At 71.5% G+C, this 114136-nt stretch carries 99 protein-coding genes, 1 tRNA gene and 2 pseudogenes (2 of these 102 cut by a window edge); 29 read left to right on the top strand and 73 right to left on the bottom strand.

Going from position 1 to position 114136, the window contains the following annotated elements:
• On the top strand, positions 1–612 hold the 3' portion of the coding sequence (gene cseB / locus ACWDRW_RS13820; protein ID WP_451722924.1) for a two-component system response regulator CseB. Its footprint begins 90 nt before the window's first position; the window shows 612 of its 702 coding nt (coding positions 91–702); the start codon falls outside the window, past its left edge; the stop codon is at positions 610–612.
• 11 nt (positions 613–623) lie between these two features.
• A complete protein-coding gene (gene cseC / locus ACWDRW_RS13815; protein WP_451722922.1) occupies positions 624–1961 on the top strand; it encodes a two-component system sensor histidine kinase CseC in 1338 nt (445 codons plus the stop codon).
• 48 nt (positions 1962–2009) lie between these two features.
• Here cseC and ACWDRW_RS13810 read toward each other — a convergent pair whose 3' ends face one another.
• The 3 genes from ACWDRW_RS13810 to ACWDRW_RS13800 all read right to left on the bottom strand — a co-directional run bounded on the left by ACWDRW_RS13810 (position 2010) and on the right by ACWDRW_RS13800 (position 4579).
• Positions 2010–2441 (bottom strand): VOC family protein, encoded by a 432-nt coding sequence (locus ACWDRW_RS13810; RefSeq protein WP_451722921.1) that lies wholly within the window; start codon positions 2439–2441, stop codon positions 2010–2012.
• Complete coding sequence (locus ACWDRW_RS13805; RefSeq protein ID WP_451722919.1) at positions 2438–2920, bottom strand: helix-turn-helix transcriptional regulator; 483 nt, start codon at positions 2918–2920, stop codon at positions 2438–2440. The genes ACWDRW_RS13810 and ACWDRW_RS13805 overlap by 4 nt, the downstream gene beginning before the upstream one ends.
• 87 nt (positions 2921–3007) lie before the next feature.
• A complete protein-coding gene (locus ACWDRW_RS13800; RefSeq protein WP_451722917.1) occupies positions 3008–4579 on the bottom strand; it encodes an MDR family MFS transporter in 1572 nt (523 codons plus the stop codon).
• 128 nt (positions 4580–4707) lie between these two features.
• On the opposite strand from ACWDRW_RS13800, the gene ACWDRW_RS13795 reads away from it, so the two are divergent.
• Complete coding sequence (locus tag ACWDRW_RS13795) at positions 4708–5301, top strand: TetR/AcrR family transcriptional regulator (RefSeq protein WP_451722916.1); 594 nt, start codon at positions 4708–4710, stop codon at positions 5299–5301.
• Here the strand turns inward: ACWDRW_RS13795 and ACWDRW_RS13790 are convergent.
• Entirely contained in the window at positions 5298–5912 is a 615-nt protein-coding gene (locus ACWDRW_RS13790; RefSeq protein WP_451722914.1) for a M23 family metallopeptidase, read from the bottom strand. The genes ACWDRW_RS13795 and ACWDRW_RS13790 overlap by 4 nt on opposite strands.
• 379 nt (positions 5913–6291) lie before the next feature.
• Here ACWDRW_RS13790 and ACWDRW_RS13785 point away from each other — a divergent pair, with 379 nt between their 5' ends.
• Together ACWDRW_RS13785 and ACWDRW_RS13780 are read left to right on the top strand one after the other, a co-directional pair.
• Entirely contained in the window at positions 6292–9399 is a 3108-nt protein-coding gene (locus ACWDRW_RS13785) for an NACHT domain-containing protein (protein ID WP_451722913.1), read from the top strand.
• A gap of 112 nt (positions 9400–9511) precedes the next feature.
• Positions 9512–10144, top strand: a complete 633-nt coding sequence (locus ACWDRW_RS13780) for an HAD family acid phosphatase (RefSeq protein WP_451722912.1) — start codon at positions 9512–9514, stop codon at positions 10142–10144.
• A gap of 87 nt (positions 10145–10231) precedes the next feature.
• On the opposite strand, the gene ACWDRW_RS13775 is transcribed toward ACWDRW_RS13780, so the two are convergent.
• The gene (locus ACWDRW_RS13775) at positions 10232–12757 is read right to left on the bottom strand and encodes an ATP-dependent Clp protease ATP-binding subunit (protein WP_451722910.1); all 2526 of its coding nucleotides are present in this window, start codon (positions 12755–12757) and stop codon (positions 10232–10234) included.
• Between the two features lie 430 nt (positions 12758–13187).
• Here ACWDRW_RS13775 and ACWDRW_RS13770 point away from each other — a divergent pair, with 430 nt between their 5' ends.
• Positions 13188–13817, top strand: coding sequence for an SCO3374 family protein (locus ACWDRW_RS13770; RefSeq protein ID WP_451722908.1), 630 nt, complete (start codon positions 13188–13190; stop codon positions 13815–13817).
• Here the strand turns inward: ACWDRW_RS13770 and ACWDRW_RS13765 are convergent.
• The 10 genes from ACWDRW_RS13765 to ACWDRW_RS13720 all read right to left on the bottom strand — a co-directional run bounded on the left by ACWDRW_RS13765 (position 13796) and on the right by ACWDRW_RS13720 (position 22060).
• Positions 13796–14131, bottom strand: coding sequence for a histone-like nucleoid-structuring protein Lsr2 (locus ACWDRW_RS13765; protein WP_030573823.1), 336 nt, complete (start codon positions 14129–14131; stop codon positions 13796–13798). The genes ACWDRW_RS13770 and ACWDRW_RS13765 overlap by 22 nt on opposite strands.
• 214 nt (positions 14132–14345) lie before the next feature.
• Positions 14346–14894 (bottom strand): amino-acid N-acetyltransferase, encoded by a 549-nt coding sequence (locus ACWDRW_RS13760; RefSeq protein ID WP_451722906.1) that lies wholly within the window; start codon positions 14892–14894, stop codon positions 14346–14348.
• A 9-nt stretch (positions 14895–14903) separates the two neighbouring features.
• Positions 14904–15344: a BlaI/MecI/CopY family transcriptional regulator gene (locus tag ACWDRW_RS13755; protein WP_451722905.1), complete on the bottom strand. Its 441-nt coding sequence runs from the start codon at positions 15342–15344 to the stop codon at positions 14904–14906.
• Between the two features lie 126 nt (positions 15345–15470).
• Entirely contained in the window at positions 15471–15650 is a 180-nt protein-coding gene (locus tag ACWDRW_RS13750) for a hypothetical protein (protein WP_451722904.1), read from the bottom strand.
• A gap of 68 nt (positions 15651–15718) precedes the next feature.
• Entirely contained in the window at positions 15719–16378 is a 660-nt protein-coding gene (locus ACWDRW_RS13745) for a hypothetical protein (protein WP_451722963.1), read from the bottom strand.
• A 258-nt stretch (positions 16379–16636) separates the two neighbouring features.
• Positions 16637–17434: a type III pantothenate kinase gene (locus ACWDRW_RS13740; protein ID WP_451722902.1), complete on the bottom strand. Its 798-nt coding sequence runs from the start codon at positions 17432–17434 to the stop codon at positions 16637–16639.
• A gap of 15 nt (positions 17435–17449) precedes the next feature.
• Positions 17450–18427, bottom strand: a complete 978-nt coding sequence (gene nadC / locus ACWDRW_RS13735) for a carboxylating nicotinate-nucleotide diphosphorylase (RefSeq protein WP_451722900.1) — start codon at positions 18425–18427, stop codon at positions 17450–17452.
• 5 nt (positions 18428–18432) lie between these two features.
• Entirely contained in the window at positions 18433–20145 is a 1713-nt protein-coding gene (locus ACWDRW_RS13730; RefSeq protein ID WP_451722898.1) for an L-aspartate oxidase, read from the bottom strand.
• Positions 20142–21143 carry a pantoate--beta-alanine ligase gene (gene panC, locus ACWDRW_RS13725; protein WP_451722896.1) on the bottom strand — a complete coding sequence of 334 codons (1002 nt, stop codon included), beginning with the start codon at positions 21141–21143 and terminating at the stop codon, positions 20142–20144. Before panC ends, ACWDRW_RS13730 begins: the two co-directional genes overlap by 4 nt.
• On the bottom strand, positions 21140–22060 hold the full coding sequence (locus ACWDRW_RS13720; protein ID WP_451722895.1) for a Rossmann-like and DUF2520 domain-containing protein: 921 nt from the start codon (positions 22058–22060) through the stop codon (positions 21140–21142). Before ACWDRW_RS13720 ends, panC begins: the two co-directional genes overlap by 4 nt.
• 157 nt (positions 22061–22217) lie before the next feature.
• Between ACWDRW_RS13720 and ACWDRW_RS13715 the strand changes: the two genes are divergently transcribed.
• On the top strand, positions 22218–23417 hold the full coding sequence (locus ACWDRW_RS13715; protein WP_451722894.1) for a threonine aldolase family protein: 1200 nt from the start codon (positions 22218–22220) through the stop codon (positions 23415–23417).
• 120 nt (positions 23418–23537) lie between these two features.
• Here ACWDRW_RS13715 and ACWDRW_RS13710 read toward each other — a convergent pair whose 3' ends face one another.
• On the bottom strand, positions 23538–23738 hold the full coding sequence (locus tag ACWDRW_RS13710; protein WP_451722892.1) for a hypothetical protein: 201 nt from the start codon (positions 23736–23738) through the stop codon (positions 23538–23540).
• A 174-nt stretch (positions 23739–23912) separates the two neighbouring features.
• Here ACWDRW_RS13710 and ACWDRW_RS13705 point away from each other — a divergent pair, with 174 nt between their 5' ends.
• The gene (locus ACWDRW_RS13705) at positions 23913–25025 is read left to right on the top strand and encodes a DUF5937 family protein (protein WP_451722891.1); all 1113 of its coding nucleotides are present in this window, start codon (positions 23913–23915) and stop codon (positions 25023–25025) included.
• 61 nt (positions 25026–25086) lie between these two features.
• Here the strand turns inward: ACWDRW_RS13705 and ACWDRW_RS13700 are convergent, their stop codons facing one another.
• Both ACWDRW_RS13700 and ACWDRW_RS13695 read right to left on the bottom strand, forming a co-directional pair.
• Positions 25087–25758, bottom strand: a complete 672-nt coding sequence (locus ACWDRW_RS13700; protein ID WP_451722890.1) for a response regulator transcription factor — start codon at positions 25756–25758, stop codon at positions 25087–25089.
• A 63-nt stretch (positions 25759–25821) separates the two neighbouring features.
• Complete coding sequence (locus ACWDRW_RS13695) at positions 25822–27024, bottom strand: sensor histidine kinase (RefSeq protein ID WP_451722889.1); 1203 nt, start codon at positions 27022–27024, stop codon at positions 25822–25824.
• Between the two features lie 118 nt (positions 27025–27142).
• Here ACWDRW_RS13695 and ACWDRW_RS13690 point away from each other — a divergent pair, with 118 nt between their 5' ends.
• Positions 27143–28225 (top strand): SAM-dependent methyltransferase, encoded by a 1083-nt coding sequence (locus tag ACWDRW_RS13690; RefSeq protein WP_451722888.1) that lies wholly within the window; start codon positions 27143–27145, stop codon positions 28223–28225.
• Here ACWDRW_RS13690 and ACWDRW_RS13685 read toward each other — a convergent pair.
• Positions 28190–29338: an NADH-quinone oxidoreductase subunit D gene (locus ACWDRW_RS13685; protein ID WP_451722886.1), complete on the bottom strand. Its 1149-nt coding sequence runs from the start codon at positions 29336–29338 to the stop codon at positions 28190–28192. The genes ACWDRW_RS13690 and ACWDRW_RS13685 overlap by 36 nt on opposite strands.
• A 31-nt stretch (positions 29339–29369) precedes the next feature.
• Here ACWDRW_RS13685 and ACWDRW_RS13680 point away from each other — a divergent pair, with 31 nt between their 5' ends.
• Both ACWDRW_RS13680 and ACWDRW_RS13675 read left to right on the top strand, forming a co-directional pair.
• A complete protein-coding gene (locus tag ACWDRW_RS13680) occupies positions 29370–29900 on the top strand; it encodes a PH domain-containing protein (protein WP_451722885.1) in 531 nt (176 codons plus the stop codon).
• Complete coding sequence (locus tag ACWDRW_RS13675) at positions 29897–31231, top strand: PH domain-containing protein (protein WP_451722884.1); 1335 nt, start codon at positions 29897–29899, stop codon at positions 31229–31231. Before ACWDRW_RS13680 ends, ACWDRW_RS13675 begins: the two co-directional genes overlap by 4 nt.
• Before the next feature lie 93 nt (positions 31232–31324).
• Here ACWDRW_RS13675 and ACWDRW_RS13670 read toward each other — a convergent pair whose 3' ends face one another.
• The gene (locus tag ACWDRW_RS13670; RefSeq protein ID WP_451722882.1) at positions 31325–32704 is read right to left on the bottom strand and encodes a hypothetical protein; all 1380 of its coding nucleotides are present in this window, start codon (positions 32702–32704) and stop codon (positions 31325–31327) included.
• 516 nt (positions 32705–33220) lie between these two features.
• Between ACWDRW_RS13670 and ACWDRW_RS13665 the strand changes: the two are divergent.
• The 6 genes and pseudogenes from ACWDRW_RS13665 to ACWDRW_RS13640 form a co-directional block, all read left to right on the top strand.
• Positions 33221–34507, top strand: a pseudogene (locus tag ACWDRW_RS13665) (phosphatidylglycerol lysyltransferase domain-containing protein); the annotation flags it as partial.
• 262 nt (positions 34508–34769) lie between these two features.
• Positions 34770–35696, top strand: a complete 927-nt coding sequence (gene folP / locus ACWDRW_RS13660; protein ID WP_451722880.1) for a dihydropteroate synthase — start codon at positions 34770–34772, stop codon at positions 35694–35696.
• Entirely contained in the window at positions 35693–36193 is a 501-nt protein-coding gene (locus ACWDRW_RS13655; protein ID WP_451722878.1) for a nuclear transport factor 2 family protein, read from the top strand. The genes folP and ACWDRW_RS13655 overlap by 4 nt, the downstream gene beginning before the upstream one ends.
• A 262-nt stretch (positions 36194–36455) precedes the next feature.
• Positions 36456–36815: a dihydroneopterin aldolase gene (gene folB, locus ACWDRW_RS13650; protein ID WP_186283819.1), complete on the top strand. Its 360-nt coding sequence runs from the start codon at positions 36456–36458 to the stop codon at positions 36813–36815.
• A complete protein-coding gene (gene folK / locus ACWDRW_RS13645; protein WP_451722876.1) occupies positions 36812–37423 on the top strand; it encodes a 2-amino-4-hydroxy-6-hydroxymethyldihydropteridine diphosphokinase in 612 nt (203 codons plus the stop codon). Before folB ends, folK begins: the two co-directional genes overlap by 4 nt.
• Positions 37424–37484: 61 nt before the next feature.
• Positions 37485–37973, top strand: coding sequence for a DUF3180 domain-containing protein (locus tag ACWDRW_RS13640; RefSeq protein WP_451722875.1), 489 nt, complete (start codon positions 37485–37487; stop codon positions 37971–37973).
• Between the two features lie 3 nt (positions 37974–37976).
• Here ACWDRW_RS13640 and ACWDRW_RS13635 read toward each other — a convergent pair whose 3' ends face one another.
• The 7 genes from ACWDRW_RS13635 to dacB all read right to left on the bottom strand — a co-directional run bounded on the left by ACWDRW_RS13635 (position 37977) and on the right by dacB (position 46743).
• Complete coding sequence (locus ACWDRW_RS13635; protein ID WP_451722873.1) at positions 37977–38825, bottom strand: hypothetical protein; 849 nt, start codon at positions 38823–38825, stop codon at positions 37977–37979.
• A 208-nt stretch (positions 38826–39033) separates the two neighbouring features.
• On the bottom strand, positions 39034–39639 hold the full coding sequence (folE, locus tag ACWDRW_RS13630; RefSeq protein ID WP_451722871.1) for a GTP cyclohydrolase I FolE: 606 nt from the start codon (positions 39637–39639) through the stop codon (positions 39034–39036).
• A 141-nt stretch (positions 39640–39780) separates the two neighbouring features.
• Positions 39781–41820 (bottom strand): ATP-dependent zinc metalloprotease FtsH, encoded by a 2040-nt coding sequence (gene ftsH / locus ACWDRW_RS13625; protein WP_451722870.1) that lies wholly within the window; start codon positions 41818–41820, stop codon positions 39781–39783.
• Between the two features lie 231 nt (positions 41821–42051).
• Positions 42052–42612, bottom strand: coding sequence for a hypoxanthine phosphoribosyltransferase (gene hpt, locus ACWDRW_RS13620; protein ID WP_269664621.1), 561 nt, complete (start codon positions 42610–42612; stop codon positions 42052–42054).
• 52 nt (positions 42613–42664) lie between these two features.
• Positions 42665–43726: a tRNA lysidine(34) synthetase TilS gene (tilS, locus tag ACWDRW_RS13615; protein ID WP_451722868.1), complete on the bottom strand. Its 1062-nt coding sequence runs from the start codon at positions 43724–43726 to the stop codon at positions 42665–42667.
• Between the two features lie 192 nt (positions 43727–43918).
• Positions 43919–45052 carry a zinc-dependent metalloprotease gene (locus tag ACWDRW_RS13610; protein WP_451722867.1) on the bottom strand — a complete coding sequence of 378 codons (1134 nt, stop codon included), beginning with the start codon at positions 45050–45052 and terminating at the stop codon, positions 43919–43921.
• A 113-nt stretch (positions 45053–45165) separates the two neighbouring features.
• On the bottom strand, positions 45166–46743 hold the full coding sequence (gene dacB / locus ACWDRW_RS13605; RefSeq protein WP_451722866.1) for a D-alanyl-D-alanine carboxypeptidase/D-alanyl-D-alanine endopeptidase: 1578 nt from the start codon (positions 46741–46743) through the stop codon (positions 45166–45168).
• A gap of 79 nt (positions 46744–46822) precedes the next feature.
• Between dacB and ACWDRW_RS13600 the strand changes: the two genes are divergently transcribed.
• Both ACWDRW_RS13600 and ACWDRW_RS13595 read left to right on the top strand, forming a co-directional pair.
• The gene (locus ACWDRW_RS13600) at positions 46823–47314 is read left to right on the top strand and encodes an inorganic diphosphatase (protein ID WP_031487466.1); all 492 of its coding nucleotides are present in this window, start codon (positions 46823–46825) and stop codon (positions 47312–47314) included.
• A gap of 106 nt (positions 47315–47420) precedes the next feature.
• Entirely contained in the window at positions 47421–49085 is a 1665-nt protein-coding gene (locus tag ACWDRW_RS13595; RefSeq protein ID WP_451722864.1) for a threonine/serine ThrE exporter family protein, read from the top strand.
• A 23-nt stretch (positions 49086–49108) separates the two neighbouring features.
• Here the strand turns inward: ACWDRW_RS13595 and ACWDRW_RS13590 are convergent, their stop codons facing one another.
• The gene (locus ACWDRW_RS13590) at positions 49109–50020 is read right to left on the bottom strand and encodes a VTT domain-containing protein (protein ID WP_451722862.1); all 912 of its coding nucleotides are present in this window, start codon (positions 50018–50020) and stop codon (positions 49109–49111) included.
• 148 nt (positions 50021–50168) lie between these two features.
• Here ACWDRW_RS13590 and ACWDRW_RS13585 point away from each other — a divergent pair, with 148 nt between their 5' ends.
• Positions 50169–50534: a YbjQ family protein gene (locus ACWDRW_RS13585; RefSeq protein WP_451722861.1), complete on the top strand. Its 366-nt coding sequence runs from the start codon at positions 50169–50171 to the stop codon at positions 50532–50534.
• A gap of 17 nt (positions 50535–50551) precedes the next feature.
• On the opposite strand, the gene ACWDRW_RS13580 is transcribed toward ACWDRW_RS13585, so the two are convergent.
• Entirely contained in the window at positions 50552–51313 is a 762-nt protein-coding gene (locus ACWDRW_RS13580; protein WP_451722860.1) for a MerR family transcriptional regulator, read from the bottom strand.
• A gap of 111 nt (positions 51314–51424) precedes the next feature.
• Between ACWDRW_RS13580 and ACWDRW_RS13575 the strand changes: the two genes are divergently transcribed.
• On the top strand, positions 51425–52708 hold the full coding sequence (locus ACWDRW_RS13575; RefSeq protein ID WP_451722858.1) for an ion channel protein: 1284 nt from the start codon (positions 51425–51427) through the stop codon (positions 52706–52708).
• 26 nt (positions 52709–52734) lie between these two features.
• Positions 52735–54129, top strand: coding sequence for a glutamate decarboxylase (locus ACWDRW_RS13570; protein ID WP_451722857.1), 1395 nt, complete (start codon positions 52735–52737; stop codon positions 54127–54129).
• A 21-nt stretch (positions 54130–54150) separates the two neighbouring features.
• Here ACWDRW_RS13570 and ACWDRW_RS13565 read toward each other — a convergent pair whose 3' ends face one another.
• From ACWDRW_RS13565 to ACWDRW_RS13535, 7 genes are all read right to left on the bottom strand, one after another.
• Positions 54151–55311, bottom strand: coding sequence for an exo-alpha-sialidase (locus tag ACWDRW_RS13565; protein WP_451722856.1), 1161 nt, complete (start codon positions 55309–55311; stop codon positions 54151–54153).
• Positions 55312–55469: 158 nt separating this feature from the next.
• Positions 55470–56231 carry an ABC transporter permease gene (locus ACWDRW_RS13560; protein ID WP_451722855.1) on the bottom strand — a complete coding sequence of 254 codons (762 nt, stop codon included), beginning with the start codon at positions 56229–56231 and terminating at the stop codon, positions 55470–55472.
• Positions 56228–57178, bottom strand: a complete 951-nt coding sequence (locus tag ACWDRW_RS13555; protein WP_451722853.1) for an ATP-binding cassette domain-containing protein — start codon at positions 57176–57178, stop codon at positions 56228–56230. The genes ACWDRW_RS13560 and ACWDRW_RS13555 overlap by 4 nt, the downstream gene beginning before the upstream one ends.
• Before the next feature lie 73 nt (positions 57179–57251).
• A complete protein-coding gene (locus ACWDRW_RS13550; protein WP_451722850.1) occupies positions 57252–57893 on the bottom strand; it encodes a PadR family transcriptional regulator in 642 nt (213 codons plus the stop codon).
• A gap of 68 nt (positions 57894–57961) precedes the next feature.
• On the bottom strand, positions 57962–58498 hold the full coding sequence (locus ACWDRW_RS13545; protein WP_451722848.1) for a DinB family protein: 537 nt from the start codon (positions 58496–58498) through the stop codon (positions 57962–57964).
• A gap of 155 nt (positions 58499–58653) precedes the next feature.
• Positions 58654–60114 carry an aldehyde dehydrogenase family protein gene (locus ACWDRW_RS13540; RefSeq protein WP_451722847.1) on the bottom strand — a complete coding sequence of 487 codons (1461 nt, stop codon included), beginning with the start codon at positions 60112–60114 and terminating at the stop codon, positions 58654–58656.
• Between the two features lie 111 nt (positions 60115–60225).
• Complete coding sequence (locus tag ACWDRW_RS13535; protein WP_451722962.1) at positions 60226–61050, bottom strand: helix-turn-helix domain-containing protein; 825 nt, start codon at positions 61048–61050, stop codon at positions 60226–60228.
• A gap of 332 nt (positions 61051–61382) precedes the next feature.
• Between ACWDRW_RS13535 and ACWDRW_RS13530 the strand changes: the two genes are divergently transcribed.
• The gene (locus ACWDRW_RS13530) at positions 61383–61898 is read left to right on the top strand and encodes an ATP-binding protein (protein ID WP_451722846.1); all 516 of its coding nucleotides are present in this window, start codon (positions 61383–61385) and stop codon (positions 61896–61898) included.
• 109 nt (positions 61899–62007) lie between these two features.
• Here ACWDRW_RS13530 and ACWDRW_RS13525 read toward each other — a convergent pair whose 3' ends face one another.
• From ACWDRW_RS13525 to rpmG, 5 genes are all read right to left on the bottom strand, one after another.
• Positions 62008–62277, bottom strand: coding sequence for a DUF397 domain-containing protein (locus tag ACWDRW_RS13525; protein ID WP_269660775.1), 270 nt, complete (start codon positions 62275–62277; stop codon positions 62008–62010).
• 682 nt (positions 62278–62959) lie between these two features.
• Positions 62960–63193 (bottom strand): 30S ribosomal protein S18, encoded by a 234-nt coding sequence (rpsR, locus tag ACWDRW_RS13520; RefSeq protein ID WP_451722844.1) that lies wholly within the window; start codon positions 63191–63193, stop codon positions 62960–62962.
• A 4-nt stretch (positions 63194–63197) separates the two neighbouring features.
• Positions 63198–64538, bottom strand: a complete 1341-nt coding sequence (locus ACWDRW_RS13515) for a GTP-binding protein (RefSeq protein WP_451722842.1) — start codon at positions 64536–64538, stop codon at positions 63198–63200.
• The gene (locus ACWDRW_RS13510; RefSeq protein WP_451722841.1) at positions 64538–64786 is read right to left on the bottom strand and encodes a type B 50S ribosomal protein L31; all 249 of its coding nucleotides are present in this window, start codon (positions 64784–64786) and stop codon (positions 64538–64540) included. The genes ACWDRW_RS13515 and ACWDRW_RS13510 overlap by 1 nt, the downstream gene beginning before the upstream one ends.
• A gap of 6 nt (positions 64787–64792) precedes the next feature.
• On the bottom strand, positions 64793–64957 hold the full coding sequence (gene rpmG / locus ACWDRW_RS13505; protein ID WP_187824252.1) for a 50S ribosomal protein L33: 165 nt from the start codon (positions 64955–64957) through the stop codon (positions 64793–64795).
• A gap of 63 nt (positions 64958–65020) precedes the next feature.
• Between rpmG and rpmB the strand changes: the two genes are divergently transcribed.
• The 4 genes from rpmB to ACWDRW_RS13485 all read left to right on the top strand — a co-directional run bounded on the left by rpmB (position 65021) and on the right by ACWDRW_RS13485 (position 66762).
• Positions 65021–65257, top strand: coding sequence for a 50S ribosomal protein L28 (gene rpmB / locus ACWDRW_RS13500; RefSeq protein ID WP_451722840.1), 237 nt, complete (start codon positions 65021–65023; stop codon positions 65255–65257).
• Positions 65257–65562, top strand: coding sequence for a 30S ribosomal protein S14 (rpsN, locus tag ACWDRW_RS13495; protein WP_451722838.1), 306 nt, complete (start codon positions 65257–65259; stop codon positions 65560–65562). Before rpmB ends, rpsN begins: the two co-directional genes overlap by 1 nt.
• A 157-nt stretch (positions 65563–65719) precedes the next feature.
• Positions 65720–66184: a hypothetical protein gene (locus tag ACWDRW_RS13490; protein WP_451722959.1), complete on the top strand. Its 465-nt coding sequence runs from the start codon at positions 65720–65722 to the stop codon at positions 66182–66184.
• 62 nt (positions 66185–66246) lie between these two features.
• Positions 66247–66762, top strand: a complete 516-nt coding sequence (locus ACWDRW_RS13485; RefSeq protein ID WP_451722836.1) for a DUF4232 domain-containing protein — start codon at positions 66247–66249, stop codon at positions 66760–66762.
• A 5-nt stretch (positions 66763–66767) separates the two neighbouring features.
• Here ACWDRW_RS13485 and ACWDRW_RS13480 read toward each other — a convergent pair whose 3' ends face one another.
• Complete coding sequence (locus tag ACWDRW_RS13480; RefSeq protein WP_451722835.1) at positions 66768–67871, bottom strand: DUF2786 domain-containing protein; 1104 nt, start codon at positions 67869–67871, stop codon at positions 66768–66770.
• 274 nt (positions 67872–68145) lie between these two features.
• On the opposite strand from ACWDRW_RS13480, the gene ACWDRW_RS13475 reads away from it, so the two are divergent.
• On the top strand, positions 68146–69834 hold the full coding sequence (locus ACWDRW_RS13475) for a bifunctional 3'-5' exonuclease/DNA polymerase (protein ID WP_451722834.1): 1689 nt from the start codon (positions 68146–68148) through the stop codon (positions 69832–69834).
• Here ACWDRW_RS13475 and ACWDRW_RS13470 read toward each other — a convergent pair whose 3' ends face one another.
• The 20 genes and pseudogenes from ACWDRW_RS13470 to ACWDRW_RS13375 form a co-directional block, all read right to left on the bottom strand.
• Positions 69835–73371, bottom strand: coding sequence for a BTAD domain-containing putative transcriptional regulator (locus ACWDRW_RS13470; RefSeq protein ID WP_451722832.1), 3537 nt, complete (start codon positions 73369–73371; stop codon positions 69835–69837). It lies immediately after the preceding gene.
• A 400-nt stretch (positions 73372–73771) separates the two neighbouring features.
• Positions 73772–74902: a M20 family metallopeptidase gene (locus tag ACWDRW_RS13465; protein WP_451722831.1), complete on the bottom strand. Its 1131-nt coding sequence runs from the start codon at positions 74900–74902 to the stop codon at positions 73772–73774.
• Positions 74903–74990: 88 nt separating this feature from the next.
• Positions 74991–76268 (bottom strand): aspartate aminotransferase family protein, encoded by a 1278-nt coding sequence (locus ACWDRW_RS13460; protein WP_451722830.1) that lies wholly within the window; start codon positions 76266–76268, stop codon positions 74991–74993.
• A 25-nt stretch (positions 76269–76293) separates the two neighbouring features.
• Positions 76294–77541, bottom strand: a complete 1248-nt coding sequence (locus tag ACWDRW_RS13455; RefSeq protein ID WP_451722829.1) for an MFS transporter — start codon at positions 77539–77541, stop codon at positions 76294–76296.
• Positions 77538–78788, bottom strand: coding sequence for an ATP-grasp domain-containing protein (locus tag ACWDRW_RS13450; RefSeq protein WP_451722828.1), 1251 nt, complete (start codon positions 78786–78788; stop codon positions 77538–77540). The genes ACWDRW_RS13455 and ACWDRW_RS13450 overlap by 4 nt, the downstream gene beginning before the upstream one ends.
• 22 nt (positions 78789–78810) lie before the next feature.
• A complete protein-coding gene (locus ACWDRW_RS13445; protein ID WP_451722827.1) occupies positions 78811–80016 on the bottom strand; it encodes an NAD/NADP octopine/nopaline dehydrogenase family protein in 1206 nt (401 codons plus the stop codon).
• Positions 80017–80031: 15 nt separating this feature from the next.
• Positions 80032–80952 (bottom strand): TauD/TfdA family dioxygenase, encoded by a 921-nt coding sequence (locus tag ACWDRW_RS13440; RefSeq protein WP_451722825.1) that lies wholly within the window; start codon positions 80950–80952, stop codon positions 80032–80034.
• A 51-nt stretch (positions 80953–81003) separates the two neighbouring features.
• Complete coding sequence (locus ACWDRW_RS13435; RefSeq protein ID WP_451722824.1) at positions 81004–81975, bottom strand: TauD/TfdA family dioxygenase; 972 nt, start codon at positions 81973–81975, stop codon at positions 81004–81006.
• 18 nt (positions 81976–81993) lie between these two features.
• The gene (locus ACWDRW_RS13430; RefSeq protein ID WP_451722823.1) at positions 81994–83154 is read right to left on the bottom strand and encodes a GNAT family N-acetyltransferase; all 1161 of its coding nucleotides are present in this window, start codon (positions 83152–83154) and stop codon (positions 81994–81996) included.
• A pseudogene (locus ACWDRW_RS13425) lies at positions 83151–83705 on the bottom strand (ACT domain-containing protein); the annotation flags it as partial. The gene ACWDRW_RS13430 and the pseudogene ACWDRW_RS13425, both read right to left, overlap by 4 nt.
• 11 nt (positions 83706–83716) lie before the next feature.
• On the bottom strand, positions 83717–85039 hold the full coding sequence (locus ACWDRW_RS13420) for an MFS transporter (protein ID WP_451722822.1): 1323 nt from the start codon (positions 85037–85039) through the stop codon (positions 83717–83719).
• Positions 85033–86418: a hypothetical protein gene (locus tag ACWDRW_RS13415; RefSeq protein WP_451722821.1), complete on the bottom strand. Its 1386-nt coding sequence runs from the start codon at positions 86416–86418 to the stop codon at positions 85033–85035. Before ACWDRW_RS13415 ends, ACWDRW_RS13420 begins: the two co-directional genes overlap by 7 nt.
• Before the next feature lie 28 nt (positions 86419–86446).
• Positions 86447–87736: an ATP-grasp domain-containing protein gene (locus ACWDRW_RS13410; RefSeq protein WP_451722820.1), complete on the bottom strand. Its 1290-nt coding sequence runs from the start codon at positions 87734–87736 to the stop codon at positions 86447–86449.
• A gap of 146 nt (positions 87737–87882) precedes the next feature.
• Entirely contained in the window at positions 87883–88893 is a 1011-nt protein-coding gene (locus ACWDRW_RS13405) for an SGNH/GDSL hydrolase family protein (RefSeq protein WP_451722818.1), read from the bottom strand.
• A gap of 44 nt (positions 88894–88937) precedes the next feature.
• A complete protein-coding gene (locus ACWDRW_RS13400) occupies positions 88938–89858 on the bottom strand; it encodes a dihydrodipicolinate synthase family protein (protein ID WP_451722817.1) in 921 nt (306 codons plus the stop codon).
• Complete coding sequence (locus tag ACWDRW_RS13395; protein WP_451722815.1) at positions 89855–91171, bottom strand: aspartate aminotransferase family protein; 1317 nt, start codon at positions 91169–91171, stop codon at positions 89855–89857. The genes ACWDRW_RS13400 and ACWDRW_RS13395 overlap by 4 nt, the downstream gene beginning before the upstream one ends.
• A complete protein-coding gene (locus tag ACWDRW_RS13390; RefSeq protein WP_451722814.1) occupies positions 91171–91302 on the bottom strand; it encodes a hypothetical protein in 132 nt (43 codons plus the stop codon). The genes ACWDRW_RS13395 and ACWDRW_RS13390 overlap by 1 nt, the downstream gene beginning before the upstream one ends.
• 74 nt (positions 91303–91376) lie before the next feature.
• Positions 91377–93224, bottom strand: coding sequence for a carbamoyltransferase family protein (locus tag ACWDRW_RS13385; RefSeq protein WP_451722811.1), 1848 nt, complete (start codon positions 93222–93224; stop codon positions 91377–91379).
• A complete protein-coding gene (locus tag ACWDRW_RS13380) occupies positions 93225–95411 on the bottom strand; it encodes an iron-containing redox enzyme family protein (protein ID WP_451722810.1) in 2187 nt (728 codons plus the stop codon).
• Positions 95412–95561: 150 nt separating this feature from the next.
• Entirely contained in the window at positions 95562–95780 is a 219-nt protein-coding gene (locus ACWDRW_RS13375; protein WP_451722808.1) for a hypothetical protein, read from the bottom strand.
• A gap of 147 nt (positions 95781–95927) precedes the next feature.
• On the opposite strand from ACWDRW_RS13375, the gene ACWDRW_RS13370 reads away from it, so the two are divergent.
• Positions 95928–96902, top strand: coding sequence for a helix-turn-helix domain-containing protein (locus tag ACWDRW_RS13370; protein WP_451722806.1), 975 nt, complete (start codon positions 95928–95930; stop codon positions 96900–96902).
• Between the two features lie 109 nt (positions 96903–97011).
• On the opposite strand, the gene ACWDRW_RS13365 is transcribed toward ACWDRW_RS13370, so the two are convergent.
• From ACWDRW_RS13365 to ACWDRW_RS13315, 11 genes are all read right to left on the bottom strand, one after another.
• Positions 97012–97365: a hypothetical protein gene (locus ACWDRW_RS13365; RefSeq protein WP_451722805.1), complete on the bottom strand. Its 354-nt coding sequence runs from the start codon at positions 97363–97365 to the stop codon at positions 97012–97014.
• 374 nt (positions 97366–97739) lie between these two features.
• The gene (locus tag ACWDRW_RS13360) at positions 97740–99191 is read right to left on the bottom strand and encodes an AAA family ATPase (protein ID WP_451722957.1); all 1452 of its coding nucleotides are present in this window, start codon (positions 99189–99191) and stop codon (positions 97740–97742) included.
• 200 nt (positions 99192–99391) lie between these two features.
• Positions 99392–99465 (bottom strand) — tRNA-Thr (locus tag ACWDRW_RS13355).
• A 107-nt stretch (positions 99466–99572) separates the two neighbouring features.
• The gene (locus ACWDRW_RS13350; RefSeq protein ID WP_451722803.1) at positions 99573–101195 is read right to left on the bottom strand and encodes an alpha/beta hydrolase; all 1623 of its coding nucleotides are present in this window, start codon (positions 101193–101195) and stop codon (positions 99573–99575) included.
• A gap of 202 nt (positions 101196–101397) precedes the next feature.
• Positions 101398–102603, bottom strand: coding sequence for a DNA polymerase III subunit delta' (locus tag ACWDRW_RS13345; protein ID WP_451722801.1), 1206 nt, complete (start codon positions 102601–102603; stop codon positions 101398–101400).
• A gap of 169 nt (positions 102604–102772) precedes the next feature.
• On the bottom strand, positions 102773–106141 hold the full coding sequence (gene tmk / locus ACWDRW_RS13340) for a dTMP kinase (protein ID WP_451722799.1): 3369 nt from the start codon (positions 106139–106141) through the stop codon (positions 102773–102775).
• 128 nt (positions 106142–106269) lie between these two features.
• Complete coding sequence (gene topA, locus ACWDRW_RS13335; RefSeq protein WP_451722798.1) at positions 106270–109107, bottom strand: type I DNA topoisomerase; 2838 nt, start codon at positions 109105–109107, stop codon at positions 106270–106272.
• A 261-nt stretch (positions 109108–109368) separates the two neighbouring features.
• Entirely contained in the window at positions 109369–109566 is a 198-nt protein-coding gene (locus ACWDRW_RS13330) for a hypothetical protein (RefSeq protein WP_451722796.1), read from the bottom strand.
• Between the two features lie 239 nt (positions 109567–109805).
• Positions 109806–111332, bottom strand: coding sequence for a DUF7059 domain-containing protein (locus ACWDRW_RS13325; RefSeq protein WP_451722794.1), 1527 nt, complete (start codon positions 111330–111332; stop codon positions 109806–109808).
• Positions 111333–111378: 46 nt separating this feature from the next.
• Positions 111379–111969, bottom strand: a complete 591-nt coding sequence (locus tag ACWDRW_RS13320) for a small secreted protein (protein ID WP_451722792.1) — start codon at positions 111967–111969, stop codon at positions 111379–111381.
• Between the two features lie 195 nt (positions 111970–112164).
• Positions 112165–114136, bottom strand: partial view of a sodium-translocating pyrophosphatase gene (locus tag ACWDRW_RS13315; protein ID WP_451722790.1) — the 3' portion only. 434 nt of this gene lie beyond the right edge of the window; only the last 1972 of its 2406 coding nucleotides appear in the window; the start codon falls outside the window, past its right edge — the gene reads right to left on this strand; its stop codon occupies positions 112165–112167.

Genomic DNA, 114136 nt, shown 5'->3' with positions numbered 1-114136 from the left:
GTCACCGCCATGCCCGACGGACTGTCCGGTCTGGAGGCGTTCCGCGCGAACCGGCCCGACATCGCGCTGCTGGACGTCATGGTCCCGGGTCTCGACGGCGTCAGCCTGTGCCGCCGTATCCGCGACGAGTCGACCGTGCCGGTGATCATGCTGTCGGCGCGGGCCGACTCCATCGACGTGGTGCTGGGGCTGGAGGCGGGCGCCGACGACTACGTGACCAAGCCGTTCGACGGTGCCGTGCTGGTCGCCCGGATCCGGGCGGTGCTGCGCCGCTTCGGGCACGCGAGCGGCACCCAGGGCGAGGAGCCGGGGGCGACGGCGGCCGGCGGGGTGCTGACCTTCGGCGAACTGGAGATCGACACCGAGGGCATGGAGGTGCGCCGGGCCGGCATGCCGGTGGCGCTCACGCCCACCGAGATGCGGCTGCTGCTGGAGTTCTCGTCGGCGCCGGGCACCGTGCTCTCCCGCGACAAGCTGCTGGAGCGGGTGTGGGACTACGGCTGGGGCGGGGACACCCGGGTCGTCGACGTCCATGTGCAGCGGCTGCGCACCAAGATCGGCCAGGACCGGATCGAGACGGTCCGCGGCTTCGGCTACAAGCTCAAGGCCTGAACGGGGCGGGCATGCGGGGGATCACCTGGCGCCGCGCGGACATCCGCGCGGCCGACATACGTACCGGGCTGAAGTGGAAGCTCAGCGCGGCCATCGCGCTGGTCGGCGCGCTGGTGGCGGTCGCGCTCAGCCTGGTCGTGCACAACGCGGCGCGTGTCTCGATGCTGGACAACGCCCGCGATCTCGCCGACGAGCGGATCAAGATAGCGCAGCGCAACTACGAGCTGTCCGCGCGGCCGAACTTCCCCAACGTCAAGGTCGACGACCCCGATCTGCCGGCGGCCCTGCGGGAGAAGGTGCGGGAGGGGCGGCGGGCGACGTACGTCACCGACTCGCCCGGCGGCGGGCCCGACATCTGGGCGGCCGTGCCGGTGCAGGACGGGCATGTGCTGTCGCTGCACACCGGGTTCACCGACCGCAGCACCGACATCCTCAAGGACCTCGACCAGGCCCTGGTGATCGGCTCCATCGCGGTCGTCCTCGGCGGTAGCGCGATCGGGGTGCTGATCGGGGGTCAGATGTCGCGCCGGCTGCGCAAGGCGGCGGTCGCGGCGGGGCAGGTCGCCAAGGGCGAGACGGACGTGCGGGTGCGGGACGCGATCGGCGGGGTCGTCCGGGACGAGACCGACGACCTGGCGCGGGCCGTGGACGCGATGGCGGACGCGCTCCAGCAGCGGCTGGAGGCCGAGCGCCGGGTCACCGCCGACATCGCGCACGAGCTGCGCACTCCGGTCACCGGTCTGCTGACCGCGGCCGAGTTGCTGCCGCCGGGGCGGCCGACCGAGCTGGTCCTGGACCGGGCGAAGGCGATGCGCACGCTGGTGGAGGACGTCCTGGAGGTGGCCCGGCTGGACAGCGCCTCGGAGCGGGCCGAACTGCAGGACATCATGCTGGGCGAGTTCATCACCCGGCGGGTGGCGGCGAAGGACCCGGACGTCGAGGTGCGGGTGGTGCACGAGTCGGAGGTCACCACCGACCCCCGGCGCCTGGAGCGGGTGCTGTTCAACCTGCTGGCCAACGCCTCCCGGCACGGCAAGCCGCCGATCGAGGTCACCGTCGAGGGCCGCGTCATCCGGGTCCGCGACCACGGCCCCGGCTTCCCCGAGGCCCTCCTCGCGGAGGGCCCGAGCCGCTTCCGCACCGGCAGCAGCGACCGCGCCGGGCGGGGGCACGGCCTGGGACTGACCATCGCGGCGGGCCAGGCGCGGGTGCTGGGCGCCCGCCTGACCTTCCGCAACATCCGCCCCGCGGGTGCGCCGGAGGGCGTCCCGGCGGAGGGGGCGGTGGCGGTGCTGTGGCTGCCGGAGCACGCGCCGACGAACACGGGCAGCTATCCGATGCTGCCCTAGGGGTCCGGAGCTCCTTCGGCAGCACTGCTACGGCCCGCCGTCCGCCGGCTAAAAGTCCTTCGACATGTCCAGCTCCTCGCTCCGCTCCGTCAGCGAGTACCAGTTGCCGTTGTCGTCGCGGAAGATCGCCTCGATGCCGTACGGCCGTTCCTGCGGCTCCTGGATGAACTCGACCCCGCGGGCGGCAAAGGTCGCGTGGTCCGCCCGGCAGTCGTCCGTGCGGAACGCGCCCGCGCCGATGACGCCCTTGCCGACCAGCGTCTTGAGCGCCTGCGAGGACTCGGGGTCGAGGCCGGGTCCGTCCAGGCTCATCAGGGCCAGTTCCACGTCCGGCTGGTCCTTGGCGCCGACGGTCACCCAGCGCATGTCGCCCATCGCGACCTCGCTGCGCACCTCGAAGTCGAGCTTCTCCGTGAAGAAGGCCTTCGTGCGCTGCTGGTCGAAGGTCCACACGGTGGTGATGCCCAGGCCCTTGATCATGGTTCCGCTCTCCTGTCCTGCGGGCTGCTTTCCCGGTCACCGTAAGCAGGGGCGGACTCGGGGCGCTTCTCCGATGTTGCGGAGCTCGGCCGGGGGAAACCGCCGGCCCAGAGCATGGCGTAGCAGCCGGGGATGAGCGAGGCACCGGCGCGGACGTACCTCCTGCGGTACTCGCTCGGGGAGAGCCCGGTCCGTGACCTGAAGCGGGCCGAGAAGGTGCCGAGGCTGCTGAAGCCGACCAGATGGCAGATCTCCGTGACGGACAGGTCGGCGCCCCGGAGCATCTCCTTCGCCCGCTCGATCCGGCGGTGCGTGAGGTACTGGCCGGGGGTCTCGCCGTACGCCGCCTTGAAGGCCCGTACGAAATGGAAGCGGGAGTACCCGGCGTACGCGGCCACGGCGGCGAGCTCGAGACCGGGGTCCGCCCAGTCCCGGTCCATCGCGTCCTTGGCCAGCCGCAGCTGCCGGGTCTTGTCCATACGGCCGATGGTGACACGCGCCACTGACATCGACGCGCGCCACCCGCGAGGGCCCGCTTCACCAGGCCGCCGTCGACACCGCCCGGATCAGACGGTCTCCGCCACCGGAGCCTTCGGCGCCCCGGCCCCGTCCTCGGGCTTCGGCCCCGCCCCCTTCAGCGGGACCTCCTTCACGAACACCGCCGCGATCAGCGCGATCACCGTCACCGCGGCGCCGAGGAGGAAGGCGGAGTGGGTGCCCGCGGACACCGCGTGCTGGTAGGCCTCGCGGACCGGCTCCGGCAGCTTCGCCAGGCTCGCCGCGTCCAGCTGCGCGGACTGCTCGGTCATCTTGGAACCGAGCGCCCCGCCCCGCTCGGCCATGACGTCCTGGACCCGGCTGTTGAACAGCGCGCCCATGATCGCGACACCGAAGGAGGAGCCGAGGGTGCGGAAGAGGGTGGTGGAGGAGGACGCGACGCCCATGTCCTTCATCTCCACGCTGTTCTGCGCGACCAGCATGGTGATCTGCATCAGACAGCCCATGCCGAGTCCGACCACCGCCATGTACACCCCGGAGGTCAGCCGCGAGGTCCCGGTGTCCATGGTGGACAGCAGGTACAGGCCGATCACCATCATGACGCTGCCGGCGACCGGGAAGACGTAGTAGCGGCCGGAGTTGGTGGTCACCCGGCCCGCGACCATCGAGGTCACCAGCATCGCGCCGAGCATCGGCAGGAGCAGCAGCCCGGAGTTGGTGGCGGACGCGCCCTGCACGGACTGCTGGTACAGCGGCAGGAAGAGGGTGGCGCCGAACATCACGAAGCCGACCATGAAGCCGATGACCGACATCAGGGTGAAGTTGCGGCTGCGGAAGATGTGCAGCGGCAGCACCGGCTCGGCGGCCTTGGTCTGCCAGAACACGAACCCGACCAGCGCGGCGACGCCGATGCCGATCAGCTCCATGATCCGAGCGGAGGTCCAGGCGTACTCCGTGCCGCCCCAGGTGGTGACCAGCACGATCGCGGTGATGCCGACGGTCAGCAGCCCGGCGCCGAGGTAGTCGATCCGGGCCTCGGACCGCTTCCTCGGCAGGTGCAGCACGGCGCTGATCGCGGCGAGGGCGACGACGCCGAGCGGCAGGTTGATGTAGAAGGCCCAGCGCCAGCCCCAGTGGTCGGTGATGGTGCCGCCCACCAGCGGGCCGCCGATCATCGCGAGCGCCATGACGCCGGCCATCATGCCCTGGTACTTGCCGCGCTCCCGGGGCGGGATGAGGTCGCCGATGATCGCCATCACGCCGACCATGAGTCCGCCGGCGCCGAGTCCCTGCACCGCGCGGAAGCCGATGAGCTGGCCCATGTCCTGGGCCATGCCGCTGAGGGCGGAGCCGAGCAGGAAGAGCACGATCGAGGACATGAAGACGCCCTTGCGGCCGTACATGTCGCCGAGCTTGCCCCACAGCGGGGTGGAGGCGGCGGTGGCCAGGGTGTAGGCGGTGACCACCCAGGAGAGGTGTTCGAGGCCGCCCAGCTCCCCCACGATCGTCGGCATCGCGGTACCGATGATCATGTTGTCGAGCATCGCCAGCATCATCGTGATCATGAGCGCGAGGAGCACGACCCGCACGCTCCTGGGCTGTTTCTCCGCTACCTCGTCCAACGCCTGTGCCTGCGCCATGACTCCCACTCCCCCGGCTACTTACTTGCCGCCCGGCTAGTTGTCTACACTTCAGGAAAGTAGAGGCGTAACTAGCCGGGCGTCAAGTAAGTTTTTGGAAAGCGCGCGGGACTACGAGGATGGGCGGCATGGACGGCACCAGGCAGCGGCGCCGCGGGGACACCCGCCAGCGCATCCAGGACGTGGCGCTCGAGCTCTTCGCCGAGCAGGGCTACGAGAAGACCTCGCTGCGCGAGATCGCCGAGCGTCTCGAAGTCACCAAAGCGGCGCTCTATTACCACTTCAAGACCAAGGAAGAGATCATCGTCAGCCTCTTCGAGGATCTGACGAGGCCGATCGAGGACCTGGTCGCCTGGGGCCGGGAGCAGCCCCACACCCTGGAGACGAAGCAGGAGATCGTACGGCGCTACGCCGCGGCCCTCGCCGAGGCGGAGCCCCTGTTCCGCTTCATGCAGGAGAACCAGGCGACGGTACGGGATCTCAGCATCGGCATGATGTTCAAGGACCGCATGATGGGCATGCGGGAGATCGTCATCGACCCCGGCGCGGACATGGTCGACCAGGTCCGCTGCATCAGCGCGCTGTTCACCATGCACGCCGGGATGTTCGTGCTGAAGGAACTCGAAGGCGACCCCGAGGAGAAGCGCGCGGCTGTCCTGGAGGTCGCCATCGATCTGATCACCCAGGCGCACGGCGGCGCCCGGAAGCCACAGGAGCCTTAGATCGACAGGCCCTTGCCGCGCAGGAAGGACACCGGGTCGATCGCCGAGCCGTAGTTGGCGGTCGTGCGGATCTCGAAGTGCAGGTGCGGGCCGCTGGAGTTGCCGGTGTTGCCGGACAGGGCGATCTTCTGGCCGGTCTTGACGATCTGACCGACCTTCACCTGGATCTTCGACAGGTGGGCGTACTGGGAGTACGTGCCGTTGCCGTGCTTGATCACGACGGCGTTGCCGTAGGCGGGGCCGTCACCGGCGCCGTTGGAGCCGGCCTTGACGACCGTGCCGCCGTGCGCGGCGTAGACCTGGGTGCCGCTGGCGACGGCGAAGTCCTGGCCGCTGTGGGTGGACTGCCACATGGCGCCGTTGGCGGCGAAGCTCGCGGACTTCGTGTACTTCTTCACCGGCTTGACCCAGGAGACGGCCTTGGCCTTCTTCGCGGCCTTGGCGGCCGTGGCGGTCTTGGCGGTGGCGACGGACTTCGCGGCGGCGGGCTCTGCGGCCGAGGCGACTCCGGCCCCCAGCACGACCGTCGCCCCCAGGGCGGCGGCCACTGCGGCGACGCGGGTGCGGAGCAGGGACGTACGGGAAGAACGGACGGAGACGCGCTGGGACATCAGAACCTCGGGGTGTCGGGGACATAAGAACCACCCGGCGCTCAGGCGGCTGCCGGGCGGGCCAGTCCTTGGTACCCCCATCGCCCATCAGCCCTCAAACGTGTGATCTACGACCGAAACTAGTACTTAATCCCAAAACCCCAGCCTCATTGACAGAGCCCCCATCTGGGACGAATACGCCCATTCTGGTGGAGTCGAGACCAGAGGTGTGGACCAAAAGTCCGATTTATCCCGAAGGGCCTTTCCACTATTCCTCCTAGTACGTGACGCACGCCCTGTGCGGCATGTCACCGGCACTCAAGATCCAAGGACGCCCGAATGTGACCGGCGCTACGCTGACCTGCGTTCATGCGACGACGGGGGAGGAGTGGGCGCCGACATGGAACCCACGGTCATGGGTGTCCGGCTGGCCTCCTCGCTGGTCGTCCCGCTGGTCAGAAAGCTCTTCGTCACCGAGTCCGCCGGTGCGGCCCTCGTCGACCGGCCGGTCCGGATCTCCGGGTTCGTCTCCTTCCGAGGCGAGAAGCGCGCCCTGGACCGCTCCGACCTGCACAAACTCTCCGCCGAGCTGGTCCGGCAGGCCCTCCGGGGCGGCGAGCGGCCCCTGCGCGACGACGAGGAGCCGGCCGTCGTGCACGCCCTCGCCGACACCCTGTACGCGCTGGGCGACCTCACCCTGACCGACGTACAGGCGGTGGACCTCGGGCACGAGGTCCTGGCCGCGAGCCTGAGGAAGGCGGGCGGCCATCCGGACCGGGAGCTCTCCTACGACGCCGGCCAGTTCTACGAGCGGCTGCTGGCCACGGCCTGTCTGCACATCGTCCACTTCTTCACCCAGCGCTCCACGTTCGTCGCCCGCACCCTCGTCGAACAGTCCCGGCGCCAGCGCGAACTCGTCGCCAAGGTCGACGAGCTGATCGCCCGCACCCCGCCCACCGGCGGCACCGACACCGCCTTCGAGCGGCGCTATCTGCCCTACGTCGCCACCAGGCACGGCAAACTCACGATCTACGGCATCGACTTGGCCGACTCCCCCGACCGCTGGCCCCTGGACGCCGCCTACCTCAGCCTCCAGGCCCTCGGCCCCGCCGAGGACGACCGCGCGAGCGGCCCCGGGGGGCCGCGCTTCGCCTCCGCCGTCGGCGCGCTCCCCGCCGAGCAGGCCATCGCCGCGCACGACCGGGTCCTGCTGCGCGGGGTCGCCGGGTCCGGCAAGACCACGCTGGTGCAGTGGCTGGCGGTCACCGCCGCCCGCGGCGAGCGCGGCGACCGGATCCCCTTCGTGCTGCCGCTGCGCACCCTGGTCCGCCGCGGCCTGCCGGCTCCGGACGCCTTCCTGTCCGCCGTCCACGTCCCCTTCCACGCCGGCCAACCGGACGGCTGGACCGACCGCGTGCTGACCGCCGGGCGCGGGCTGCTGCTGGTCGACGGCATCGACGAGATCCCCGAACGGGAGCGGGAGCGCACCCGACGCTGGCTGCGCGAGCTGCTCGACGTCTACCCCGGCAACCAGTGGCTGGTCACCTCCCGCCCCTCCGCCGTACGCGAGGACTGGCTCGCCGCCGACGGCTTCACGGAGCTGGCCCTCACCCCGATGAGCCAGGACGACGTGGCCGCGTTCGTCGAGCGCTGGCACACCGCGGCCGGGATCGACGCGCCCGACCCGGAGCGCCTGGACGGCTACCGGCGCTCCCTGCTGGACGCCGTACGCACCAAGCCGGACCTCGGGCGGCTCGCCACCAACCCCCTGATGTGCGGCCTGCTGTGCGCCCTGCACCGGGACCGGCGCGGCTATCTCCCGCACGGGCGCAAGGAGTTGTACGACGCGGCCCTGTCGATGCTGCTCGCGCGGCGGGACGAGGAACGGGACATGCACGTCCCCGGCGGCGTGTTCCTGACGGAGCTGCCGCAGATCCAGCTCCTGCAGCGGCTGGCGTACTGGCTGATCCGCAACAACCAGTCCGAGCTGGACCGCGACCGCGCCGAGCGGATCATCGCCGACGTGCTGCCGTCGCTGCCGGTCGCTGCGGACCAGGGCGACGCCGCGCAGATCCTGCGGTATCTGCTGGTCCGCAGCGGGCTGCTGCGCGAACCGGCCGCCGGGACCGTGGAGTTCGTGCACCGCACCTTCCAGGACTACCTGGGCGCCAAGGCCGCCGTGGAGGACGGCGACTTCGGACTGCTGGTGCGCGGGGCGGCGGACGAGCAGTGGGCGGACGTGGTCCGACTGGCGGTGGCACACGCCCGGCCACGGGAACGGGCGGATCTGCTAAGGGACTTGAGCGCGGCGGCGGAGCGGGCCGAGGGCGCGGTGAGCGCGCGCGTACGGCTGCTCGCGCTGGCCTCGCTGGAGCACGCGACGGAGCTGGATCCACGGGTCCGGGAGGAGGTCGAGCGGAACGCGGCCTCGCTCATCCCACCCCGGACCACGGAGGAGGCCCGCGCCCTGGCCTCGGTCGGCCCGCTCGCCCTGGAGCTGCTGCCCGGCCCCGAAGGGCTCAGCGAGGAGCAGGCGCGGGCGGTCGTGGTCACCGCGTCCCTCATCGGGACGGAGGCGGCGCTGCCGGTGCTGGCCCGGTACCGGAACCATCCGGGCCTCGACGTGCGCGCCCAGCTCTCCTGGACCTGGTCCCGGTTCCCCACCCGGCAATACGGCGAGGAGATCGTCGCCCATCTGCCCGAGGAGGGGCTGTTCTTCAGCGCCCGCTCGGCCGACGAGCTGCGTTTTCTGCGCGGGCTGGGCGGCAGGCGTTCCGTGCAGCTGTCCGGCCCGGTCGCCCCGGACGAGATCGGCGCCGGCCTCGACCCCGCCACCACGACCGAGCTGGTCCTGCGCGACAACGACGAACTGCGGGATCTGGGCTGTCTGTCGGAGCTGCGCCGCTTGAGCTATCTGGACGTGAACAGGTGCCCGCGTCTGGAGAGCCTGGCCGCGGTGGCCCCCCTTCCGCTGATCTGGCTCTCCCTGGACCTGCTGCCCGGCGGCCTTGACCTCTCCGCCCTCTCCGGCTCGCCGACCCTGGACCAGCTCGACCTCGGCATCCTCCTGGACGGCGACTCCCTCGACGAGGCCCTGCCCCGGGACCTGGGCCTGCGCTATCTGCGCTTCACCAAGCACGCGCTGGAGCGGACCGGCCTGCGCGGCCTGCACCGCTTCCCCTCGCTGAAGCGGCTGAGCCTCGCCCGGCTGACCACCGAGCTGTCGTCCGCCGACCGTGAAGAGGTGGCCCGGCTCCCGGAGTTGCGGCATCTGCACATCGACTGGCAGCACAACGGCGGCTGGGCGGGCCCGCCCCTGCCCGAGGTGACCCATCTGCGGCTCAACAACGTCCAGGGCACCGAGGACTTCTCGACCGTCCCCTCCCTGTTCCCCGGCCTGCGCTCGGTCACCGTCGTGCACGCCCCGGACGTCACCGAGATCCCCGAGGACGTCCTCGCCCCGCTGCCGGCGAACCGCACCTTCGAGAGAATCCGCCGCGTCGTGTGACGCACACCTCTAGTCACCTACCGTTCAGTAACCCTACGGTTTCCCTCGCGCCACCCAGCTCGACGAACATGCACACGACATGCTGGCCGTTCGCGAAGGGACCCCCACACACATGACCACCCGCCGCCCCTGGGCGCTCCGCATCGGCACGACCGCCGCCGCAGCCGCCGCTCTCGTCGCCGTCACCGGCCCCGCCCAGGCCGCGCCGACCTCCGCCACGACGACCGTCGCGACGGCCGCCGCCACGGCGGACGTCGACTACGACACCTGGCAGCAGGACTGCCGGCTCGTCATGGACCAGGCACTGCCCCAGCTGAAGCAGCGGATCGCGAACACCAAGCCCGGCGAGAAGCAGGCGATCGTGTTCGACATCGACAACACCACGCTGGAGACCGACTTCGGCTTCAGCTACCCCCAGCCGGCCAACCAGCCGGTCATGGAGGTCGCCAAGTACGCCCAGGAGCACGGCGTCGCCCTGTTCTTCGTGACCGCCCGTCCGGGCATCATCTACTCGGTCACGGACTTCAACCTCAAGTACCGCGGCTACAAGGTCGCCGGGCTCTACGTCCGCGGCTTCTTCGACCTGTTCAAGAACGTCGGCGACTACAAGACGGCCCAGCGCGTCGACATCGAGAACAAGGGCTACACGATCATCGCCAACATCGGCAACAGCGCGACCGACCTGTCGGGCGGCCACGCGGAGAAGACGTACAAGCTGCCGGACTACGACGGCCAGCTCTCGTAGTTCTCGGGGCTCGCACCCCCTGAGGCGGATGGGCAGGCATGCGAAAGGGGCCGGTGCTGGAGAGCACCGGCCCCTTTCCGCCGAGGCTTACGCCTCCTTGCTCAGGTTCGGTCCGGCACCGCCGGCCGCCTGCTCGATCGGCGGGACGTCGGGCAGCGCCGACTTCTCCTCACCGCGGAAGGTGAAGGTGGCGGAGTCACCCTCGCCCTCGGTGTCCACGACCACGATGTGACCGGGACGCAGCTCGCCGAAGAGGATCTTCTCCGAGAGCGAGTCCTCGATCTCGCGCTGGATGGTGCGACGCAGCGGACGCGCACCCAGCACCGGGTCGTAACCCTTCTTGGACAGCAGCTCCTTGGCGGACTGGGAGAGCTCGATGCCCATGTCCCGGTCCTTCAGGCGCTCGTCCACCTTGCCGATCATCAGGTCGACGATCGCGAGGATGTCCTCCTGGGTCAGCTGCGGGAAGACGACCACGTCGTCGACGCGGTTGAGGAACTCGGGCCGGAAGTGCTGCTTGAGCTCGTCCGAGACCTTGTTCTTCATGCGCTCGTAGTTGGACTTCGTGTCGCCCTGGGCCGCGAAGCCCAGGTTGAAGCCCTTGGAGATGTCCCGGGTGCCGAGGTTGGTCGTCATGATGATGACCGTGTTCTTGAAGTCCACGACCCGGCCCTGGGAGTCGGTCAGCCGACCGTCCTCCAGGATCTGCAGCAGCGAGTTGAAGATGTCCGGGTGGGCCTTCTCGACCTCGTCGAAGAGGACCACGGAGAACGGCTTGCGGCGGACCTTCTCGGTCAGCTGGCCACCCTCTTCGTAGCCCACGTAGCCGGGGGGCGAACCGAAGAGCCGGGAGACCGTGTGCTTCTCGCTGAACTCCGACATGTCGAGGGAGATCAGCGCGTCCTCGTCGCCGAAGAGGAACTCGGCGAGCGCCTTGGACAGCTCGGTCTTACCGACACCGGACGGACCGGCGAAGATGAACGAACCACCGGGACGCTTGGGGTCCTTCAGACCGGCACGCGTACGACGGATCGCCTTCGAGAGCGCCTTGACGGCGTCCTTCTGGCCGATGACCCGCTTGTGGAGTTCGTCCTCCATGCGCAGCAGACGCGAGGACTCCTCCTCGGTCAGCTTGAAGACCGGGATGCCGGTGGCGGTCGCGAGGACCTCGGCGATCAGCTCGCCGTCGACCTCCGCGACGACGTCCATGTCGCCGGCCTTCCACTCCTTCTCCCGCTTGGCCTTGGCGGCCAGGAGCTGCTTCTCCTTGTCGCGGAGGGAGGCGGCCTTCTCGAAGTCCTGCGAGTCGATCGCGGACTCCTTGTCCCGGCGGACACCGGCGATCTTCTCGTCGAACTCGCGCAGGTCCGGCGGCGCGGTCATCCGGCGGATGCGCATCCGGGAGCCGGCCTCGTCGATCAGGTCGATCGCCTTGTCCGGCAGGAAGCGGTCCGAGATGTACCGGTCGGCCAGGGTGGCGGCCTGGACCAGCGCCTCGTCGGTGATGGAGACGCGGTGGTGCGCCTCGTACCGGTCGCGCAGACCCTTGAGGATCTCGATCGTGTGCGGCAGGGACGGCTCGGCGACCTGGATGGGCTGGAAGCGGCGCTCCAGCGCGGCGTCCTTCTCCAGGTGCTTGCGGTACTCGTCCAGGGTGGTGGCACCGATGGTCTGCAGCTCACCGCGGGCCAGCATCGGCTTCAGGATGGAGGCCGCGTCGATGGCGCCCTCGGCGGCACCCGCACCGACCAGCGTGTGGAGCTCGTCGATGAACAGGATGATGTCGCCGCGGGTGCGGATCTCCTTGAGCACCTTCTTCAGGCGCTCCTCGAAGTCACCGCGGTAGCGGGAGCCGGCGACCAGCGCGCCGAGGTCGAGGGTGTAGAGGTGCTTGTCCTTGAGGGTCTCGGGCACCTCGCCCTTGACGATGGCCTGGGCGAGGCCCTCGACGACGGCGGTCTTGCCGACGCCGGGCTCACCGATCAGCACCGGGTTGTTCTTGGTACGGCGGGACAGCACCTGCATGACCCGCTCGATCTCCTTCTCGCGCCCGATGACCGGGTCGAGCTTGGACTCACGAGCGGCCTGGGTGAGGTTCCGGCCGAACTGGTCGAGGACCAGGGACGTCGAGGGGGTGCCCTCGGCAGGCCCGCCGGCGGTGGCGGTCTCCTTGCCCTGGTAACCGGAGAGCAGCTGGATCACCTGCTGCCGCACCCGGTTCAGATCTGCGCCCAGCTTGACCAGGACCTGGGCCGCGACGCCCTCGCCCTCACGGATCAGGCCGAGCAGGATGTGCTCCGTGCCGATGTAGTTGTGGCCCAGCTGAAGGGCCTCGCGGAGCGACAGCTCCAGGACCTTCTTGGCACGGGGGGTGAAGGGGATGTGCCCGGACGGGGCCTGCTGGCCCTGGCCGATGATCTCCTCCACCTGCTGGCGGACCGCCTCGAGCGAAATCCCGAGGCTCTCAAGGGCCTTGGCGGCGACACCCTCACCCTCGTGGATCAGGCCCAGGAGGATGTGCTCGGTGCCGATGTAGTTGTGGTTGAGCATCCGGGCTTCTTCCTGAGCCAGGACGACAACCCGCCGCGCGCGGTCGGTGAACCTCTCGAACATCGTTAATCGCTCCTCAGAGCGGTCAGGCAGTGGGGGGAACTTCCCCTCCCTGTCCTTCCGCAGCTTAGTCCCGCAAGCGGGGACCGCTCATTCCAACTGCCGACACCGTCGATGGCCTCCTGACCCCGAACGCCGACATCTGCTCCAACCCGATGGTGCGAGACGATGTTCCCGCAGGCCAGGCAGTTACCCGCTTCGCCAGTACGCCGATGGCGAACGTGAGACGCCCTGCCCTGCGTGTCGCCCCCTCCCACTAGGGATGTCTTACCCGCTGTCACCGACAGTCCATGCCGCGCACCCCTGTCGGCTCCGCTACGGGCGAACAACCTCGCGCCTCCCCGCACCCCCGCACGCCCCCTCCGTCGACACTCTGCGCATTCGCGAGAACACCCAGCGTAACCCGCGAGCCTTTTCGGTGGTTGCACTTGGCATGGTTGGCACCCTCCCCCCGGTCTCCGGGGTCCCGCTCCCCCGGCGGCCGCTGGATCCGGGTGATCCGAGCGATCAGGTCCGCCGGTGGTACGAGAACGAACTGGGGTGGGCAACGGTGCCCGGGAATCCGCCGGGACTGCGGCTGGGCCTGCGCTTCGACGTCCTGGACGTGCCGGCCGAGGCGGGCCGGGCGGCCCTGCGCCATCTGGCGCCGGCGACTCCGGTGGCCGTCCGGGGCGAGCGGCTGCTGCTGCTGGTGGCCGCGGGCAGCGCGGAGGAGCTGCCGGGGCTGCTGGCCTGGCTGGAGTGGGGCGAGCTGGCCCTCGATCTCACGGCGACCGGCGAGGGCGGCGTCCTGGACGCGCCCGATCCGCCCTGGGCGGGACTCGGAGCGGCAGGCGGGCGGCCGCCGCTCACCCCGGGCCGCGCCGGCATGCCGCAGGGGGCCGCCGTATGGCTGCGGCCCCCCGAGCCGGGGTGCGAGGTCGAGGCCTCGCTGCCGACGCTGTCGGCCTTGGGGGGCGGTGGGGGCGCCCCCGATCTCGTACGACTCGTGAACACGGTGGCCACGCACTGCCACCGACTGCGACTGCGCCGCGTGAGCGCTCAGCCGTTGGCCTTCTCGTAGGCCTCACGAATGGACGCGGGAACACGGCCGCGGTCGTTGACCTCGTAACCGTTCTCCTTCGCCCACGCGCGGATCTGGGCGGTGTCCTGGCTGCCGCCGGAAGCGGCACGCGCCTTTCCACGCCCACCCGAAGCACGGCCTCCGGTACGACGACCACCCTTCACGTAAGGCTCGAGAAGGCCACGGAGCTTGTCCGCATTGGCGGTCGTGAGATCGATCTCGTACGTCTTGCCGTCCAGCGCGAACGTCACGGTCTCGTCCGCCTCGCCGCCGTCGAGGTCGTCGACAAGAAGGACCTGAACCTTCTGTGCCACCGGATTTCCTTTCATCGATAACGTGAGGGCTGGGGTCTGCGGCGTCCCGCCGTTTCGCCGTCCCCCTGTTATATGCAGTACTGCAGTACGTCGGAAAGCAAACCGCTTTTGCTGGAAAAACACAAACCCCTGGGAGAGACCCACAGCCCTCTCCCCGCCCGGAAACGTGCGCGTTTCGGACATAGGGCACTGGGGCGGTCCGATTGGCCGGCGATCACAGATGCAGAAGCATCCGGCTGTTGCCCAGGGTGTTCGGTTTCACTCGTTCGAGACCGAGGAACTCCGCGACGCCCTCGTCATAGGAACGCATCAGCTCGGCGTAGACGTCGGTGTCCACGGGTGTCTCACCGATCTCGACGAAGCCGTGCTTGGCGAAGAAGTCCACTTCGAAGGTCAGGCAGAATACCCGGCGAACACCGAGCCAACGCGCGGTCTGCAGCAACTTCTCCAACAAGTGGTGGCCGACGCCCGCGCCCTTCAGTCCCGGCTTCACGGCGAGAGTGCGGACTTCCGCGAGGTCTTCCCACATCACGTGCAGGGCGCCGCAGCCGACGACCTCCGCGTTGTCGTCACGTTCCGCGACCCAGAACTCCTGGATGTCCTCGTAAAGCGTCACCGTGGCTTTGTCGAGCAGGATGCCGCCGCGGACGTACGCGTCAAGGAGGCGGCGCACCGCCGGGACATCGCTGGTGCGGGCCCGTCGGACGGTGAGGGCTTTTGCGGTGACTTCGGGGCTCTCTGCCGGGGAGCTCTGTGCGGACATGAGCGGACGCTATCGCTCGTCGGCCTCCGGCGCCGAGCCGGGGTTCTCGGCGGCCGTATCCGAACCGCTATCGCCTTGCGCGGCTTCTTCCGGCCCTTGAACGATGCGCACCGCGTCCCGGAGGGCTGTTCGCTGTTCCTCGCTCATCATGCCGAAGAAGGCGACGAGGGCGGCGGCGGGGTTGTCGCTCTGCGACCAAGCGTCGTTCATCAGGGCGGCGGAGTAAGCGGCCCGAGTCGACACGGCCTCATACCTATAGGCCCGGCCTTCGGCTTCCCGCCGGACCCAGCCCTTCTGATGGAGATTGTCCAAAACGGTCATGACCGTCGTGTACGCGATGGACCGTTCCTGCTGAAGATCTTCGAGGACTTCCCGAACGGTCACCGGGCGGTTCCACTTCCACACCCGCGTCATGACCGCGTCTTCGAGTTCTCCCAATGGGCGAGGCACAGCTCAGCACAATAGTGGGAGATGACGGGATTGGCGTGGCGGACGTGCGCTTTCAGCAACAAAAACGAACAAAAAGGGCGTACGACTCGGAAAGCGAGAGTCGTACGCCGGAACAGCGAGACCAGGTCAGCCGTCGCCGCGCGCGGAGGCCTGCCGGGCCCCTTCGGCCCGTGCGAGGGCGGCGTCCACGACGGCGTCCTCCTTGGCCTTGTTGGCCCCGCCCTGGGTCTTCACGATCACCCTGATCACACCGATGAAGAACACGGCCATGACGACCGGGGGCAGGAGCGCGGAGACGTAGTCCATGGAATCAGGGTAGCGACGGGGTGGGCGGGGACGGGGGGCGGGGCCGGAAGAGGGGCGCGCGGTGGCGCTCAGCCCGCTGCCAGCTGCTGGGGCGGGTGCTCGGCCGGAGGGGCCGGCTTGCGGCGGGGGAAGACCTCGCCAGGGGTCGGGATCGGACGGCGGGGCGGCTGCGGGGCCGCGGGCTCGGGAGTGCCCGGCTTCTCGGCGGGCCGCGTGGCGGGCTTCTTCGCGGGCTTCTGGGCGGGGTCCCGCTCCGCGTCGGCCGGAGATTGCGCCGATAGGCCCCCAGGAAGGGCCAGGAGGCGGGTACGGGACGCCGGGACGACCGGGGCGACCGTCACGGCCCGCCGGTCCGTGCCGCGCGCGAGACGGGCCCTCACGTCCTGTTCGGCCAGCACCTGGCAGCGGCTCAGCAGGGTGGCGGCGACCGGGCTGCCGCGCAGGGCGCGCAGAGCGGCGAGATCGTCGGCCTCCGGCCGGTACCCGGCACCCAGCCCCTCCTCCAGGAGGGCGAGGTAGCCGGCGGCGGTGCCGGGGAGGGCGGCGCGGTACCGGGCGAGGTCGGCCAGCAGGAAGGCGCGCAGCCGGGCGCCCTCGCGCACCGCTTCGTCCAGCGATTCGGCGAGACGGAGGCACTCCTGGACGTCCTCGGCCGAGGCGGGGTCGGGGTTCAGGGCGAGGGCGAGCGCGCGGCGGAGCACACGCAGCTCCTCCACGCCGAACGCCATGCCGCCGCGGGATCCGTATGGCGTGGGCATGCGCCGACGATACGAGCTAATCAGACAAAACCGACATAGGGGCAGGGCGTGGCGCGAAGGAGACACCCGGTTGAGCCGCCCGCGAGCATCCCGAACGGGCTCCCGGCTCACGGGCCTCGGCTCCCGGGCTCCCGGCCTCGGCTCCCGGCCTCGGCTCCCGGCCTCGGCTCCCGGCTCACGGCTCCCGGGCCTCGGCTCCCGGGCCTCGGCTCGCGGCTCGCGGGCGCGTCACATGCGGGACACGTTCCGCTCGTACACCAGGCGCAGGCCCACCAGCGTCAGCCAGGGCTCGTGCTCGTCGATGACCGACGACTCGCCCAGGACCATCGGCGCGAGGCCGCCCGTAGCGATCACCGTGACGTCGTCCGGGTCGTCCGCCAGCTCCCGCGCCATCCGGCTCACCACACCGTCCACCTGCCCGGCGAAGCCGTAGACGATCCCGGACTGCATCGCCTCGACCGTGTTCTTCCCGATCACGCTGCGCGGCCGGGCCACCTCGATCTTCCGCAGCTGCGCGCCCTTGACCCCGAGCGCCTCGACCGAGATCTCGATGCCCGGCGCGATCACGCCACCGACGTACTCCCCGCGCGCGCTGACCGCGTCGAAGGTCGTCGCCGTGCCGAAGTCCACGACGATCGCCGGGCCGCCGTACAGCTCGACCGCCGCGACAGCGTTGATGATGCGGTCCGCGCCGACCTCCTTGGGGTTGTCCGTGAGGATCGGCACGCCCGTCTTCACCCCGGGCTCCACCAGCACCGCCGGCACATCGCCGTAGTACCGGCGCGTCACCTCCCGCAGCTCGTGCAGCACGGACGGCACGGTCGCGCAGATCGCGATCCCGTCGATCCCGTCGCCCAGCTCGTCACCGAGGAGGGGGTGCATCCCCATGAGCCCCTGCAGCAGCACCGCCAGTTCGTCCGCCGTGCGGCGGGCGTCCGTGGAGATGCGCCAGTGCTCGACGATGTCCTCGCCGTCGAAGAGGCCCAGGACGGTATGGGTGTTGCCTACGTCGATCGTCAGCAGCATGGCCGGATCCCGCTCCTACTCCGCCGCTCGCAGGTCCAGCCCGATGTCCAGGATCGGCGAGGAGTGCGTCAGGGCTCCTACGGCCAGGTAGTCGACGCCCGTGTCCGCGTACACCTTGGCGTTCTCCAGGGTGAGGCGCCCGGAGGCCTCCAGCGCGGCCCTCCCGTGCACGAGCGCCACCGCCTCCTCGCACTCGCCGGGGGTGAAGTTGTCCAGCAGGATCAGGTCCGCGCCGGCGTCCACCACCTCGCGCAGCTGGTGCAGGGTGTCCACCTCGACCTCGATCGGCACCTCGGGGAAGGCCTCCCGTACGGCCTCGAAGGCCTGCGCGACACCGCCCGCGGCGACCACGTGGTTGTCCTTCACGAGCGCCGCGTCCGACAGCGACATCCGGTGGTTCACGCCCCCGCCGCAGCGGACCGCGAACTTCTCCAGCGAGCGCAGGCCCGGGGTGGTCTTCCGGGTGTCACGCACGCGTGCCTTCGTGCCCTCCAGCACGTCCGCCCACGCGCGCGTGGCCGTCGCGATGCCGGAGAGCCGGCACAGCAGGTTCAGCGCGCTGCGCTCGGCGGTGAGCAGGTCGCGCGTACGCGTGGTGACCGACAGCAGCTTCTGCCCGGCCTCCACCCGGTCGCCGTCCTCGACATGGCGCTCGACCTCGAACTCGTCGGTGCAGACCACGGAGAGCACCGCCTCGGCGACCCGCAGACCGGCCACGACGCCCGCCTCGCGCGCGGTGAAGTCGGCGGTGGCGACGGCCTCCTCGGGGATGGTCGCGACCGTCGTCACGTCCACCCCGTGGGCGAGGTCCTCCTGGATGGCGACGTTCGCGATGTCCTCGACCTCCACGGGGTCGAGCCCCGCCTCGGTCAGGAGCGCGGCGAGCGCGGGGTCGAGCCCGCACTCCAGATACGTCTCGTCGGTGTCCGCCCCGCAGGCGCAGCCGTCGCCGCAGCCGTCGTCCTGGACGAGGGGGAGGTCGGGGGTGCTCACGTCTGTCACTGCTCCTGGGGCTGCCGGGTCGGGGGGAAGTCTGCGGTATCGGTGGGGTGCACGGCGAGTGTGCGGTCCGGATTCAGCCGTACGACGATGTGGCGGCGCCAGTCGGTGTCGTCGCGCTCGGGACGGTCCTCGCGCCAGTGGCAGCCGCGCGTCTCCTCGCGCAGTTCGGCGGCGGCGACCAGGACGCGGGCCACGCACAGGAGGTTGGTGGCCTCCCAGGTGTCGACGCCGGGCTCCGCGGTCTTGCCGTTCTCGTCGAGGGCCTCGCGCGCGTCGGCGTGCAGCCGCTGGAGCTGCTCGGCGGCCCGCGCGAGGGAGTCGGCCGAGCGCAGGACGCCCGCGCCCTCCGTCATGATCCGCTGGATGGCGAACCGGTCCTCGGGCGCGAGCAGCGGGTGCGCGGGCACCTCCGGGTACGGCACCGGGTGCGGCACGCGCGCGTGGAGGCCGTTCTCCGCGTGGCTCGCGGCGATGTCGGCGGCGATGCGCTCGGCGTAGACCAGGCCCTCCAGGAGGGAGTTGGACGCGAGCCGGTTCGCGCCGTGCACGCCGGTGCACGCGACCTCGCCGCACGCGTACAGGCCCGGGACGGTCGTGCGACCGTGGGAGTCGGTGCGCACGCCGCCGGAGGCGTAGTGCGCGGCCGGGGCGATCGGAATGGGCTCGTGCACCGGGTCGATGCCGTGGGCGCGGCAGGCGGCGAGGATCGTCGGGAAGCGGTGCTCCCACATGTCGGCGCCGAAGTGCCGGGCGTCGAGGAACATGTGCTCGGCGTCCTGCTCCTGCATGCGGCGCATGATGCCCTTGGCGACGATGTCCCGGGGCGCCAGCTCGGCCAGTTCGTGCTGGCCGACCATGAAGCGCACGCCGTCGGCGTCCACCAGGTGGGCACCCTCGCCGCGCACGGCCTCGGAGACCAGCGGCTGCTGGCCCTCGGCGTCCGCACCGAGGAACAGCACGGTGGGGTGGAACTGCACGAACTCCAGGTCGGAGACCTGCGCGCCCGCGCGCAGGGCGAGCGCCACGCCGTCGCCGGTGGACACCGACGGGTTGGTGGTGGCGGAGAAGACCTGGCCCATCCCGCCGGTCGCGAGCACGACCGCGGGGGCGTGCACGGCGCCCACGCCGTCGTGCTGGCCCTCGCCCATGACGTGCAGGGTGACGCCCGCGGTACGGCCGTCGGCGTCCGTGAGGAGGTCCAGCACCAGCGCGTTCTCGATGGTGCGCACTCCCCGCGCGCGCACCGCTTCCACCAGCGCGCGCGAGATCTCCGCGCCGGTCGCGTCCCCGCCCGCGTGCGCGATGCGGCGCCGGTGGTGGCCCCCCTCGCGGGTGAGCTCCAGGCCGCCCTCCTCCGACTCGTCGAAGTGGGCGCCCGTCTCGATGAGCCGGCGTACGGCGTCGGGGCCCTCGGTGACGAGGATCCGCACCGCGCCCTCGTCGCACAGACCGGCGCCCGCGACCAGGGTGTCGGCCAGGTGCTGCTCGGGGGTGTCGCCCTCGCCGAGGGCCGCGGCGATGCCGCCCTGCGCCCAGCGGGTGGAGCCGTCGTCGAGGCGCGCCTTGGTGACGACGACCGTCGTCAGCCCCGCGGCCTCGCAGCGCAGGGCCGCGGTCAGACCGGCGACGCCGGAGCCGACCACGACCACGTCCGCGTCGATGGACCATCCGGGCGCGGGGGCGTGCAGTCGTATGCCTGTGCTGGTCACGAGGCGGCTCCGAGGGTTCCGAAGGTCAGGGGGATGTTGTCGATCAGCCGGGTCGTGCCGACCCGGGCGGCGACCGCGAGGACGGCGTCGCCGGTGAAGTCCTCGCCGATCTCGGTGAAGTCGGACGGGTCGACGAGGGCGAGGTAGTCGAGGACCAGCGGGGGGTTCATGCGGGCGGCCTCGTCCAGGACCAGGCGGGCGGCGGCGCGGACGGCGGCCGGGCCGCCGGGGGCCGCCTTGGCGACGGCGTGCGCGTCGGCGGCGGCGCGGGACTCCCCGAGGGCGCTGAGCGCCTCGGCACGCGCGTGCGTGGCGGGCACCTCGCGGGCACGCGCGCGCAGCGCCTCCTGGGCCGCGTGCCGGTCCTGGCCGGCGAACAGGGCGTGGGACAGCGCGAGCGCCGTGCGCCGGTCGGCGGGCGAGAGATAGCGGTTGCGGCTGGACAGGGCCAGACCGTCCTCCTCGCGCACGGTGGGCACGCCGACGATCTCGATGCCGAAGTTCAGGTCGCGCACCATGCGGCGGATCAGGGCCAGCTGCTGGGCGTCCTTCTGGCCGAAGAGGGCCACGTCGGGGCGGGTGAGGTGGAGCAGCTTGGCGACGACGGTGAGCATGCCGTCGAAGTGACCGGGGCGCGCGGAGCCCTCCAGGCGTTCCCCCATGGGGCCCGCGCTGATGCGGACCTGGGGTTCGCCGCCCGGGTAGACCTCGTCCACGGAGGGCGCGAACACGGCGTCCGCGCCCGCCTCCTCGGCGATTTTGAGGTCGGCCTCGAGGGTGCGCGGGTAGCGGTCGAGGTCCTCGCCCGCGCCGAACTGCAGCGGGTTCACGAAGACCGTCGTCACGACCTCGCCGTCCGGTCCGGCGATCTCCCGCGCGGAGCGGATCAGGGTGGCGTGGCCCTCGTGCAGGGCGCCCATGGTCATCACGACGGCACGGCGGCCGGTACGCGCGCGTGCGGACAGTTCGGCGGCGGTGCGCAGCAGGGTGATGGTCATCCCGCGTCTCCCTTGGTGCTGTCGGCGAGCACTCCGAGCAGGTCTTCGGCGAGTTCCGGCTTGAGCAGCCCGTGCGCGAGCGCGCGGTCGGCGGTCGCGCGCGCCATCGCCAGGTAGCCGGCGACGGCCTGCGGGGCGTGCCTGCGCAGCTCGGTGACGTGCGCGGCGACGGTGCCCGCGTCCCCGCGCGCGACGGGGCCGGTCAGGGCGGCGTCGCCGGAGCGCAGGGCGTTGTCCAGGGCGGCGCCGAGCAGCGGGCCGAGCATCCGGTCGGGGGACTCGACGCCGGCCGCGCGCAGCAGCTCCATGGACTGGGCGACCAGGGTCACCAGGTGGTTGGCGCCGAGGGCGAGGGCCGCGTGGTAGAGCGGGCGCATGTCCTCGGCGATCCACTCCGGTTCGCCGCCCATCTCGATGACGAGGGCCTCGGCGGCGAGGCGCAGTTCGTCGGGGGCGGTGACGCCGAACGAGCAGCCGGCCAGGCGCTGGACGTCCACGGGGGTGCCGGTGAAGGTCATCGCCGGGTGCAGGGCCAGCGGCAGCGCGCCCGCGCGCAGGGCGGGGTCGAGCACCTGGGTGCCGTACCGCCCGGAGGTGTGCACGAGCAGCTGGCCCGGCCGGACGGCGCCGGTCTCGGCGAGGCCGGTGACCAGGCCGGGCAGGGCGTCGTCGGGGACGGTCAGCAGGACCAGGTCGGCGCGCCCGAGGACGTCGGCGGGGGTCACGAGGGGCACGTCGGGGAGGAGTTGCGCGGCCCGTCGCCGGGAGGCGTCGGAGACCCCGGAGACGGCCACCGGCCGGTGCCCTGCGAGCTGGAGGGACGCGGCCAGCGCGGGGCCCACGCGGCCGGCGCCGACGACGCCGACGGTGAGCCGCGCTGGGCGGTCCTTCGGATCTGGCTGTTGGCTTGTACTCACGCGACGGCGGCCTTCCCGTTCCAGTCCGCTCCGGGTACCGGACGATTTCTCGTCATGTTAACGCGATCGGTTGGAGGGGCGTCCGGTTGTCCACAGGCTGTGGGCGCCTTCACGAAATGCGGGTGTCCACGTGAGAGGAGCGCGACATCATCCCGGCATGAGTGATGTTGCGGCGGAGCAGAGCGCACGGTCAGCGCGAGAGGTGTCGGACGAGGAACGGCGCACGCGCCTGAGAGAGCGGCGCATCAGCGCCTCGAGGAGCGCACAGCGCCTGCTGGGACGCGCGGTGGCGCAGCGCACGCTCCGGGAGCGCCTCGCGCTGATGGAGCGCGCGGCCGACGTGTACGACCTCGACCAGCAGGCCGACATGTACGGCGACGGCGTCGTCGAGGTCCTGGAGGAGAAGGTCGCCGGGCTGCTCGGCAAGGAGGCCGCCGCGTTCTTCCCGACCGGCACCATGGCCCAGCAGGTGGCCCTGCGCTGCTGGGCGGGCCGGACCGGGAACCCGGTCGTCGCCCTGCACGCGCTGGCCCATCCCGAAGTGCACGAGCGCAACGCGTTCAGCCAGGTCAGCGGATTGCGGCCGGTCCGGGTCACGAGCGAGCCGCGGCAGCCGACGGCCGAGGAGGTACGCGGCCTCGACGAGCCCTTCGGCGCGCTGATGCTGGAACTGCCGCTCCGGGACGCCGGTTTCGTCCTGCCGTCCTGGGAGGAGCTCACCGAGGTCGTGGAGGCGGCGCGGGAGCGCGAGGCGGTGGTGCACTTCGACGGCGCGCGCTTGTGGGAGTCCACCGTCCACTTCGGCCGTCCCCTGCACGAGATCGCCGACCTCGCGGACAGTGTCTACGTCTCGTTCTACAAGTCCCTGGACGGCTACGGCGGCGCGGCCGTCGCCGGGCCCAGGACGCTCGTCGACGAGCTGAAGGCCTGGCGGCACCGGTACGGCGGCACCGTCTTCCAGCAGTTCCCGACCGCCCTGTCGGCGCTGGTCGGCCTCGAACTGGAGCTGCCCCGGCTGCCCGATTACGTGCGCCACGCGCGCGTGGTGGCCGACGCGCTGCGCGCGGGGTTCGCGTCGGCGGGCGTCCCCTGGTCCCGCGTACACCCCGGGCAACCGCACACCAACGAGTTCCAGCTCTGGCTGCCGTACGACGCCGACGTCGCCGCCGAGGCGGCCGTCCGGCACGCCGAGGAAACGAAGACGCTGCTGTTCTCCCGGCCCTGGACCGCCCCCGTGCCGGGTCTCGCCGTCACGGAGGTCGACGTACGGGCCGCGGGCCTCGACTGGACGGCGGACGACGTCCGCACGGCGGTCGCGGAGTTCACCGCGCGGCTGAACACGCAGGTCAGCGACTGAAGGAGGCAGCGACTGGGTGCGGCACGCGGTGGCTTGAGCAGGTCGGCCGTGGCTTGGGCGGGTCAGTGGCGGCTTGGGCAGGTCAGTGGCCGGGGCGGAGGCTGCCGTGGCGTCGGCAGGTCAGTGGCCGGCGCGCGGTCCGCGGCGCAGGAAGCCGCGCAGGCCGCGCACGGGGCGTCCGGCGAGGACGGCACGGAAGCGGCGGTCCTCGCGCCACCGCCGTACGACCTGACGGTCATGGGTGCCCGGCGCGGGCGGGGCGGGCTCGCCGTGCCGGTGGGCGCGGTAGGTGTCGAGGAGGTACTGCTGCGTGATGCTCATGGCGTTCGCCTCTTCGGGACGGGGTGCGGGATCCGTCGGGCTCCGCGGCCGCCCCGGAAGGCCGCGGCTGCCCCGGTCCTCCCAGCCTGCGCCGGTCGCGCCCCGGCGTCGCGCCGATTGACGGCGGACGTCAATCGAGGGGGCGTTGTCAGTGGCGGGGTGCACCATGAGGGCATGAGCGTGAGTGTCGACATCGCGGGGCTGCGGCCGGAGAGGGTCGCCGTCGTGCCCTCTCCCCTGGCCGAGCTCGGCATGGCGCTGCACGCGCTGTCCGAGCCGGGGCACCATCCGGGCCTGCAGGGCTGGGTGACGAGCGTGACCGCGGGCCTCGATCCGCATCTGGCCGACCGGATGTGCGAGGCCGACTTCCTGTGGCGTACGACCTTCTCGGACCTGTTCCTGGCCTGTGCGGGCGTCCCCGGCGGGCCCACGCCTCCCCTCCCGGGGGCCACTCTCGCCGAGGAACTGGACCTGCTGGACAAGCTGACGGACGAGCAGTTCGTGGACGCCGCGCTGGAGTTCACCTGCGCGCCGCCCTACGCCACTCCGGGCCCCGCCGTGCTCGCCGACGCCGAACTGCGCCGCCGCTCCCTGGAGCTGGCCGCCGCGCGCGGGCCGCAGCAACTGCGCTTCACCAAGCGGCTGCTGGAGGACCCGCCGCGGATCCGGGCCTGGCTGCGGCAGTTCCTGGAGGACTGCGACGAGGCGTTCTTCGCGGATGTCTGGGCGCGCGTGCGGCACCAACTCGCCGCCGACGCGCGGCACAAGACCGATCTGCTGCGGCACAGGGGGCTCACCGACGCGCTGACCGCCGTGTCCGCGGCGGTGACGGTCGACGAGGCCGGCGGCCGGCTCGTCATCGACAAGCTGCGCCAGGGCCACACCGTCATCCGCGACCAGAGCCTGCTGCTCATCCCGACGAGCCTGGGCTGGCCGCATCTGATGGTGCTGCACCGGTACGGCTGGCAGCCGCTGCTTCACTATCCGGTCGGCTCGCCCGAGCTCTCCGCGCCGCCGGCCGTCGACCAGCTCGTCCTGCGCATGACCGCGCTGTCCCACCCGGTGCGGATGCAGCTGTGCCGCAACCTCGCCCGCAGCACGTACACCACCAGCGAGCTCGTCCAGATCCACGGCATGACCGCGCCCGAGATATCCCGGCACCTGGGGGTGCTGAAGAAGGCGGGCCTGCTCACCACCCGGCGGCGCGGGCGATACGTCCTGTACCAGCTGGACGTGCCGGCGGTCGCCCGGCTCGGCAGCGACTTCCTGGAGGCGCTGCTGCGGTGAGCGACCCGGCGCCGGTGAGCCTCGCCGCCCACGCCTGCCCGGCGCCGACGAGAGGAGCCGCCTACGCCTGCCCGCCGGCCCGTACCAGGCCCGTCTCGTAGGCCAGGACCACCACCTGCACCCGGTCGCGCAGCCCGAGCTTGGTCAGGATGCGCCCGACGTGGGTCTTGACCGTCGCCTCCGACAGCACCAGCCGGGCCGCGATCTCGCCGTTGGACAGCCCTTGGGCGACCAGCACCATGACCTCGCGCTCACGGTCGGTGAGCCGGTCCAGCTCCTTGTGCTGCGGCTCCTTGCCGGTGCTGGGCAGCATCGGGGCGAAACGGTCCAGCAGGCGGCGCGTGGTCGAGGGGGCCACCACCGCGTCGCCGCTGTGCACGGCGCGGATGGCGGCCAGCAGCTCGCCCGGCGGCACGTCCTTGAGCATGAAACCGGACGCGCCCGCCTTCAGCCCGGAGAAGGCGTACTCGTCGAGGTCGAAGGTGGTCAGGATGAGCACCTTCGGCGGATTGGGGTCCGAGCAGACCCGGCGGGTGGTCTCCACCCCGTCCAGCTTCGGCATGCGCACGTCCATCAGGACCACGTCGACGGCGGTCTCCCGCAGCACCTGAAGGGCCTCGACGCCGTCGCCCGCCTCCGCGACGACCTCCATGTCCGGCTGGGCGGCGAGCACCATCCGGAACCCGGTGCGCAGCAGCACCTGGTCGTCGACGAGCATTACGCGGATCGTCATCGGGTCCTCTTCCGTGTCCGTCTACGGGGTCGTTACAGGTGTCAACGCGGGCCCTGGCCCGGCTCAGTGCGCGGGTTTGAGCGGCAGCAGGGCACTGATGCGGAATCCTCCGCCCGGGCGGGGGCCCGCGTCCAGGGTGCCGCCGACCATGCCGACCCGCTCGCGCATGCCGATCAGGCCGTGGCCCTGGCCGTCGATGCCGCCCTCCTCGTACAACTCGTGCGGCGCGCCCTTGCCGTCGTCCTCGACGAGCAGGCCGAGACCGTCGTCGAAGTAGACCAGACGCACGCTCGCGCCCGCGTTCGGGCCGCCGTGCTTGCGCGTGTTGGTGAGGGCTTCCTGCACGATGCGGTACGCGGTGAGCTCGACGCCGCTGGGCAGCGGCCGCGGGGTGCCCTCGACCTTGAAGTCGACGGGAAGTCCGGAGGTGCGGCACTGCTGGATCAGCTCGTCGATCTGCTCGACGTCGGGCTGGGGGACGTACTCCCCGCCCTCCTGGTGTTCACCGGTGCGCAGCACGCCCAGCAGGCGGCGCATCTCGGCGAGGGCCTGGCGGCCGGTGGAGGAGATCGTCTCCAGGGCCTTCTTCGCCTGGTCGGGGGCGGCGTCGAGGACGTAGGCGGCGCCGTCGGCCTGCACGACCATCACGGACACGTTGTGCGCGACCACGTCGTGCAGCTCGCGCGCGATCCGGGCGCGCTCCGCGGCGACCGCGACCTTGGACTGCGCCTCGCGCTCCTTCTCGAGCCGGGTCGCGCGCTCCTCCAGCTGCTCGTAGTAGGCGCGCCGGGTGCGTATCGAGTCACCGAGCACCCAGGCGAGGGCGAAGGGGACCGACGTGAAGATCATGATGGCGACGTTGCCGAGGGCGCTCGACTCGGTCTCCGGCCAGCGCAGCTGCGCCAGGGGCGCAGCGCAGAGGCCGACGGCCAGCGCCAGCCGGGAGGCCCAGCGGGTCCCGGTCGCGGCCACGGTGTAGGTGATCACCAGCATGGCGAAGTTCGCCGGCATCGTCTCGACGTCCAGCACCAACTGCGCCGCGCCGAGGCCGACGGCCAGCAGCAGCATCCGTTCCGGCATGCGCCGGCGCAGCGCGATCACCAGGCTCAGCAGCAGGGCGATCGGGACGGCGGCCACCGGGTAGTCGACGCGCTCCGTTTCCTGCTGCACGACCCCGGAGATCACCGTGATCCCGAACAGGAAAACGGCCCAGGCACTGTCGACCCATGTCGGGTGCCTGCGGAGGAAGTCATAGAGGCGCTGCACGTAACCCAGCGTAGGGAAGCGTGACGTGTGCAGGGGTCAACCGGAGGACCGATCCGGAGCGCGCGGGCGTACTCCCCAAGGTGGAGGCCCCGTTCCCCGGTGCGCTTAGCCTGGGCCCGTGACGCGAGACACTGCCGAGGAATGGCTGGGGTGGCGGGCGGCGGCGCAGGAGGCGCTGTACGGGCCCCGGGGCTTCTACCGCGGGCCCGAGGGCCCGGCCGGACACTTCCGTACGTCCGTGCACGCCTCGCCCCTCTTCGCCGAGGCCGTGGCCCGGCTGCTGTGCCGGGTCGACGAGGCGCTGGGCCGCCCCGCGACGCTGGACTTCGTCGACATGGCCGCGGGCCGCGGCGAACTGGTCACCGGGGTCCTCGCCGCGCTCCCCGAGGACGTGGCCGCCCGCGCGCGGGGGTACGCCGTCGAACTCGCCGACCGCCCGCCCGGCCTCGATCACCGGATCGAGTGGCTCCCGGAGCCGCCCCGCGGCGTCACGGGGCTGCTGTTCGCCAACGAATGGCTGGACAACGTGCCCCTGGAGGTCGCCGAGGTCGACCCCGAGGGCGTCCCGCGCCTGGTCCTCGTCCGGCGCGACGGGACGGAACGCCTCGGCGAACCGGTCACCGGCGCGGACGCCCAGTGGCTCGCGCGCTGGTGGCCGCTCCCGCCGGACGAGGGGCTGCGGGCCGAGATCGGGCTGCCCCGGGACGAGGCCTGGGCGGCCGCGGTCGCGGCCGTCGAGCGGGGACTCGCGGTCGCCGTGGACTACGCGCACGCGAGCAACGCGCGCCCCCCGTTCGGGACGCTGACCGGCTTCCGGGAGGGTCGTGAGACGGCCCCCGTGCCGGACGGGTCGTGCGACGTCACCGCGCATGTGGCGCTGGACGCCTGCGCGCGGGCGGGCGGGGAGGCGTGCGCGCCGGGGCGCGAGCTTCCGAGCGCGCGGCTGCTCCCGCAGCGCGACGCCCTGCGCGCCCTGGGCGTCACGGGCGCGCGCCCCCCGCTCTCGCTCGCGACCACCCAACCCGCCGCCTACGTACGCGCCCTCGCGCGCGCCGGTGAGGCCGCCGAGCTCACCGCTCCCGGCGGCCTCGGCGACTTCGGGTGGCTCCTCCAGCCGGTGGGAATTCCGGACGCGCCCCTCGCCGGGTCCGGCCCCCTCCCGGAGCTACTTGTCGATGTCCCCGACCACGAAGAACATTGAGCCCAGGATCGCCACCATGTCCGCCACGAGGGTGCCCGGCAGCAGCTCCACCAACGCCTGGATGTTGTTGTACGAGGCCGAGCGGAGCTTGAGCCGGTACGGGGTCTTCTCGCCCTTGCTGACGAGGTAGTAGCCGTTGATGCCGAGCGGGTTCTCGGTCCACGCGTAGGTGTGCCCCTCGGGCGCCTTGAGGACCTTGGGCAGCCGCTGGTTGATCGGCCCGGGCGCCAGCTCCGCGAGCCGGTCGAGGCAGGCGTCGGCGAGGTCGAGGGAGTTGTGGGTCTGCTCCAGCAGGCACTCGAACCGGGCGAGGCAGTCGCCCTCCTGGCGGGTCACCACCTTCAGGGTGTCCTGGAGCTCGCCGTACGCGAGGTAGGGCTCATCGCGCCGCAGGTCGAAGTCCACGCCCGAGGCGCGCGCGATCGGCCCGCTCACGCCGTAGGCGTGCGCCGTCTCCGGCGCGAGGACGCCCACGTCCCGGGTGCGCCCGCGGAAGATCTCGTTGCCGACGACCAGGTCGTCGAACCGGTCCATGCGGGAGCGCACGTCGGACACCGCGGCACGCGCGCGTGCCGTCCAGCCGGCGGGCAGGTCCTCCTTCAGGCCGCCCACGCGGTTGAACATGTAGTGCATCCGCCCGCCGGAGACCTCCTCCATCACGTGCTGGAGTTCCTCGCGCTCCGTGAAGGCGTAGAAGATCGGCGTGATCCCGCCCAGCTCCAGCGGGTACGACCCGAGGAACATCAGGTGGTTGAGCACCCGGTTCAGCTCCGCGAGCAGCGTCCGCGTCCACACCGCGCGCTCGGGCACCTCCATGCCGAGCATGCGCTCCACGGCCAGGACGACGCCCAGCTCGTTGGAGAAGGCCGACAGCCAGTCGTGGCGGTTGGCGAGCATGATGATCTGGCGGTAGTCGCGCGCCTCGAACAGCTTCTCCGCGCCGCGGTGCATGTAGCCGATCACCGGCTCGGCGCTGGTGATGCGTTCGCCGTCCAGGACGAGCCGCAGGCGCAGCACGCCGTGCGTGGACGGGTGCTGGGGCCCGATGTTGAGCACCATGTCGGTGCTCTCCCCGGCTCCGCCGATACCGACCGTGGTCTCCGTCGTAGGCATGGACACAGTCTCTCCTACGTAGGCTGACCATATGGAGACGGGGAGCCGGGAAAACACGGCGGATACCGGGCAAAGGGGCGCAGCCCCTGCCACGGAGCTCGAGCCGGAGTGGACCGGGCTGCCACCGGGGCTGCTGCGGATGCGACGGCTGTTGCTGGTGGTGTGGCTGGGTCTGCTGACGATCGGCCTCGCCCTGCTGCTCGGGCTGCTCGCCGGCCCCGCCTGGACCGCTTTCGCGCTGCTGCCGGTGGCGGTGGCGGGGTGGGGCTGGGTGATGCTCGGCCGCAACTGGCGTTCCTGGCGCTACGCGGAGCGCGCCGACGACCTGCTGATCAGCCGGGGCGTGCTGTGGCGCGAGGAGACCGTCGTGCCGTACGGCCGCATGCAGCTGGTGGAGGTCACCTCCGGGCCCGTCGAGCGGCACTTCGGTCTGGCCAGCGTGCAGCTGCACACCGCGGCCGCCGCGACCGACGCCACCATCCCGGGCCTGGACCCGGCCGAGGCGGAACGGCTGCGCGACCGGCTCACCGAACTCGGCGAGGCCCGATCGGCGGGGCTGTGACGGCCCCAGGGCTGGACGACGCCGTCCGCGCGAAGCCGTCCGTCACCGAGCGGCGGCTGCACCCCGTGACGCCGCTCAGGCGGGCGTGGGCGCCGGTGGCCGTGGTCATCGGCTGGGCGGTGCACGACCCCGACCAGACGCAGCGCCAGCTGACCCGGCTGACGACGACCACCCTGCTGGCCGCGACCGCCGTCGCCGTGCTGGCCGCCGCCCTGTACGGCTTCCTCACCTGGTGGTTCACCCACTTCGCGGTGACCGACAGCGAACTGCGCATCCGCACCGGCCTGGTGTTCCGGCGCACCGCGCACATCCGGCTCGAACGTATCCAGGCCATCGACGTCACCCAGCCGCTCCTCGCGCGCGTGGCGGGCGTCGCCAAGCTGAAGCTCGACGTCGTCGGCACCGACAAGAAGGACGAGCTGGCCTTCCTGGACGCGGAGGAGGCGCGTGCGCTGCGCGCGGAACTCCTCGCGCGCGCCGCCGGATTCGCGCCCGAGACGGCGCACGAGGTCGGCGAGGCTCCGGCGCGCGAGCTGATGCGCACGCCCCCGCGCGAGCTCGCGCTCTCCCTCGTGCTGACGGGCGCCACCTGGGGCACCCTGGCCGCCGCCCTCGTCGTACCGCCGGTGCTCTGGCTCGCCACCCACAGCGTGTGGACGGTCCTCGCCACCGCCCTCCCCCTGCTCGGCGCGGCGGGCGCGAACAGCGTGGGCCGGTTCGTCGCCGAGTACGACTGGACGGTGGCCGACTCCCCCGACGGACTGCGCATCGACCGCGGACTGCTGGACCGCGTCCACGAGACGGTGCCGCCGGGGCGGGTGCAGACGGTACGGCTCGTACGGCCGCTGCTGTGGCGGCGGCGCGGGTGGGTGCGGGTGGAGTTGGACGTGGCGGGATCCTCGAACTCCGTCCTCGTGCCGGTCGCCCCGCGTGAGGTCGCCGAGGCCGTCATCGCGCGCGTGCTGCCCGGGGTGACCGTGCCGCCGGAGTCGGCGCCGTCCCGGCCTCCGCGGCGCGCGCGGTGGTGCGTGCCGGTGTGGTGGCAGGGCTACGGGCTGATCGTCACCGACACGGTGTTCGCGGCGCGCGAGGGGCTGCTGCGGCGGAGCCTGGCGCTGGTGCCGCACGCCAAGGTGCAGAGCGTACGGCTGGCGCAGGGGCCCTGGAAGCGCGCCCTGGGGCTCGCGGACGTCCATGTGGACACCGGGGCCGACAAGACCGTCACGGCCCGTCTGCGGGACGCCCAGGAGGCCGCGGAGCTGCTGCGCGGCCAGGCCGAGCGCTCACGGACGGGGCGGCGGGACGCGCGGCCGGACCGGTGGATGGCGTAGCGCCGGGTCCGGGCGGCGAACCGGTGGCGTACCCCCTCACGCACGAAGGGGCCGGCCCCCTGAGGCCGACCCCTTGGTGGACGCTTCCCGGCGTCAGGACACCGCGCTGCGCAGCCCCTGTACGTCGATCTGCTCCGTCTCGTCGTGCGCGGTCAGGTCGATGACCTGGCCGATGCCACGGGACTCCTCGTCGGCCGGCTTGAACGCCGCCTCCGACTCGGCCTTGTGCAGGGCGAGCGCCTCCTGGCCGACGACGTCGGCGAGGTCCTCGTTCTGCACGGCCTCCAGGGCGGAGGGCGCCTCTTCCTTGTGCGTGCCGAAGAAGTCGAAGCCGCCCTCGACCATCGGGCGCCGCGCGGGCGAGGACGGTACGACGGCCACCGCGGTCGGCGCGACGAAGTGACCGGCGGGCTGCTGGGCGGGCAGGGCGGGCCTGCCCGGGGTGGCGGCGGCCGCGCGCACATGCTCCTGCCCGTCGACCGCCTCGGGCTTCCCCTGCGCCTCGTCCTCCTGCGTGGCCGAACCGGCCTGTGCGGCCCGGTCGTTCGAGGATCCGTCGTGCTGCGCGGGCACGTCGATCCGCGCGGGGCCCTCGGACCTGGCCGCGGCTTCACCCCTGACCGGACCCTCGGACTTCGGCGCCGCGTCACCCTTGTCGGGACCGTCGCCCTTGTCGGGACCATCGCCGTCGTCCGGGCCGTTGCCCTTGTCGGGCCGGTCACCGTTGCCGGGACCCTCGCCCTTCGGCTCGCCGTCCGCCTTCGGGGACGCCTCCCCGTCGAACTTGGACAGCGCCGCCCGCGCGCGCAGGAACAGCCTCGACCCCTCCGGCGAGAAGATCGCGGGAGTCACCGGCTCGGGCGACTCCGCCTCGTCCTCGGCGGCCGGGGCTGCCACGGCCCCCGCCTCGTCCTCGGCGGCATCCCCGGCATCCTCGACATCCGCGCGACCCTCGACGTCCGATGCCGCCGGGGCCGTCTCGGCGACCGGCGCCGGCGGCAACGCGCGCGTGGGCTCCGCCGCTTCTATCTCCAGCAGACGGCGGCCCTCCAGGGCGGTCGCCCGCTCGGTCTCGGCGGTGGCGTACCGCCGCAGCAGCGCCGCGTGTTCGTTGCGCAGCCCCGCGAGCTCCGCGCGCTTGGCGCGCAGCCGCTGTTCCAGCTTGCCGCGCAGTTCGCGGGACTCGTCGAGGTCGGTCTCCAGTTCGGCGACCCGCTCCTCGAAGCGCCACTCGTCGCTCGCACGCGCGCGTGTCAGGTCGGCGACCCGCTTGCCGGCCTGCGTGTCCCAGCGACGCATGACGAACGCGCCCACGACCGCCGTCGCCGCGGCGGCCGCGGCCAGGCCCCGGAGCACCAACGGCTCCGAGAACACCCAGGGGCCCAGCGCGCAGGCGGCGGATACGCCCGCGATGGCCGACGGGGGCAGCAGCCGGTGCAAAGGTGGGGAATGGCGGTGACGTCCACGTGGCATGGCCAGAAACTTACCGCGCGTAGGCGAATCTTGGTGCCCCGCCCCGTAAAAACACAGCCATCCCGAGGCCTTCACGGAATGACAGCCCTAACACCAAGATCATTTATTGGGGCGGCACGCGCGCGAAGGCCGCCGTACACCCCTCAACCCCCGCCCACGCGCCCGCTCGTCCACCGCACGGCCGACGGAATCCCGCGCCTTCGGGTATTGACGTCGCGGCCGCCGCTTTCGGAGATGATCGAGGAGATCTCGCCCCTGCTGACGGGCAGTGAGGTGTCCGGCGTCGAAAGGTGCTTGAGGCGTCCCCACAAACCACCGGCGCCGACGTGTTGTTGCTCGTCAGCCCCTTGGGTCACTTTTCCGCGGACTGGGAACCCGCTTTGGCGAGGCGAGTGAACCTCTCCTCCCAAGACACCGTCCTAGAGGGCGCAATGTCGCCGGATGCCCGAATCGGCACCGGATCCAAGCTCTCTCGCAGAACTACGGGATGCGATGTCTGTCAGGACGGATGAGGAAATGTCGGGCGGAGATCCGCTACGACCGGGTCGCGCCCGCCGACTCCCACGCGGCCCGCGCCCCGAGGCGGTGCCTCTTGTCGTCGGCAGAGCCTGTGCCCTGGTGGGTCTCCTGGACATCGCCGCCGGCGTCTTCCCGCGCGTCCGGCACACCCGGACACACACCCTGGCCGAGGTGCTGCCCGGGGCGCTCGGCCCGTTCGCGGCGGCCCTCTCGCTCAGCGCCGGCGTGCTGTTGCTGCTGCTCGCCCACGGTCTCGGGCGCGGCAGGCGCCGGGCCTGGCGGGCCGCCGTGGCCCTGCTCCCGGTCGGCGCCGTGGCCCAGTTCACCTACCGCCACTCGCTGCTGGGCGCGGTCATCTCGGTCGTCCTGCTGACCGCCCTCCTGCGCCACCGCGACCGGTTCGCGGCGCTGCCCGACCCGCGCAGCCGCTGGCGAGCGCTGGCCAACCTGGTCCTGATGGGCGCCGGTTCCCTCGCCCTCGGGCTCGTCGTCGTCAGCGCCCACCCCGGGGCCCTGATCGGCGACCCGAGCCTGGCCGACCGCATCACCCATGTGCTGTACGGCCTGTTCGGCTTCGAGGGGCCGGTCGACTACCGGGGCACCGTCTCCTGGACCGTCGCCTGCTCGCTCGGCGCCCTCGGCCTGCTCACCGCCGTCACCACGATCCACCTCGCCCTCCGCCCCGAACACCCGGCCGCGCGCCGCACGGAGGAGGACGACGCCCGGCTGCGGGCCCTGCTGGAGCAACACGGCGGGCAGGGCTCCCTCGGCCACTTCGCGCTGCGCCGCGACAGGGCCGTCGTCTTCTCGCCCAGCGGCAGGGCGGCGGTGACCTACCGTGTCGTCTCCGGCGTGATGCTCGCCGACGGCGACCCCATAGGCGACGTGGATGCCTGGCCGGGCGCCATCGAGCGCTTCATGGACGTCGCCAGGGACCACTCCTGGACCCCCGCCGTCATGGGCTGCTCGGAGACCGGCGGCGAGGTCTGGACCCGAGAGACCGGTCTCGACGCCCTCGAACCGGGCGACGAGGCGGTGGTGGACATCGCGGATTTCTCGCCCGCCGGCCGCGCGATGCGCAACGTGCCCCAGAGGGTCAAGCGCATCGAGCGAGCCGGTTACGACACCCGGGTACCACGAGTCCGTGACCTCGGCGGGACCGAGCCGGAGCGCGTCCGCCGCGCCGCCGAGGACTGGCGCGGCACCGACACCGAGCGCGGCTTCTCCCCGACCCCCGGTCGGATCGGCGACCCCTCCGACGGCGACCGCCTCACCGAGCCGGCGCTCCCCCCACCGCGCCGCCTGCGCCACCGCACCACCCCCGCGCGCCCCTGCGCCCACGCCACCACGGACATCCCCGTCCGCACGCCGGACGCCGTTCACGCGGCGTGACCCGGACAGGTCCGGGCGGAAGCCCTCCGCCCCCGTCCCCGGGGCTCCCGCCCGGACCGCGGTCTCGGCGCCGACCCCGCGCGCCCGGCACCGCGCCCACCCCGCACACACCACCGCACGCCGACCCGGCCCGCCCGGGGCCTACGCTGAACGTATGAGCAAGCAGAGCGGACGCGGGCGCGTGGCAGGCCTTCCTGATTGGGACCGCTGCGCGGTCATGGGAGTCGTGAACGTCACCCCCGACTCCTTCTCCGACGGCGGCCGCTGGTTCGACACCACCGCGGCGGTCAAGCACGGACTGGCCCTGGTCTCCGAGGGCGCGGACCTGGTCGACGTCGGTGGCGAGTCCACCCGCCCCGGCGCCACCCGCGTGGACGAGGCCGAGGAACTCAAGCGCGTCATCCCCGTCGTCCGCGGCCTCGCCTCCGAGGGCGTCACGATCTCCGTCGACACCATGCGCGCGTCCGTCGCCGAACAGGCCCTCGCGGCCGGCGCCGCGCTCGTCAACGACGTCAGCGGCGGCCTCGCGGACCCCGCGATGATCCCGGTCGTCGCCGACGCCGGTGCCCCCTTCGTCGTCATGCACTGGCGCGGCTTCCTCCAGGGCGGCAACGTCAAGGGCGTCTACGAGGACGTCGTCACCGAAGTCGTCGACGAACTGCACGCACGCGTGGAGGCCGTGCTGGCGGGCGGCATCGCCCCCGACCGCATCGTCGTCGACCCCGGTCTCGGCTTCTCCAAGGACGCCGAGCACGACCTCGTACTGCTCGCCCACCTCGACCGGCTGCTCGGCCTCGGTCACCCGCTGCTCGTCGCCGCCTCCCGGAAGCGTTTCCTGGGCCGGGTCCTGGCGGGCCCGGAGGCCGCGCCGCCGCCCGCGCGCGAGCGCGACGCGGCCACGGCCGCGGTCTCCGCGCTCGCGGCGCACGCAGGCGCGTGGGCGGTGCGCGTGCACGAGGTGCACGCGACGGCGGACGCGGTACGGGTCGCCCGCGCCGTCCAGGGAGCGCGCGACACTGCGCGCACGCCGGGCGCGCACTCCACCGGGCGGGGTGCGCACTCCCCCGAAGGAGCCCGGTGAGCGCCCCACACACCGACGTCGAGCAGGTGGAAGCCGCGAACACCGCCTTCTACGAGGCACTGGAGCGCGGCGACTTCGAGGAACTGTCCTCCCTCTGGCTCACCCCGGGCGACCTGGGCGTCGACGAGACGTATCACGACCCGGCCGACAGCGGCGTGATCTCCTGCGTCCACCCCGGCTGGCCGGTGCTGACCGGCCGCGGCGAAGTGCTGCGGTCGTACGCGCTGATCATGGCGAACACCGACTACATCCAGTTCTTCCTCACCGACGTGCATGTCTCGGTCACCGGCGACACCGCGGTCGTGACCTGCACGGAGAACATCCTCAGCGGCGGTCCGGCCCCCGACGGCGGCGAGGAGCTGGGCCCGCTCGTCGGCCAGCTGGTCGTCGCCACCAACGTCCTGCGCCGCACCCCCGCGGGCTGGAAGCTGTGGTCCCACCACGCCTCGCCGGTTCTGGCCGAAACCGACGAGGAAGAAGGCGACGAGACACCGTAGTAAGTGGGTAGGCGCCCCTCAGGAACGCTCGCCAGGAGCAACAAGTGGTTGGAATCACGCCGCCCTGGGTAGGGGCGGCTACCAACCCGTGAGCCGCCGGGTTCCCCAGGGGAAACACGCGATGAAACCTCCTGGACCCGGCGCGGGCCCCGCCCCCGTGGAACGGCCCTGTCAGTGCCCGCAGGTAGATTCGTTCGAGGCCGGTGTGCCGCCCGCACGCGGTACGGACCGGTCGCTACCGACGATTGCAGGAGTGATTCGCGTGGATCGTGTCGCGCTGAGCGGCCTGAAGGCCCGCGGGCACCACGGTGTGTTCCCCAAGGAGCGCGAGGAGGGCCAGACCTTCATCGTGGACCTCGTACTGGGCCTGGACACCCGGCCGGCCGCAGCCGACGACGACCTGGCGAAGACCGTGCACTACGGCATCGTGGCCGAGGAGGTCGTGGCCGTCGTCGAGGGCGAGCCCGTCAACCTCATCGAAACCCTCGCCGAGCGCATCGCCCAGGCCTGTCTGAAGCACGAAGGGGTCCAGGAGGTCGAGGTCCGCGTCCACAAACCCGACGCGCCGATCACGGTCCCCTTCGACGACGTGACCGTCACCATCACCCGGAGCCGAGTATGACCGCGTTCTTCACCGAGGGGCACAGCGACCCGACCGTACAGCCGGTACCCGCCTCCGTCGTCGAGAAGGTCGACGCCGCCGACACCACCCTGCACAACCCGCAGCGAGCCGTGATCTCCCTCGGCTCCAACCTCGGCAACCGCCTGGAGACCCTCCAGGGCGCCATCGACGCGCTGGAGGACACCCCCGGCCTGCGCGTCAAGGGCGTCTCCCCGGTGTACGAGACGGAGCCGTGGGGGGTGGAGCCGGGCAGCCAGCCCTCCTACTTCAACGCGGTCGTGGTCCTGAAGACGACCCTGCCCCCGTCCTCGCTGCTGGAGCGGGCTCAGGCGGTCGAGGAGGCCTTCCACCGCGTCCGGGACGAGCGCTGGGGTCCGCGCACCCTCGACGTCGACATCGTGGCCTACGCGGACGTCGTCTCCGACGACCCGGCGCTGACCCTGCCCCACCCGCGCGCCCATGAGCGCGCCTTCGTCCTCGCCCCCTGGCACGACGTGGAGCCCGAGGCCCAGGTGCCCGGCCGGGGCGCCGTGGCCGAGCTGCTCGGCACGGTCACCCGCGAAGGCGTGCGGCCCCGTCCGGACCTGGAACTCCGGCTGCCCGAGTAGTCGTTAAGGTCAAGAAGATCGGCCACAGTCCGTGGCGATCCGGGGGAGCTGAAGGGACACCGTGAGAGAGCTGCGCATCAGGGTGCTGGCCGGCGTGTTCGTCGTGGCCGGCATCCTGTCCTGGGCGGGCGCCCGCCTCTGGAACTCGATCGGGACCCTGCCGAGCGTCCCTCTGGCCGCACCCATCGTCCTCGCCCTGATCGCCGCGGTGCTGCTGGCCACCGCGCTCTCGCTGCGCGCCCGCCTCAGGGCCCAGCGGGAGCGCCGCCCCGGTGCCAAGGGCGTCGACCCCCTGATGGCCGCCCGCGCGGTCGTCTTCGGCCAGGCCAGCGCCTTGGTCGCCGCCCTCGTCGCGGGCATGTACGGCGGCACCGGCGTCTTCCTGCTGGAGGTCCTGGACATCCCCGCCCGCCGCGACCAGGCCATCTACGCCGGCTTCTCGGTCGTGGCGGGCATCGCCGTCATAGCGGCGGCCCTCTTCCTGGAGCGCGTCTGCAAGCTCCCGGAGGACGACGAGCACAACGGCGCGGGAGCAGCCCCGGCGGCGTGACGGTCACCAGGCCTGACGGGCCAAGTGACCGTTGACCAGGAACCCGGGGTACGGCTCGAGTCGGTAGCTGTAGAGGGTGAACGGCTTGTTCACGGTGCGCCGTCGTCGAACCTCGTGCACCTGCACCCAGGCGGTCTCCCTGAGCTGAAGCGGGTGCCGCTCAGGCACGAAGGTCCCTCGCGTGGGCCAGCTGTCGGTCACGACGAGGTGGGAGGCCGTCCCCGCGGGACGGGGCGAGAAGCGTGCGCCGATCACACGCGCCAATTCCGCGAGAAAGGGCACGTTGCCGCTGACCAGGAGGCGTCCGGCCCAGGCGCCGGAGCGATATCCGTCGCCATCGGTGTAGCCGTCCAGAAAGCCTTCGAATGTCTGCCGGTCCCGAAGCACGACCCGTGGGAATTTCTGCCTCATGTGGTGCGCGTCCCCGCCCACATACTGCCGCATGAGGTCGGCGAGGTAGGACGACACCACTCGCACGCGGTAGCCGGGAACGTCCCGCTGAAGGTAACCCGACGGCCGTGTCACCGCTTCGAGGCGAGCAGGCAGACCGGTAGCCGCGGTGAGGCACGCCGCGAACCGCGAGGCGAACCCCTCGTCGTTGACCACCAACGACACATAGTTCTTGCCGACCGTCCCGTCCGAGCAGTTCGCTCCGATCAGGTAGCCGAACTCGTAGCCCGGCTTGACGGACAACCGCTCACGGCACAACTTCCGGGCCTGGGTCCAAGCCAGGACCGATCCTGCTGCGTCCCTCGCATGAACCCAGCCATCCGGCGTCCCCAGCAGCTGGTCCGGTGCCACGGTGAACGAGACGTGGTCGGAAACGACTTCCACGACCTCGGTGACCCCCATGGCCGCCACCGCCACCACGTCGGTCCGTGCGGTGCGCTCCCCGTCGAACGTCCACAGGCGGTCCCCTACCCGCACGTCACACGCCCTCAGGCGACCACCGAGGGCGTTCACCGTCTGTCTGCTGGGCAGCCCGTACCCCACCGTGCCCCCTTGATCAGCGATCAACACCACTGATCAAGGAAGGTATCGGGCACCACTGACAATCCGGTCAGCGCGCCAGTATCAAGCTCATTGCCTCGGCGCGGGTCGTAGCATCCCGAAGCTGACCGCGCACCGCAGACGTCGTGGTCTTGGCACCAGGCTTGCGAATACCGCGCACCGACATACACATGTGCTCGGCCTCGATGACAACGATCACGCCCCGGGCCTCGAGGATCGTCATCAGGGAATCGGCGACCTGCGTCGTGAGCCGTTCCTGCACCTGCAGACGGCGGGCAAAGACCTCGACGAGCCGAGCAAGCTTCGAAAGGCCGGTGATCTTTCCGCTTTCCGCCGGAATGTAGCCGATGTGGGCCACCCCGTGGAATGGCAGCATGTGATGCTCGCACAAACTGACGATTTCGATGTCCTTGACCAGGACCATCTCGTCATGCCCGATGTCGAACGTAGTCGTCAGCACGTCCTCGGGCTTCTGCCTGTGCCCCGCCAGGAGTTCCCGGTAGGCCCTCGCCACCCGCGCCGGCGTCTCCCTCAGCCCTTCCCGGTCGGGGTCCTCCCCGACCGCGATCAGCAGCTCGCGTACGGCGTTCTCGGCGCGCTTCTCGTCGAACTCGCCGATGCGGCCCTCGCCGTCCAGCGTCACGGGGTCGGTCATGTGGTGCCTCGTTCCTGTGCGGGTGGCGCGTGTGGGTCACGCGTCTGAACTGCGGACATACGACGATGCCGCGCCCCCCAGGCTAAAACCAGGGGGGCGCGGCATCCATTCCGGGCCCGGTGACGTGACCGGGGCCGGGTGTCAGCTCTCGGGACGCTCCTCGGGAGCGGGCTCCGCGGCCGGGGCGGGCTCGGTCACCGTCGACTTGGCGGTGGTGATCGCCGGAGTCGCGCCGTTGGCGCCGTTCGTCAGAGCGAGCTCCTTGGGGGAGAGCACCGGCGGACGGGTGGACGGCGTGCGGCGGGAGGAGCCGGTCCAGGCGGGCCGCGGCGGGCGCTTGACGATGGGGGCGAAGATCTCGGCGATCTCCTCCTTGCCCAGCGTCTCCCGCTCCAGCAGTGCCAGGACCAGGTTGTCGAGGACGTCGCGGTTCTCGACCAGGATCTCCCAGGCCTCGTTGTGCGCCGTCTCGATGAGCTTCTTGACCTCCTCGTCCACCAGCGCGGCGACCTCTTCCGAGTAGTCGCGCTGGTGAGCCATCTCACGGCCGAGGAAGGGCTCGGTGTTGTCGCCGCCGAACTTGATCGCGCCGAGACGCTCGGTCATGCCGTACTGCGTGACCATCGCGCGGGCCGTCGCCGTGGCCTTCTCGATGTCGTTTGCGGCGCCCGTGGTCGGGTCGTGGAAGACCAGCTCCTCCGCCGCGCGACCGCCCAGCATGTAGGCCAGCTGGTCCAGCATCTCGTTGCGGGTGGTGGAGTACTTGTCCTCGTCCGGCAGGACCATCGTGTAGCCGAGGGCGCGGCCCCGGGACAGGATCGTGATCTTGTGGACCGGGTCGGAGTTCGGGGAGGCCGCCGCGACCAGGGCGTGGCCGCCCTCGTGATACGCGGTGATCTTCTTTTCCTTGTCCGACATGATCCGGGTCCGCTTCTGCGGGCCCGCCACGACGCGGTCGATGGCCTCGTCGAGCATCTGGTTGTCGATCAGCTTCTTGTCCGAGCGGGCCGTCAGCAGGGCGGCCTCGTTCAGGACGTTGGACAGATCGGCACCCGTGAAGCCCGGCGTACGGCGGGCGACCGCCGAGAGGTCGACGTCCGGGGCGACCGGCTTGCCCTTCTGGTGGACCTTGAGGATCTCCAGACGGCCCTGCATGTCGGGGCGGTCGACCGCGATCTGGCGGTCGAAGCGGCCGGGGCGCAGGAGGGCCGGGTCGAGGATGTCGGGCCGGTTGGTGGCGGCGATCAGGATCACGCCGCCCTTCACGTCGAAGCCGTCCATCTCGACGAGCAGCTGGTTCAGGGTCTGCTCGCGCTCGTCGTGACCGCCGCCGAGGCCGGCGCCGCGGTGGCGGCCGACCGCGTCGATCTCGTCGACGAAGACGATCGCCGGGGCGTTCGCCTTGGCCTGCTCGAACAGGTCACGGACTCGGGAGGCACCGACACCGACGAACATCTCGACGAAGTCGGAACCGGAGATCGAGTAGAACGGCACCCCGGCCTCGCCCGCGACGGCGCGCGCGAGCAGGGTCTTGCCGGTGCCGGGAGGGCCGTACAGGAGTACGCCCTTGGGGATCTTGGCGCCGACGGCCTGGAACTTGGCGGGCTCCTGCAGGAACTCCTTGATCTCGTGGAGTTCCTCGACCGCCTCGTCCGATCCGGCGACGTCGGCGAACGTCGTCTTCGGGGTGTCCTTGGTGATCAGCTTGGCCTTGGACTTCCCGAAGTTCATGACTCGGGAGCCGCCGCCCTGCATCTGGTTCATCAGGAACAGGAAGACGACCACGATCAGAACGAAGGGGAGCAGCGAGAGCAGGATGCTCACGAAGGCGTTCTGCTTCGTCGGCGAGACCGTGTAGCCGTCCGGGATCTGCTTGTCCTGGAACTTGGTCTGCAGGGTGTTGGCGATGTTCACACCCTGGTCGCCGATGTAGCTCGCCTGGATCTTCGAGCTGTCCTCGATCTTTTCGCCGTCCTTGAGCTGGACCTTGATGGTCTGCTCGTCGCCGGTGGTCAGCTTGGCCGATTCGACCTTGTTGTCATTGATCGCCTGGACGACCTGGCCGGTGTCCACCGTCTTGTAGCCGCCGGACGAGCCGACGACCTGCATCAACACGACCACGGCAAGGACGGCCAGCACGATCCACATGACCGGCCCACGGAAGTATCGCTTCACGTCCATCCATACGGAGCGGTGTCGCCCCGTCCCTCCTGCCATAGTGAGTTTGATAAGACAGTTCTTCTGACGGTACCCCAGCATTGTGGCCCGAAGCCGCACGGAGCCGCTCGACCGGCTGGCGTTCCCGTCTCTGCATGCTCCAACGGCGCGAACCGCGCTGGGGTTCCCGATCGTCCTACAAGCCTCGCCCTTGTGGCTCAGCGCCGGGCCGGGGCCCGGCCGAGCCGTGAGGGGTCAGCCCCCGTAGACGTGGGGCGCGAGCGTACCGACGAACGGGAGGTTGCGGTACTTCTCGGCGTAGTCGAGGCCGTAGCCGACGACGAACTCGTTGGGGATGTCGAAGCCGACCCACTCGACGTCGATGGCGACCTTGGCGGCGTCCGGCTTGCGCAGCAGGGTGCACACCTTCAGCGACTCGGGCTCACGGGAGCCGAGGTTGGACAGCAGCCAGGACAGGGTCAGGCCGGAGTCGATGATGTCCTCGACGATCAGGACGTGCCTGCCCTTGATGTCGGTGTCGAGGTCCTTGAGGATCCGCACCACGCCGGAGGACTGGGTGCCCGCGCCGTAGGAGGACACGGCCATCCAGTCCATGGTGACGGGGGTGGACAGCGCTCGGGCGAGGTCCGCCATGACCATCACCGCGCCCTTGAGCACGCCGACGATGAGCAGGTCCTTGCCCGCGTACTCCGCGTCGATCTTCGCGGCCAGCTCGGCCAGCTTCGCGTCGATCTCTTCCTTGGTGATGAGCACCTGCTGGAGGTCGGCACCCATGTCTTTCGCGTCCACCCGCATCACTTTCGGTCGTCCCACCGGCCGTCCGCCCCTCCGAACAGGAGGTGAGGATTCAGCCTTGCCGAATCACCAGTCTGCCACCCTGGCGCTGGGCCACGACTTTGCCGGGGAGATTGATCGCCCCCTGGCCGCGCCAGCCGGTGATCAACCGGTCGACTTCCTCGATGTGTCGGGCGAAGAGCGAACCCGCGGGGGCGCCCGCCTCGATGGCGGCGCGGCGCAGGATCCGGCGGCGCACGGCGGGCGGGAGGGCGTAGAGCTTGGCGCACTCCAGCAGGCCCGCGGCGTCACGGACGGAGGCCTCGGCCTGACTGGCCCAGGCGTCGAGGGCGTCGGCGTCGTCGCGGCTCAGTTGGGCCGTACGGGCGAGGGCCTCCACGACGCCTTTGCCGAGGGCCTTCTCCAGCGCGGGCAGGCCCTCGTGGCGCAGGCGGGAGCGGGTGTAGGCGGGGTCGGCGTTGTGCGGGTCGTCCCAGACCGGGAGGGACTGGACCATGCAGGCCCGGCGGGCGGTCTGCCGGTCGAGGGCGAGGAAGGGGCGGCGGTAGCGGCCGTCGGCCCCCGAGACCGCGGCCATCCCGGACAGGGAGCGGATGCCGGAGCCGCGGGCGAGGCCGAGCAGGACGGTCTCGGCCTGGTCGTCGCGGGTGTGGCCGAGCAGGATCGCGGCGGCGCCGTGGCGCTGGGCGGCGGCGTCGAGGGCGGCGTAGCGGGCGTCCCGGGCGGCGGCCTCGGGCCCGCCCTCGCGGCCGACGGTCACGGCGGTGGACTCGACCGGGTCGAGGCCGAGTTCGCGCAGGCGCAGCACGACTTCCTCGGCGCGCAGAGCGGAGCCGGGCTGGAGGCCGTGGTCGACGGTGACGCCCCCCGCGCGGATGCCGAGTTTGGGGGCCTCGAAGGCGAGGGCGGAGGCGAGGGCCATGGAGTCGGCGCCGCCGGAGCACGCCACGAGCACGAGCGGCGACGACGGGCGCTCGTGCGGGGGTTCAGGGGAGAGCGGGGTGTCAGGCGAGAGCGGCGTGTCGCGGGAGACACGGCTGTTTTCGTTGAGGATGTCGTGGAGGACGCGGCGGACCGCCAGGCGTATCGCCGCGACCGCAGGATGGGGACCCATGTCCGGTTCCCTTCATGAAGTTTTCGGGGGTGAGCCCGAGGTTCGGTCACTCAGAGTGTGTAGATGGTGACAGAACCGGGCGGTTCCCCGAGCATTGCACGCCTGTCCATGGCTCACGGTCCCTCGGACGGGTGATTGAAGGGGCGTTCGCCTGCCGTCGGCCGGATTCGTTTCACGACCCCTCCCGGGGGGTCACGACTCGGCCTTGCGGTGCACCCGCGCGACCCAGTCCGCCGGTTTGGCGATCTCCGCCTTGGTCGGGAGGGTGTTCGGGGAGGTCCACACCCGGTTGAAGCCGTCCATGCCGACCTGGTCCACGACGGCCCGCACGAAGCGCTCGCCGTCCCGGTACTGCCGGAGCTTGGCGTCCAGGCCCAGCAGCTTGCGCAGGGCCATGTCCAGGCGGGATGCCCCCTTGGCGCGGCGCTGCTGGAACTTCTCGCGGATCTCCGCGACGGAGGGCACCACGGCCGGACCGACGCCGTCCATGACGTAGTCGGCGTGGCCCTCCAGGAGGGACATCACGGCGGTGAGCCGGCCGAGGATCTCGCGCTGGGCCGGGGTCTGGACGATCTCGACGAAGGAGCGCCCGCCGTCGTCCTCCTCGGCCTCGGGCCGACCGCCGGCGAGGGACTGCGCGGCCTCCCGGACGCGCTCCAGGACGGTCATGGGGTCGACGTCGGTCTCCCCCAAGAACGACTGGATTTCGCCCTCCAAGTGGTCCCGCAGCCAGGGCACGGCGGTGAACTGGGTGCGGTGGGTCTCCTCGTGCAGGCACACCCACAGGCGGAAGTCGTGGGGCTGTACGTCGAGTTCGCGCTCCACGTGCACGATGTTCGGCGCGACGAGCAGCAGCCGCCCGCCGCCGTTGGCTCCGGCGGGCAGCTCGCGGGTGGCGGGGGCGAAGGTCTCGTACTGGCCGAGGACGCGCGAGGCCAGGAACGACAGCAGCATGCCCAGTTCGACGCCGGTGACCTTGCCGCCGACGGCGCCGAGGACCGCGCCGCCGGGGGTCGCGCCGCGGCGCTCCTGCATCTTGTCGAGGAGCGGTTTGAGGAGCTCACGGAAGCCTGCGACGTTGGCCCGGACCCAGCCCGGCCGGTCGACCACCAGGACGGGGGTGTCGTGGGTCTCCTCGGTGCCCAGACCGGTGAAGCCCCGGACGTGTTCCTCCGAGGCCTTGGCGTGCCGGCGCAACTCGGCGACGACGGCACGGGCCTCGTCGCGGCTGACCTCGGGGCCCGGCCGCATCAGCCGGGTCGCGGTCGCCACCGCGAGGTTCCAGTCGACCATCCCAGGAGTTGCGGCACCACCGATGCTCGTCATGCGTCAACCGTACGTGAGCGCTGCCGCTTGGGGCAGGGCGTCGGGGCTGGCCGCGCCTGACGGGGTGGGTCCGGTGTGCGAGGACCTGGGCGCCGGCCGGACGCCGGCCGAGCTCACCGGCAGCCGCATGCGGCCAGGGCCGTGGCCGTGGCGTCCAGGGCCGACTGGGCCGCGTCCCGGTTCGAGGTGTCCGTGGCCAGGAACGCGAAGGCCAGCAGATGGCCGTCCTGGTCCACGACCGTTCCGGCCAGGGCGTTCACCCCGGTCAGCGTCCCCGTCTTCGCCCGTACGATGCCGGCGGCCCCGTCCCCGTAACGGGTGGTCAGGGTGCCCGTGAAACCGGCCACGGGCAGGCCCGTGAGGATGGGCCGCAGTTCGGGGTGGGCCGGGTCGCCGGACTTGGCCAGCAGGGCCGTCAGCAGATCCGCCGAGAGGCGGTTGTCGCGGTTCAGGCCGCTGCCGTCCTTGAACTCGGTGCCCTTCACGGGCAGTCCGAGCCGCTCGAGTTCGGCGTGGATCGCGCGGCCCGCTCCCGCGAAGTCGGCACGCTCCCCGGTGGCCACCGCGGTCTGGCGGGCGAGGGCCTCGGCGAGGTCGTTGTCGCTGTTGGTGAGCATGCGTTCGACCAGCGCGGACAGCGGCGGCGAGGACACCTCCGCGAGGGTCTCGGCGCGGCCGGTCGCCTTGGAGGGGCCCGGGGACGAGGTCTTGATGCCGTGCTCGGCGAGGAAGTCCCCGAACGCGCGGGCCGCCTCCGCCGCCGGGTCGGGCACGCGCGTGGCGGTTCCGCTGGTGGAGTCGTCGACCCGGGCCTCGTCCACCATCAGGGCGCTGACCCGCGCGAGGTTCTCGTCCTGCCCGATCGGGTGGATCTCGTCCCCCGCGTAGAGCGTGGTGTCGTACGACAGCGTCACCTCGCGCACGCCGTCCTTCTTCAGGGCGGCGGCCGTCTCCTTCGCCAGGGTGCGGAGACTGGCCTGGCCGTCGGCGTCCTCGCGGGCGGTGAGCGTGGGGTCGCCGCCGCCGACGAGGACGAGCTCCTCGGTGTCGGTCTCCAGGGCGGTGCGGGTGGTGAGGCGGTGGTCCGGGCCGAGGGCGGACAGGACCGCGGCGGCGGTGGCGATCTTCGTCGTGGAGGCGGGGGTGAGCGCGGTTCCGGAGCCGGCGCCGTACAGGCGCCTGCCGGTGGTGACGTCCACGACGGCGGCGGAGTGGCGGGCGCCGAGCGCGGGGGCGTCCAGGAGCGGGTCCAGGACGGCTGCCAGGGCCTTCCGGCCGGGCGTCGACTTCACCCGGCCGGCGGCGCCGCCGAGTCCGCTCAGGACGGACGCGGCGCTGGGGGCGGGCTCGGGGCCCTGGGCGGTCGTAGCGGAATTACGACCGTGATCTGCGCCACCCATGTGCTCCCGGGCGACTGCCCGGTCGCGCTCGGCCGTACGCTGACCCGAGGAGTCCCAGGGACCGGCGGCGGTCACCACCCCGATGGCCAGAGCCAGGCCGACGGTGGCGGCGCCGGTGGTGTACTGCCAGGTCTTCGGCCTTGTGACCTGCGTCGACACGGCTCGGCCAAGCCGCGCGACCCGCGGTCGTGTGGCCGTCGCGGCCCGTGCGAGACGCGGTCGTACGGCGCCCGCGATCCGTGCCAGCCGCGGTCCCGCGGCCCGCCAAGGCCTCAGCTCTGGCACGACCACCAGCCCCTTTCGCGATCACACACCTGCGTGAGGGACACTTAACCACCAGAACTATGTGCTGATCATGGAGGAGCCACCGGTGGAGTTCGACGTCACGATCGAGATCCCGAAGGGTTCGCGGAACAAGTACGAGGTGGACCACGAGACCGGTCGGATCCGCCTGGACCGTCGACTCTTCACCTCGACCGCCTACCCGACCGACTACGGCTTCGTCGAGAACACCCTCGGCGAGGACGGCGACCCGCTGGACGCGCTGGTCATTCTTGACGAGCCGACCTTCCCGGGCTGTCTCATCAAGTGCCGCGCGATCGGCATGTTCCGGATGACCGACGAGGCGGGCGGCGACGACAAGCTGCTGTGCGTCCCGGCGACCGACCCGCGCGTGGAGCACCTGCGCGACATCCACCACGTGTCGGAGTTCGACCGCCTGGAGATCCAGCACTTCTTCGAGGTCTACAAGGACCTGGAGCCCGGCAAGTCCGTCGAGGGCGCCGACTGGGTGGGCCGTACCGAGGCCGAGGCCGAGATCGAGCGTTCCTACAAGCGCTTCAAGGACCAGGGCGGCCACTGAGCACCCAGTCCACCGATGGGCCGCACGCGCACGCGTGCGGCCCATCGTGTTTGTGTGCGCATACTGAGGTTTGGCCTTATGGCGTCGTACAGGGAGCGCTGCGCAAGTGACGGATGCGGAGGACCGCAAGCCGCAGTCGGACGAGGCGACCGGCACGTTCGACCCCGAGATCACATCCGAGTTCGCCATTCCGGAAGGGCTCGTCGTCCCCCAGGGAGGTGAGTCGGAGACATCGTCCGAGTTCGCGCTCCCCCGGGGTTTCGACGCCCCGCCGGGCCCGCCCGTGGAGACGGAGGGGTCGGCGTTCAGCCTGCCGCGCACCTATCACGCCAAGGACGCGCCGCCCGCGTTCACTCCGGCGACCGGCGTCCCCGCGGTCAGTCTGACGAAGAACGTGCCGTGGCAGGACCGGATGCGCACGATGCTGCGCATGCCGGTGGCCGACCGGCCCGCGCCGGAACGGATCCACAAGGTCGAGGAGGAGGGTCCGGCCGTCCCGCGCGTGCTCGACCTGACCCTGCGTATCGGCGAGCTGCTGCTGGCGGGCGGTGAGGGCGCCGAGGACGTCGAGGCGGCGATGTTCGCGGTCTGCCGGTCCTACGGCCTGGACCGCTGTGAGCCGAACGTCACCTTCACCCTGCTGTCGATCTCCTACCAGCCGTCCCTCGTGGACGATCCGGTCTCGGCGGCGCGCACGGTACGGCGCCGCGGGACCGACTACACACGGCTCGCGGCCGTGTTCCGGCTGGTGGACGACCTCAGTGACCCGGAGAGCCACCTCTCCCTGGAGGAGGCCTACCGGCGGCTCGCGGAGATCCGGCGCAACCGGCACCCGTATCCGACCTGGGTGCTGACCTCGGCGAGCGGGCTGCTGGCGGGCGCGGCCTCGGTGCTGGTCGGTGGTGATCTGATCGTGTTCATCGCCGCCGCGGTGGGCGCGATGCTCGGCGACCGGCTGGCGTGGCTCTGCGCGGGGCGGGGGCTGCCGGAGTTCTACCAGTTCACGGTGGCCGCGATGCCGCCGGCCGCGCTGGGGGTCGCGCTGAATCTGGCGCACGTGGACGCGAAGGCGTCCGCGGTGATCACCGGTGGGCTGTTCGCGCTGCTGCCGGGGCGGGCCCTGGTGGCGGGCGTCCAGGACGGGCTGACCGGGTTCTACATCACGGCCTCCGCGCGGCTGCTGGAGGTCATGTACTTCTTCGTGGGGATCGTCGTCGGGGTGCTGATCATCCTGTACTTCGGCGTGAACCTCGGCGCCAAGCTGAATCCGGACGCGGCCCTGAACGTCTCCGAGCGGCCGTACTGGCAGATCGGCGCGTCGATGCTGCTGTCGCTGACCTTCGCGGTGCTGCTGCAGCAGGAACGTTCCACCGTGCTGGCGGTGACCCTGAACGGTGGAGTCGCCTGGTCGGTGTACGGCGCGCTGCACTACACGGCCGGCCTGTCACCGGTCGCTTCCACGGCCGTGGCGGCGGGCCTGGTGGGGCTGTTCGGGCAGTTGCTCTCGCGCTACCGGTTCGCGTCGGCCCTGCCGTACACGACCGCGGCGATCGGGCCCCTGCTGCCGGGGTCCGCGACCTACTTCGGGCTGTTGTCCATCGCGCAGAACGAGGTGGACAAGGGGCTGGTGTCGCTGGCCACGGCCGCTTCCCTGGCCATGGCCATCGCCATCGGGGTGAACCTGGGGTCGGAGATCTCGCGGCTGTTCCTGCGGATTCCGGGCGGATCGGGGGCGGGGCGCAGGGCCGCGAAGCGGACTCGCGGTTTCTGAGCGCCCACGCCCCTCCGGGGGTCTCAGTAGCCCTGGTTGTCGTACGGGTACTGGTTGTTCTGCTGGCCGCCGTAGGGCTGCTGGTCGCCGTACTGCTGCTGGTTGCCGTAGGGCTGCTGATTGCCGTAGGGCTGCTGGTACTGCTGGGCGTAGGGCTGCTGCCGGCCGTAGTACTCGTCGCCGTACTGCTGCTGCGGGGGCTCGTCCGTCGGGTCGATGCGGCGGAGTTGGGTCGTCGCGTCGTCCATCTGCGGCTGCTGCCGGTACTGCTGGTGCTGCTGCGCCGGCGGGGCCGCCGGAGCCTGGGCCCCTGCCCGCTTCTTCTTGGAGCGCTCGCGGAGGTACTCGACGATGATCGGGACGACCGAGATGAAGACGATCAGGATGAGGATCGCCTCGACGTTGGTCTTGATGAAGGAGATCTGGCCGAGCCAGTAACCGGCGAGGGTGACGCCGGTGCCCCAGGCGATACCGCCGATGACGTTGTACGTCAGGAAGGTGCGGTACTGCATCCGGCCGGCGCCGGCCACGATGGGCGCGAAGGTGCGCACGATCGGGACGAAGCGGGCCAGGACGATCGCCTTCGGACCGTACTTCTCCATGAACTCGTGGGCCTTCTCCAGGTTCTCCTGTTTGAAGAGCTTGGAGTTGGGCCGGTTGAAGAGCTTCGGGCCGAAGAACTTGCCGATCATGTAGCCGACCTGGTCGCCGATGACGGCTGCGAGCACGATCAGGGTGCAGACCAGCCACAGCGGCTGGGTGATGTACGTCCCCTCGGCCACGAACAGGCCCGCCGTGAACAGCAGCGAGTCACCGGGCAGGAAGGCGAAGAGGCCCGACTCCGCGAAGACGATCAGCAGAATGCCGGGCAGGCTGAAGGTCTCGATCAGGTAGTCCGGGCTGAGCCACTCGGGGCCGAGCGCAAGCGTGGTCACGGGTTCGTGGCTCCTGCGGGGTGGGGCGGGCGGGGGCTGATGCTCAAAAGTACCAACGCGGCACTCCTACCAACGCACCGCTGGAGCCCCAGGTTCCATGGGCGCGCAAAGGATGCGCCGGGGTCCGGCTCGGGCAAAGCTGTGAACCATGGGCATCGAAGAGTACGGCGGTGGACAGGGCCCTCAGCCCGACGTCCTGGTGGTGACCACGAACGACGTACCCGGCCACCGGGTGCAGGAGGTCATCGGTGAGGTCTTCGGGTTGACGGTGCGCTCCCGGCATCTGGGCAGCCAGATCGGCGCGGGGCTGAAGTCGATGATCGGCGGTGAGCTCAAAGGGCTCACCAAGACGCTGGTGGAGACCCGCAACCAGGCCATGGACCGGCTCGTCGAGCAGGCACGCGCGCGTGGCGCCAATGCCGTGCTCGCGTTCCGGTTCGACGTGACGGAAGCCGCCGATGTGGGCACCGAGGTGTGCGCGTACGGGACGGCCGTGGTCGTGGCCCGGGAGTAGGACCCCCGGGCCGGACCTCATGCGTCGTGGCGGGCGGCGTTCGCCGTGATCGCGTCCCGGAGGTGCTGGGCCAGACCCTCGCGCGTGGCGTCGTAGAACGCCTTGAAGCGCTCGTCCGAGACGTACATCTCACCCAGGCACCGGTGCATCTCGTACGGGCAGTCGTAGTACCACTTGCCGATGTGGCGGCGGTGTTCCTCGGCCAGGTCCATCGCCGCCTGGCCGGTCGGCTGTTCGCCGGCGGCCATCAGGGCGTTGTAGCGCTCCAGCCAGTCGGCGCTCTCGGCCTGGACGCGCTTCCAGTCGTCCTTGGTGTAGCTCGCGGCGCGCCGCTGCGACTCGGCGTAGGCGTCGGTGCCGCCCCAGCGCCGTTCCGCCTCCTCGGCGTACTGTTCCGGGTCCTTGTCGCCGAAGACCTCGAAGCGCTCCTCGGGCGTGAGGTTGATCCCCATCGTGCGTGCCTCCATGGCCTGCTCCACGGCCGCCGCCATCTTCTGCAGTTTCTCGATCCGGGCGGTCAGCAGTTCGTGCTGGCGGCGCAGATGCGCGCGCGGGTCCGTGTCCGGATCGTCGAGCAGGGCGGCGACCTCGTCGAGCGGGAAGCCGAGCTCGCGGTAGAACAGGATCTGCTGCAGCCGGTCGAGGTCGCCGTCGCCGTAGCGCCGGTGGCCCGCGTGACTGCGCTCGCTCGGGACGAGCAGGCCGATGTCGTCGTAGTGGTGCAGCGTACGCACCGTCACACCGGCGAAGCCCGCGACCTGTCCCACGGAGTAGCTCACTTCGTCCGCTCCCTTCTCGGTACGCACTCCACGGTGAATCCTCACGCCACGTGAGGTGCAAGCCCATTCGATATGACCGCTTTGCCGGAATCACCCGCTTATCGTGTCCCCGTGGCTCAGGAGACCGCGCCGCAGGCGCCCGCCGCCCCGGCGACCCCGGCACGCGCCCTGCTGCCGTTGATCCTCCCCGCCCTGCTGGTGGGCGTGGGCGCGAGCCTGCTGTTCCTGGGAGTGAGCGAGGCGGCCGAGGCCCTCCAGCACGTGCTGTGGCAGAACCTGCCCGACGCGCTGGGAGTGGGCCGCTACTCCGTGCTGTGGATGATGATCATGCTGACCGCGACCGGTGTGGCCGTCGGTCTGGTGGTGTGGAAGGCGCCCGGTCACGCCGGGCCCGATCCGGCCACGGTGGGTCTGGACGCCCCCGTCCTGCCGCCCGCCGTGCTGCCGGGCCTGCTGCTGGCGACCGCGCTGATGCTCGCGGGCGGCCCGAGCCTCGGCCCGGAGAACCCGATCATCGCCGTCAACGTGGGACTCACCTTCTGGCTCGGCTGCCGGTTCCTGCCCCGGGCGCCGGGTGCGCTGTGGCCGGTGCTCGCGGAGGCGGCCACGATCGGCGCGCTGTTCGGTACGCCGGTGGGAGCCGCCCTGGTGATCTCGGAGGCCCTGGCCGGGCGCAAGGTGCGGGGGGCCCTGTGGGACAACGTCTTCGCCCCGCTGATGGCGGCCACGGCCGGCGCGATCACCACCACACTGGTCGCCCATCCGACCTTCGACCTGGATCTGCCGGCCTTCGGACACCCCGGCTGGGCCGATCTGCTGGCGGCGCTGGTCGTCGCCTCGGCGGCCGCGCTGCTGGGCCTGGCGGCGGTGTACGCCTTCCCCTACGTCCATGCGGCGTTCGCGCGGCTGCGGCACCCGATGCTGATGCTTCCGGTGGGCGGGCTGGTCCTGGGGCTGCTGGCGGCGCTGGGCGGGCATCTGACGCTCTTCAAGGGGCTGGACGAGGTCGCGGAGCTGGCCGCCGATCCCGACGGATGGTCGGCCGGCGAGTTCGCCACGATGGCGGTGGTGAAGCTGGCCGCGCTGGTCGTCGCGACCTGCTGCGGCTTCCGGGGCGGGCGGATCTTCCCCGCGGTCTTCGTCGGTGTCTCCCTCGGCCTGTGCGCCCACGCGCTGGTGCCGGAGGTGCATCCGGCGCTCGGCGTCGCGACGGGCGTGCTGGGTGTGCTGCTCGCCATCACCCGGCAGGGCTGGATCAGCCTGTTCGTCGCCGCCGTCCTGGTCTCCTCCCCCTCCGTCATCGCCGTGCTGTGCGTGGCCTCGCTGCCCGCCTGGCTGCTGGTGACGGGCCGTCCCCAGATGCAGCTGCGCGAAGACAGCACCCCGATCCGCTGAATTCCCCCGTCGCTCAAGGAGACCCAATGGCGCTGCACAAGGGCCCCACCCGGCCCGATGACCGCCCCCTGTCCGTCAACCCCTTCTACGGCCAGGCCAACCCGGTCGTCGAGATGACCGAGGCACCGCCCCAGCACCGCCTCCCGGACGGCCCGCTGCCGCCGATGACGGCCTATCAGGTCGTCCACGACGAGCTGATGCTGGACGGCAACTCCCGGCTGAACCTTGCCACCTTCGTCACCACCTGGATGGAGCCGCAGGCGGGGGTGCTGATGGCGGAGTGCCGGGACAAGAACATGATCGACAAGGACGAGTACCCCCGCACCGCCGAGCTGGAGCGGCGCTGTGTGGCGATGCTCGCCGACCTCTGGCACGCGCCTGACCCGTCGGCCGCCGTGGGCTGCTCGACGACCGGTTCGAGCGAGGCGTGCATGCTCGCGGGGATGGCGCTCAAGCGCCGCTGGAGCAAACGGAACACCGGCGGCCGCCCCAATCTCGTCATGGGCGTGAACGTCCAGGTCTGCTGGGACAAGTTCTGCAACTTCTGGGAGGTCGAGGCGCGCCAAGTGCCCATGGAGGGCGGGCGTTTCCACCTCGATCCCCAGGCGGCGGCCGAGCTGTGCGACGAGAACACCATCGGGGTCGTGGGCGTCCTCGGCTCCACCTTCGACGGCTCCTACGAGCCGATCGCCGACCTGTGCGCCGCACTGGACGCCCTCCAGGAACGCACCGGGCTCGACATCCCGGTGCACGTGGACGGCGCCTCCGGCGCGATGATCGCCCCCTTCCTGGACGAGGACCTGGTCTGGGACTTCCGCCTCCCGCGGGTGGCGTCGATCAACACCTCCGGGCACAAGTACGGGCTGGTCTACCCCGGTGTCGGCTGGGCCCTGTGGCGCGACAGGGAGGCGCTGCCCGAGGAACTCGTCTTCCGGGTGAACTACCTGGGCGGCGACATGCCGACCTTCGCGCTCAACTTCTCCCGCCCCGGCGCCCAGGTCGTCGCGCAGTACTACACCTTCCTGCGGCTGGGCCGTGAGGGCTACCGGGCCGTCCAGCAGGCCTCCCGGGACGTCGCGACCCACCTCGCCGAGCGCGTGGAGTCCCTCGGTGACTTCGAACTGCTGACCCGGGGCGACCAGTTGCCCGTCTTCGCCTTCACCACGGCGCCCGAGGTGAAGGCGTACGACGTCTTCGACGTCTCCCGCAGGCTGCGGGAGCACGGCTGGCTGGTGCCCGCGTACACCTTCCCGCCGAACCGCGAGGACCTGTCCGTGCTGCGGGTGGTGTGCCGCAACGGCTTCTCCACCGACCTCGCGACCCTGCTGATCGAGGACCTGGAACGGCTGCTGCCGGAACTGCGACGCCAGTCGCATCCCTTGGGCCGGGACGTGGGGCAGGCGACCGCGTTCCATCACTGAGGCCCGCTCCGTCGGCGGCTCTCACCGGGCCGCCTCCCCCAGAGAGAACCGGTGCCAGCGCACCCCGTCCGCCGATATGCGGTACGCGCCGTTGCCGTAGCTGTCACTCCACAGCCAGCCGAGCGGGGTGCGGGTCACCGAGCCGGACGGGGCTCGGCCGCCGCCGCGGGGGCTGAAGCCGCGGGCGCCGTCGGTACTGCGCCAGACGCCGGTCTCGCCGTGCACCGTGACGCTTCCGTCGGCGGCCGTGACGGGGTCGCCGAGGATCGACAGGGGTTCCACGCCCGCGCGGTAGGTCCAGACCCGGGTCCAGGTGCTGCCACCGTCGGTGCTGGTGTGGATCGCGCGCAGGCCGTTCTTCACCTGCTCCTCCTCCGGGAGCTGACCCGGCTGGACGGCGTAGAGACGCCCGGCGGCGGGGACGACCCGAAAGCCCCAGGCGTCCTTGCCGGGAGTGGCGATACGCGTCGCCGTCCAGGTGCGCCCGCGGTCCTCGCTCTTCGCCAGTGCAGGGCGGCCGGAGTCGTCGAGGCCGGAGACGAAGAGCGCGTCGCGGGCCACGTCACCGGCCGGGGCGAGGATGCCCTTCAAGGGCGGCCGCCCCTTCAGGACGCGGTGTTCCCCGGTGTCGGGCATGACCACGAGCAGGCGGTTGCGGGCGCAGGAGCTGAGGTCCGGCTCCGGTTCCAGGCACTCCTCGGTCAGGAGAGCTCCCTCGGGGACGGTCGCCGTCCTGCCCGTCGGCTCGGTCGAACCGCGGGTCCAGGTGAGGCCGCCGTCCCGGGTGAACCAGGTCGGGGCCGGCTCCTGCCCGTTGTCGCTCTGGTCGATGATCACGGCGCGGCCCGGCCCCAGCGTCGTGAGCCCCGCGGTGATCCCGAGGTCTCCGGTGACGTCCGGCAAGGGTGACGTGGCCAGGCCCCAGCGACGGGCGCTCTTGTCGAGGACTGCGACATGCTGTTCGCACCGCGCTGGCGCGCACTCCGCGAGCAGGGCGAAGCCCGAGCCGTCGGCGGCGAAACCGAGACTGTGGGACCAGCCGGGCAGGCCCGGAGCGGAGGGTATGCGCGGAGCGGGAGCGGTCGAGGCGCCCCCGGGCCGGGGTTCCGGCCTCGCCGCGTCGCAGGCGGCCAGCGACAGGAGCGGGAGCAGAACCGCGGCCGCGGCCCCGAGCGACAGCATCGCCCTCGACGTATGAAATCTCATGGATCCCCCCGGTCTGCGGTGGTCAGCAGCGGACTGCTGCTTCTGGTACACCGCGGACCGGGCTCGGGTTCCACTCCTCGCAGGACTTCTTTTCTCTCAGCCCTGGAGCCGGACGACTCGGCCCTTGGGCCGGGCTACTTGCTCAACCGCCCGAACCGTCGCACCGCCAGCGGAAAGAACACCGCCAGCAGGACCAGCGGCCATAGGACCGCCGCCCAGATGTGGCCCGGTTCGCCGCCCGGGCTGCCGAAGAGGTCCCGGACGGCGGTCGCGGTCTGGGACATCGGGTTCCACTCGACCACCGTGCCCAGCCAGCCCGGCATGGAGTCGGGGGTGGCGAAGGCATTGGAGAGGAACCCGACCGGCCAGACCAGGATCTGCACGGCCTGCACCATCTCCGGCTTCCCCGCCACCATCGCCAGATGGATGCCGATCCACAGCATCGCGAACCGGAACAGCAGCAGCAGGCCGACCGCGCCCAGGAAACCGCCCGGCGAGCCGTTCGCCCGCCAGCCGAGCGCGAGGCCGACACCGATCAGCACCGCCAGGCCGAGCGCCGACTGGAGCATGTCCGCGACCGAACGGCCCACCAGCACGGCGCCGTTGGTCATCGGCATCGAGCGGAACCGGTCGATGACGCCCTTGTTCAGGTCCTGGGTGACGGCGATCATCGTGGCCTCCAGACCGAAGGCCATGGTGAGCGCGAGCATGCCGGGCACCAGATAGTCGATGTAGTCGCCCCGCACGCCCCGGCCGCCGCCGACCAGGTAGCCGAACATCACCAGCAGCATCACGGGGAAGACGAGCCCGACGACCATCTGGACCGGCTGCCGCGCCCAGTGGGCGAGTTCGCGGCGGGTCATGGTCCAGGAGTCGGTCAGTGCGTACGTGGTCATACGGCCTCCTTGGCACGGTCCGCCGTCAGATGCAGGAACACCTCGTCCAGGGTCGGCCGGCGCAGGGCCACGTCCGCCGCCTCGATGCCGGCCTCCTCCAGGGCCCGTACGACCCCGGAGAGCGCCGCCATCCGGTCGGTGACCGCGGCGCTCAGCAGCCGGCGGTCGGCGTCGACCCGGACGCCCGCCGGGTCGAACGGCAACAGGGCAACCGCGGCGCCCAGTTGTCCCGCGTCGCGCAGGACGACGTCGATACGGTCGCCGCCGGTGGCCTCCTTCAGCTCATCGGCCGTGCCGTCGGCGACGACCCGTCCCGAGTCGACGACCGATATGCGATCGGCGAGCTGGTCGGCCTCCTCCAGGTACTGCGTGGTGAGCAGGACCGTCGTACCGCCGCCCACCAGGGAGCGGACCGCGGCCCACACCTCGGCACGGCCACGGGGGTCGAGGCCGGTCGTGGGTTCGTCCAGGAACAGCACCTCCGGATCGGTGATCAGGGACGCGGCGAGGTCCAGGCGGCGCCGCATACCGCCGCTGTACTGCCGTACCGCCTTGCGGCCGGTGTCGGCCAGGTCGAAGCGGTCCAGGAGCTCGTCGGCCCGCACGCGCGCGTGGCGGGCGCCGAGGTGGTACAGGCGGCCGAACATCTCCAGGTTCTGGCGGCCGCCGAGCTCCTCGTCGAGGGCCGCGTGCTGGCCGAGCAGGCCGATGCGGTGGCGGACCTCGCGGGCCTGCCGTACTACGTCGTAGCCGGCCACCTCGACGCGGCCGCCGTCGGGCCGCAGCAGCGTGGACAGGACGCGGACCAAAGTCGTCTTGCCGGCGCCGTTCGGGCCCAGCACGCCGTGGACCGTCCCGCGGTTGACCCGCAGGTCGAGACCGTCCAGGGCCTTCTTCTCGCCGTACCTCTTGTGTGCGCCTTCGACGTGGATCGCCGGGTCGGACACGACCACTCCCTCGCTAGTCAAAGTTGACTACAAGCTCGAGAGTAATACCCGGGACCATGTTCGTCAAACTTGATTACCCGCCATCCCCGGGATGCCGCTCCCCCGTCGCGTACGGGTTCTCCTCGCCCTCCGCGAGGACGCCCACGAACGGCTCGCCCTCCCCCGCGAAGGTGTACGCACCGCCCTCGATCCGCTCGATCAGCCCCTGGGTCCACTCGGCCTCGGCGTCCGCCGTGTGGACCCAGAGGTTCATGATCTCGCCGATGTGGCCCAACTGGCCGGGGCCTTCCTCGGGGACGTAGTGCTCGGTGACCGCCGAGCGCCACTCCTCGCTGCGCCGGACGCGTTCCTTGAGCAGGGCCACCGTCTCCGCGCGCGGGAGGTCGACCATGAAGCCGATGGCCGCCGACTTGACGTCCATCTTCTGGTCGTAGGAGACCAGCGCCTCCCGGACCAGCCGGAGGTACTCCTCGGTGCCCTGCTCCGTGATCTCGTACTCGGTGCGGGGCGGGCCTCCGGCCGTGGAGGGCGCGATCTCGTGGGCGTGCAGCAGCCCCTGCTTCGCCATCTGTTTCAGGGCGTGGTAGATCGAGCCGGGCTTGGCGTTGGACCACTCGTGCGCGCCCCAGTACTCCAGGTCGTTGCGCACCTGATAGCCGTGGGCCCGGCCGTGCTGGCGGACCGCGCCGAGCACCAGGAGACGGATCGCTGACATGCGGTCCAGGTTATGACCTCGGATTTGCGCTCAGGACATGACCTATGCCTTCGGCCCACCCCACGAGCTCAGCCGTTGGCGAGGGCCACCAGCTCGAAGGCCGTCTTCCCGTCCAGCGACTCCCGGATGATGTCGGCGTGCCCGGCGTGCCGGGCGGTCTCGCGGATCAGGTGCAGGCAGAGCCAGCGCATCGACAGCCACTCGTCCTTGGGGTTCCAGGGCGCGGCCGGCAGCAGGAAGGTGTCGTCCAGGCTCGGGACCGACCGGATGAACGCCTCCGTCTCGGCGGCCACCTTCTCGTAGTACGCGAGTTGCTGCTCCACGGTCTCGTCGCCCACCAGCTGGAAGCACTCGTGCCAGTTCGTCTCGTCCCGGTGGACGGCGGGCGGCTCACCCGTGGCGCGGGCGATCCAGCCCTGCTCGACCTCGGCGACGTGCTTGAGCAGTCCGGCCAGGGACAACTCGCTGGCGCTGGGGCGGGAGGAGGCCTGCTCGTCGGTCAGACCCAGCACCGACCGGCGGATGCCGCCGCGCTGCTCCGCGATGAAGTTGAGCAGTGCTCCGCGCTCGTCGCCGGGTGCTTCCGCGGGAACGTGCGTGACCATGGCCGGCCGCCTTTCGTCGGTGGGGCTTCTCGCCTGACACCCACGAAGCTACGGGCCATTGAGGTCAGATGCCGGCCTCAATGGCCCGTCCGCGAAAACTTCAGCCCGGAGAAATCCCAGGGCTTCGGAGGCATCCCCGGAAGCCGGGGAAAACCCTAGAAGGGGAACCCGCTCCGCCCGTGCTGCACCGAGATCCACTTCAGCGTGGTGAACGCGTCCAGCATCGTCTCGCCGTTCAGACGGCCGAGCCCGGAGTGCTTCTCGCCGCCGAAGGGGACGATCGGCTCGTCGTGGACGGTGCCGTCGTTCACGTGGAACATGCCCGTGTCGATCCGCTTGGCGAAGGAGACGCCCCGCTCGACGTCCCCGGTGTGGACGGCGCCGCTGAGGCCGTAGGGGGTGTCGTTGACGAGGCGTACGGCCTCCTCCTCGCCGTCGAACGGGACGAGGAACACGACCGGTCCGAAGACCTCCTGCCGGAGCAGGGCGGAGTCGGCCGGGAGGCCGGTCAGGACGGACGGCTCGACCAGGTTGTCGGTGGTCGCACCCCGTACCAGGGCGGTCGCGCCCTCGGCCACGGCCTGCTCGACGACTCCCGAAAGGGCGTCCGCCTGCGAGGAGTTGATGACCGGGCCGATGACGGTCTCCGGGTCGCGCGGGTCGCCGGCCTTGAGCGTCCTCACCTTGGCGACGAACTTCTCCGTGAACTCGTCGGCGATCGTACGGTCGACCAGGACGCGGTTGGCGGCCATGCAGACCTGGCCCTGGTGGACGTAACGGCTGAACACCGCGGCGTCGACGGCGTAGTCGAGGTCGGCGTCGTCGAGGACCACCAGCGCGCTGTTGCCGCCGAGTTCGAGGACCGAACGCTTGAAGTTCGAGGCGCAGACCGTCGCGACGTGGCGGCCGACCTTGTCGGAGCCGGTGAAGGAGATGACCTTCGGGATCGGGTGCTCGATGAAGGCGTCGCCGATCTCGGCTATGTCGGTCACGACGACGTTGAGCAGACCGCCGGGCAGGCCCGCGTCCTCGAAGAGCTTCGCGACCAGGGTGCCGCCGACGATCGGGGTGTTCTGGTGGGGCTTGAGGACCACGCCGTTGCCGAGCGCGAGGGCCGGGGCGACCGATTTCAGGGACAGCAGGAAGGGGAAGTTGAAGGGGCTGATCACACCGACGACCCCGACCGGGACGCGGTAGACGCGGTTCTCCTTGCCGTCCACCGGGGAGGGGATGATCCGGCCCTCGGGGCGCAGCGCCAGGTGGACCGCCTCGCGCAGGAACTCCTTGGCGAGGTGCAGTTCGAAGGCCGCCTTCAGCCGCGTGCCGCCGAGCTCGGCGATGATCATCTCGCTGATCTCCGCCTCCCGGTCCTCGATGAGCCGGAGGGCCTTCTCGAAGACGGCGCGGCGCGCGTACGCGTTGGTGGCGGCCCACTCCTTCTGAGCGCGGGCCGCGGCCTGGTAGGCCTGATCCACCTCGTCGACCGTGGCTATGGTGATCGAGGCGAGCTTCTCACCGTCGTACGGGTTGAAGTCGATGATGTCCCAGGAGCCGGAGCCCGGGCGCCACTCGCCGTCGATGTACTGCTGGGCCAGGTCGGTGAAGTAGGACGACATGTGATCCCTCAATCCCCTAACGGGCATCCCTGCGGACACCTGATCAGCTTCTGATCAGCTCCACGGTCAGATCATCCCCACGGTCTGATCACGCGTCATCGTACTTGTGTTTCAAGACAGTTGGAGGAGACCCCGGAGAAGGTCCCGGCTCTCGTGCGGGCCCGGGCTGTCGTGCTGGAGCTCTTTCAGCGCCTTCTCGTACTGGGCGACGTCCTCGTGCTTGTCCAGATACAGCGCACTGGTGAGCTGCTCCAGATAGACCACGTCCGACAGGTCGGACTCCGGGAAGCTGAGGATGGTGAAGGCGCCGGACTCGCCGGAGTGGCCGCCGAAGCTGAACGGCATGATCTGCAGGCGCACGTTGGGCCGCTCGGAGATCTCGATGAGGTGCTGGAGCTGACCGCGCATCACCTCACGGTCGCCGTAGGGGCGGCGCAGGGCGGCCTCGTCGAGGACGATGTGGAACTCCGGGGCGTTCTCGTCGACGAGGTACTTCTGCCGCTCCAGGCGCAGCGCCACCCGCCGCTCCACGTCGGCCTCGCTCGCGCCCTTCATTCCACGCCGGACGACCGCGCGGGCGTAGGCCTCGGTCTGCAGCAGACCGTGCACGAACTGCACCTCGTACGCGCGGATCAGCGCGGCGGCGCCCTCAAGGCCGACGTAGGTGGGGAACCAGCTGGGCAGCACGTCGGAGTAACTGTGCCACCAGCCCGCGACGTTGGCCTCCTTGGCGAGGGAGAGCAGCGAGGTGCGCTCGACCTCGTCCGTGATGCCGTACAGCGTCAACAGGTCTTCGACGTCCCTGGTCTTGAAGCTCACCCGGCCCAACTCCATCCGGCTGATCTTCGACTCGGACGCGCGGATCGAATACCCCGCGGCCTCACGCGTGATCCCGCGTGCCTCACGCAGTCGCCTGAGTTGCGAGCCGAGCAGCATGCGCCGCACCACCGATCCGGGCTCTCCCGCGCTCACGTTCGCCAGCCTCCCCAACCTCTCCAGGGCCCGAAGTCTGCCACTAAAACACTCCGAGCTGTACTCGCCTGATTACAGAGACGGAAAGAAGCCAAAGATTTCCTTCAGGAAGGGGGAAGCGGAAGGCAAGCGGGGAGCGAGAAGATGGCGGAAAAAATGGCCAACAAGCGGTACGGGAGGGTCCAATTCGGTCACGTGCACGTGCATCTGCCCTTGCATCTGCTGTACGCATCCGAAACCATGGTCCCGCGCAACCGCTGCATCGCAACGACCGCGAATTCCCGGGAGTGCCTCGCATGGGGACGAATGGATCGACCATGCTCGAGCCGTTACGGCAGGGCCTTCCGCCGCTGGATCCCGCGGCCGTGTCCAACGCCGCCTCCTGCGCACTGCCCGCCCGCTACGAAGCGGTGCGCGAGGCACGGCAGTTCACCCGCAGAACACTGGACCAGTGGGACATAGGCGAACGATTCGACGACGTCTGCCTGGTCGTGTCCGAACTCGTCACCAACGCGCTGCGCCACGCCCTGCCGTCGACCCACCCCCGCGGGTGTGAGCAGACGCCTCCGGTACGGCTGCATCTGATGCGGTGGACCGAGCGGCTGGTGTGCGCGGTGCGCGACCCCAGCCACGACAGCCCGGTCGCCCGCGACTCGGACGACTTCTCGGCGGAGTCCGGGCGCGGGCTGTTCCTGGTGGACTCCTTCGCCGACGGCTGGGGCTGGCACCCGCTGGCCGGCACGCTCAACGGCAAGGTGGTCTGGGCGCTGTTCCGGCTGCCGCAGGGGCCGCAGCCGAGCCCCGCCGAGTGAGGAACCGCGGCGCTTCGCGGCGTCGCGGTTCTACGCGCGTAACCAGTCCATCACGGTGGGTACTGGCCACCAATTGCCCGAAATGTTTCGCGAGTTGCCCGGCCGGGTGTCAGCCCGCTATCAAGTGGTCGAACTCGCCGTCCTTGATGCCCAGGAGCATCGCCTCGATCTCGGCGCGGGTGTAGACGAGCGCCGGTCCGTCCGGAAAGCGCGAGTTGCGCACGGCTACATCACCGCCGGGCAACCTGGCGAACTCCACGCAGGAGCCCTGCGAGTTGCTGTGCCTGCTCTTCTGCCAGGCGACACCGCTGAGCCGGGTCGCGGCCATGCCGTTGTACACGCCGGACGCGTCGTCAACGTCGTACACGTCGTGGTCCACAGGTCGCTCCCCGGTGGTGCACTGGCTGGTGAGGCCATTGATGCATTGGTCAACTGACCCGGATCATAACCCTGTTCATGTGCAGATGCATGGGAGGATGCACGGGCAGATGCACGTGCACGTGGGGTGTTCCCGCGGTTACAGCTGTGACGTGCGCTTCGACGACGTCTTCCCCGTCATCCCCCGCCCATGACCTTCCGCGCTGTCTGCCGAGCCGGATCGTCCGGATCGAATCCCTCGTGTATTAGGAACAGACGCACACAGAGCCGTTCGTGTTCCAACAACTGTGAACGTCTCGGCCGACGGTCTTGACCGGATCGCCGCCCTCCCAGTGGACGCCCGGCATCCGCCTTGCCGAGGTCGGGCGGCTACCTGGTGCCGGAGGGCTGTGCGTCCGGCACCTGCTCGGCGAAACGACCGCACCCGATGACGGTGAGGCCGTCATCGGGTGCGGTGTCCCTGTCAGGTCTTCGTCGGGCATACGACCGAGCAGCCCGCCGAGACGATTCGGACGGGTGCGCCAGAGACACTCGTACGGATTAGGTGGGTGCCGTACGTCGGTGAGCGCAGAGGGCGCCTGGTCGTGGGTGCGGTGTCGGCCGCCGGCGGAACGGTCTGGCGTCGGCGGCGGGTCGGGCGGTGGGGTGCGGCCCCTCGACGGTGTGCCGTTTCGGTCGTCGGGTCAGCGGCTCGCGTAGGGCAGGAGCGCCATCTCACGCGCGTTCTTGACGGCCTTGGCCAGCTGTCGCTGCTGTTGTGCGGAGATCCGGGACACGCGGCGGCTGCGGATCTTGCCGCGGTCGGAGACGAACCTCCGGAGCAGGTCGGTGTCCTTGTAGTCGATGTACTCGACGCCGGCCTGGTCCAGCGGGTTGGGGCGGTTCTTGGCGGGCTTGCGTTCGGGCTTGCGGGGCATGGGGTCAGACCTCCAGGAGGGTGTCGAAGACGGGCGGCAGCCGCTTCCAGGCGTCGCGCCCGGCGGCGTACTCGGCATCGGTGAGCAGGCAGGACTCCAGCAACCGCTCCAGACCGTCCCGGTCCAGGCCGGGCGAGGTGAAGACGAGGTGCTGACCGCGGTCGCCGTGCTCCGGATGCCAGTCCAGGGCCGCGGCGGCTCGGCGCACGGGCGGGACGAGTTCCCAGGCCGCGTCGGGGAGGGAGGCGAGCCAGGGGCCGGCGCTCTCCACGCACAGGGCGCCCCCGGCCGCGTCCCAGTGGAGGAGCATGTCGGGCTTGTCGGCGAGCCAGAACCGGCCCCGGCTGCGGGCGGCGGCGCAGGTCAGGTCCTCCAGCGCCGCGTACAGCCGTTCCGGGTGGAAGGGGCGGCGCCGATGCCAGACGAGAGTGGAGACGCCGTACGCGTCGGCCTCGACGGGCAGCAGCGCGCAGGCGGGGTGCTGGGCGGCGGCGGCCGCTTCCACGTCGAAGCCGGAGAGGACGGCGACGGCCAGGGCGCCTTGGCCGGAGGGCGGGGCGCTGGGACCGTGCGGCGGGGTACTGGAACGGTCAGACGGGGCGCCGGGGCCGGGAGGCGGGGTGCTGCGTCCCGCCGTAGGGCCGCTGGGACCGGTTGGCGGGTCGGCGTGGTCGGTGGCCGGACGGTCGCCGTCACCCGGACCGGCACGAAGGTCGCCTGGGCCAGGTGGCGGAAGGCGGTCGTCGAGCTGTGGGCCGCCAGGGTCGATCCGTACCTGGTGGGCCGTGGGGTGTAGTTGGGTGAGCAGTTCGCGGTCCTCGTCGTCGGCTTCCGGGGAGTCGAGGACGGCCAGGACGGGGGCGTACTCCAGCTGGCGCGCGAAGGTGTCGGCGACGGTGCGCTGGTCGGTGGCGGCGGCTGCCAGGCCCCGCTCGGCCAGGTCGTCGCCGTTGCCGAGGTACGGCAGCAGCAGTGCCGGGTCCACGGCGGTGACCACGCCGGTGACGGTGAGGCCGCCGGAGGTGACCACCTCCGCCATCGCCTTGGGCTCGACGGAGTCCCACAGCTCGACGATCGCGAGCGGGGTTCCCTGATCGGCCAGCCGTCGCAGTTCCGGCACCAGGTCCTCGCGCAGGGCGCAGCACGCGCAGTCGTTGACGAGGGGCGCCTCCCCCGTGTCACGGACGCCGGTGGCGTCGCGGATCGTCCGGACGACCGTGCCGGCGGGGGCCGTGGCCAGGTCGTGGTGGAGCACGACGCTGCCGGGCACCTGGGCGAGCAGCCGGTCCACGGCGGCCCTGCGGGCGTCGGCGTGCAGACCGCCGACGATCACGACGGAAAGCATCAGCCCTGCTTCCCGTACCGCCGCTCGAAGCGCTCCACGCGTCCGGCGGTGTCCAGCACGCGCGCGGTGCCGGTGTAGAAGGGGTGGCTGACGTTGGAGATCTCGACGTCGACGACCGGGTAGGTCCGGCCGTCCTCCCACTCGATCGTCTTCTCGCTGGTCATCGTCGAGCGGGTGAGGAAGGCGTGGTTCGCGGCCCGGTCACGGAAGACGACGAGGCCGTACGGCGGGTGGATTCCCTTGCGCATGGCGGTTCAGCGCTCCTCTCGGAAGTCGACGTGCCGGCCGACGACCGGGTCGAACTTGCGCAGGGTCATGCGGTCCGGGTCGTTGCGGCGGTTCTTGCGGGTGACGTACGTGTAGCCGGTCCCGGCCGTGGACCGGAGCTTGATGACCGGGCGGAGTTCGTTGCGAGCCATGGCTGCTATCTTACTGAAAATGAATTCCATTTACGACAACGTTTCAGGAGAGGTGCGTCACCCATGTCCGCCCACTGCATGCTGACCGGGGCCCGGCCCGGCTTCGGCAACCACATCTCCCACTCCCACCGGCGCACTTCCCGCCGCTTCGACCCCAATATCCAGAGCAAGCGGTACTGGCTGCCGAGCGAGGCCCGCTTCGTGCGCCTGAAGTTGAGCGCGAAGGGGATCAAGACCGTCGACGCGATCGGCGTCGAGGCGGCCGTGGCGCGCATCCGCGCGCGCGGGGGGCGGGTCTGATGGCCAAGAAGAGCAAGATCGCGAAGAACGAGCGGCGGCGGGAGACCGTCGCGCGGTACGCCCGGCGGCGGGCCGAGCTCAAGGAGATCATCCGGCGTCCGTCGACGCCTGAGGCCGAACGGCTCGCCGCACAGCAGGAGTTGTGCCACCAGCCGCGCGACGCGAGCGCCACGCGCGTGCGCAACCGGGACCAGGTCGACGGACGCCCGCGCGGGTACTTCCGGACGTTCGGGCTGTCCCGGGTGTCGCTGCGGGAGCAGGCCCACGCGGGCCATCTGCCCGGGGTTCGCAAGTCGTCCTGGTAGTCCCCGTTTCCGCGATGGCCGTTCTGGTCCTGGTTACGTCCTGGTAGCTTGCGGCCGTACCGTCCCGACCGGCTCATCCTGGGGGCTTGCAGTGACTTCGTCGACGTACGCGCGCGTGCCGCGCAGGACGGCGTACGCGCGCGTGACGCGCAGACGGATGCGGATCGCGGCCGCGGCCGCCGGTCTCGCCAGTGTGCTCGTGCTGAGCGGGTGCAGCGACGACGGGTCCTCCGACGACGGCTCGCCCAGCGCGAGCTCCACGCCGTCCGCCACTGAGACCGCCGACACCGGCGGGGGCGGCGGCGGTACGGCCTCCCCCGCGGGCGAGCTGGAGGGCAGCTGGCTCGCCACGACCGACGGCAAGGCCGTGGCGCTGGTCGTCACCGGCAGCAAGGCGGGGCTCTTCGCGACCGGCGGGACCGTGTGCAGCGGCACGGCGGGCGAAACGATCAAGCTGGAGTGCTCCGACGGCACCGAGGACCGGTCGAGCGGGACGGTCGACTCCGTGGACAAGGACACGTTGAAGGTGACCTGGGACAGCGGCCTGGGCGCGGAGACGTACCGCAAGGCGGAGGGTGCCACCCTGCCCACGGGGCTGCCGACGGCGGGGCTCGGCGGCTGATCCACGGTCGTATGCGTGATGATCCATGCACGCGATCCGTCACGCACCCCTGAGGACACCTCATGCGCACCACCGCCCTGCTCCCCCTCACCGCCCTCGCCGCGGCCCTTCTGCTGACCTCCTGCGGCGACGACGGCAGTGACGCCGGTGGCGGGGACGGGAAGCGGGGCGAGAGTTCCACGGCCGCCTGCGCGATCGGGGACATGGAGACGCGGGTCGGTCCGGCCAACCCCGCCCCGGCCGCCGGGGACACCGGCAACGTGACCCTCACGCTCACCAACAAGGGCGCCGCGTGCGCCCTGGACGGCATGCCCGCGGTGACCCTGAAGGCGGACGACAGGGTGGCGGCCGTCGCCCCCGACGCGGCGGCCCCGAAGCGGACGCTCGCCAAGGGCGGCACGACGTCGTTCACCGTCACCTACGTGCGCGGCGGGACGGACGGCCTGGCCGTGAAGACGGTCGAGTTCGCCCTGCCCGGCGCCGACGGGACACGGAGCTTCCCGTGGTCGTACGGCGATGTCGCGCTCAAGGGGGAGCGGCCGGACGCCTCGGTGAGCGGCTTCCAGCAGGGGGACTGAGGTTCCTACTCCAGGCGGCGCCGGGCCTTCACCTGGGCCTGGTCCGCCGCCTCGGCACCCTCGGTCCAGCCCGCCGCGTCGCTGACGCCGCGCAGCCGGGTCGTGGTGGTCTCGGGGAACATGCGGTCGAGCCGGGTCGTGACCGCGACCTCCCGGGACGCCAGGACCGGCAGCAGGTCTTCGCTGACCTGCGTCTCGGCGGCCCGTGTGAGGCGGGTGCCGATGCGGTGCGCGTAGGCGGCGAGGAACGACTGCCGGAACGTCTTGGTCCGTTTGCGTCCGCCCGCGCGCTGGGCCGCCTCCGCCTTGGTCATCGCCGTCTGGGCCTGGACGAGCAGCGAGGTGTAGAGCAGCTCGACCACCTCCAGGTCGGCCTCGAAACCGACCACCGTGGAGAAGCCGAGGGGTTCGTTCCACACCGCGCGGCAGTGGTTCGCCCCGGCCACCGCGTCCAGCAGCACCGCCTTGGCCTGCTCGTACGGCGGCTCCACCCCGATCCGGCAGGCGCCGGGGGCGTCGGGGTCCGGCGCCCCCGCCGAGAGCAGGGCCTCGTCCACGCTGTGCCGGGCCATCAGCTCCTGCGCCTTGGCGGACAGCGCCTCCGCCTCCTCGGGGAAGCCGGTGGCCTCGGCCTTGGCGAGCAGCGCGCGGATCCTGGTCAGCATCCGGGACTCGGGTCTGCGCGACTGCTGCTGCTCGTCCAGGGGCTCCAGGCGGGGCAGCCGCAGCAGCAGGCGGTACAGCTCCAGGACGGCCGTGGCGTGCGAGAAGCGGTCCGCCGGGGGCGGGGGTGTGGTGTCCAGCCCGTCGAGCTGGGCGCGCCAGCGGGGACCGCGCGGGATGTCGTCCGGCGCCTGCGCGTGGACGAGGGCGGATAGCAGACGCTCATGTACGTCGTCCAGGTCCCGGCGGACGACCCGGACCACGTCGGCGGGCTGCCACCCCCGCCGCCAGGCCGCCGCGACGAACTCCCTTCCCCTGCGCTCCAGTTCCGCGTCCGCGCCCGGATCGGCGGCGAGGAGGGACGCGCCGGTGTCCAGGGCCGTGTCGGAGTCGGTGTGCAGGGCGGCCTGAAAGGCGAGGTCGACGGTGCGGGGCGTGCTGGTCACGGGAGGATCGTGTCATGCGGGTGAGAGGGGCACGGGGTGGGCCGGCGACTTCCCCACCACCGAGGCGCGGGAGCGGGCCGGGTGCGGTGCGGGCGGGTTCCGGGCGGCCGCCGGAGGGCGAGGGGGCTCCCGGCGGCGGACCGTCCGGATCACGGGCGCCGCCGGAGGGTCCGGCACGGTCCTCACGGGCCTGGCGGTGCGGTTGGCGGTGACGCCGCCGAAGTAGAAGCGCAGGTGAGGGGCGATTGTCAGACCCCCCTGCCACACTCGTGGCATGACCGACCGGTGGGCTCTCGCACCGGCCGAGGACGGCGGCGTGGAGCTCGCCCCCCTCGGCCCGGACGGGCTGCCCGCCGCGCCGGTCGTGCGGGAGCCGGACCTCGCCGCGGCGGTGCGCGGCAGGCCGGAGGTCGCGCGCTGGGTCTGGCGTTCCACCGCCGAGGTCTACCCGCGCCTGCTCGCCACGGGGGTGCGAGTGGAGCGGTGCTACGACGTCGAGGACGCCGAGACCCTCCTGCTCGGCCACGAGGGGCGGTACGGCGAACCCCGTTCCGCGGCGGCCGCCCTGGCCCGCCTGCGCGGCGGACCCGTACCGCCCGACCCGCCCCAGCGCGCCGCCGAACCGGGCGCGCAGTCCCCGCTGTTCGAGCCGCAGGCCGTCCATCTCCCGCTGACCGACCTTGTGGAGGTCTACGCCGAACAGCAGCGGCGGCACGACAAGGCCGAGCACCCGGAGCGGATGCGGCTGCTGACGGCGGCCGAGTCGGCGGGGATGCTGGTAGCCGCAGAGATGAACCGGTACGGGCTGCCGTGGAGCGCCGACGTCCACCGCCGGGTGCTGCACGAACTGCTCGGCGAGCGGTACGCGGGCGGCGGTGAGCCCCGCCGCCTGGCCGAGCTGGCCGACGAGGTGTCCGCCGCCTTCGGCCGCCGGGTCCGGCCCGATCTGCCCGCCGATGTCGTCAAGGCCTTCGCGCAGGCCGGCATCAAGGTCCGGTCGACCCGCCGCTGGGAGCTCGAGTCCGTGGACCACCCGGCCGTCGCGCCGCTGATCGAGTACAAGAAGCTGTACCGGATCTGGGTGGCGCACGGCTGGTCCTGGCTCCAGGACTGGGTGCGGGAGGGGCGGTTCAGGCCGGAGTTCCTCGCGGGCGGCACGGTCACCGGACGCTGGGTGACCAACGGCGGGGGCGGGCTGCAGATCCCCAAGGTGATCCGGCGGGCGGTCGTCGCCGACCCCGGCTGGCGGCTGGTGGTGGCCGACGCCGACCAGATGGAGCCGCGCGTGCTGGCCGCCATCTCGCGCGACCCCGGTCTGATGGAGGTGGCGGGCCGGGAGAGCGACCTCTACCAGTCGGTCTCCGACCGGGCCTTCTCCGGCGACCGCGACCAGGCCAAGATCGCCGTCCTCGGCGCGGTCTACGGCCAGACCTCCGGCGACGGCCTGAAGAACCTGGCCGCGCTCCGGCGCCGTTTCCCGCGCGCGGTGGCCTACGTCGACGATGCCGCGCGGGCCGGTGCGGAGGGGCGGCTGGTGCGCACCTGGCTGGGCCGCACCTGTCCACCGGCGGCCGGTGCGGGCGAGGACTCGGCGGAGGAGGCGGGCATCCCCGTCGCGGACGACGCCGAGGAGACGCAGCAGCAGTGGGTGCCGGGATACGCGTCCAGCGACGCCCGCGCGCGGGGCCGCTTCGCCCGTAACTTCGTCGTCCAGGGCAGCGCCGCCGACTGGGCGCTGCTGCTGCTCGCCGCGTTGCGCCAGGCCTGCGCGGGCATGGCGGCCGAGCTGGTGTTCTTCCAGCACGACGAGGTCATCGTGCACTGTCCCGAGGAGGAGGCCGAGGCGGTGGTGGCGGCGATCCGGGAGGCGGCGGAGCTGGCGGGGCGGCTGACGTTCGGGGAGACGCCGGTGCGGTTTCCGTTCACGACGGCGGTGGTGGAGTGCTATGCGGACGCGAAGTGATCAGGTGTGGCGTCCGGCGCGGGCGCGGAGTTCGGGGGCTTCGTCCTCGGCCAGCAGCAGATCGAGTTCGGCCAGGACCGCCTTCTCGTCGGTCCCGTCGAGCGCGTCCAGGGCCGCCCGCCAGGCCGCGCGGGCCTCGGCGACTCGTCCCGACTCGTGGAGCAGCAGACCGTGCTGGTGGCGGGCGAGACCACCGGTGTAGCGGTCGGCGCGGGCCTCGGCCCGGCGCAGCAGCTCGGCGCACTCCCGGTCGGCCCGTTCGGTACGGCCGAGCAGGCGCAGGGAGCGGACCAGGCCGAGGCGGGTCTGCGACTCGCCGTGCCAGTCGCCGTGGCCGTCGAGGACGCGCAGGCTCTCCTCGAAGTGCCGGGCGGCGGCGACCGGTTCACCGAGGGTGAGCTGGGCGTAGCCGATGTTGCACCGCGCGTAGATCTGGATCAGGACGTGGCCGATGGTCTCGCCGATGGCCAGTGAGAGGCGGTGCTGTTCGATGGCGGCACGGGGGTCGGTGTGCTCGTACAGGTTGCCGAGGTGCTGGTGGGTGACGGCCTCGCCGTACGGGTCGTTCAACTGCCGTGAATAGGCGAGGCTCTGGCGCAGCGCCCGCTCCGACTCCGGGTAGCGGCCGAGGCCTTCGAGCAGCAGGCCCCGGTTGTTGAGGCAGCGGCGCATCCAGGAGACGACGCCGAGCTCCTGCCAGATGGCGAGGGCCTGGTCGTTGAGGGCGAGGGCCTCGCTCTGGCGGCCGGTGAGGAAGTGCACTCCGGCCAGGTCGCCGAGGGCGTACGCCTCGGCCGCCGCGTCCCCGAGGCGCCGGGCGACGCGCAGGCCGGCCCGGCCGAGGACCTCCATCTCGGCGAGCCGGCCGCCGCGCTGGAGGTAGGGGAAGATCAGCCGCAGCAGGGTGCAGACACGGGCGGCGATGCGCGGGGCGGGCACGTCGGCGTACCGCTCGGTGAGCGCGACGATGTTCGCCAGCTCCGCGTCGGCCCAGGCGAAGGCGGCCTCGGAGCCGCCGAAGGGGTGGACGTCGGCGACCTGGGCCGCGTGTTCGGGAGGCTGGCAGGACGTGGGGCGACGGCGGTCGTCCTGGTCGAGGCCGGGTTCGACGATCGCGGTGAGGACGCGTTCGGCGAGGGCGGCGTACCAGCTGAGGGCGGTCTCGGCGACGGCGGTACCGCCTTCGGTGCCGGCCAGCTCGCGGGCGAAGTCGCGGACCAGGTCGTGGGGGACGTAGCGACCGAGCGCCGTCTCCTCCAGGAGCGCCACGTCGACGAGCCGGTCGAGGGCGTCCTCGGCGCGCCGGGTGCCGATGCCGCCGAGGCGGCCGAGCAGGGGGGCGCCGTACTCGGGCAGGTCCAGGGCGCCGATCCGGCGGAGCACGAGGGCCGCGTCCCGGTCGGCCTCGCGGTCGGACGCGGCGAGCGCGTCGTGCGCCACGGCGAGGGAGCGACGGACGCTGAGATCGTCGTACTCGAGCTGCTGCAACCGCCGCTCGGTGGCGGCCAGTTGACCTGCCAGTACGTCGGGGGTGAGCGCGCTGCGCGCGGCGAGCCGTGCCGCGACGACACGGAGGGCGAGCGGGAGGCGGCCGGTGAGTGCTACGAGGGGGTGGCCGGCGTCGATGCCGTCGTCCCGTCCGGACACCGCCCGCAGCAGCGCCGCGCTGTCCTCGTCGGACAGGGGTGCGAGCGGGAAGCGCCGGACGCCGTCGAGGGCGGCGAGGGACGAACGGCTGGTGACGATCACGGCGCAGCCGGGGGCCGCGGGCAGCAACGGCCGTACCTGGGCGGCATTCGCGGCGTCGTCCAGGACCAGGAGCGTGCGGGTGGGCGCGAGCATCGACCGCAGCAACGCGGCTGCCGCGTCCGGGTGTTCGGGGATGGCACGGGGGTCTGCGCCGATGTCCCGCAGCAGGGCCGCGAGGGCCTGGGTGGCGGTGAGGGGGAGCATGCCCGGGGTGGCGCCGTGGAGGTTGACGTAGAGCTGACCGTCGGGGAAGCGGTCGGCCAGGGCGTGGGCGACATGGAGGGCCAGCGCGCTCTTCCCTATGCCGGCCATGCCGGTGAGGACGGTGACGGTGGTGTTCGGGGTGGGGGCGGTCAGGGCGCGGTGGAGATCCTCGGCGAGGGGGGTGCGGCCGGTGAAGTGAGCTGGGGGTGGAGGGAGTTGGGCTGGGCGAGGCGGGGCGACGGGAGGCGGCGGGGGCGTGGCGGCGGGCTGGGCGTGAGTGGCACCGGGGCCTGTGGGCTCCTCGGCGGACCGGGCATGAGCGGCACCGGAGGCTGAAGGCTCCTCGGCGGACCGGGCATGAGCGGCACCGGAGGCTGAAGGCTCCTCGGCGGACCGAGCATGAGCGGCACCGGAGGCTGAAGGCTCCTCGGCGGACCGAGCATGAGCGGCACCGGAGGCTGAAGGCTCCTCGGCGGACCGGGCTTGCGCGGCACCAGGGCCTGTGGGCTGCTCGGCGGGCCGGGCGTGCGCGGCGCCGAGGGCTGACGGCTCCTCGGCGGGTCGGGCGTCGGGGCTCGGGGGCTGGTGGGTGGTGGGGGCTGGACCGCTGTCGTTGCCCGTACGGTCGGACCCCTCGGCGTGGCCCCGGTCATCGCTGCGGGCGGTGCCGCCGGTACGGCGGTCGTCGCCAAGTACCGTACGGCTCCGGCCTCCTCCGCCGCTCCCGCTGTCACCCCCCTCCTCCACAGCCCCCCGCAGCACCTCCATATGTGCTCCGCGTACGCCAGGTCCGGGCTCCACGCCGAGTTCCTCGACGAGCCTGCGGCGCAGGTCGCGGTGGACCGCGAGGGCTTCCGCCCGGCGACCGCTGCGGTGGAGGGCGAGCATCAGCTGGCGGTGGTAGGCCTCGCGCAGGGGGTGTTCGGCGGCGAGGGCGGCCAACTCGGGCAGCAGGGCGTCCAGTCGACCCTCGGCCAAGGCCAACTCGGCGTCGTAGCGCCACTCCAGGAGCAGCAGCCGCGACTCCATCAGGCGCTGCACGAGGGGGAAACCACCCACGTCGGCGGGGAGTCCGCCGAGCGGCGTGCCGCGCCACAGGGCGAGGGCGGCGGCGCACTCGCGGGCGGTGCCCGGCCAGTCGCGGTCGATGTGGGCGGCGCGGGCGGCGGCGAGATGCGCCTCGAAGACGTGGACGTCCAGTTCGCCGTCGTCGACGCGCAGCAGGTACCCGGGCGAGACGGCGCGCAGCCGGGAGGGGTCGTCCAGGAGTCGGCGCAGCCGGGTGACGTGGTTGTGGAGGGAGGCGTGCGCGGAGGCGGGCGGCGCACCGCCCCACAGGGCGTCCTTGAGCGCGTCGACGGAGACGGTACGCCCGGCTTCGAGGAGCAGTGCGGCGAGGAGTGCGCGGGCTTTGGGGCTGCCGATGGGCCGGACGACGAGCCTGTCGCCGCACCCGTCGTAGTCGCGGCACTCGTCGTAGTCGCCGCCGCACTCGCCGACCGCGCCGTCGCCGCAGTCACTGTCGTAGAGGACCGGCGGCCCCAGCAGTCCGAACCGCAGCTCGTACCGCTTCACGCCGCCCACTGCCTTTCCGCGCGCCCGCAGGGGTGCGCATCACGGCGTACTCCGGCCGCCGTGGCGGGTTTCCGCCCCTCGACGGCGGAATTCCGCCACCTCCGCCCGGCGGGCCACCCGCCGGGATCCGCTACTGTTCCGGCCGTCCGGCAAGATCGTCTCGACGACTTCAGGCCAGGTGACCGACGACCGCGCGGAGAACCGTTGGCCACATGTTAGCGATCCGTTGGTGCGACCTGATCTGATCACTCCATCGGATCTGGCCCGACGGTGCGCGCGTAAGACGCGTTGCTCGGGGGAGTGTTGCCGCCGCGGCCGGATCCGGGGACGCACCCGGGTCCCGGTCGGCGGAGGTGAACGACCGGGACCCGCGTCCCCTCCCTCTTCTCCCTCCCGCTTCTCTCTTTCCTCAGCGATCGGTCGTCCGGAGTCGCTCCGCGGGGCTGTCGCGGATCGCTTCCACCAAGCCCGCGACCAGACGCGCCCGGTCGGCCATGGTGTCGACCAGCAGGTACTCGTGGTCCGCGTGGGCGCCGCCCCCGACGGCTCCGAGCCCGTCGAGCGTCGGCACACCCAGGGCAGCCGTGAAGTTGCCGTCGCTGCCGCCGCCGACGGCCACGCCCTCGATGCCGGGCCGCAGGCTCCGGGCCAGGGCCATGAGCGGGGTCGACGCCGACTCGGGCATGGGGGGCCGGCCGACCCCTCCCTGCACGGAGATCACGGCACCGTCGAGGCGGGGAGTCAGGGCTGCGAACGCCGACTCGACACGCTCCTTCTCCTCGGCCGACTCGACCCGCACGTCCACGAACACGGTCGCCTGCGCGGGAACGACGTTGTCCTGGGTTCCGGCGGCGGCGACGGTCGGCGTGACCGTCGTGCCGATCTCGGGCCGCGAGAGAGCCGCGATCTCCAGCACCTGGTGGGCCGCCTCGATCAGGGCGTTCACTCCCGCGGCGGGTTCCAGGCCCGCGTGCGAGGCGCGCCCGGTGATGGAGACCTCGAAGGTGCCGCACCCCTTCCGGCCCGTCTTGAGGGCGCCGCCGTCGGCCGCCCCCTCGAACACCAGCACGGCACCACAGGCGAGGGCGCGTTCCTCGATCAGCACCCGGGAAGCCCGGGAGCCGACCTCCTCGTCGGCGGTCACCAGGATCTCCACGCCCGCCAACTCGTCGAGCAGCGCCAGGCCGTGGATCGCCTGCACGAGACCGCCCAGCATGTCGAAGACACCGGGCCCCGTCACGCGGCCGTCCTCGACCTTGAACGGGCGGCGCTCCAGGGTGCCGAGCGGGAAAACGGTGTCGTGGTGGCCGAGGATCAGCACCTTCGGCTCACCCCCGCCCGACCAGTGCACATGCGGTCCGGCCGCGCTCTCCACGAGGACGGCCGTCCCGCCGAGGCGGTCCTCGACGACACCGGCGACCGCTCGGGCCGAGGCCTCCAGCGCCGCCAGATCGCGGGAGGGCGACTCGGTCTCCACGAGGATCCGGAGGTCGTCGAGCATCGCGTCGACGCTGACTGAGGCGGTCGTGTGCGTGGTCATGCGGGGAGCCTAACGGGCAGCCGGGCGGGCCGGTCCGACGAAGCCGGGCCGCCCGCCACGGCCGTACGCGCTCTGCTCGGTCCCCTGCTCACGCGCCCGCCCCCGCGACGGCGCGCACGGAACTCTCCAGCGCGGTCAGGAAGTGGTCGTCGGTCTCCGCCGTCTGGGGCAGGGACAGCGTGACGAAGCCGCTCTTGCCCAGGTAGACGCCCCGTTCCAGCATCTCGTGGAACAGCAGCTCCACCGGGCGGCGGTCCGTGCCGGCCAGGTCCGAGGCACGGACCAAGGGGGCGTCGGTGGGATGGATCCCCATGAGGGAACCCCAGCCGGTGGCCTGGAAGCCGTACTCCCGCAGCACGCCGTCGGCCCGCTTGCGCAGGTCCTCGCCTCGCCGGAACAGCTCGGCCAGGGACGACCGCGTCAGCACCTCGCCGAGCATGGCCGCACTGGCCGCCATGGAGAAGCGGTTGTTGTTGAACGTGCCGGAGTGGTCGAGGGAGCGCTGTCCACCGCGCGCGATCTGGAGCATCAACTCCCGGGCGCCGCCGACCGCGCCGAACCCGAAGCCGCCGCCGAGGTACTTGCCCAGCGTCGTCAGGTCCGGTCGGACCCCCAGCAGGGACTGGCCGCCGCCGTAGGCCATGCGCGAGGTCTGGACCTCGTCGAAGACGAGCACGCTGCCGTGCTCGTCGCACAGGCTCCGCAGCCCCTGCAGGAAGCCCGGAACGGCCTGGATGCGTCCGCCGGAGCCGAGCATCGGCTCGACCAGGACACAGCCGAGCTGCTCGGGGAATTGCCGGAACGCCTCCCGTACGCCGTCGAGATCGTTGTAGTCGCAGATGACGGCGTCGAACGGCACGTCCAGGGCCGGCCGGCCGCGGCTGAAGCTGAGGAAGCCGCCGTGGTAGCCGCCGTCGAACACCAGGATCCTGGTCCGGCCGGTGGCCTTCAGGGCGAGGTTGATGGCGACGAGGTTGGCCTCGGTGCCGGAGGGGGTGAAACGGACGAGGTCCATCGCGAAGCGCTCGCAGAGCATCCGCGCGACCTCGGCCTCCTCCGCCGCCACGGTGCCGAACGTCCAGCCCTTGTCGAGCACCTCCGTGACGGCCTGTCGTACCGCCTCCGGGTTGTGCCCGGCGAGGCCGACGCTGTAGTCCCCCAGGTAGTCGAGGTACTCGTGGCCGTCGACGTCCGTGAGACGGCAGCCCGCGGCGGAGGCGACGGTGAAGGGGAACGGGTCGAAGTCGAGCACGGAGCGAGTGGTTCCCGAGGGCAGGAAGGACCTGGCCCGCGTGTGCAGTTCCCTGCTGACCGGACGCTTCTCGGCGTACCGGCGGTGGACGTTCTCCAACGCGTTGGTGATCACGATGCTCTCAATCGGTCGGTCTGAGTCAGGATGTGGTCGGAAGGGACGCCCGGTCCGGCCGGGTGGACCACAGCACCGCGGCGATCGCGGCGCCGAGCACGACCGGCGCCGTCCAGGCCCACGCGTCGTCCAGGGAGACGGTGTGGCCGAGGACCACCGAGGACGCCGCCGCGCCGCTGATCACGGCGGCCCGGATGATCGCGTTGACCCGGCCCAGCAGGTCCCCGGGGATCGCGTTGTACCGGTACTCGTTGGTGGTGACGTTCATCCCGCCCTCGCCCATGGACAGCAGGAAGAACCCCACGAGGACGGCGGCCGGGGAGCCGAGGAGCATGGCGGCGCCGCCGAGACCGCAGAAGGCGAACCAGATGCCGACGCGCGTCTGCAGTCCCCGCCCCGGCGCGACGCGCGGGGTGACCCAGGCGCCGACGGCGGCGCCCGCGGCCCCCAGGCCGAGGGCCGTCCCCGTGGTCTGCGGGCTCCAGTGCCAGTGCGTCTGCGCGATGACGACGAGCACGGTCGGCAGGGCACCGGCACCCAGGTTGAAGACGGTCATGGCCACCGTCAGCCGCCGCACCTGCTTGAGGCGCCAGAAGCAGCTGAAGCCGTCCGTCAGCATCTCGCGGAAGACGCTCGGTCCGCGCCCTTCGGTGGCGCGCAGCGGCAGCCACGCCGCCGCCCCCGCCGTGACCAGGAAGGTGGCCGCGTCGATCCAGAGCGCGCCGCGGGCGCCCAGAGTGCCGAGCAGGACCCCGGCCACGGCCGGGCCCGCGAACCGCACCACGGAAATGGTCGTGGTGTAGCGGCTGTAGGCCTTGGCCAGGCTGTGGGCGGGCGCGATCTGCGGGATCAGCCCGAAGTCGCTCGTCAGCTCCGAGGTCAGTCCGCCGCAGCCCACCAGGAAGAGCAGCACCAGCACGGCCACGACGTTGTCCTCGGAGACGACCAGCGGCAGCAGCGCCACGAGGACGCACTGCGCCACCTCGGCCCAGACGAACACCCGTCGGCGGTCGAAGCGGTCGACGACGACTCCGAACACCGGCGAGAGCGCGTAGGGCGCGAGCTGGACACCGAAGCTGAGCGCGGCGACCGTCGTCGATCCGGTGACCGTGAGCAGGACCAGCGGCATGGCGACGTTCAGGAAGGTGTTGCCGAGCCGGGAGACGGCCGAGGCCAGGGTGAACACCCAGAAGTGGCGCATCGAGCCCTCGGATCCGCCCGTCTCACCGCCGCCGTCCCGCACCGTCGTGGCGGACGCCGCGTCGTCCGTCACGACGCCGCCCCGGGTTCCGGCTCGGGCTCCTCGTACTCGACGACGAACCGCTCCCGCAGCGCCTCCACCAGGGCGGGTACCTCGTCGACCGAGTCGACGCGGAACTGCGCCATGCCGGCCCGGCTCGTGGAGTACAGCATCCCGGAGATCCGGTCCCCCGGTCCGGCCGTGACGGCGACGCTCTCGACCTGGGGGATATCGGCGAACACGTCGGCGCTCGGGACGCGCCGCACCACGCCCTGACGCACCGGGAACATCAGGAAGCCGAAGATCCCGTCCGCCGGCTCGGGCGTCCACGCCGGCCGGCCGCCGAGCTCCGTGGCCAGGAAGTGCTCCCAGACGTCGAAGCCGTAGGCGCGCAGGAGGGTCTGCGGGATGCCTCCGCCGCCCGGACGGCAGGCGATCTCGCCGACGACGAGCCCGTCCGCGGTGCGGAAGACCTCCAGGTGGGTGACGGAGTCGGCGAGCCCCATGGCCCGTACGACATCCCGGTGCAGCGCGGTGAGTTCCCTCGCCTCGTCGCTGTCGGCGGGCAGGGTGTGGGAGCCGAACACCGAGCCCTTGGCGCGCAGCGGCGGGCTGGTGTACTTCGACACGGCGGTGAACCGCACCTCGCCGTCGTGGACGAGCCCGTCGCAGTGGTACTCCTCCTCGAACTCCACGAAGTCCTCGATGAGGAAAGGCGCTTCGTCGTTGCTGAGAAGGGGGCCGTCGGCCCGGGCGATCCGGGTGATGTCCGCCTCGGTCCGCACCACATGGACGTTCGCGGCTCCGTCGCCCCAGGCGGGCTTGATCACCGCGGGCAGCCCGTGGCGGCGCAGGAACTCCGCGACGCTCCCGTCGGACGGGGCCAGCGTGGTGCGTGCGACGCGCAGTCCGGCTCCGCGCAGCCTCGCCTTCATCGCGTTCTTGTTGCAGAACGCGTGGGCCACGTCGAAGGGAATGCCCGGCATTCCCAGGTAGCTGCGGAGGTAGCCCGCGGTGGGTATCGAACTCTCCGCCGGTGCCACGATCGCGTCGAACGTGTAGCGGTTCATCAGGTCGAGCGTGGCGTGTCGGACCTCGTCGAGGTTCTGCACACTCTTGACGAGGGTCACCGACTCCATCCCGTCCGTCGACGGGTAGTCCCGCAGACAGTCGGGTTCCGTGATCAGCGACAGGCGTATCCCGGGATCCCGCAGGATCCGGGTCACGAGCTCCTGTCTGCGGCGGTTCACGACGAGGACGTCGCGGACGTGCTGGGGCATGGCTGGTTTCACCTTCCCGGGGTCAGGGCGCGGACAGCGCGGCGGCGGCCAGCGGCGCGTTCAGCAGGTCTCTGACGCCTTCGACACCGCCGTCGATCTTGGCGAGATGGGGCAGGTACGTCGTGCAGGACTCGACGTCGGCACCGATGTCCCGCAGACCGGCCATGACGTCGTCGAAGTACGCCCGGGTGTGCGGCATGTCGAGCCCGGCCCGGTCGGCGAGCCAGCGGATCGTGAGGAACGCCGGCACGTCCTCCGTGAGCACCCGGGAGCCGCGCAGCTCGTCGATGCTGCCGCTCGACAGCGAGCGGTAGATGCCCCGGCAGGACTGCATCATGGCGTAGAAGGAGTCCTGGGGTCGCAGGCCGTACTGCCGCTGGATGATCTCGGGGAAGGTCTGCGCCTCCGCCCCGAACTCCCTTGCCAGGAGTACGCGTTCGCGGTCCAGCAGGTCGAGTCGGGCGGCGAGACCGGCCGAGATGCCGTCGATGTAGTGCGTGTATCTGATCCCCTGGCGCGTCTTCTCCAGGTTCTCCGGATCCAGTGCCACCCCGACGTGGATGATGTATCCGAGCGGGTTGAAGAGCAGGTCGATGCCGTCGCAGACCCGCAGGTCCGGCCAGGACGGCCGGCCGATGTGCTCGCCGAGCGGGAACATCCGGCGCAGCGCGGTGAGCGCCCGGTCCGGGTCGCGCGAGTACACCGAGACGTTGACCGAGATCTTGCGCTTGTACTGGACCGTGCCGCCGATCACCCGGGTTCCGTAGAACGAGTCCTCGACGAGGACGACCGAGGTGTCCCGCAGCCGGGGCGAGTCCCTGATCCACTTGGCCAGCACGGGCTGTCCGCCCTGGCCGCCACGGACGAAGACGATCACCTTGCCGCTGAGGTCCACCGAGCGTTCGAGGTGGTCCAACAGCTCCAGCCTGAGGTGCGGGATGTCGGGGACGGTGACGACGAGGGTGCCGGCGTCGGCCAGGGCCTGCCGGCCCTCCTCGCTCCACAGCGAGCCGAACTGGCTGTCGGCGAGCGTGCAGGTCTCCACCGAGCCGGTCACCAGGTTCTCCATGACCAGCCGGGTCCAGTTCCGGCTGCGCTCCCTGACGGAGGCGGAGTTCTCGAAGGACAGCAGGCGTGCGCCGAGTCCGTGGTGGGGCTTGGTCAGCTCCAGGTCGGCCAGCAGGGTCAGACCGACGTGCCCCGCGCCGATAACAACGATGTCGGACATGGTGAGGTGCTCGCCCTAGCTGCTGAGTCGGACCATGGTGTTGCCGTGCCGGGCCGCGACGTCGTCCGGCAGGACGTAGGACCGCAGGAGCAGGCGCTCGCACTTGTCGGGCTGGATCGTGTCCCGACCGTGCACACAGTGGTCGTTGGGGATCAGCACCGCCTCGCCCTTCTGGATCGCGATGCCGTACCGGCGGCCCACTTCCAGGGCGGCCCGGCTCAGCTCGGTCAGGGCCCGTGCCGCCCGCTCCGCCTCGGCCGGGGCGAGGCCGACGGCCGGGGTGTAGGTCCCGAAGTTGAGCCGGACGACCGGTGGCACGCCCTCTTCCTCGACGAGCAGTTCCATCCGGCGCACCCGCTCGAACCCCCAGGACAGGGCCGATCCCGAGCGGGCCTCGAAGTCGCGGCGGCGCAAGGCGTCCTTGGTCTCCTCGGGGAGCAGCGCGAGCACGTCGCGGGCCGGTGCGAGAAGGGTTCTGGGAACCTCGCCGGAGGCGATGTGCGGCACGAGGACCAGCGTGCGGGGGCGGCAGTTGTCGCTCGCCCAGGCCAGGTCGTTGTGCATGCTCAGCAGGTCCACGCCGGAGCTCTTCTCCGACGACAGGGTGGTGGGCCGGATGTCGGTGATGTACGAGTGGTTGTACTCGGCGTAGGCGACACAGGCGCCGATCGCCTCACCGAGCAGCAGGCACAGGACCTTGCTCCGCTCGACGTCGTCGAAGCGCGGCAGGTTCCGCACATGCACAGGGTCGCCGTCCGAGGCGGCGAAGGCCTTGAGGACGTAGGGGAGTTCCGTCCGGACGTCGAGCCGGCCGCGGATGTAGGAGACGTAGCGGAACTCGGTCTGTCCCGGGCAGTTCTCCAGGACCGTCTCGACGAGGTGGGCGAGGTGGTCCTGTTCGCCGGGCTGCAGCTCGACGACGGGCAGGGTGCGCATGAAGGTTTCTCCTCGGAGCTCAGGCTGCGGCACGCTCAGGCTGCGGCGCGCTCAGGCGAAGGCGACGAAGACCTGGCGGTCGCCGCTGTAGGGGTGGCGGCCGTGCATGGCGGCGCGGTTGTCGACCAGCAGGACGTCACCGGCCTCCCACTGGACGGCGACCTCGCAGCTCTCGAGCGTGTCGCGCACCTGGTCCATGTACGCGCCGGGGATCTCGGTGCCGTCGCCGAAGGTCGCGCCGTAGCCGATCCAGGTCTCCCAGCGCTCCATGTCGGTGACGTCGGGGACGGTGCTGGGGTCCTTGCGCCAGATGTGGGTCTGGTTGAACCAGGCCTGGCGCCCGTCCGCGCCGACCTCGACCGTGCCGGGCGTGCGGTTCGTGGTCAGCAGGCCGAGCGGGGTCCACTTGGCGGAGGTGTAACTGGCCAGGCAGTGCTCCATGACGTCGTCCTTGGAGTCCGTCTCGAAGGTCTCCGGCCACGACTTGATGCCGCTGGGGTCCCCGGCGGCGTGCGGCAGGTGCTGGATGTAGCTGACGCCGCGCTCCCGGAAGGCGTCGCGGACCTCGGGCGGGAGCGAGGAGTAGACCCGGTGGCCGTCCACGATCGTGGTCGCTCCGCCCTCCTCGGCCACCACACTGCAGCCGAAGATCAGCGTCGAGGGATGCCAGGGTGCGTAGGACAGTTCGTTGTGCGCGCGCACCGCGCGGGTCCGGTCGGGGCCGGAGGCGTTGTAGACCAGACCGCGCTCGGCGTGGCGGGGGGCGTCACCGCCCTTGTACGCCGCCAGCTCACCGAGGAGGCTGCGGGCGACGTCCTCGAACTCGTCGATGGACAGCACGTCGAAGCCGCGGAACAGCACTGCTCCGGTCTCCTCGAGGAGGCGCCGCGCCAAGTCCCGCTGCTCGGCTCCGATACCCGCCAGCACCTTGGCCGGATTCGGGTCGTCGCCGATGTTCTCGACGACGGAGGGGAAACCGGATGCGAAGGAGAAGGAGCCTGCGGTCGTCTTCCTGTTATCCACAATATTCTCCAGAAGGAATCAATGGGTCGGCCCGAAAGTGGCCAGGACGAGCGAACGGTCGCCCGATGCGGCCGCGTTCCTGCGGGCGTTGTCCCACTGCCGGAACGCGGACTGACGATGGGGGGAGCCGCCCGTCGCCGACCAGCACATGCCGGTCAGAGGGCGGGCCTTGGCGCCCCGGAACAACTTGGCGTCGTAGGACGCCCGTCCGTAGTGGACGCGTCTGTAGGAGTGCTCGATCGCGAAGCGGATCGGCTCGTAGATCGCGAGGTTGAAGTATTCGGCGGCGCCGGCCAGACGGTCGTAGTCCAGACCGAGCTGGCGGACGTAGACCGTGTCGCCCCACAGGAACGTGAGGCAGACGCCGAGCACTTCGCCGGCCGAGCGCATGACGAACAGGTGGCTGTACTCGTCGACTTCGCCGGTCAGCGTGCGAAGGTAGCGGGCGCGTTCCTCGGTCGACGTGCTGTCGCCGTATTTGCTCTGGAGCTTGGTGAAGAGCAGGTTCGAGGTGTCGAGCAGTTCCCCGAGCCGGACGGCGCTGATGTCGTACCCGGCCTCGGCGAAGACCTCGGCCTCGCGGCGGGCCGCCGCCGAGCGCTTGCGGCCGAGGGAGTGCAGATACGCGACGTAGCCGTCCCAGGAGTCCCACTCGATGTCGACCTCGCACTCGACGTCGCAGACGAACGAGCCGTCGGGTCCCCGGACGTCCTCCAGCTGCCGGGTCCCGGCCTCGTTCAGATAGAGGGCGGAGGTGGCGGGGGACCCCCATTCCCGGCGCAGTCCGTCGGCCGCCCGGAGCAGGGCGTCGAGGATCGCGGCGGCCTCGGCGCGGGGTGCGGCCGGGTCGACCAGGAACTCGTTGGAGTAGGCCGCGCTCTGGCCCAGGACCAGGTTCGGCGACCAGTCCCCCGCGCGGAAGTCCCCCGCGGAGCGCAGGAACCCGGCGAAGACGTCGTACGGGGCCAGCGTGCCCGGACGCTGTCGGTAGACCGGCAGCAGCCCGTCGAGCCTGCCGCCGCCGTCCCGGTGCGTGACGTAGGCGACGTCCGGTCGGCGGAGGTGTTCGTAGGCGCGCAGCCAGGGACCGCTGACGTAGAACGAGCGACCCGCCGTCAGCCGCGTCAGCGCGTCGTCGTCGATCTCGGCGAGGCTGTGCACCACATGGATCGAGCTCATCGTCCGGCGCCTCCCGAGACGAGGGCCGCATCGCCGCCGTACACGACCGCCTCGTCGCTGTCGGAGTCGAGGCCGAAGGCGGTGTGCACGGCGCGCACGGCCTCGCCCACCTGCTCGGCGCGGGTGACGACCGCGATGCGGATCTCGGAGGTCGAGATCAGCTCGATGTTCACGCCCGCGTCGGACAGCGCGGTGAAGAAGTCCGCCGTGACACCCGGGTTGGTCTTCATCCCCGCGCCGACCAGGGAGATCTTGCCGATCTGGTCGTCGTAGCGCAGCGAGGCGAAGCCGAGGCCGGCCCTGTTCCTCTCCAGGGCGTCGATGGCCTTGCGGCCCTCGGCCTTGGGGAGGGTGAAGGAGATGTCCGTCAGCCCGGTGGCGGCGGACACGTTCTGCACCACCATGTCGACGCCCGCCTGGGCGTCGGCGACGGTACGGAAGATCGCGGCGGCCTCGCCCGGGCGGTCCGGCACGCCTACGACCGTGATCTTGGCGTCGGAGGTGTCGTGCGCGACACCGGAGATGATGGCCTGCTCCACCTGCTTGTTCCCCTTGCTCGTGGTCAGTCGTCGGCGGTCGTGCCGGCCGGGACGGGAGCGTCGTCGGCCGGGTCCGGATCGGTGAACGTACGGTTGGCGGGCAGGACGACGGCTGCCAGCAGCGGCACCACTCCGGCGCCGAGGAAGACCCAGGCGAGACCGGCCGTCGAGGCGAGCGCCCCGGCGACCAGGGCGCCGAGCGGGAAGACACCCCAGGTGATCCAGCGGTAGGCGGCGTTGACCCGGCCGAACAGCGAGGGCGGGATGGTGGTCTGGCGGTACGACACGATCGCCACGTTCCACACGATGACGACGAGGCCGTAGCAGAACAGTCCCGCGGCCACGACCGGCACACTCGGTACCGCGAGCGCCAGGAAGCACAGGCCGAGCACCGGACCGCCGTACCGCATGAGGGGTTCCCGGCCGATGCCCTCGACCAGGCGGCCGGAGACCAGGCCCGCGAGGACGCTGCCGACGGCCAGGCAGGACAGCAGCAGGCCGTAGGCGGTCTCGGAAAGACCCAGGCGGCCGGGCGCCACCGCCCACAGGGGCAGCAGGGTCAGGCACATGGAGTACGAGAAGTTGTTCGCCGCGGCGGCGACGGCGAGCCGTCCGAGGTCCGGGCGGTGCCGGAAGTAGCGCAGGCCCTCGCCGAGTTCGGAGCGCAGCGCCTTGAAGGAGACGGGCCGCTTGGGCGGGGCCGCGTCCCCGCCGAGCTCGGCGGTCACCGAGCCGGGCGCGGACGCGGCGGGGAGCCGGCCGAGCGCCCAGACGGTGACGGCGTACAGCACGCAGACCGTGGCCAGGCCCTGCCCGGAACCCAACGCGACGACGAAACCGCCGAGGGCCGGACCGAGGAGTTGCGCGAGGAAGGTCTGGGTGGAGTGCACGATCGAGTTGGCGCGCGGCAGTTGCCCGGTCTCCACCAGGCGGGGCAGCGCCGACTGCGCCCCGACGTCCACGAACGTACCGGCGCAGCCGATCGCGAACGCGCTCACGGTGAGCAGCCACAGCGGCAGCCGGTCGGCCACCGCCAGCAGACAGGTCACCGTGATGAGGGCCAGGCGCAGCCCCGACGCCCAGCGCATCACCGTGCGCGGCTCGTAGCGGTCGGTGACGACGCCCGCGGGGAGCGTGGCGACGAGCCAGGGCAGCCGGACGGCGACGCCGACCAGGCTGACGGCGAACGCCGAGCGGGTCATGCCGAGGGCCAGCAGCGGCACCGCGATGCGGTAGATCCCATCGGCGAGGTCGGAGGAGACCACGGCCGACTGGTAGACACGGAACGGCTTGCCCAGCGGCTTCTTCCCGCCTGCTCCGGCGCCGGACTTCGAACGGCTCAGCACAGCCCGTCCACCAGTACGACCGAGCTCATCCGGGCCCCGTGGTTGGCGTTGAGGACCTCGCCGCCGGCCGGAACACCGTGGCGCAGGAGCACACCGGTGGGGCGGCCGCCGAACAGGAACGGGCCGAGGACGAAGGGGACGTCGGCCCGCTCCACCTCGCCGGTCCCGGTGTGCGAGAACTCCATGCCGATGCGGTCCGGCTCGGCGAAGCGCTGGATGATGTACGGGTGCTCGGCCCGGTCCACGAGGTCCAGCGCGGCCTGCCATGCGGCCTCGGAGACCGTACGGCCGATCATGACGCCGGTGCCGCCGTAGCCGCTGGTCGGCTTCAGCACCAGCTCCTCGCGGTGCCCGCGGGCATGAGCGAGCGTTTCCCCGTGCACGGTGCCCGGTGTGGACAGCAGCGCGGTCCAGGGCACATGACGTTCGACGAGCCGCCGGTCGGCGGGACCGAGCAGGTCCAGGTCCGACCAGAGCCAGGCCAGCGTCGTCTTGTCGCTGAGCAGCCAGGCGGCCTCGGTGGTGTGCATGCGCACCCGGTCGTCGAGGACGGCCCGGGTCAGCGCGTCGAGCCCGGGGCTGGACGGCTGGTCGGACTGGAAGAGCCGGAACACGGCGTCCACCTGCCTGCCGTCGAGCGTCAGCGCGCCCGTGTCGTCGAGGGCCAGGTCGTCCATGGCGCAGGCCACCATGTCCAGGCCGTGCCGACGGCCGCTCTCGCACATCGGCCGCATCCAGTCGATGAACGCCCGGGTGTCGTCGAGGCCGGGCGGTGTCCCCTTGCTGAACGCGGGGATGACGACCAAGGCCCCCTCGGGCAGGCCGAGGGAGGAGCGGATGACCGACGACCTCCCGTCGGCCGTGGAGTCGGGGGCACCGAAGGTGATGCCCCCCTCCGCGCCGAGGTCCTCGCAGAGGTCGGTGAAGCGCCGCGCCATGACGTCCGCGTGGAGCGTTCCGCCGAGCGCCCCGTCGATGTTGAACTCGACGAACTTGGGCACACCCGCGGAGTAGACGATGTCCGGGCGGGCGGAGACGAGCAGGTCGTCGTCGAGGGGATCGGAGGGCCGCACCAGAGGGGTGTCCCGCGGCGGGACCCGCAAGGCCGCCATCAGCTCCCCGGCCGTGCCGGCCCGGCGTCGGCACGCCTGCAGCACCAGCTCCATCAGGTGCCACGAGACCGACCCGAGTTCCGTGTAGTGCGTCCGGTCGAGGAAGACCGGACGCAGCGGGCGCCAGGGTCCCTTGGAGCCCGTGACTCCGTCGTACACGTCCGCGGCCCGGGCCGTCGCCCGCTCGGTGAACGCCGAGCGCAGGTCAGCGGGAAGGCGTTCCCACTGATCGCCCGAGGTGTTCCCGCCGATTGCCGTCGCTTCCACAATTCCTCCCGCTTCCCGGCCCATGGGGCTACAGCGCGTACTTCGCGATCTCGAACCCGAGGGCGTCTTCCAGATCCGCGATCAGTTCCAGGCCGCGCGCCCTGGCCTGCTCGGTGGTCTCCGCGGGCAGGCAACAGAACCCGAAGACCGTGAAGTTGCCCATCTGCCGCGGGATGTGCTGGCCGCTGCTCAGATTCAGCGAGTACGCCAGCGGCCGGTGCTTCTCCTTGATCTTCTCGATGCGCTCCTCCACGCCCTCGGGAAGCACACCGCCGGTGACGCTGCCCAGCGCGATGGAGATGCCCGCCGAGCCGAAGGGCGGCCGCTGGACGGTGAACTCCTCGCCCAGGTGTTCCTGGACCAGCAGCCGGAACGGGTCGTCCCCGGTGATGTGCCGGTAGACGAACGGCGCCATGCCGCCCATGATTCGGCCGTTGACCTCGACCAGGACGGGCCCGTCGGCGCTCATGATGAACTCGACGTGGTAAAGACCGACGGTCAGGCCGAGTTCGGTGAAGACGGCCCGCATGTACTGCTCGACGTCGCTCTGCTCGGCCTCGGTCAGACCGGCCGGGAGCACTGCCGCGACCTCGTACAGCGGATTGTGCGTGGCCTGCTCACGCCGGGCGATCATGAAGACCTCGACCTCGCCGTCCCGCGCGATGACCTCGGCCGAGTGCAGGACGCCCTCGACGTACTCCTCCATGAGCAACCGGGTGCTGACCAGGGTGGCCAGCGTCCGGCTCAGCGCCTCGCGGGACGCGGGCAACTCGTCGAAGTAGGAGCGCAGTTCGTCCTCGGTACGGACGATCGCGACGCCCTCCTTGCCTGCGCTGCGGCTGGGCTTGATGACGAGGGGGAGGCCCAGATCGCGTGCGGCGTCGAGCGCCTGCTCGCGGTCCTCCACCCGGACGTGGCGGGCGGAACGCAGCCCGGCGGCCCGCAGGGCGTCCCGGCACAGGTCCTTGGTGACGGCGGTCTCCATGGACCGCACGGACGTCGCCCTGATGCCGAGGGCCTCGGCGGCCTTGACCGTGGGGACCACGGCGGGCTCGGAGGTGGTGAGGACGGCGTCCACCGGCCGCTCGGCGTGGATGCGCCGCAGGCAGCCGGTGAGGTCCGCCTCCAAGTGGTCGATCGTGACCACCCGGTCGGCGTGAGCGAGGGCCGCGGCGAGGCGCTCGCTCGGCATCTTGCCCAGCTTCAGCGCGGAGGCGTCCTCGGGGCGTACGAACGTCACGAAGTGACCCATGCCCTTGGCGGTTTCGAGGGCCGGGAGCGTGGGGCCGGTGCTGTCGACGAAGACTACGTGAGCCATGTCGGAGTTCCTCCTAGAACATGGGGTAGATCGAGGAATCCGGCTTGGCCTTCTTGGACGAGCCGAAGATCCGCCGGAAGAACGAGATGATGGATTTCACGTGGGTACTCCGTTGCGCCTGAGGTGGGTCGAAGTGCGGTGCGGCACTAGATGAGCTGAAGCAGCTGCTGGGCGACGAAGTCGTGGCCCGCGTCGGTGAAGTGGATCCGGTCGACGAACAGCCACTGGTCGGCGGCGAGCCGCTCGGCGAGCACGGGGCTGAGGTTGACGAAGCCGACCCCCAGCTCCTTGGCGCCCGCCTCGATGCGGGCGGCGTAGTCGAGGTTGACCTCGGTGCGCAGGATGTCGCCGTAGACCGTGGTGAAGCCGCCGATGGCGTCCAGTTCGGCGAAGATCTCCTCCTCCTCGGGCGAGCCCTTCGGGCGCACCCAGCCCGCGAGCGGCTGCAGGACGTAGGTGAGCTTGGCGCCCAGGTCGTCGGCGACGAGCCGCCACAGCTTCAGGTGACGCAACGTCAGGTCAGTTGCGTAGGAGAGCTGTTCGTCCAGGGCGGGGACGGGCTCCTCCTGCTGGGCGGGGCGGGAGGAGCCGAGGCCGCGCAGCCGCTGGAGCATCGAGGCGGAGTCGGCGGCCTCGGCGGGCAGCGCGTCGAAGAACTGGTTGCAGTTGAAGAAGGCGCCGTGGTCGCCGCGCCGCGACTGCGGCTGGCGGGCGAGACCGAGGTTGTTGAACCCCGAGAAGAGCACGATCTCCTCGACCTTGGGCAGCAGGTGCCGGTAGAGGGTGAGCAGCAGCGCCTCCTGGGTGGAGTTGAAGCTGCGGCCGCCGAAGTTCAGCCAGGGCTCGGGGCGCGGGTCGTGGACGGTCAGCCGGGAGGGCAGGGTCCAGTCGTCGCCGGCGGCTCCGATGCCGAAGACGGTGGAACTGCCCGCCAGCAGCCGGACCGAGTCGACGCCCTCGTGGTCGGCCACCGACAGGGGCCGGCCGTAGGCGTCGTGCGCGTACCGGAAGCCTACGGAGTCGGTGTTCACCGTCTTGGAGCGGTGGTCGGCGGGGTGGAAGTACATGAGGTACGGAAGCCAGCGGACGTCCCCGCCGTCGGTGAACTTGGCTTCGTAGTCCTGCATCTGCGGCGTGAGTCGGGCTCGCGCGGACATGGAGTTCAACATCCTTGGGTCGATCAGGGTGAGTCCGGTGGGACTCAGGGGGCGGTCTGTGCGGAGCGGGTGAGTCCGGCACGGTCGAGTGCGGCGGCGACGTCCTGGCGGGCGGTCGCGTCCAGGCCCCGCACCGGGCGGGGCAGGCTGTCCGCGGGGATCAGTCCGAGCTGCTCGGCGGCGGCGGACATCACCCGCAGGCTGCCGTGGCGCCGGAACAGGGCCCACAGGGGCTCCAGTCCGTCGGAGAGCCGGGTGACGCCGGCGGCGTCACCGGTTGCTGCGGCACGGGTCAGGGCCTGCGCGGCCGCGGGGAAGAGTCCGCCGACGACCGAGTACCAGCCGTCGCAGCCGGCGTTCAGCCCGGCCGCCGCCTCCCAGTCGCAGCTGACACCGACGGTGACCGTGTCGGGGATCGCCGCACGGATCCTCGCGACGTGCTCCTTCGCCCGGGCGGGATCGGCGGGGGCGCCGGGAATCTTGATCGAGCCGACGTTCGGCAGCCGTGCGATCCGGCCGTACAGCTCCGGCGAGAAGTCCACATGGGTGGTGCCGGGGTTGTCGTACACGCACAGCGGGACGGACAGCTCGCGGGTGACGTCCTCGTACAGGCCGAAGACCTCGTCGTCGGAGAGCGCCTGGTACGTCATCGGGGCCAGCAGCACCGCGCTCGCTCCCGCGCGCTGCGCGTCCTCGGCGAGGGCCAGGACGTCGGACGTGCGCAGGGAGCCGATGCCGACCATGACGGGTACTCCGTCCGCGGCTTCCACGGCGATCCTCGCGGCGCGGGCGCGTTCGGCGCGGTTGAGGTAGGCGTAGCTGCCCGTGGAGCCGAGCGCCCCGATGGAGTCGACGCCCGCGGCGGCGAGGCGGGACACCAGGCCCGCGTACGCCTCCTCGGCCACCCCGGCCTCCGTGACAGGCGTCAGCGGGAAGGCGCTGAGCCCGGTGAACAGGGGGGTCACAGGCAGACCTCCACGACCTCGGCGAAGCGGGACACCATCGCGTCGATGTCGGACTCGGTGGCCACGAACGGCGGGGCGAACAGCACGTGGTTGCCGGCCTCGCCGTCGACGGTGCCGTAACCGGGGTAGAGGAGCAGGCCCCGGTCCAGGCCCTCCTTCTTCATCCGCCCGACCAGCTCCGAGCCGCCGAGCAGGGGTGCGCGGCCGTCCGGGTCCTGGACGAACTCCACCCCGGTGAACAGGCCCCGGCCACGGACGTCACCGACGTTCGGGTGGTCGGAGAGCCGGTCGAGCAGACCCTTGCGGAGCTGCTCGCCACGGGCCCGGACGTTCGTCAGCAGGTCCTCGTCGACGATGGTGCGCTGCACCTCCAGCGCGATCGCGCAGGCCAGCGGGTGGTTGACGTGCGTCTGGCCGTTCTGCAGCACACCCGAGCCGTCACCGAGCACGTCGTGGATCGCGGTGGAGACGAGGACCGCGGAGATCGGCTGGTACCCGGCGGCCAGGCCCTTGCCGACCGCCACGATGTCGGGCACCACGCCGTCCTCCAGGTAGGCGTAGTGGTGACCGGTGCGGCCCATGCCGGCCATGACCTCGTCGAGGATGAGCAGAACGCCGTGGCGCCGGCACACCTCGGCGACCTTGGCCAGATAGCCCTCGACCGGGGGCACGGCGCCGTTGGTGGAGCCGACCACCGTCTCCAGGACGAAGGCGGCCACCCGGTGGGCCCCCAGCTGCCGGATGCGGGCGTCGAGTTCGTCCGCGAGCCGCTGGGCGTAGGCCGCCTCGGTCTCGTCCTCCCGCTGGTCGCGGTAGGCGTAGCAGGGCGAGACGAACTCGGCCGGGCCGAGCAGCGGTTCGAAGACCGAGCGACGCTGGCGGTTACCGGAGATCGCGAGGGTGCTCAGCGAGCTGCCGTGGAAACTCTGGCGGCGCGCGATGACGGTCTGCCGCTCGCTCTCCCCGCGCTCGCAGTGGTACTGGTAGGCGATCTTGAGGGCAAGTTCCATCGCCTCGGACCCACCGGACAGGAACTGCGCGCGGGCCAGGCCCCCGGACTGACCCACCAGCAGCTCGGCCAGTTCCTCCGCCGCCGCGGTGGTGAAGCTCCCGGCATGCGCCCAGGACAGGTCGCGGGCGTGCCGCTCCAGTGCCTCGGCGATACGCGGGTGGCGGTGGCCGAGGCTGGAGACGGCCACTCCGCCGCAGGTGTCGAGGTAGCGCTTGCCCGTGCGGTCCTCCAGCCAGACGCCGTGGCCGCTGTCGGCCCAGACGGGCTGCTTGCCGATGTTCTTGTAGAGGACGCTGGACATCACAGTTCCCAAGCGGTGTCGGCGCGGTGGGCGCGCGGGCTGAAACGGGACGTGCCGGACACTCGGCGCAGGAGCGCGGCGGGCAGACAGTCGGTCATGAACACGAGGGCTGCGTAGAGCCGCAGGAACATCTCGGGTCTCTTCCTGGTTCCGGGGGGGGCTGATGGGGCTGGCCGGGCGGCCTCGGAGGTCTGGGCCGGCGGGCTCAGTCCAGCGGGACCAGTTCGCGCCAGTCGACGGCCTCGACGAACTCCGGCTGGTCCGCCTTCCTGAGCAGGAACCGGCCGAGGACCAGAACGTCGATGCCGGTGCGCATGAAGCACTGGTACGCCTCCTGCGGCGTACGGACGATCGGTTCACCGCGCACGTTGAACGAGGTGTTGACGAGGACGGAGCAGCCGGTCCGCTTCCTGAAGGCCCGCAGAAGCCGGGTGAATTCGGGGTTGCGGTCCTCGTCCACGCTCTGCACCCGCGCCGAGAGGTCCACGTGGGTGATGGCGGGCAGCTCCGAGCGCACCTCGTTGATGCTGCCGAGGTCCCGGCGCGGCTCGGCGTCGTCCGGCGTCACCGCGATGCTCTGCGCGACCGGGGAGACCATGAGCATGTACGGACTCTCCATCCGGAGGTCGAAGTACTTCTCCATGTCCTCCCGGAGCACGGCCGGCGCGAACGGCCGGAAGGACTCCCGGAACTTGATTTTGAGGTTCATGGTCTTCTGCATCTCGGCGTTGCGCGGATCGCCGAGGATGGACCGGGCGCCCAGGGCGCGGGGGCCGTACTCCATCCGGTCCTGGAACCAGCCGATGACGGCGCCCTCGGAGAGGTGCTCGGCGGTGGCCGCGTACACGCTCGCCGGGGACTCGGGGTCGTCGGCGAGTTCGGTGAACGGGTAGCCGTTCTCCGTGAGGAAGGCACGGATCTCGTCGTCGGAGTACCCCGGCCCGAGCAGCGAGCCGCTCATGCCGTCTCGGGCCGTGCCCAGGTGCGGTCGGCCCGAGCCGGGCACCGCGGCGGTGAGGGCGGCGCCGAGAGCGCACCCCGCGTCCCCGGCGGCGGGCTGGACCCAGATGTCGTCGAACAGACCCGACTTGCTCAGCTTGCCGTTGGACACGCAGTTGAGCGCGACCCCGCCGGCCAGACACAGCCGCCGCTCGCCGGTCAGCTCGGCCGCCCGCCGGGCGAGCCCCAGGACGGCCTCCTCGGTGACGAGCTGCACCGAGGCGGCCAGATCGCACTCGCGCTGGGTCAGCGGACCCTCGGGTTCGCGGATCGGCCCGCCGAACAGCTCCTCGAAGGCCGCGCCGACCATGCGCCGGCCCCGCACGTACTCGAAGTAGCGGGGATTGAGGGTGAAGGAGCCGTCCGGGCGCAGGTTGATCAGCTCGCGCCGGATCAGATCGGCGTAACGCGGCTCGCCGTAGGGCGCCAGGCCCATCAGCTTGTACTCGCCGGAGTCCACCTTGAAACCGCAGTAGTAGGTGAACGCGGAGTAGAGCATGCCGAGCGAGTGCGGATAGGAGATGGAGTTGACCAGCTCGAGGGAGTTCCCGCGACCGTGCCAGATGGTCGTGGTCTGCCACTCGCCGACGCCGTCGATGGTGAGGACCGCCGCGCTGTCGAAGGGCGAGGGGTAGTACGCCGAGGCTGCGTGCGACTGGTGGTGACGGGAGGCGCGCGGCTTGGGCGGAACGCCCCGTCCCAGCGCCAGCAGCTCCTCCTCGACCCGGCCGAGCGCGTTCCGCTTCCAGCGCAGCCACTCCGGGTACACCGCGGTGAAGGCGCGCAGGCCCCCCGGGCCCGCGCTGCGGAAGGAGGAGCGCACCCGCTCGTACTTGAGCTCGGGGTCTTCGTAGTAGACGACCTGGTCGAGGTCGCCCAGCGCGATCCCCGCGTGGTCGAGGCAGTAGCGGATCGCCTCCCGGGGGAACGCGGAGTCGTGCCGCACCCGGGTGAACCGCTCCTCCTGCGCGGCGGCGACGACGACGCCGTCCTGTACGAGGGCCGCGGCGCTGTCGTGGTAGTAGGCCGAGATTCCGAGGATGTACGAGGGCATCTAACCGATCACTTTCACTGCTGGGTGATGCATCAGGGGCTGGGCTGCCCGGACGTCCCGCGGTGTCCGGTCGGCCCCGGCCGGGATGAGCCGGCGCAGGGAACTGCGCAGCGCGGCCAGCGGTCCGTCGTCCTCGGACGGCACGGTGGCCAGGGAGGCGTAACCGACGCGGACGCGTTCCCACTCGCCGCGGATCCGCTCGGGCTCGGTGGGCGCGATCCGGCGCAGATGCGTGTCGATGGCCTCCGCCGCCCAGGCGGAGTGCCCGGTCGAGACGTTGTCGATGGTGTTGTGGATGTCGACGAAGCGGGTGCTGAAGCCGTAGTACTTCAGGAACCGGCGGGCGCTGCGGTAGCTGCCGCCCACGCCGGAGAGCTCCATGGCCAGGTTCAGGCCCAGGATCTCCGGCAGGAACGTGCGGGGCAGCTTGCCGATGCACAGCCAGTACACCGGCAGGCGCAGCGACTCCTCGCGGACGCGTTCGTCGTGGGCGAAGGCGCGGCTGCCGGTGGGCGGCAGCTCGACGCCCATCTGCCGCAGCCCGTCCCGGTAGATCTTCGGGTGGTTGAGCGGCAGCTGTCCGTTGCCCAGCTCGTCCCAGTAGATCTCGAAGAGCGGGAAGCCGATCCGCGAGGACGCCAGGTGGACGTCCGTGAAGCCCTGCAGCCACGAGCCGTCGATCAGGGTGAGCGGCGCGAGCTGGACGGTGGAGTCGATGACGTCCTCACGCGTGGGCAGCGCGTCGGGGTCGGTCTCGGTGAAGGCGAGGTCGTGCTGGTCGTGCTGGTCCAGCAGCCAGGGTCGCAGCCCGTCCCGGGGCCACTCGGCCGGCAGCGACCGGCCGTCCCGGTCCACCTCCGCGCGGCTGGCCCGCAGCCAGCGCTGTACGTAGTCCACCGCGTAGGCGCGGGTACGGGGGGACAGTGCCCTGCCCTGGAGCTGGAAGTACGCCTCGCGCAGCCCCATGGGCGCCGAGCCGGTCCCGGCGTCCTCACGCGCCGTCGGACGAGGCGCCGGGGCGGGGTAGGCCGAAGCCTGGACGTCGTCCCGCGGCCGGTCGCCGCGCTCGACGGGAAGGCCGTCGATCCACCGGTGGATGATGGTGAGGTCCTGCGGGCTGAAGATGCGGAACATGCGGCCCCGCGGTCCGATCAGACCCCGCACCAGAGGGCTGCGGGCGTGGTCGCCCGGCCGCACCAGAAGGCTGTCCGCCAGGGCCCGCACCAGCGGCAGGGGGTCGACCTGCGCCTCGCGCAGCCAGTCCGACAGCGCGCGTCCGTCGAGCTTGAACTCGTGGTGGTACACGGCCGCTTCACGGGCGCGCCGCTGGATGAGCTCGGCCATGGCGCGCTCGGGGTCCAGCGCCGCGGCGCAACGGTCCAGCAGCGCGGTGTTCCACCGCTCCAGCGCGGCCGCCAGCCAGGCGGCTCCGCGCACGATGCGCTCCTGCGCCCCGGGCACCGTCTCGGCGCACAGCTCGGCCACCTCGGCGCACTGGGCGCGCGGGTCCGTCACGTCGGTGCGTCCCGACGCGGTGCCGAGGTCCAGCCGTGACCAGTCGACGGCGGACTCGCGGTACGGACGCAGCGCCGCGAGGGCCGGCAGCGGGCCGAGGGTGCGCCAGGCGAGGTCCGCGCCGATGAGTTCGAAGAAGTAGGCGTCACTGCGCCGCGTCATCGCGAGCAGCACGGCGGGCAGCGCGAACATGTCGTCGTGGATGGCCGCGACGCTGGCCAGTTCCTCCGCCGGCAGCGAGTTCTCGTTGAGCGACTCGCGCTCCACGAGCAGCCGGTACTCGTCGAACCGGGAGGCCCGGGGACTGCCGACCCCGATGTCGTCGGCGAGCAGTGCCAGTGCCTGGAGCTGAAGGTCGTCCTCGAAGACCCCCGGTGCGCTCAGCCCCTGCAGACAGGCGCCGAGCACGGACGCCATCGGCAGCGCCTCGATCAGCAGACTGCGGATCACCTGGTCGAGTGCCTGTTCGCCCTCCTCCGCCGCCCGCGCCAGCTGAGCGGTGTGGGTGGCGTCCTCGCGGTGCCGGGTCACCCGGTCGAGGACCTGCTTCAGGGTGTCGGTGTCCCGCTGCCCCTGCCCCGCCCCGGCCACCTGCTCCATGAGGGCGTCCACGTGCGCCACCTCGAAGAGCGCCTCGGGCTCGATGGCCTCCTTGTAGAGGCTCCGCCACACGGACCTGTCCCCCCTCGTCCTTCTCCTGAGCGCCGAAATTGTTCAGCGCATGACAAATAAGCCCGGCTCGCCGCCCCGGCACACGATGTGACGGGCCGGACCCGCCCCCGCTCGTACGGCGGCGGACCGGGCGGTGAGGTCAGCTCGCGATCAGAGGGAGCCGGTCTCGTCCTGCGTCGCGACGAAGTCCCCCTGCACGGCCCGCGGGGTGACGACCCCCCACTGGGAATCCCCCGCGAGGACGCTGCTCCCCCACTGGGAGTCCTGCGCGACGGCGGCCGGTCCGAAGTCGGGACCGACCCCGGCGAGTCCGGCGATGGCGAGCGCCGCGAGGGCGCTCAGGGCGTAGCGGAGCCACACCTTCGACATGTCAACCTCTGCTTTCCGAAGGTCCATATCCGCCGCGGTACTGGCGGATCCCCTCTGGACCTCCATCAGCATGCAGGGCGCCTCCGACCTGTGGAAACGGCCTTTGGCAGCATGAACAGGCAATGCGCGAACCGGTAGGGGGGATATATGTGCACAGATGATGACACAGGCGATAAGGACCCGATCGAGATCTGCGAGGAAGGCCTCGCGTACTACTCCGAGCTGCTCGGCGGCTCCGCGGCCCCGGGCGACGCTCCTCGCTGTCTGCTGGACCTCGGTCTCATCAAGGAGTTGCCGGGCGGCAAGCTCACGCCCATCGCGCCCCGTACGGCGGGAGCGTCCCGGATGAGCCGACTGGAGCGGAGCATCGCGGACCAGCAGCGGACCCTGGAGGCCGTCCGGGCCTCGCTGTCCCGCGCGGAACGCGCCTATCTGGACAGCTACGGGCGGCAGAACGCCCCCCTGATCCGCGAGGTACAGGGCGCCGAGGCGATCAGCGCCACCCTGTCGGCGTCCGTCAGGGCCTGCCGACGGGAACTGCTGACCGCCCAGCCCGGCGGCGGGCGCCCGCAGGAGCTGCTGCAGAAGGCCCTGCCCGACGACCTCAGCGCCCTCGCGCGCGGGGTGGAGCAGAAGACCATCTACCAGCACACGATCCGTTCCCACGCGCCGACGCTCGCCTACGCGGAGGAGATCTGCCGGGCGGGCGGTGAGATACGGACCGTCGACGAGGTCTTCGACCGGCTGATCATCTGCGACCGGCAGATCGCCTTCGTCCCGGATCCCGAATCGGAGCGTGCGGACCTGGCCCTGGCCATCGAACATCCGGGCGTCGTGCGCTATCTGGTGGGCATCTTCCACCACATCTGGCAGCGGGCGGCGCCCATCCAGCCGAACACGCTCAGCCATCTGACCCCGACCGTGACGAACGACATCCGCCGCGCCGTGCTCCAGCTGATGATCGACGGCCACACGGACACGGTCATCGCGTCCCGGCTCGGCATGAGCGTCCGCAGCGTCACCAACCACATGCGCTGGGCCTCCGACCTCTTCGGCAGCCGCAGCCGGGCCCAACTCGCCTACCGCATAGGCCGCAGCGGCTTCTTCGACGACGCGGCGTAGGAAGCCACCCCCGCCGGGGCCGTCCGGCGGCAGCCAACGCCGACCTGTCTGCCGCCGACGCCCCGCCGGGCCGGCCTGCGCTTCCCCCGACCCAACAAAAAAGACCAGGTCAGAAGAGCTCTGACCTGGCCCTGAAAAGAGCCGCCTTCGGGATTCGAACCCGAGACCACCCCGTCTCCAGCTCATCGGTCTCATCGGTGAAGGTCGGCCGACACTCCCCGGTGCTCAGATCGAGCCGCCCACCGGCCGCGGCCGGGCCGCCCTCCAGCAGCATGGCAAGCATCTCCAGATCGACCGGGGTGCGCGACGTGCCCGGACCGTCGCCGCGTTCCTCTCCGGGAAGCTCGGTGACCTGCTGGGGGAGCCAGGACAGCAGCAGTTCCTCCACATGTCGCGGCTCCCACAGCCCCAGCCGACCGTCGACGGTCGCCCGGTGCCGGTAGTCCAACGCCGCCTCGGCCATGGACGCGTCCACCGGCGTCCCCCTGTTCCGCGGCCCACCGAACCAGCCGGTCGACCAACAGCCCACACGCCGCCCCGAACTCCTCCTCAGCCCCGGCCTCGTACCGCATCCGCATGAATTCCGCCCCGCCTGTCCGCGGCCCTGCTCGCCTGGCCTCGCCACGCGACCGCCGGATCGCGACGCACCGATCCAGGCCGAGGACCTGCGGCCCACCACCGACATTTCGTGGTGGCTGCCCGCGCTCACCCTGACCGTCCGACGACGGATCGCGCAGGGCCGTACGAGCTCGCGCCCTCCTCTCCGAAGAGCCCGAACTCGTCATACAGCTCCAGCGGCCGGTACGGCCGACCGATCCCCCGCGCGCAGATCGAGAGTCACTCTCCGTGGTAGAGGCGTGGCAGGTCGATCAGTTGAATCGTGGGGTCGTTCTTTGCGAGGTGATTCAGCTCATCGGTGAAGCCTGTGCCGCTGAAGCAGTAGAGCCTCGTTGCCTCGGTAGCCGTGCCACTCCTGGTCAGGAGGGAACGGATGTGCCGGAGGCGTTCCAGGTGGCCGACTCCCATCACGTCACTCCACTTCGCTTCGCCGATGGCGAGCAGCACCTGGCGCCCCTCTTGGCTCTCGCCGTGGACTGCGACGTCGACCTCGTGGCTGGTCCTGGCAGCCGGGTCGTTGACGGTTCCGCCGGCGACGCGTGTGACATGTCCTCCCTGGGTGTCGGGTGCCGCATGCCAGCGGGCCCATTCCCGGCAGACCTGCTCGAAGTGCGGGCCGACGACTTTGCTGCGGAAGGTGGTCTGGGCTCGGCGCCATACGTCGGGCGCCCGCCCGGGGCGTTCCAGATCACCCCAGGCCGGGCGCATGACCGCGTGGTAGAAGGTGACGAGCGGTTCGGCGATGCGGTAGGCGGAGCGGTTGCGGCGAAAGGCATCGGGTTCGTGGGTGATCATTCCGACGTCCTGGAGAACGCTCAACGGGTGGGCGAGGTCGGTGGACTTGCGCCCCAGATAGTCGGCGATGCCGCCACGAGCCGCGTTACCCGCGGCGATGGCCGCCAGTACCGAGTGATAGAGCGCGGTGTCGTGGAGTTCGGGCTCCTCTGCGAGGAGATAGCGGGCCTCCCGGAAGAGCGGACGCGCCGGGTTGAGCACGGCGCGGATGACCCAGTCGTCGAAGTCGTCCGGCTCGGCAGGGGTGTCCCCCTGAGTGAACTCACGCCGGTAGGCAGGCGTGCCGCCGACGATGGCATTGGTCAACAACGCCGTGCGCGGGTCGTCGATCTGCCAGAACTCGGCAGCGAGCCGGAAATCCAGGGTCGGGACCACGAGTTCGAGGCCGGCTCGGCCACGCAGCGGAGCATTGCCGGACAGCAACCGGCCCATGAACGACAGCGCGGAACCGCACAGCAGCAGACGCACGGGAGTGTTGGTGTGCTGGGCAGCAGGGTCCAGAGCGCGCTGGATGATCGAAGGCAGGGAGGGAGATGCCTTGGCGAGGAAGGGGAACTCGTCGATGACCGCCACGGTGGGGCCGCCCGCGTCGGCGATGCGCATGAGTTCCGCGACCGCCTCGTCCCAGTGCGCGAAGCGGAAAGGAGTGGGCTGCCCGCGATAACGGGCCAGTGCCTCACCGAACTGACGTAGGGCGTCGGCCTCGGTGGTCTCGGTGGCGGTGAACATGAAGCCGCCACTGGCACGAGCGACGGCGTCGAGCAGGAAGGTCTTGCCCTGCCGCCGGCGACCGGAGACAACGCCCAGCGTGGCCCGCGGGCCCGGCAGGGTGGCGAACCGGGTCAGCTCGGCCCATTCGAAGACCCGATCGAACATCTCTGCGGGCTTGTCCACAGCACCAGCTCCCACATATAGATGCAGTTATTATAGCTGCATCTATACACTTCTGGCCGCCCCGCCGCCCTCGTCGGCCCGTGCCAGGCACTCGCCGACGGCAGCGCCGCAGTCCAGTCCGGACGACACAGCGTGAATAACAGAAAACCCCAGGTCAGATACCTGACCTGGGGTTCAAAATGAGCCGCCTTCGGGATTCGAACCCGAGACCTACGCATTACGAGTGCGTTGCTCTGGCCATCTGAGCTAAGGCGGCGCGCTGTCCGCACTATGGTGCGATCAGCAACGTCGGTAAGTCTACACAGTTTCCGGGGGTGCTCCGCACCAGGCCCGGAGGCACCCCCTCAGGGCCTGGTCGCAGGGCTATGAGCAGCGCTTCTTGTCCGTCGGCGGGGTCCCCCGCAGGAGGTACGCGTTGATCGTGCGGTCGACGCAGTCGCTGCCGCGGCCGTACGCCGTGTGGCCGTCGCCCTCGTAGGTGAGGAGGCGGGCCGAGGAGAGCTGGGCCGCCAGGGAGCGGGCCCAGCGGTACGGGGTCGCCGGGTCGCGGGTGGTGCCGACGACCACGATCGGCGCCGCCCCCTTCGCCTCGATGCGGTGCGGTGCGCCCGTCGCGGCCACCGGCCAGTACGCGCAGTTCAGGGAGGCCCAGGAGAGGCCCTCGCCGAAGACGGGGGACGCCTTCTCGAAGGCGGGCAGCGCCTCCCCCACCTGCTCGGGGGTGTCGAAGGCGGCCGGGAGGTCGAGGCAGTTCACGGCGGCGTTGGCGAACATCAGGTTCGCGTAGCGGCCCTCGGCGTCCCGCTCGTAGTAGCTGTCGGCGAGGACCAGCAGCCCCGCGCCGTCGTTCTCCTTCATCGCGGAGGTCAGCGCCTCCCGCAGCTGCGCCCAGGCCGCCTCGTCGTACATCGCCGCGATCACACCGATGGTGGCGAGGGACTCGCCGAGCTTGCGGCCGTCCACGTCACCGGTGGGGATCGGCCGGCCGTCGAGCTTCCCGAAGAACGCCTTGAGGTTCGCGCCGACCTGGTCGGCCTTCGTGCCGAGCGGGCAGTCCGGCTGCTGGACGCAGTCCCGCGCGAACGCCCGGAACGCCGTCTCGAACCCCGCCGTCTGGTCGAGGTTCATCCGCCGGGCGGGCAGTGAGGGGTCCATCGCGCCGTCCAGCACCAGCCGGCCGGCCCGCTTCGGGAACAGTCCCGCGTACGTCGCCCCGAGGAAGGTGCCGTACGACGCCCCCACGTAGTTCAGCCGCTCGTCGCCCAGCACGGCGCGCAGGATGTCCATGTCCCGGGCCGCCTCGACGGTGGACACATGGCGCAGCAGCTTCGGCGAGTGCGCGCCGCAGCCTTCGGCGAACTCCTTGTACGCATCCACCAGTTCGGCCGTCTCCGACGCGTCGTCGGGTGTGATGTCCGTCTGGGTGTACGCGTCCATGGCGGGCCCGTCCAGGCACTCCACCGGTTCGCTGCGGGCGACCCCGCGTGGGTCGAGCGCCACCATGTCGTAGCGGGCGCGGACCTCGGCGGGGTAACCCACACCGGCGTACGCCTGGAGGTAGCCGACCGCCGAACCTCCCGGCCCGCCCGGGTTGACCAGCAGTGATCCGATCCGCTCGCCCGGTCCGGTGGCCTTCTTGCGGGAGACGGCCAGCCGGACCTCGGCTCCTTCCGGCTCCGCGTAGTCGAGCGGCGCCCTCAGCGTGGCGCACTCGAAGCCGGGGACCCCGCAGTCACGCCAGTTCAGCTTCTGCCCGTAGTACGGCGCGAGCGCGTCGGGCGTCGCCTGGGGCAGCGCGGCGAGTGCGGCCTCCGCCGCAGGGCTCGCGGAACTCGTCGAGCCGCCCGCGGAACACGCCGAGACCACCAGCGCGGCGACGGCGAGGAGGGCTCCCGCCGCGCGGATTCCGTGGGAACGAGGGCGGGCGTGCGGACGAGAGGACCGGGGGCCGGGCGTGCGGGACGGGTGGGGGAGCCTGAGGTGCATCGGTCGAGCGTAACTCTGCGCAGCCGAACGAATGCCCTCCGTGCGAGTCGCGGCTCGTACGGATTACCTGGTCAACCTCTCGTTGATCGTGCGGTGGCGAACCCCCGGCGGGGCGACGGCCGTTCCCCGCGCGACCGCACCCGCGCGAACCTGGCCAAGGTGGCCGTCATCGGGCTGCGACCGCGGCTGCGGAGCCTTCGGCTCAGCCCGCTCTCAACGCCATCGTCATCGCCTCCACCGCCAGCAGCGGCGCCACATTGCGGTCCAGGGCGTCCCGGCAGGCGGCGATGGCCTCGATACGGCGCAAGGTGGACTCCGGGGAGCTGCTGCGGGCGAAACGGTCCAGAGCGTCCTGGGCGTCGTCGTTGGCGATGGCCACCCGGGAGCCGAGCTGGAGGGCGAGGACGTCCCGGTAGAAGGCGGTGAGGTCGGTCAGGGCGAGGTCGAGGCTGTCGCGCTGCGTACGGGTGCGGCGACGCTTCTGCTTGTCCTCCAGGTCCTTCATCACGCCCGCCGTGCCACGCGGGAGCCGGCCGCCCTGGGCCGCGCCGAGCGCCGCCTTCAGCTCCTCGGTCTCCTTGCCGTCCATCTCCTCGGCCAGCTGCTTGGCGTCCTCGGCCGCCGCGTCCACGAGTTCCTGCGCGGCCTTGAGACAGCCGCCGACGTCGTCGACGCGCAGGGGCAGCTTCAGCACGGAGGCCCGGCGCTCGCGAGCGGCGGGGTCCGTGGCCAGTCGGCGCGCGCGGTCGACGTGCCCCTGGGTGGCACGGGCCGCGGCGGCGGCGACGGCGGGCTCGATGCCTTCCCGCCGCACGAGCATGTCGGCCACGGCGTCCACCGAAGGGGTACGCAGGTTCAGGTGGCGGCAGCGGGAGCGGATCGTGGGCAGGACGTCCTCGATGGAGGGGGCGCAGAGCAGCCAGACCGTGCGGGGGGCGGGCTCCTCCACGGCCTTCAGGACGGCGTTGGCCGACTTCTCGTTCAGCCGCTCGGCGTCCTCGACGAGGATGACCTGCCAGCGGCCGTTGGCCGGCGAGGTGAACGACTTGCGGACGGTGTCCCGCATGTCGTCGGCGAGGATCTGGGTGCCCACGGCGGCGACGGTCGTGACGTCGGCATGGGTGCCGACGAGGGCCGTATGACAGCCGTCGCAGAAGCCGCAGCCGGGGGCTCCACCGAGGGCGCGGTCGGGGCTGACGCACTGGAGCGCGGCGGCGAAGGCCCGGGCCGCCTGCGTCCGGCCCGCGCCCGGGGGGCCGGTGAACAGCCAGGCGTGCGTCATCTTCGACGCCTCGGGCGGCGGGGCGTCGGTGGCGGCGGCGGTGACCAGGGCGTCGGCGTCCCGGGCAGCGGCGGTGAGCTGTTCGCTCACCTTCTCCTGCCCCACCAGGTCGTCCCACACGGTCATGACACCCGCCGCCCTTCCGTCCACATGTCGCGGTACGCCCTCCATTGTGGGGGGCGGCACTGACAACGCGGCGCCGCCGCCATGTCGGTGCCCGTGCCGAGACCGAGGCCAACGCCAAGCGGCGGTCGGGGCACGGCCGCCGCTACGGCAGTCCTACGACGCGGGCGGCTCAGCGCCTCCCCCGCCCCCGCCCGTCGTCGTGCTCGTCCTCACGCGGGCCCAGCAACTCGTCCGCCAGGGACGGGAGGTCGTCCAGCGGGGTCTCCTCGGCCCAGTCCGACCGGGGCCGACTGCGCCGACGCGTCTCGGGCTCGTCGCCCCGCGGGTCGGCCTGAGGGTCGACCTGCGGCAGCTCGCGGGTGCGGTCGTCCGCTCCCTCCGGCCGACGCTCATCGCGGAAGAAGCCCGGCGGCACCCGGTCCGCGGGATCCTCACCCCGTACGGGAGGCAGCACCGCGGTCTCGTCCTCGGCCCTCGGATCCACCTGAGGCAGAACCGTCGTCTCGTCGTCCCCGCCCCCCGCCGGACGCACCGGAGGCAGCACGGCCGTCTCATCGGCGGGCCCCGCCGCACGCACCGGCGGCAGCACCGCGGTCTCATCCGCGGCACCCGTCACGGCGTCCCCGGCCCCCGGCACCCGGTCCGCCGCCCGCGCCCCCGGGTCTCCGGTCCCCGGCGTCCGATCCGAAGCTCCCCGGCCCCGCTCCGCGGCCCCCCGCGCCCGACCGGAGCCGTCCCCCGGCTGCGGCAGTTCCGCCGTGACCTCGGAGTCGCCGCCCGCGGACCGCTCCCCCGCGCGCGGCAGTACCGCCGTGTCCTCCACCGGGCCGCCCGAGGCGTTCGTCGGGGTCACTACCGGCGTCGGGACAGTCGCCGCGTCCGCGCCGGCCGTGGGCGCCGCGGGAGCCGCGGGCTTCGGGCCCGCCTCCGCCGCGGCCGCCGCCCGCTCGGCGAGGCGCCGCGCCTCCTCGGCCCGCAGCAGGGCCTCCTCCGCCTTGCGCTGCTTCTCCAGGCGGCGCGCGTCGGCCTCGGCGCGCAACCGGGCCTCCTCCTCGGCCTGCCTGCGCCGACGCTCCTCCTCCGCCTTGCGGCGGGCCTCCTCCTCCGCGCGGGCCTTCTCCTCGGCGAGCAGCCGCCGGCGTTCCTCCTCGGCACGGCGGGCCGCCTCCTCGGCGCGCTGCCGGGCCTCCTCCGCCTGCCGCTCGGCCTCGCGGCGCTGCGCCTCCTCCAGCTCGCGGCGCTTGCGCTCCTCCTCCTCGGCACGCAGCCGGGCGAGCTGCTCCTGGCGCTCGCGCTCAAGGCGCTCCTCCTCGGCCTTGCGGGCGGCCTCGGCCTCCGCGCGCAGCCGGGCCTCCTCCTCGGCCTTGCGCCGCGCCTCCTCCCGGGCCTCGATCTCGGCCTCGGACAGCGGCAGCATCTGGTCGAGCCGGTGCCGTACGACGGTGGTGACGGCCTCGGGCTCCTGGACCGCGTCCACCACCAGGTAGCGCCCGGGGTCGGCGGCGGCCAGCGTGAGGAAACCGGCGCGCACGCGCGCGTGGAACTCCGCGGGCTCCGACTCCAGCCGGTCAGGCGCCTCGGTGAAGCGCTCGCGCGCGGTCTCCGGGTCGACGTCGAGCAGGACCGTCAGATGCGGCACCAGGCCGTCGGTGGCCCAGCGGTTGATCCGGGCGATCTCCGTCGGCGACAGGTCACGGCCCGCCCCCTGGTAGGCCACGGACGAGTCGATGTACCGGTCGGAGATCACAACCGCGCCGCGCTCCAGGGCGGGCCGGACGACGGTGTCCACGTGCTCCGCGCGGTCGGCGGCGTACAGCAGCGCCTCCGCGCGGTGCGAGAGCCCGGCGCTGGAGACGTCCAGCAGGATCGACCGCAGCCGCTTGCCCACCGGCGTGGCCCCCGGCTCGCGCGTGAGGACGACCTCGTGCCCCTTGGCCCTGATCCACTCGGCGAGAGCCTCGGCCTGGGTGGACTTCCCGGCGCCGTCGCCGCCCTCCAGGGCGATGAAGAAGCCGGTGCTGGCGGGCGCCGGCTCGGGGTCGTCGCCGCCGAGCAGCGCATCGCGCAGGTCGTGCCGCAGCGGCACCCCGGACCGGTCGTCGACCTTGGCCAGCACCAGCGCGGCCACCGGCAACAGCAGCGCGCCGACCAGCATCAGCGTGAAGGCGGCGCCGCCGTGCGCGAACACGAACCGGCCGCTCTCCAGCCGGTGCGGGCCGATCGCGGCGGCCACCACGGGCGCGACGAGCACGCCGAGCGCCACGAACACCCGTACGACGGCGTGCAGATGCTCGGTGGTCCGCGGGCGGCGGAAGTCCTCGGTCTCCTGGTCCAGCAGCGTGTGACCGGTGTTGGCGGCCACGCCCGCGAACACGCCCGCGAGGGCGAGGACCAGCAGGACGGTGGTGACGTCCGGGACGAGCCCGGCGACCAGCAGCGCGACGCCGGCGAACGCGATGGCCAGCGCGAGCAGACGACGCCGCGACAGCGACACCAGCACCTTGGGCGCCGTACGGATGCCGACGACCACTCCGCCGGTCAGCGCGAGCACCATCAGGCCGTACAGCACCGGGCCGCCGCCGAGGTCCTTGGCGTGCAGTACCGAGACGGCGACCGAGGCCGACACCGCGCCCGCGACGGCCGCGCAGGCCGGCACCAGCAGCGGGATCGCGCCGGTACGGCCCTTGTCGACACCGGTGCCCGTCTTCGGCCGACGCAGCCCCTCCAGCGGGGAACGCGCGCGTGGAGTGCGGGTGTCGGGAAGTTCCAGGAAGGTCACCACGGACAAGGACGCCGCGAACAGACCGGCCGCCACGTAGGAGGCGAGCGCCGCCTGGTGCTCGCCGAACCAGTCGATCCCGGTGCCCAGCAGGTTGTTGAACAGGGCCGCGGTGACCAGCGCGGCGGCCGCGAGGGGCACCGCCAGGAAGCTGGTGCGCAGCGACAGGCGGCGCAGCGCGTCCATGTGGTCCGGCAGCGGGCGTACCGTCGCGCCCTCCGGGGGCGGGCCCGGCAGCAGGGCGGGCGCCGCACTCTCCCGGCACACGGTCCAGAAACGCTCGGCGACTCCGGTCACGAAGACGGTCACCAGCAGGACGGCCAGGGCGTTGTCCGGCGTCCAGTCGACCCACAGCGGCGCGACGATGAGCAGCGCGGCGCGCAGCCCGTCCGCGCCGACCATGGTCCAGCGCCGGTCGAGCGGGCCGTCGTGGGAGGTCAACGAGGTGAGCGGGCCGAGGAGTACGGCGCCGAAGAGCAGTGTGGCGAGGACACGGGCCCCGAAGACGGTCGCCACTGCGAACGCCACGCCCCGGTACCCGGCGCCGAACGAGCCCTCGGCGATGGCCGCCTGAAGTGCGAGAAGGACCAGCACGAGGAGGGCGAGGACATCGCCGACCCCGCTCACGAACTGTGCGCTCCACAAGCGCCTGAGCTGCGGTCGGCGCAGCAGGGCACGGACCGCGCGTTCGCGGGAGTCCGCCGCCAGGGCTTCGTCGGGGGCCGGATGGGGGGCCGTCGGCTGCTCGGCTCGCGTCATGCTTTCAGCCTATCGGGAGCCGCCGACAGCCCGTGGCGGCCGTCCGAACGTACGCCCGCCCCGACACCAAAGAGTGATGCCGGGGCGTTCGTTTCGCGAAGCGGAACGTGGGTACCGCCGCTCCGCGGTCAGTCCTCCGCGGCCGACTTCGAGGCCGAGGTCTTCTTCGCGGCGGTGGTCTTCGCGGCGGCCGTCTTCTTCGCGGTCGTCGTCTTCTTCGCCGCGGTCTTCTTCGCGGCCGTCGCCTTCTTGGCCGGAGCCTTCTTGGCGGCGGTCTTCTTGGTCGTGGCCTTCTTCGCCGTCTTCTTGGCGGGCCCCTTGGCGCGCTTCTCGGCGAGCAGCTCGTAGCCGCGCTCCGGGGTGATCGTCTCGACGCTGTCGCCGGAGCGCAGGGTCGCGTTGGTCTCCCCGTCGGTGACGTACGGCCCGAAGCGGCCGTCCTTGACCACCACCGGCTTCTCGCTGACCGGGTCGGTGCCCAGCTCCTTCAGCGGCGGCTTGGCGGCGGCCCGGCCGCGCTGCTTGGGCTGGGAGTAGATCTCCAGCGCCTCTTCGAGGGTGATCGTGAAGAGCTGGTCCTCGGTCTGCAGCGACCGGGAGTCCGTGCCCTTCTTCAGGTACGGCCCGTAGCGGCCGTTCTGCGCGGTGATCTCCTGGCCCTCGGCGTCGGTGCCCACCACGCGCGGGAGCGACATCAGCTTCAGGGCGTCGTCGAGCGTCACCGTGTCCAGGGCCATCGACTTGAACAGCGAGGCCGTCCGCGGCTTCACGGCGTTCTTGCCGGTCTTCGGGGTGCCCTCGGGCAGGATCTCGGTGACGTAGGGGCCGTAGCGACCGTCCTTGGCGACGATCTGGTTGCCGCTGACCGGGTCGGTGCCCAGCTCGAAGTCGCCGCTCGGCTTGGCGAGCAGCTCCTCGGCCATCTCCACGGACAGCTCGTCCGGCGCGAGGTCGGTCGGGATGTCGGCACGCTGGTGCTGCTCGGTGTCCTTCTCGCCGCGCTCGATGTAGGGGCCGTAGCGGCCGACCCGCAGCACGATGTCGTTGCCCACCGGGAACGAGGACACCTCGCGGGCGTCGATCGCGCCCAGGTCGGTCACCAGCTCCTTGAGGCCGCCGAGGTGGTCCCCGTCGCCGTTTCCGGCGTCGGCGGCGCCGCCCGCACCCGTGCCCTCGCCGAAGTAGAACCGCTTCAGCCACGGCACGGACTGCGCCTCACCGCGGGCGATGCGGTCGAGGTCGTCCTCCATCTTGGCGGTGAAGTCGTAGTCGACGAGCCGCCCGAAGTGCTTCTCCAGGAGGTTGACCACGGCGAAGGACAGGAAGGACGGCACGAGGGCCGTGCCCTTCTTGAAGACATAACCGCGGTCGAGGATCGTGCCGATGATCGAGGCGTACGTCGACGGGCGGCCGATCTCGCGCTCTTCGAGCTCCTTGACCAGGCTGGCCTCGGTGTAGCGGGCCGGGGGCTTGGTGGCGTGCCCGTCGACCGTGATCTCCTCGGCGCTGAGCGCGTCGCCCTCGCTGACCTGGGGCAGCCGGCGCTCGCGGTCGTCCAGCTCGGCGTTCGGGTCGTCGGCGCCCTCGACGTAGGCCTTGAGGAAGCCGTGGAAGGTGATCGTCTTGCCGGAGGCGCTGAACTCGACGTCCCGGCCGTCTGCGGCGGTGCCGGCGATCTTGACGGTCACGCTGTTGCCGGTCGCGTCCTTCATCTGGGAGGCGACGGTCCGCTTCCAGATCAGCTCGTAGAGCCGGAACTGGTCGCCGGTCAGGCCGGTCTCGGCGGGCGTGCGGAAACGATCACCCGAGGGGCGGATCGCCTCGTGCGCCTCCTGCGCGTTCTTGACCTTCCCGGCGTAGGTGCGCGGGGCGGAGGGCAGGTAGTCGGCGCCGTACAGCTGCGTGACCTGGGCACGGGCCGCGGCGACCGCGGTGTCGCTCAGGGTCGTGGAGTCCGTACGCATATAGGTGATGAAGCCGTTCTCGTACAGCTTCTGCGCGACCTGCATCGTCGCCTTGGCGCCGAAGCCGAGCTTCCGCGAGGCTTCCTGCTGCAGCGTCGTCGTACGGAAAGGAGCGTACGGCGAGCGGCGGTACGGCTTGGACTCGACGGAGCGGACGGCGAACCGCGTCTGCTCCAGGGCCGCGGCCAGGGCGCGGGCGTTCGCCTCGTCGAGGTGGAGGGTGTTCGCGCTCTTGAGCTGTCCCAGGGAGTCGAAGTCGCGGCCCTGCGCGACCCGCCTGCCGTCGACGGTCTGGAGGCGCGCGACCAGCGACGACGGGTCCGACGGATCCCCCGCGCGGCCGGTCGAGAAGGTGCCCGTCAGGTCCCAGTACTCAGCGGAACGAAACGCGATGCGCTCGCGTTCCCGCTCCACGACGAGCCGGGTGGCGACGGACTGCACACGGCCTGCCGACAGCCTCGGCATGACCTTCTTCCACAGGACCGGCGAGACCTCGTAGCCGTAGAGGCGGTCGAGGATGCGGCGGGTCTCCTGGGCGTCGACCAGCCGCTGGTTGAGCTCGCGCGGGTTGGCCACGGCGGCCTGGATCGCGGCCTTGGTGATCTCGTGGAAGACCATCCGCTTGACCGGGACCTTGGGCTTGAGCACTTCCTGGAGGTGCCACGCGATGGCCTCGCCCTCGCGGTCCTCATCGGTGGCGAGGAAGAGCTCGTCGGACTCCTTCAGCAGGTCCTTGAGCTTCTTGACCTGGGCCTTCTTGTCGGCGTTGACCACATAGATCGGCTCGAAGTCGTGTTCTACGTCCACACCGAGACGGCGGACCTCGCCGGTGTACTTCTCCGGCACCTCCGCGGCGCCGTTGGGGAGGTCGCGGATGTGCCCGACGCTCGCCTCGACAACGTATCCGGGGCCGAGATAGCCCTTGATCGTCTTCGCCTTGGCAGGCGACTCGACGATGACGAGTCGGCGGCCGCCCTTCGCGGTCTCGCTGGTCGGGGACAACTTCGCTCTTCTCTCCGGTCGACGCTGAGTGGCCTCCCCAGGCCTTGCTCTCCCGGGGTCGGGTACTGGTGACGCTGCGGAGTGTGACGGTACATCCCGCCCCCGTGTCAAACGGGAAAAGCCCGCAACGGCCACTCGAACGGTAACCCGACTACCGCCATTCCTGCCGCCCGGAGTGTCCACCGGCCTTTTCGAGCCTTTCCGGACGATCACGTACCGGTGATCGGAGTCCCAGCTCCGGAGCGGTGCGCGCCGCGGTTCTCACAGGCGGGTGAAGCACCACGCGGCGAGGACGAGGGCGATCACGGCGGCGAGGCTCGCGAGGGTCGCCGATGCGACGGGGTTCACACCGTGGGCGGCCGGTTCCCGGTGCCGCACCCGGGCCGCCGTCCAGATCAGCAGCCCGGCTCCGAACAGGGCGAACACCAGTCCCGCGAAGATCGCCGGTCCGCTCTCCATGGCGCTTTCGCCCCTTTTCTCCGCTCCGCGCGTACCCCAGCCCCGCGAGGCTGTCACGCGCGGACGGCGGCCAGGAGAACCCCGGGTGAACGTGCGGCCGACGCGGCTGTGGACCGCGCGGTCCCTCGCGGCCGGGCAGCCCGCGGGCGCCTGCCGGGCGGCGTCGAGCGCGCGCACCGGCCGCCGGGGCCCGGCGCCGAGGTCGGCTCGAATCCGCCGCCCCCGACCGCCCGCGAGCGTCACGCCGGTTCCAGGAACCCCTGCTCCACCAGCAGCCGGATCTGCGCGGGCGTACGGTCGCGCAGCAGTACGGGGTCCTCGCCCACCAGTTGGGCGATGGCGTCCAGGATGCGGCCCGCGCTGAGCGTGCCGTCGCACACGCCCGCGAACCCGGCGCCGACCGTGTCCACCTTCGTGGCCCGGCGCATCCCGCGGTTCTGACGCAGCACCACGTGCTCGGGGTCCTCGGCGCCGGGCAGCCCGACCTGTTCCTGGACGATCTCGGTGACGAGCCGGAAGTGTCCTTCGAGCAGGGCGGCGTCATCGTGCCTGCGCAGATAGTCCAGGCGGTCGAAGTGCGCCCGTACGGTGTCGCCGAGCGGCTGCTCGACCGGGTGGGGCCACTCCTCGACGGTGACGGACGGCACGGCGGAGCCCGTCTTGCGCAACGTGATCCAGCCGAAGCCGACGGCCTTGACCTTGCGCGCCTCGAACTCGTCCAGCCAGGCGTCGTAGCGCGCCTGGTACTCGGCGGGGTCGCCGCGGTGGTCCCCGGCGTCCCGCAGCCACAGCTCGGCGTACTGCGTGACGTCCTGCACCTCGCGCTGGACGATCCACGCGTCGCACCCGCGCGGCACCCATGACCTCAGTCTGTCCTGCCAGTCCTCCCCCGCGACGTGCTGCCAGTTGGCGAGGAACTGCGCGAACCCGCCGTCGTTCAGCCGTTCCCCCGCCCCTTGAACGAGCGAGCGGCACAGATCGTCCCCGCCCATCCCGCCGTCCCGGTAGGTCAGCCGGGCACCCGGCGAGATCACGAAGGGCGGGTTCGACACGATCAGGTCGTACGTCTCGTCCTGCTTGAGGGGCTCGAACAGCGAGCCCTCGCGCAGATCGGCGGCGGGCGCGCCGGACAGCGCCAGCGTCAGCGCCGTGATGTGCAACGCGCGCGGGTTGAGATCGGTCGCCGTGACACGGGTGGCGTGCTGGGCGGCGTGCAGGGCCTGGATCCCGGAGCCGGTGCCGAGATCGAGGGCGGCGGAGACGGGAGTGCGGACGGTGATACCGGCGAGCGTCGTGGAGGCGCCGCCGACCCCGAGGACGACGCCCTCGTCGCTGCTGCCGATGCCTCCGGCGCCGCCGACCGCGCAGCCCAGGTCGGACACGATGAACCAGTCCTCGCCGGCGGGTCCGCCGTACGGCCGTACATCCACGGTCGCGGCGAGTTCGTCGTCACCGGCCCGCACGAGCCACCCGGCCTCCAGGCAGGCCTCGACGGGCAGCACGTCGGCCACGCGCGCGTGCGGCACCGGCTGCTGCAGGAGGAACAGCCGTACGAGGGTCTCCAGCGGCGTGTCCCCGCGGGTCGCGCGGAGTGCTGGGACCGTCTCGCTGCGGGCGAGCGCGGCGTACGCGGGCGCGCCCAGCAGGTCGAGCAGGCCGTCAGCGGTGAAGGAGGCCCCCAGCAGGGCGTCCCGCAGCGATGCGGCGACTTCGGGACGGCCGGAGGCGGGGGCGGCGGGCAGAGCGGGCAGCCTGGAGGTACTCACGCCCCCATTGTGACCCGCGCTACCGGCTCGCCGCGGCCGCTCGGCCTCAGCCCGCCGCCGCCGTCGCGGCCCCGGACGCCGACTTGCAGCTGGACTGCTGGGCCATGGCCTGGCCGACCTCGCCCTCCTCCAGCGTCTTGAGCGCGTTGCTGCCGCTGGTGCTGAGCTTGTTCAGCTCGGTCGCGATGTCCTTCAGACCGTCGGCGAACTTGGCCTGGTCCTTGGTGTCGAGCTCGTCGACCTGCTTCTTCAGGGAGGCGTACGAGGCGGAGATGCCGTTGAGCTCCTTGACCGCGTCCGTCTGCTTCTTGTCGCCGTTCTCGACGTCCGGCGCCCCCGCCTTGTCCACGGCCGCCCCGATCGCCTTGTAGGCGTCGGACATGTCCTCGAAGGCCTTCGAGTCGGTCTTCTGGACCTCCTCGGGCGTGCTGTTGTCCGAGGTCTCCTTCTGGATCGCGGCGTTGGCGGACTCGATCTTCTTCGCCTGCGGCTGTACGGCGTCGCAGACCTGCTTGGCCCAGGCATCCAGCTTGTCGTTGCCGTCGTCGCTGCTGCATCCCGACAGCGCCAGTACCAGTACCGCACCGCCGGACAGTGCGGCCACGAGCTTCTTGTTCACCGGATTGGCCCCTTCCATGGCTCTCGGCCCCGGAACATACACGCCGGAAGGTGTGCAACCGCATGCCCGACGTCCGGTATGCGGTTCTTTATGGGCATTTATCCCGAGCGAGAGAAGGCTCACGGCCAGGGGCGCGCGCACACGCAGGGCGGGCGTCCGGCGTGTCAACACACGCCGTCCGCCCGCCCTTTGAGCCATGTTCCGCGAAAGGATCTACGAAACCACCGCCGGATCAGGTGACTTGGCCGTCCGGTCGGCGTTTCCCTCCTCCCCCATCGCGATCCCGCGCCGCTTGGAGAGGTACACCGCACCGGCGATCACCAGGAACGCCAGCACCGCGATCAGCACCCGTGCCCCGATGTTCTTGTCGTCGCCGTACGAGAAATCGATCACCGCGGGCGCGATCAGCAGTGCCACCAGGTTCATCACCTTCAGCAGCGGGTTGATCGCGGGGCCCGCGGTGTCCTTGAAGGGGTCGCCGACCGTGTCACCGATCACCGTGGCGGCGTGGGCCTCACTGCCCTTGCCGCCGTGGTGGCCGTCCTCGACGAGTTTCTTGGCGTTGTCCCAGGCGCCGCCGGAGTTGGCGAGGAAGACCGCCATCAGCGTGCCCGCGCCGATCGCGCCCGCCAGGAAGGCGCCGAGGGCGCCGACGCCGAGGGTGAAGCCGATGAAGATCGGCGCCATCACGGCGAGCAGGCCGGGTGTGGCCAGTTCCCTGAGCGCGTCCCTCGTACAGATGTCGACGACTTTGCCGTACTCCGGCGTCTCGCTGTAGTCCATGATCCCGGGCTTCTCCCGGAACTGCCGCCGCACCTCGTAGACCACCGAACCGGCCGACCGCGACACGGCGTTGATGGCGAGTCCGGAGAAGAGGAAGACGACCGCCGCGCCGGCGATGAGGCCGACGAGGTTGTTGGGCTGCGAGATGTCCATGACCAGGTTCATCGGCGCGTCCGCACCGCTGAACTTCTCGCCCACATCACGCGCGCCCGTCTCGATCGCGTCGCGGTACGAGCCGAAGAGCGCCGCCGCCGCGAGGACCGCGGTGGCGATGGCGATGCCCTTGGTGATGGCCTTGGTGGTGTTGCCGACCGCGTCCAGGTTGGTGAGCACCTGGGCGCCCGCGCCCTCGACGTCGCCGGACATCTCCGCGATGCCCTGGGCGTTGTCGGAGACGGGACCGAAGGTGTCCATGGCGACGATCACGCCGACCGTGGTGAGCAGACCGGTCCCGGCCAGCGCCACCGCGAACAGCGCCAGCATGATCGACGTACCGCCGAGCAGGAAGGCGCCGTAGACGCCGAGGCCGATCAGCAGGGCGGTGTAGACGGCCGATTCGAGACCGATCGAGATACCCGCGAGGACCACGGTGGCGGGACCCGTGAGGGAGGTCTTGCCGATGTCCTGCACCGGGCGGCGGTTGGTCTCGGTGAAGTAGCCGGTCAGCTGCTGGATCACAGCGGCCAGCAGGATGCCGATCGCCACGGCGACCAGCGCGAGGATCCGCGGGTCACCGTTCTTGCCCTGGATCATGGCGTCGGTGACGCCGTCGAGGTCGGCGTAGGACGAGGGCAGGTAGACGAAGACCGCGATGGCCACCAGGGCCAGCGAGATCACCGCGGAGATGAAGAAGCCGCGGTTGATCGCCGTCATGCCGCTGCGGTCGCTGCGGCGCGGGGCCACGGCGAAGATGCCGATCATGGCCGTGATCACGCCGATCGCGGGCACCAGCAGCGGGAAGGCGAGGCCCGCGTCGCCGAAGGCCGCCTTGCCGAGGATGAGCGCGGCGACCAGGGTCACCGCGTACGACTCGAACAGGTCGGCCGCCATGCCCGCGCAGTCGCCGACGTTGTCGCCCACATTGTCGGCGATGGTCGCGGCATTGCGCGGGTCGTCCTCCGGAATGCCCTGCTCGACCTTGCCGACCAGGTCGGCGCCGACGTCGGCGGCCTTGGTGAAGATGCCGCCGCCCACACGCATGAACATGGCGATGAGAGCGGCCCCGAGACCGAAGCCCTCCAGCACCTTCGGCGCGTCGGCCGCGTACACCAGCACCACACAGGAGGCGCCCAGCAGACCGAGCCCCACCGTGAACATGCCGACGACGCCGCCCGTGCGGAAAGCGATCTTCATGGCTTTGTGCGAGACGGCGGTGAGATCCTTTTCCGGCTCACCCTCCGCC

This window comes from Streptomyces sp. NPDC003635, assembly GCF_053587635.1.
Note: the sequence above shows the minus strand (reverse complement) of the source record. Positions and strands in the feature narration are given on the sequence as shown.

Bases quoted from the DNA above. Each gene is read 5' to 3' on its own strand.
- cseC (WP_451722922.1), top strand. From the start codon at position 624: ATGCGGGGGATCACCTGGCGCCGCGCGGACATCCGCGCGGCCGACATA.
- ACWDRW_RS13810 (WP_451722921.1), bottom strand. From the start codon at position 2,441: ATGATCAAGGGCCTGGGCATCACCACCGTGTGGACCTTCGACCAGCAG.
- ACWDRW_RS13805 (WP_451722919.1), bottom strand. From the start codon at position 2,920: ATGGACAAGACCCGGCAGCTGCGGCTGGCCAAGGACGCGATGGACCGG.
- ACWDRW_RS13800 (WP_451722917.1), bottom strand. From the start codon at position 4,579: ATGGCGCAGGCACAGGCGTTGGACGAGGTAGCGGAGAAACAGCCCAGG.
- ACWDRW_RS13795 (WP_451722916.1), top strand. From the start codon at position 4,708: ATGGACGGCACCAGGCAGCGGCGCCGCGGGGACACCCGCCAGCGCATC.
- ACWDRW_RS13790 (WP_451722914.1), bottom strand. From the start codon at position 5,912: ATGTCCCAGCGCGTCTCCGTCCGTTCTTCCCGTACGTCCCTGCTCCGC.
- ACWDRW_RS13785 (WP_451722913.1), top strand. From the start codon at position 6,292: ATGGAACCCACGGTCATGGGTGTCCGGCTGGCCTCCTCGCTGGTCGTC.
- ACWDRW_RS13780 (WP_451722912.1), top strand. From the start codon at position 9,512: ATGACCACCCGCCGCCCCTGGGCGCTCCGCATCGGCACGACCGCCGCC.
- ACWDRW_RS13775 (WP_451722910.1), bottom strand. From the start codon at position 12,757: ATGTTCGAGAGGTTCACCGACCGCGCGCGGCGGGTTGTCGTCCTGGCT.
- ACWDRW_RS13770 (WP_451722908.1), top strand. From the start codon at position 13,188: ATGGTTGGCACCCTCCCCCCGGTCTCCGGGGTCCCGCTCCCCCGGCGG.
- ACWDRW_RS13760 (WP_451722906.1), bottom strand. From the start codon at position 14,894: ATGTCCGCACAGAGCTCCCCGGCAGAGAGCCCCGAAGTCACCGCAAAA.
- ACWDRW_RS13750 (WP_451722904.1), bottom strand. From the start codon at position 15,650: ATGGACTACGTCTCCGCGCTCCTGCCCCCGGTCGTCATGGCCGTGTTC.
- ACWDRW_RS13745 (WP_451722963.1), bottom strand. From the start codon at position 16,378: ATGGCGTTCGGCGTGGAGGAGCTGCGTGTGCTCCGCCGCGCGCTCGCC.
- ACWDRW_RS13740 (WP_451722902.1), bottom strand. From the start codon at position 17,434: ATGCTGCTGACGATCGACGTAGGCAACACCCATACCGTCCTGGGCCTC.
- panC (WP_451722896.1), bottom strand. From the start codon at position 21,143: ATGACCATCACCCTGCTGCGCACCGCCGCCGAACTGTCCGCACGCGCG.
- ACWDRW_RS13715 (WP_451722894.1), top strand. From the start codon at position 22,218: ATGAGTGATGTTGCGGCGGAGCAGAGCGCACGGTCAGCGCGAGAGGTG.
- ACWDRW_RS13710 (WP_451722892.1), bottom strand. From the start codon at position 23,738: ATGAGCATCACGCAGCAGTACCTCCTCGACACCTACCGCGCCCACCGG.
- ACWDRW_RS13705 (WP_451722891.1), top strand. From the start codon at position 23,913: ATGAGCGTGAGTGTCGACATCGCGGGGCTGCGGCCGGAGAGGGTCGCC.
- ACWDRW_RS13700 (WP_451722890.1), bottom strand. From the start codon at position 25,758: ATGACGATCCGCGTAATGCTCGTCGACGACCAGGTGCTGCTGCGCACC.
- ACWDRW_RS13685 (WP_451722886.1), bottom strand. From the start codon at position 29,338: ATGCCTACGACGGAGACCACGGTCGGTATCGGCGGAGCCGGGGAGAGC.
- ACWDRW_RS13680 (WP_451722885.1), top strand. From the start codon at position 29,370: ATGGAGACGGGGAGCCGGGAAAACACGGCGGATACCGGGCAAAGGGGC.
- ACWDRW_RS13670 (WP_451722882.1), bottom strand. From the start codon at position 32,704: ATGCCACGTGGACGTCACCGCCATTCCCCACCTTTGCACCGGCTGCTG.
- folP (WP_451722880.1), top strand. From the start codon at position 34,770: ATGAGCAAGCAGAGCGGACGCGGGCGCGTGGCAGGCCTTCCTGATTGG.
- folK (WP_451722876.1), top strand. From the start codon at position 36,812: ATGACCGCGTTCTTCACCGAGGGGCACAGCGACCCGACCGTACAGCCG.
- ACWDRW_RS13635 (WP_451722873.1), bottom strand. From the start codon at position 38,825: ATGGGGGTCACCGAGGTCGTGGAAGTCGTTTCCGACCACGTCTCGTTC.
- folE (WP_451722871.1), bottom strand. From the start codon at position 39,639: ATGACCGACCCCGTGACGCTGGACGGCGAGGGCCGCATCGGCGAGTTC.
- ftsH (WP_451722870.1), bottom strand. From the start codon at position 41,820: ATGGACGTGAAGCGATACTTCCGTGGGCCGGTCATGTGGATCGTGCTG.
- hpt (WP_269664621.1), bottom strand. From the start codon at position 42,612: ATGCGGGTGGACGCGAAAGACATGGGTGCCGACCTCCAGCAGGTGCTC.
- tilS (WP_451722868.1), bottom strand. From the start codon at position 43,726: ATGGGTCCCCATCCTGCGGTCGCGGCGATACGCCTGGCGGTCCGCCGC.
- ACWDRW_RS13610 (WP_451722867.1), bottom strand. From the start codon at position 45,052: ATGACGAGCATCGGTGGTGCCGCAACTCCTGGGATGGTCGACTGGAAC.
- ACWDRW_RS13585 (WP_451722861.1), top strand. From the start codon at position 50,169: ATGGGCATCGAAGAGTACGGCGGTGGACAGGGCCCTCAGCCCGACGTC.
- ACWDRW_RS13570 (WP_451722857.1), top strand. From the start codon at position 52,735: ATGGCGCTGCACAAGGGCCCCACCCGGCCCGATGACCGCCCCCTGTCC.
- ACWDRW_RS13565 (WP_451722856.1), bottom strand. From the start codon at position 55,311: ATGCTGTCGCTCGGGGCCGCGGCCGCGGTTCTGCTCCCGCTCCTGTCG.
- ACWDRW_RS13560 (WP_451722855.1), bottom strand. From the start codon at position 56,231: ATGACCACGTACGCACTGACCGACTCCTGGACCATGACCCGCCGCGAA.
- ACWDRW_RS13550 (WP_451722850.1), bottom strand. From the start codon at position 57,893: ATGTCAGCGATCCGTCTCCTGGTGCTCGGCGCGGTCCGCCAGCACGGC.
- ACWDRW_RS13545 (WP_451722848.1), bottom strand. From the start codon at position 58,498: ATGGTCACGCACGTTCCCGCGGAAGCACCCGGCGACGAGCGCGGAGCA.
- ACWDRW_RS13540 (WP_451722847.1), bottom strand. From the start codon at position 60,114: ATGTCGTCCTACTTCACCGACCTGGCCCAGCAGTACATCGACGGCGAG.
- ACWDRW_RS13535 (WP_451722962.1), bottom strand. From the start codon at position 61,050: ATGCTGCTCGGCTCGCAACTCAGGCGACTGCGTGAGGCACGCGGGATC.
- ACWDRW_RS13530 (WP_451722846.1), top strand. From the start codon at position 61,383: ATGGGGACGAATGGATCGACCATGCTCGAGCCGTTACGGCAGGGCCTT.
- rpsR (WP_451722844.1), bottom strand. From the start codon at position 63,193: ATGCCCCGCAAGCCCGAACGCAAGCCCGCCAAGAACCGCCCCAACCCG.
- ACWDRW_RS13515 (WP_451722842.1), bottom strand. From the start codon at position 64,538: ATGCTTTCCGTCGTGATCGTCGGCGGTCTGCACGCCGACGCCCGCAGG.
- ACWDRW_RS13510 (WP_451722841.1), bottom strand. From the start codon at position 64,786: ATGCGCAAGGGAATCCACCCGCCGTACGGCCTCGTCGTCTTCCGTGAC.
- rpmG (WP_187824252.1), bottom strand. From the start codon at position 64,957: ATGGCTCGCAACGAACTCCGCCCGGTCATCAAGCTCCGGTCCACGGCC.
- rpmB (WP_451722840.1), top strand. From the start codon at position 65,021: ATGTCCGCCCACTGCATGCTGACCGGGGCCCGGCCCGGCTTCGGCAAC.
- rpsN (WP_451722838.1), top strand. From the start codon at position 65,257: ATGGCCAAGAAGAGCAAGATCGCGAAGAACGAGCGGCGGCGGGAGACC.
- ACWDRW_RS13490 (WP_451722959.1), top strand. From the start codon at position 65,720: ATGCGGATCGCGGCCGCGGCCGCCGGTCTCGCCAGTGTGCTCGTGCTG.
- ACWDRW_RS13485 (WP_451722836.1), top strand. From the start codon at position 66,247: ATGCGCACCACCGCCCTGCTCCCCCTCACCGCCCTCGCCGCGGCCCTT.
- ACWDRW_RS13475 (WP_451722834.1), top strand. From the start codon at position 68,146: ATGACCGACCGGTGGGCTCTCGCACCGGCCGAGGACGGCGGCGTGGAG.
- ACWDRW_RS13465 (WP_451722831.1), bottom strand. From the start codon at position 74,902: ATGACCACGCACACGACCGCCTCAGTCAGCGTCGACGCGATGCTCGAC.
- ACWDRW_RS13450 (WP_451722828.1), bottom strand. From the start codon at position 78,788: ATGCCCCAGCACGTCCGCGACGTCCTCGTCGTGAACCGCCGCAGACAG.
- ACWDRW_RS13445 (WP_451722827.1), bottom strand. From the start codon at position 80,016: ATGTCCGACATCGTTGTTATCGGCGCGGGGCACGTCGGTCTGACCCTG.
- ACWDRW_RS13440 (WP_451722825.1), bottom strand. From the start codon at position 80,952: ATGCGCACCCTGCCCGTCGTCGAGCTGCAGCCCGGCGAACAGGACCAC.
- ACWDRW_RS13430 (WP_451722823.1), bottom strand. From the start codon at position 83,154: ATGAGCTCGATCCATGTGGTGCACAGCCTCGCCGAGATCGACGACGAC.
- ACWDRW_RS13410 (WP_451722820.1), bottom strand. From the start codon at position 87,736: ATGGCTCACGTAGTCTTCGTCGACAGCACCGGCCCCACGCTCCCGGCC.
- ACWDRW_RS13405 (WP_451722818.1), bottom strand. From the start codon at position 88,893: ATGTCCGCGCGAGCCCGACTCACGCCGCAGATGCAGGACTACGAAGCC.
- ACWDRW_RS13395 (WP_451722815.1), bottom strand. From the start codon at position 91,171: ATGTCCAGCGTCCTCTACAAGAACATCGGCAAGCAGCCCGTCTGGGCC.
- ACWDRW_RS13390 (WP_451722814.1), bottom strand. From the start codon at position 91,302: ATGTTCCTGCGGCTCTACGCAGCCCTCGTGTTCATGACCGACTGTCTG.
- ACWDRW_RS13385 (WP_451722811.1), bottom strand. From the start codon at position 93,224: ATGCCCTCGTACATCCTCGGAATCTCGGCCTACTACCACGACAGCGCC.
- ACWDRW_RS13375 (WP_451722808.1), bottom strand. From the start codon at position 95,780: ATGTCGAAGGTGTGGCTCCGCTACGCCCTGAGCGCCCTCGCGGCGCTC.
- ACWDRW_RS13370 (WP_451722806.1), top strand. From the start codon at position 95,928: ATGTGCACAGATGATGACACAGGCGATAAGGACCCGATCGAGATCTGC.
- ACWDRW_RS13365 (WP_451722805.1), bottom strand. From the start codon at position 97,365: ATGGCCGAGGCGGCGTTGGACTACCGGCACCGGGCGACCGTCGACGGT.
- ACWDRW_RS13360 (WP_451722957.1), bottom strand. From the start codon at position 99,191: ATGTTCGATCGGGTCTTCGAATGGGCCGAGCTGACCCGGTTCGCCACC.
- ACWDRW_RS13350 (WP_451722803.1), bottom strand. From the start codon at position 101,195: ATGCACCTCAGGCTCCCCCACCCGTCCCGCACGCCCGGCCCCCGGTCC.
- ACWDRW_RS13345 (WP_451722801.1), bottom strand. From the start codon at position 102,603: ATGACCGTGTGGGACGACCTGGTGGGGCAGGAGAAGGTGAGCGAACAG.
- tmk (WP_451722799.1), bottom strand. From the start codon at position 106,141: ATGACGCGAGCCGAGCAGCCGACGGCCCCCCATCCGGCCCCCGACGAA.
- ACWDRW_RS13330 (WP_451722796.1), bottom strand. From the start codon at position 109,566: ATGGAGAGCGGACCGGCGATCTTCGCGGGACTGGTGTTCGCCCTGTTC.
- ACWDRW_RS13320 (WP_451722792.1), bottom strand. From the start codon at position 111,969: ATGGAAGGGGCCAATCCGGTGAACAAGAAGCTCGTGGCCGCACTGTCC.